Consider the following 115,343-nt stretch of genomic DNA (forward strand, 5'->3'; position numbering starts at 1 on the left):
CGGTTCCGGCGAAGACCGTCAACCGCTAAACACCAACCCCTCCGGGTGGCAGCATCCGGAGGGCAGCTCTTCCTTTACAAGACTGGAGAACTCGTCATGTCACCGCTTGCTGAAAACTCAGGCCCCGCTGTTGTCGCGGCCGTCATCGGCCTTGGCTCCATGGGGCTCGGAATGGCCCGGTCGATGAAGCGCGCAGGCCTCGACGTCGTTGGGTATGACATCACTCCTGCGGCGGTGGACCGCTTCACCGCCGAGGGTGGACGCGGCGCGGCCACGCCCGCCGGTGCGGCAAAGGATGCCGACCTTGTCGTCTCCGTCGTCGTCAACGGTGCGCAGACCGAGGCTGTGCTGTTCGGCGTCGAGGGTGTAGCGAGGACGATGAAGCCCGGAGCAGTCTTCATTTCGTCGGCTACCATGGACCCGGCTGTGGCACGCGACCTGGCACAACGGGTGGAGGCTCTCGGTCTGCATTATCTCGATGCGCCAATTTCGGGCGGTGCGGCCAAGGCGGCAAACGGCGAACTGACGATCATGGCATCCGGCTCCAAGCAGGCTTTCGACACGGCCCGCCCGGGTCTCGACGCCATGGCCGGCAAGATCTACGAGCTCGGCGACGCGGCCGGAACCGGCGCCGCCTTCAAGATGATCAACCAGCTTCTCGCCGGCGTGCACATCGCGGCCGCCTGCGAAGCGATAACGTTTGCCGCCAAGCAGGGCCTCGACCTCCACAAGGTCTATGAAGTGATCACGGCCTCGGCCGGCAATTCCTGGATGTTCGAAAACCGCGTGCCGCATGTGTTGGCCGGAGACTATACTCCGCTGAGCAGCATCGAGATTTTCGTCAAGGACCTCGGCATCGTCCAGGATATGGCTCGCTCGGAGCGCTATCCGGTACCGCTCGCAGCTGCGGCCCTGCAGATGTATTTGGGCGCGTCCGGAGCCGGCATGGGCCGCGACGACGATTCCTCGCTCGCGCGGCTCTACGCCCAGCTGTCGGGTGCCACATTGCCCGGTGCCACCAAAGAGCCTCAGAAGCCGTAAGGAACGCCACCATGCCGGTTTTTGCCGCCAACCTGACGATGATGTTCAACGAATGGCCGTTCCTCGACCGCTTCGACGCCGCGGCCGATGCCGGGTTTGCCGCCGTCGAATATCTTTTTCCCTATGAAGCCGCACCGGAGGCGATCGCCGAACGGCTCGCCCGCAACAATCTGCAGCAGGCCTTGTTCAATCTGCCGCCGGGCGATTGGGCCGCCGGCGACCGGGGTGTCGCGGCGCTTCCCGGACGGTTCGATGCGCTGAAAGCGGGCGTCGAGCGGGCGCTGGACTATGCGGTGGCGACGGGTGTCGGGCGGCTGCACCTGATGGCCGGCCTTGCTGATCCCCACGACAAAGACGCGGCCTCATCTTACCGACGCTCCGTTGCCTACGTTGCGGGGCGGCTTTCAGAGGAGGGCATCGACCTGTTGCTCGAGCCGATCAACGGGCGAAACATGCCGGGCTACTTCCTCAATGACTTCGGCGCGGCCGAAAAGCTGATCGCGGAACTCGGTATGCCGAACCTGAAACTGCAGTTCGACATCTATCACCGCCAGATCCTGCATGGCGACGTGGTCATGGCCTTGCGCCGCCTGCTACCGATCACCGGCCATATCCAGATCGCCAGCGTGCCGTCGCGCAACGAGCCGGACGGGGAGGAGTTGAACTATCCCTATCTGTTCGTGGAAATCGACCGGCTCGGTTACGGCGGCTTTGTCGGCTGCGAATACATCCCCCGTGGCCGTACGCTGGACGGCCTCGACTGGTTCAGACCTTTTGCACGGAGCTAGCTGATGACCATCCTGCTTGGATCGATCGCTGACGACTACACCGGCGCGTCAGACCTTGCCAACACACTGACGAAAAACGGCCTGCGCACCGTGCAGACGGTCGGTATTCCCGACCCGTCCCTGGCGCTGCCGGATGTCGACGCGGTCGTCGTCTCGCTGAAAATCCGCTCGGTCGCGGCCGCTGACGCCGTGGCTGCGGCGACGCAAGCCGAACGATGGCTGCGCGAGCGCGGAGCGGACCATGTGCTTTACAAGATCTGCTCGACTTTCGATTCCACCGACGCCGGCAATATCGGTCCGGTGACGGAGGCCCTGAGCGCCGCTGCCGGCGGCGGTTTGGTGCTGGTTACGCCCGCCTTTCCGGAAACGGGACGCACCGTCTATTTCGGCCACCTCTTCGTTAACGGAGAGCCGTTGAACGAAAGCCCGCTCAAGGATCATCCCCTCAACCCGATGCACGACGCCAATCTTGTGCGCGTCATGACCAGACAGTCGCGTGGCGCCGTCGGTCTCATCGATTTGCCGGCAATCGCTGCGGGACCCGATACGGTAAGAGCCCGGCTCGAGGCTCTGCAGGTCACCGGTGTCAAGACGGTGATAGCGGACGCGGTCTTCGAACGCGATCTTGAAACGCTTGGCGAGATCGCCCTCGAAACGCCGGTGTCCACCGGCGCGTCGGGGCTCGGCCTCGGCCTTGCCCGCGCACTCGTCCGCTCCGGCCGGGTATCGTCCGGGGAGGCAACGACAGCGGATGCCATTCGCCCGGTGGGCGGGCCTGCCGTGGTCGTTGCCGGCAGTTGCTCCAAGGCGACGCTGCGGCAACTCGATGTCGCCGAACGGTCGATGCCCGTCCTGCGGCTCGACCCGGAGCGGCTGCTTGCCGGCCCGGACGAGATTGCCGCTGCGATTTCCTGGGCCGGAGACCGCATTGCCGCCGGTCCGGTCGTCATCGCGGCGAGTGCATCGCCTGAAACCGTTTTGCAGCTGCAGTCGCAATACGGACGGGAGGCCTCCGGCCACGCGATCGAAACCGCGACTTCGATCATCGCCGCCGAGTTAGTAGCAAGAGGCGTGCGGCGCCTGGTCGTCGCAGGCGGAGAAACCTCGGGTGCCGCGGTCGACAGGCTGGCCATTCCAGCCTTCCTGATCGGCCCGGAGATCGCGCCCGGCGTGCCGGTGCTGCGAACGGTCGGCAATGCGCAGGGCGATATGCTATTGGCGCTGAAATCGGGAAACTTCGGAGGCGAGGATTTCTTCACAGCCGCGCTGGCGATGATGCACTGAGCAAGACTAGCTCTCGCCACGAGACGAATTCCAAGCGTCGATCGAACGTCAGACTTTGCCGAGCTTGCGCGGGTAGGGAGCCCAAATGGCTTATCAGCTGCCCCCGCAGTTCGCGGCAGATTGTCGAGCGGTCTCGGCGAAGCGTCCGCGCGATCTCCGCCTGGCTGATCTTCTTCTCATGCATCCCCGCCTTGATGCGGCGGAATAATCGGCTGCATTCATAGTCTCAAAGCGAAAGCCGATAGGCGTCCGTCACCCGCCCCGATCTGTCCTTGCAACCCGGACCAGCCGGTCAGATCGGGGCTGGTGGTGGTGCGATATGACTGCTCAAAATGACATTTCTACTTTGCGCAACGGCGGACATTTCAACCTTGCGGTCACAGGATAGTACCATTTTTGAGCGGCTGTGCGATTATCCGTGCTTGTGCGGGACGCATTACTGTTAGCCGGAGCGAACTCGTCTCGAGGAGTGGTTAAATGGCCTCCGTCGATTCCCTTGCGGCGAGATTGCTGTCGGCGACATTGATGTTCGATCGGGCGTCTTTGGCGGCACTTGAGGCTTTGGCTGCCGAATCCGACCGGCGGGTCCTGCGACGCGGTGAGGTCCTGGTTCGCGAAGGTGATCCATCGGACCGGTTCTTCATAGTACTATCTGGCCGCTTTACGGTGCACAAAGAAGATTCAGCCGGCTGGGTCGCCGAGATTGGCCAGGGCGAACTCGTCGGTGAGGTCGGTTTCTTCGCGGGGCTGCCCCGCATGGCCACCGTTCTCGCAGCGCGCGATTCGATCGTTCTTGAAATCCGCGGCAACCAGTTCGAGAAAGCGGCCGTCGCCTTGCCAAGCCTACGACAGGCGGTCACGACTTTTCTGGCGCGCCGGTTCGCCATGCAGGCTCCGAATTCATCGCTTCCCAAGAAACCTGCCAAGATCCGAACGCTTGCGGTCATTCCAGCCGGCGGAAGTCGCATTTCACCAGTTTTCATCCGGCACCTGCGGAAAGCGTTCGATGTACGCGCGCGCGTTCAGTTCCTTGCCCGGGCTGACATTGAAGCGCGGTTCGCCGGTCTTCCGATCGACGATCAGCCGGTCCTCAACTGGTTGAATGAACTCGAGGCCAAAACCGAAATCATCGTTTATGTCGCCGATGAAGAGCCCAATGAATGGACACGAGTCTGCATTCGCCAGGCGGATTGCGTCCTGTTGCTTGCCAGCGCGTCCTCTTCGCCCTGCATGAACCTGTCCGAGCAGCTGGCGCTATCGGTCCATCCACCATCGACCGCGCGGCTCGTCCTGGTTCACGACAATCGCTCGGTAGCGGTCTCCGGTACCACTGAATGGCTTAACGAGCGTCCTCATGTTGGCCATCATCATCATGTTGCGCTAGTGGACGGGTCCGACATCCAACGCCTGGCTCGATTCATTTCCGGCAACGCGAGGGGTTTCGTGGCGGCAGGGGGCGGGTCCCTCGGCAGCGCCCATCTGGGCGTCTACAAGGCCTTCCTTGAGGCGGGCGCTTGCTTCGACTATCTCGGCGGTACGAGTTCCGGAGCGGCAATGATGGCCGGCTTTGCCCGTGGGTTGGATGCGGATGAGATCGACCGTGGCACGCACAACATATTCATTAAGAGCCGGGCATTTCGCCGTCCCACATTGCCGCATTTCGCGCTCCTGGATCACAAGGTGTTCGATCGAGCCCTTCAGGCGGAGTACAGCGACGTTCTGATCGAGGATCTTTGGCTTCCGTTCTTTGCGCTTTCGACCAATCTGAGCAGTCGTCAGCCCCATGTTCATCGCTATGGAAAGCTGTGGCAGGCCGTTCGGGCGTCCGGCTCGATCCCGGGTGTCCTGCCGCCGTTCTTTACGACTGACGGCGATATGCTGGTGGATGGTGGGATTATGAACAATCTGCCGTTGGAGCAGATGAAGGAACTCAAGACCGGACCCAATGTCGTCGTGAGCTTGGAGTCGGGTGGACCACAGAAATACCAAATCGACTATGACCGCATCCCCGGAGCTTCCCAGTTGGCGCTCGCCTGGCTAAATCCTTTCGGTCGTGCCAGCTTGCCAAAGGTGCCCAGCGTGATTCACGTGATTGCTGCGAGCATGCTGGCGCACCGGCCGCAGGACATTGCCATTGGCGAAGAGGATGTTTTGGTCTGTCCGCCGGTTTCGAGCACGATCAGCTTCATGGATTGGAGCCGGCATTCCGAATTGTTCTCTGATACCTACGACTGGACGATCAGATGGATGAAGGAACGTCTGCGCCAGAACGACCCGGGCCTCCAAGCGGTGCTCGGCACCTCTGCTCAGCAAGGCCTGATCCAAGTCCGTGGCGACAGCATGGACCTGTAGCGCATCCAATCACATCGTATCATCTGAGAGCAGTCACCTCCTTTTGCGGTGTCACTGGCGATTATGTTGGCGAGGTCGGCAGAGCCAAGCGACATCTCACCTGCGGCAACCACGGTGGTGCCGTTGTTTTGCTGAGGTGAGCGCTATCGCCACGTTGCTAACAACGAGGATAACGACGTGTCTATTCCCGAACTTCTTGCGAAACTGAATGAGATCGCGCTCCCAATGACCGAACTGCTTGCGCTCGGCGACGGTGTCCGGACGGTGGAGAATGTTGAGTTCCGGGCTGAAACGGCGGCCGTAGCGCCGCCTGGCATGGCGCGGGCGACGTCTCGCACGCCGTTCCGGCAGATGCCGCCATAGCTTGATGGCCTGACCGTCTGCAGAATAGGCAAATTTGTAGATCGTCTCGTAGCTGACGGAAATCGGATGACGCTCCAGCCGCATGCGGCCGGCGATCTGCCGCGTAGCTCGGTTATCGAGATCGCCGATCGTGCGGCGTCGCGTGCGGGCCGTCGATCGGCCGCGTGGTACATTGGCACTTTCAATGGCAGACAAATAGGACTATATAGCTAGACAGTCTAGCTAATTTGGAGCGAAGTTATGGAATGGCAACTGCAGGACGCCAAGAACCAATTCTCGAAGGTGGTGCAGAAGGCGCGCCATGAAGGGCCGCAGATTGTCACGCTGCGCGGTGAGCGCACGGCCGTCGTGCTGTCCGCTCATGACTACGACGCTCTGCGCGCCGGCCGGCCAACGCTGGTCGACGATCTGCTTGGCGGTCCCGCTTGGGACGATCAGCTCGCTGATGAGGTGAATGTACGCGCCAAGACGCCAAGCCGCGATGTGGCCTTCTAATGTATCTGGTTGACACCAACATCGTCTCAGAGGCGCGACGCGGCACGCCGCAGGCAGTGTCCTGGCTGCGCTCTGTAGATCCGCTCAGCATCCACCTGAGTGCCCTCACCTTCGGCGAAATCATGCGCGGGATTGCCCTGAAACAGAGGTCGGATCCGAAGACTGCCGCGCACCTCACCGAATGGCTGCGCAAGTTGCGCCACGACCATGGCGACCGCATTCTGCCGATAACCGACCAAATCGCGGTCGAATGGGGCCGCATCGCGGCAATCCGCCCTCGCGGCGATATCGACGGGTTGATCGCCGCGACCGCGATCGTCCACGATCTCATCCTTGTCACACGCAACGTCAAGGATTTCGAAGACACAGACGCCTCCGTAATCAACCCTTGGGAGACGTCGGCGTGAGCCGCTCGGCGTCGAACACCCGCTGTATGCCGGCATTCACTGTGTCCATTCGACGGAAGTACCTTTTAGACCCCTGAAGTTGCATAATGTATCGTCGGGATTTGCGTCGACCTCTACTGCATAATTCCTTAAATCGGAATCGATTTAAGGATAAATTATGCAGCAAGTTTAAAGCGTTACAGCGTCCTTAGCGCGTCATGTTTGACGCGCGGCGCTGTAGCGAGACTTCTTCACAACGATATCCGGCGAAAGCGAAGGCGGGGCGTGATATATTGCGGCCATTGCTCGTCTGGTCTCGCCGGAAGGAAGGTGCGCGATTCATCTCCGCATCGTGCAGGTGCCGAAATGATCGTGAGCAGTGCGAGCGGAGCAATGTGTCCTCAGGATCGGGACCGATCGCCTTGCAGGCCGCAACGTGCAGTTTGGCGCAGGGCAACCCCGCCCTAGCATGGAGGTTCCCAGTGCCTCTGTTCATTGTGCACCATCAGCATTCGCCCGAAACCTGCCCCGCACGCGATCCGGCCAAGGGCGCGATGCTGCTGAATCATTTGAGCCGGCCTAGCGCCGCTCGCCATGGCGTGGTCATCAAGGGCGAGGCCGTCGTTCGTGGCTCCCATTCACTGTTCTTCATCGCCGAAGCGGCGGATGAGACCGTCCTCCAAGCGTTCTTGACGCCGTTCCGTCAAGCCGGCGAGGTCGAAGTGATGGCGGCGTCGACCTGCGCCGGGGTGGTGGCGAGCGGCGGCTGCGATGCACGCCCGGCGGAGGTTTCTGCCGCGTTTCTCGACCCCGCGGACGCTTGCCAGGACGCCGTTGAGGCGGGGCTCCTGGTTCATCGCGTCTATCCGCTGAACGGCGAGACGTCGGTGCAGGACCTAGCGGGCGGGGCAGTGGTGCCCAATGGTCGGTTCTACTTGCGTAATCACTTCGATATTCCGAACCTCGATGGCGAGAGCTATCGGCTCTCGGTCGGCGGACTGGTCGAAAGGTCTCTGAGTCTGAGCATGAGGGACCTTCACAATCTTCATGCTGAGAGCCTCGTGGTGACCCTCGAATGCGCTGGCAACGGCCGCAGCCTGTTCGGTCCGGCCGTGCCCGGCGAGGCCTGGGGCCTGGGCGCCGTCAGCACCGCCGAATGGACCGGCGTTCCCTTGATCGAGGTGATCGAACGGGCAGGCCTGCGACCCGGCGCGACGGAACTTACGTTCCGCGGTGCGGACGGCGGGCTCGTCGAGGGTCACGATGCGCCGATTCGTTTCGAGCGTGGCCTCAGCTTCGACCAGATTCGCGAAGCGGGCGCGCTTCTCGCCTACGAGATGAACGGCGAGCAGCTGTCGTCGCCTCATGGCTATCCGTTGCGGCTGATCGTGCCGGGCTGGTATGCGGTGGCGTCCGTCAAGTGGCTGACCGAGATCGTCGTCACCGACAAGCCCTGCGAGGCCCACTATCAAACGGAGAAGTACTGGTACCAGTGGGTGCGGAACGGGGGCGACGAGCGCGCGCCGGTGACGCTCATGAGTGTGCGGGCGCTGATCTCTTCACCCGATCAGGGCGAGAGCCTGCCGCGCGGCGAGACCGCGATCCGCGGCGTCGCGTGGTCTGGCGCCGGGAGCATATCCAGGGTCGATGTAAGCCTAAACGACGGCCCGTGGCGCGAGGCGCGGCTCGTCGGCGAACGGCGGCGCTCTGCCTGGCAATGGTGGGAGCTGATGACGCGACTTGAGCAGACGGGGCCGCTCGCCGTGCGGGCGCGCGCCACCGACATGGCGGGCCGAACCCAGCCTGAGCGCGCCGAGTGGAACCGTCTGGGCTACGGTAACAACTCGATCCACTGTGTGACCGCACAGGTGATCTGAAGCCGTGAGAGCGCGCGCGCGACGAGACGTCTCGTCAGCAAAACGTCGCCGCGGCGGATGCGGTCGGAAGGCCAAGTGCAAAACAAGCAGTCGATCGGAGCCTACTGCATAATTCCTTAAATCGGATCCGATTTAAGGAGAAAATTATGCAGCAAGTTTAAAGCGTTACAGCGTCCTTTGCGCGTCATATTTGACGCGCGGCGCTGTAAGGTATGCGATGCGTGATGCAGCGATCCTAGCCTCAGTTATTAAAGCGATCGTCGTTGCCGCTACTTCTGCGCCTGCCCCGCCGGCATCGGCTTGACTGGCGCGCCGGGGAAGATCTTCTGCAGATTTCCGGCGATCACCTGGTCGCCTTCCGAAACACCCGAGGCCAACCCAATGAGATCGCCGCTGGTCGGGCCGAGGGTGACGAGCCGCTGCTCGACCGTATCATCCTTGCCGACGACGTAGACATACTTGCCGAGCTGGCTCGATCCGAGCGCTGTTCCCGGCACCATCATCACGTTCGGTTCATCCCTGATCTTCAGGCGCACGCGGACATACTGGCCGGGAAGCAGGGTCAGATCGGCATTGTCGATCGTGGCGCGCGCTACCACCGTTCCGGTATTGCCCTCGACCGTGTTGTTTATGAAGCTGAGGTCGCCGCGGTAACGCGGTTCCTTGTCGCCGGGCAGAAGCACCTCTGCCTCCACTTTGCCCTTCGTCCGGGCCTTCCGGATGTCGGCGAGTTCGGTTTCGCTCGGGTTGAACGAGACATAGATCGGCGAAAGCTGCACAAGGTTGTTGAGCGGGGTTCCGGTCGTGTTGCTGACCAGTGTTCCCTCCGGCGCCAGGTTGCGCCCGAGCCGCCCGGCAAAGGGGGCGCGGATTTCGGTGTAGTCGAGGTTGATCTCAGCCGTGCGCACCGCCGCCTGCGACATGGCAAGTGCAGCCTCCGCCTGACGCACTGCGCTGTGACGCTGGTCGAAACTGTCCTTGTCCAGATAGCCTGTCGTGGCAAGCTCGTTGCCGCGCGTGAGATTGGATCGGAGATAGGCGAGTGACGCTTCGTCCCTTTCGACCTGGGCCTTTGCCTGATCCAGTTCCGCCCGATAGTCGCGTGCGTCGATCCGGTAGAGGAGGTCGCCGCCGTGAACATCCGAACCGTCCGGAACCGCCTGTGACTCGATATAGCCGGAGACCTTGGCGCGAAGCGTCACGTTGCGGATCGCCTCGGTCCGTGCCGAATAGTCGAGATAGATGGGGATCGTTTTCTTGACGACCGCCGCGACGGGAACGGGCATGGCCTGTTGCGCCGGAGCCGGGGCGGCCCCGGCATCGCCGCCTTCGATCTCAAACCCGCCATTCCTGTAGTGGTAGGCCGCAGCAAGGGCGGCGATTATGACCACTGCGGCAAGGACCAGTCTCGAACCACGCATGTTAGGCTCCAATCCCTATTCCGCCGCCTCCGGCTCTCGCCGCTGGCCGACGGGCTTCGAGGAAAGTCCCTCCCGCCATTGTTCGATAACCGCGTAGAACACCGGGACGAAAATGAGTGTGAGAACGGTCGCCACGAGCATGCCGCCGAACACGGTGGTGCCGATCGACTGGCGGCTGGCGGCACCTGCGCCTCTGGCGTACATCAATGGCAGCACGCCGAGGATGAAGGCGAAGGCAGTCATCAGGATCGGGCGCAGGCGCAGGCGCGCCGCTTCCGCTGCTGCTGCCACCACATCCAGCCCTTCCTCGCGCCGGCGGCGGGCGAACTCGACGATCAGGATGGCGTTCTTGGCGGCAAGTCCTACCAACATTACGAAACCGATCTGCGAATAGACGTCGATCTGCATTCCACGGAGCCATAGCGCCGACAGCGCGCCCAGGAGCGCCAGCGGCACCGAGAGCAGCACCATGAACGGCATCGACCAGCTTTCGTACTGGGCGGCCAGGATCAGGAAGCAGAAAACGAGCGCGAGCGCGAAGACGAGCGCGGCGATCGAACCTGCGCGGATCTCCTGATAGGTAATGCCGGTCCATTCGAATGTGTAGTCCCGCGGCAGCGTCGTGCGGGCCACCCGCTCCATCGCCGCCACCGCCTGGCTCGAACTGAATCCGGGCGCTGCCGCGCCGTTGATCAGCGCTGATGGGTAGTTGTTGTAGTGGGTGATGGTCTCGGGACCGACCGTCGGCCTGAACGAACCAAGCGTGTTGAGCGGCACCATTTCGCCCCGGGTGTTGCGCACATAGAGGCGTGAAAGATCCGTGGCGGAAGCGCGTGCGCCCTGGTCGGCCTGCAGCGTCACGCGGAAGGTGCGGCCGAACAGGTTGAAGTCGTTGACGTAGAGCGAGCCGAAATAGATCTGCAGCGTGTTGAAGATATCCGGCAGGCTGAGTCCGAGGAGTTTCGCCTTGTCGCGGTCGAGGTCATAGTCGAATTGCGGGCTCGACGTGCTGAAGGTGGTGAAGAGCTGGTAGGGATTGATCTCCGGCTGCTTGCGCGCCTCGGCAATCAGCGCCTGGGTCGCATCGTTCAGAGCTTGAGCGCTGCGCCCGGCCAGGTCCTCGACCTGGAATTCGAAGCCGCCGGTCGCCCCCAGCCCCTGGATCGACGGCGGATCGAAGGCGAGCACCAGGGCATCGGGAATCTGCAGCAGTTGCGGCGTCACTGCCTCGCGCAACGCCGATGCGCCCTGTTCCGGCGGTCGTTCGTCCCAGGGCTTCAGGACCGCGAACTGTACGGCGGAGTTCGACTGGGCGGCAAAGGACAGGAAATTGAAGCCGACGACGGAGCCGACGAAATCGACGCCGGCGGTGCCGCGAAGGATCTCCTCGGATCGCCGCGCGACGGTCTCGGTCCGTTCGAGCGAGGCGCCGTCCGGAAGCTGGATGACGACGAAGAAATAGCCCTGGTCTTCGACCGGCAGGAAGGTCGACGGCGTACGCTGCCACAGCGCGTAAGTGGAACCGATGGCGAGGAGGAAGAGGGCAAACAGCGCCCAGCGCCAGCGCACGAGCCTTGCTATGCTGCGCGCATAGCCGTGCGACAGCGCATGAAAGCCGGTGTTGAACCAGCGAAAGAGCGCAAAGCGCGGTTCGCCGCGATAACGCAGGAAAGCGGCGCTCAGCGCCGGGCTGAGGGTCAGCGAATTGAAGGCGGAAAAGGCGACAGAGATCGCGACCGTCAGGGCGAACTGGTTGTAGAGGCTGCCGGCGACGCCCGGAATGAAGGCAACCGGCACGAAGACCGCGAGAAGCACCGCCGACGTCGCGATGATCGGCCCCGTCACCTCCTGCATGGCCTTGCGCGTGGCGGCAAGTGGCGGCAGGCCGGCCTCAAGCTGACGTTCGACGTTCTCGACAACGACGATCGCGTCGTCGACCACGAGGCCGATGGCGAGCACCATGCCGAGCAGGCTCAGCATGTTCAGCGAAAAGCCGAACAGATACATGACGACCAGCGTCGCGATCAGCGACACCGGGATGGCGATCGTCGGGATGATCGTGGTGCGCAGGCTCTGGAGGAAGATGAAAACGACGGCAACGACGAGAACGAGCGCCTCGAGCAGCGTGAACACCACATCCGTCATCGCCGCCGAGACGAAACGCGTGGTGTCGTAGAACATGTGATAGGCGATGCCTGCGGGGAAGCGCTGCGACAGTTCATCCATTTTTGCCTGGACGCGGCTTTGCAGGTCGAGCGCATTGGAACCGGGCGCCTGGAATACGGCGAGTACGACACTTTCCTTGCCGTTGAAGGTGACCGACGACGAATAGAGCAGTGCCCCGAGTTCGATGCGCGCCACATCGCGCAGCCGCGTCGTCGCCCCGGTCGTCTGGTCGGCCCGAAGCACGATATCGCCGAACTGCGCCGGATCGCTCAACCGGCCGAGCGCGTTGATCTGCATCTCGAAGGGTGTCCCGGCGGGTGCCGGCGATTGCCCGATCTTGCCGCCTGCGACCTGGATGTTCTGCTCGGCAATAACGTTCTGCACGTCGACGGCGGTGATGCCGAGATTGGCCATACGGTCGGGATCGAGCCAGACGCGCATCGAATAGCGACGCTCGCCGAAGAGCTGGACGTCGCCGACCCCAGGCAGGCGCTTCAATGGATCGAGGATCTGCAGGTAGGCGTAGTTGCTGACGGAGGCGAAATCGACCGAGTTGTCGGGCGAATCCAGGCTCACCAGCACGGTGAAATTCGGGATCTGCTTGGCAATGGTCACACCGGTCTGGTTGACGAGCGCGGGAAGCGAGGATGCTGCCTGCGAAACGCGGTTCTGGACGTCGAGTGCGGCGGCGTCGATCGGATAGCCCACTTCGAAGGAAATGATGATGCGCGAAGAGCCGTCATTCGAACTCGTCGAGGTCATATAGAGCATGCCCGGCACGCCGTTGATCTGCTGTTCAAGCGGCGTCGTCACCGTATCGGCGACGACCTGGGCGCTGGCACCCGGATAGTTGGCGGCGACGACGATCTGTGGCGGCGTCACATCGGGAAACTGCGAGATAGGCAGCAGGAAATAGCAGATGCCGCCGGCGAGGGTCATGATGATCGCGATTGCCGACGCGAAGATCGGCCGGTGAATGAAGAAGTCGATCATGGCGGGATCGATCCTTGCAAGGCGCCGCCGGGAAGGGTCCACGGTGCGTCGTTTTGGTAAGGTGCCCCGCGACTGGAGCGTTCGAAGGGCAGAATGTTTGCGGCAGGGATGCTGGCGGCATGTCGGGAGATCCCGAAAACGGGTAGGCAGATGTCTGCCACGCCGACCATTCGGTCAGCGGCGCGGTTCGTCGCCTTCGGCCCATCCAGCATGCGCATTGTAAGGCTCCAGCACGAGATCACGATGGGCCGGAGCGACCCAAATCCTGAACGTGATCGAAACTTATAAGTCTGTGCGGTGTGCACTCTGGCTAAAAGACGCCCGACGACCGCGCCCACCGACATTACGCTAGAAATTTTTCTGCAGTTACCGCCGTGTCCCGGAAGCCCTCGCGACAAACGGCACTCCTCGATGCGCCGCTGGCGAAAATGTTACTGGTCGGTAACATCTGCGCATGTTATCGGTCGCCAGCGGGTCGTCAAGGGGCCAGTTTTTCCATGCCGACGACGTCGGGCCGAATGCGATGACCACGGATTCCTGCAAGCAACCACGTCTTTCGCCGCGCGATCGCATCGTCGAGGCGGCGCGCGAGCTGTTCCGCAGGCACGGCATTCGCGGGATCGGTGTCGACGCCATCGCCGATGCCGCCAGCAGCAACAAGATGACGCTCTATCGTCACTTCAATTCGAAGGACGAACTCATCGTCGAATGTCTTCAGCGCGCGGGAATGGAGATGGACGGCTTCTGGCGGGCGCTCGAGGACGCCCACCCCGGCGACGGGCTGGCGCAGCTCAGGGCCTGGGTCCGGCTGATCGCCGAACACCTCGGCGACGACGATTGCCACTGCGAAATGATGAGCGCCGCCGTCCAGCTGACGGACGAGGACCATCCCGGCAGGTCGGTGATCCGGAAGTTCAAGGATGCGCAACGCGATCGCGTCGTGGAGGTTTGCCGCAAGGCTGGTGTCGCCAATGCAGAACTGCTCTGCGACACGTTGCTGCTGTTGATCGAGGGCGCGCGTGTCGCCCAGCAAAGCAGCGGGGTGCAGGGGCCGAGTGTCCGCTTTGCGGAAATCGCCGACGCGGCGATCCTGTCCCTTTCCGGGAGCGATGCCGTCCCCAGATAGCAGCGCGTTTGCCTACCGCTCCGCCGGCCATTCGGGATGGTGGCTGTCGATCACGAAGACGTGGGCGTGTTTGTGCCCGTTGTCGATGCGCGCGGCTCCGGCGATGTGAGGGTGGTCCTCCGCGAGGTCATCATAGATGTGTTCAATCTCTTCCGGATCATGAGCGGGCCAAGGCCGTGTCGCCGCGAGCATGGCGGCTGCAGCAATGGGAAATCCGGCGGTCGCTCCGGCCCAGCCTGCAAGCGGATAGGCGATCAGCCAGCAGACATGCGGCAGGGCGACGGCCAGGCTTGATATCAAACAGCAAATGAACTAAGTTCAAGAGACTAAGTCTGAGGTCGGTCTTGCGCACTTTCAATATTCACGAGGCTAAGACGCATTTGTCGCGCCTCATCGAAAAAGCAGCCAAAGGCGAGTCCTTTATCATCGCCAAATCGGGCAAGCCCATGGTGAAGGTCGTCGCGGTCGAGGCTCCCGCAGCCGACGAAACCCGTCGTGTCGGATTCATGGCGGGGCAGTTTTCCGTACCGGAAGACTTCGATCGGATGGCTGGCGATGATATCGAGAAACTGTTTGGCGGCGAAGCATGAAACTCCTGCTGGATACACATCTCCTGCTTTGGGCTGCCGGGGAGCCTGAAAAACTGCCGACCGCCGCTCTGGCTGAAATCGAGAATGCCGACAATGATTTGCTGTTTAGCGCGGCGAGCCTTTGGGAAGTGGCCATCAAGCGCGGGCTTGGCCGCGCGGACTTTACCGTCGATCCTCGCCTGTTGCGCCGAGGCCTGATCGATAACGGCTACCACGAGCTTCCCATTACCAGCGAACACGCAGTAGCGGTGGATGGGCTGCCACCCATCCACAAGGATCCCTTCGACCGGATCTTGGTCGCTCAATCGATCGTGGAAGGAATCACGTTGCTAACGGTCGACGATCTGGTCGGGCAGTATCCAGCCCCCATTCGCCGCATTTAGCAGTAGCTCTCGATCCTTGCTCGCTCAAATACTCAGCGCGCCCTTGGGGTTGTCTGACCGGGAACAAAAGGTCACTCTCTGAAGACTACGCTGCTTTTGGGGTTCTCCGCCCAACGATCTTACTTAACGGATGCCGCCAGCCGACCACTCTCACAGACGGGGCAAGGGGAATTTCCATGCGACGCATGTGGTCACGAGGTCGACGTCTGCGCCAGCGTGTTGAGCTGGCCCTGAAAGCTGCCAGTCCGGGTGTCTGCTGGGAGATCGTCTCAAGCTTCCACAAGGCTGATGCCGATCGATCTGAGCTGACGCATCCAGATGCAGGCCGGTCGCACCCATGAAATAGGTGTCGGCGCGAATGCGAGAAATCGCCTCGGCGCTTGCCGCTCCGACCGTCACGATGGAATGCTTGAAAAGCCGTCCCCCGACGAGTTCGACCTCCACTGACGGATGGCGCGCAAGCTCGACCGCAATGTTCGGGCTGTGGGTGATGATTGTTGCCTTGAGATCGAGAGGGAGATGGCGTGCCAGCTGTACGTTGGTCGTGCCGCCATCGAGAAATACGATCTGGCCCGGTCGGACCATCTGCGCGCCCGCGCGCCCAAGCCTGATCTTGGCTGAGGGTGCCAGCTTCTCCCGTTGATCAAAGTCCGCAGCCGCAGGCGAGACAGGTAAAGCTCCACCATGCACTCTTTGAAGCAACCCTTCACCGGCAAGCTCCCGCAGGTCGCGTCGGATCGTGTCTTCGGACACCCCAAGCTCCTGACTGAAACTCTTCGCCACCAAGCGGCTGTCCTGGCGTAACACCTTCAGGATCAGCGCCTTGCGCTCTGATGTGAGCATGTTACAAACCTGTTGCACGAAATCATTCGAAGTTGCATGATTATGCACGAATCGTGACCCGCTGTAGAGGCGCAATGACCACTATCGACCTTGCAGATATGAAGGAGGCTATCATGAGCATTGCACACCGCGTTCGTGTGGAGGATGTCACCGTCCTCTCGGACGACTGGTATGTCCTGAAGAAAACGAACTTCGCTTTCCAGCGTGGCGATGGAAACTGGCAGCGGCAGTCGCGCGAGACCTACGACCGGGGCAACGGTGCGACGATCCTTCTTTACGATCCAAGGCGCCGCACCGTGATTCTCACCCGCCAGTTCCGCTATCCCGCCTTCGTCAACGGTCATGACGACCTCCTTGTCGAAGCACCGGCCGGACTCCTCGACAATGCCGAACCCGAAGCCCGCATCCGCGCAGAAACGGAAGAGGAGACGGGCTTCCGCGTGCGCGATGTACGTCAGGTATTCGACGCGTTCATGAGCCCCGGCTCTGTAACGGAGCGGCTGCACTTCTTCGTTGGCGAGTACCAGCCGGGCGACCAGACTTCGGCGGGTGGTGGCAACGAGGCCGAGGGCGAGGACATTGCCGTATTGGAAGTTGGCATTGACGAGGCGCTTGCGATGATCGGCTCAGGTGCAATCCGGGATGGCAAGACGATCATGCTGTTGCAGTACGCTGCCTTGAACATCTTCTCCAGCACAAGGCCAGTTGGTTACGAGGAATCTCCTGCGGCGTCTCCTTAGCCGGTCAGATCGGGGCTGATCGTCCTGCCGTGTAGAAGCGCAAATGACATGCGGGGCGAGTGACGAGCACCTACCGGCATTGCTGCATAATTCCTTAAATCGGAATCGATTTAAGGACAAAATTATGCTGCAACTCAAAGTGTTACAGCGACCTTTGCGCGTCTAAATGGACGCGCGGCGCTGTCGACGCCTAGCGACAATTTCAGGTTCCAACGTGGGGGCGGTCGACTGATACCCAAGTTACTGCGGCGCCCGGTAGAACGTTCGCCGCTCGAGCAGGCAAACGCCAACTCGATGCCGCTCTCGCCCCAAGAGAAGGCGATGCCTCACCAGTGCGATATGGAACTCCGGCCGCTAAGGGCGCGTCAACAGCAGCGATATGCCCTGTCCGACGCCGATGCACATTGTGGCTATCGCGTGCCTGCCGTCCCGAAGCTCAAGCTCCAGCGCAGCGGTCAAAGCCAGGCGCGCGCCGGACATGCCGAGCGGATGCCCCAGGGCGATGGCGCCGCCATTGGGATTGACGCGAGCGGCATCGTCGGCGAGGCCGAGTTGCCGCATGCAAGCGAGCGACTGCGCGGCAAACGCCTCGTTTAGTTCGAAAATGTCGATATCGCCGATGCCGAGGCGGTGCCGGTCGAGAAGTTTGCGGGTGGAAAAGACGGGGCCGATCCCCATGATGCGCGGTGCGACGCCTGCCGTTGCAACACCGCTGACCTTCGCAAGCGGCCTGAGGTCGTAGCGCTCGACGGCGTAGCCGGAAGCAAGAATGAGCGCTGCCGCCCCGTCGTTGACGCCCGAAGCATTCCCGGCCGTGACCGTACCGTTAGCGCGGAACGGCGTCGGAAGGCTTGCAAGCTTCTCGATGGTTGTCTCGCGCGGGTGCTCGTCCTGTTCGACGAGTGTCGTCTCACCCTTGCGCCCCTTAATCGGGTAAGGGGCAATCTCGCGCGCGAAACGCCCCTTCTTCTGCGCAGCTGCGGCGCGCGCCTGACTGCGGAGCGCAAAGCCATCCTGATCGTCGCGCGAGACAGAAAATTCCGTGGCGACGTTTTCGGCCGTCTCAGGCATCGAGTCTATGCCGTATCGTTTTTCCATGAGCGGGTTGACGAATCGCCAACCGATCGTCGTGTCGTATATCTCGGCGCTGCGCTGGAAGGCGCTTCCGGCCTTCGGCATAACGAAGGGCGCGCGCGACATGCTTTCGACGCCGCCGGCAATCACGATTTCCGCCTCGCCCAGGCGGATGGCGCGCGCGGCGTAACCGACAGCGTCCAGCCCGGAACCACAAAGCCGATTGATCGTCGTTCCGGGAACCGTGTCCGGCAGTCCCGCAAGCAACGAGGCCATGCGGGCCACATTGCGGTTGTCTTCGCCGGCCTGATTGGCACAACCGAGGACGACTTCATCAATCCTCTCGGCAGGCACGCTCGGAAAGCGTGCCAGCGCCTCGCGGATTGCGTGAGCAGCAAGATCGTCGGGCCGCGCCGCCGACAAGGCGCCGCCGTAGCGACCGATTGGCGTGCGGACGCCACCAATGACATAGGCCTCGCTCATGGTGTCAGATCCTTGTCTTGCTGCGCGGCGAACATTGGCCCACCCTTGTGCGCCGGAAAGCCGTAGCCGTTGATCATCACCAGGTCGATGTCGCCGGGACGCGCGGCAATGCCTTCGGCCAGCAGTGCCATCCCTTCATCGTCCATCGCCTTGAGAAGCCGGCTCATGATCTCCTCCGCAGTGAAAGGGCGCGGCGTGATGTTCTTGGCGGCCCGCGCCGCTTCGATTACCGTGGTCACTTGCGGATCGACGGAGCGCTCGCCATTGGGGTAGGTGTACCAGCCGCGGCCGCTCTTGCGACCGAGACGACCCGCCTCGCAGAGCCTGTCGGCGATTTCGACATACCGTGCGGACGGATCTCGGGTCGCGGCCAGCCGCTTCCGACGCGCCCAGGCGATCTCCAGTCCGGCCATGTCGTTGACGGCGAAGATCCCCAACGGAAAGCCGTAGGCCTCCAGCGCCGCATCGATTTCCTGCGGCAGGGCGCCATCCTCAAGCATGAACTCCGCCTCACGGCGATAGGCGGAAAAGATGCGGTTGCCGATGAAGCCTTCGGTGACGCCGCAGACGATGGGCAGCTTGCCGAGACGCTTCGCGAAGGCAAGTGCGGTCGCCAGAACGTCAGGCGCTGTCTTGGAGCAATCGACGACTTCGACAAGGCGCATGACGTTGGCGGGCGAGAAGAAGTGCAATCCCACCACCCGCGACGGATTGGCCGTCGCTGCTGCAATCGCATCGGGATCGAGATAGCTCGTGTTGGTCGCGAGAATGGCACCGGGTGCAACGATGCCATCGAGCCTCTGCAACAATTCCGTCTTGACCTGGAGGTCGTCGAACACCGCTTCGATAACGAGATCAGCGGTGGCGAGTTCTGTCGCTTCGATGGTCGTCTGGAGCCGGGCGAGGCAGTCATCGCGCCGGCTCGCCGTCAGGCGTCCCGACTGGACGGATTTGTCGAGAACTCCAGCAATGCGAGCGCGACCATTGTCGGCTGCTTCTTGCGTCTGTTCCAGGCCGATGACGCGATAGCCGGCGGTCAAGGCTGATACCGCGATGCCTGCGCCCATCAGCCCGGTGCCGACCACGGCGACGGTCTCGATCTTTCGTGGTGAAACCTTGTCGAGTCCCTCGACCTTGCCGGCGGCGCGCTCGGCGAAAAACACGTGGAGAAGAGCAGCAGATTCGGCGGAATCGCGCAGGCGCAGGAAGGTAGCGCGTTCTTGTGCCAGTCCCTCCGCCAGGTCCAGCTCAGCCGCGGCCCTGACCAGTCGAACGGCCTCGACTGGAGCCGATTGGCCGCGGGCTTTCGCGAGGATTTTCGCTTCCGCGGCGCTTACGGCAGCGGCGTCCGTGGCCGGAACGTCGGTCAAGCCAGTTCGGCGGAGCGGATTCCTGGCGCATTCGCGCACGAGTGCGAGCGCTGCGGCGAGATGATCTGCGGTGATACCGTCGGCGAGCCCGAGCGCCTCTGCTTCTTCCGCCTTGACGGTGCGCCCCATGCCGATGAGGTCGATGGCCGCAAGCACGCCGATCAGCCGTGGCAGACGTTGCGTGCCACCTGCGCCCGGGACAAAGCCGAGCTTGACTTCGGGCAGTCCGAACGAGGCCTTCTCGCTGGCGATGCGGCCGTGGCAGGCGAGCGCCACCTCGCAACCGCCACCAAGTGCCGCGCCGTTCACGGCAGAGACGACCGGCTTGTCGAAGTTCTCGATGCGGTCGATCACCTCGGGAAGTGCCGGTTCGACCGGCGGCTTGCCGAACTCCTTGATGTCAGCCCCGCCAATGAAGGTGGTGCCCGCACCGGTGATCACGAGACCGGCAATCGTCGGAAGATCGGCAGCATGGTCGAGCGCCGCCATAAGGCCGGACCTGACATGCGCAGAGAGGGCGTTGACGGGCGGGTTGTCTATGGTGACGACGAGAACGTCGCCTTCATGAAGGGCGGAGACACTCGCCGAAAATCGGATCTCGGACATGTCGGCAAGCCTCAATCAGGGATGACGGCGGTGGCCTGGATCTCGATCTTGGCCCGGTCTTCGACCAGCGCGACCACCTGCATTGCCGCCATGGCCGGAAAATGCCGGCCGATGGTTTCGCGGTAGGCCTGGCCGATGCCGCGCAGGTTACCGACATATTCCTGCTTGTCGGTGAAGTACCACGTCATCGAAGTGATGTGCTGCGGTTCGGCGCCGCCAGCGGCGAGCACCGCAACCACGTTCTTCAGCGTCTGGCGCACCTGCTCGACGAAATCGTCGGTCTCGAACTCGGAGCGTTCGTTCCAGCCGATCTGGCCACCGACGAAAACAGTGCGGCCCTTGGCGGCGACGCCATTGGCGTAGCCGATGGGCTTTGCCCAACCTTCAGGTTGCAGGATGGTGTGCATTGGTCGTCTCCAGATGTTGTGTCAGTGCGGCGCGGATGTCATCCGGCCATGCCAAAGAAGCGTGATTGTCGAGCGAGGTGGCAACGACGCGCTGGTTAGCCGTCCAGAGCACAGTGTCCCTGGCGGAAACCGAATGTTCCATGTCGAGCGACGAGCGGCCAATGCGTCGGACCACGAGGGTAAAATCGAGCGCGTCGCCCTGAAAGCCCGGACGCGCGAAGGTGAGATCGAGGCGCACGGTCGGCACGCCGATCCGTCGCTCGTCGTTCATCGCCTTCCAGGGAAAGCCGAGCGACGCGAAGAAGTCCTCGGTCACCCCGACGAGGATGTTGAGATAGGACGGGAAGTAGGCGATCCCTGAGGGATCGCAGTCTCCGAACCGCAGCGGCCTCTTGGTCCTGAACATCGATGCCGACCTCAATTGGCGAAGGCGGCGATGCCGGTGATGGCACGGCCAAGGATCAGCGCGTGGATGTCGTGCGTGCCCTCATAGGTGTTAACCACATCGAGATTGACGAGGTGGCGGGCCACCGGAAACTCGTCCGAAATGCCGTTGCCGCCGAGCATGTCGCGCGCGGTTCGGGCGACTTCCAGCGCTTTGCCGCAGGAGTTGCGCTTGAGGATCGACGTCAGTTCGACCGGCGGATTGCCTTCGTCCTTCATCCGTCCGAGGCGCAGGCACCCCTGCAGGCCAAGGGCAATTTCCGTCGCCATGTCCGCGAGCTTCTTCTGGATCAGTTGGTTGGCGGCGAGCGGCCGGCCGAACTGCTTGCGGTCAATGACGTATTGGCGTGCCGTCTCGTAACAGGATTCGGCCGCGCCGAGCGCACCCCAGGCGATGCCGAAGCGCGCGGAATTGAGGCAGGTGAAGGGACCCTTCAGTCCGGTCACATCGGGCAGCAGGTTTTCTTCCGGCACGAAGACCTCGTCCATGACGATCTGGCCGGTGATCGAGGCCCTCAAGCCCACCTTGCCATGGATTGCCGGTGCGCTCAGGCCCTTCCATCCCTTTTCGAGGATGAAGCCGCGGATAACGCCATCAGCGGTCTTTCCCCAGACGACGAAGACGTCGGCGATCGGTGCATTGGAGATCCAGGTCTTGGAACCGGAAAGCAGATAGCCGCCATCGACCCTGACGGCGCGGGTGATCATCGATCCCGGATCGGAGCCGTGGTCTGGTTCGGTGAGGCCGAAGCAGCCGATCTTCGTTCCGGCAGTCAGTCCAGGCAGGTATTTGCGCTTCTGGTCTTCGCTGCCGAACGTGTAGATTGGCACGATCACCAGGGAAGACTGGACGCTCATCATCGAGCGGTAGCCGCTGTCGATGCGTTCGATCTCGCGGGCGATCAGGCCGTAGGACACATAGTTCAGTCCCGCCCCGCCATAGTCTTCGGAGACCATGGGGCCGAGCAGGCCGAGTTCGCCCATCTCGGCAAAGATCGACGGATCGGTCTTTTCGTGGCGGAACGCCTCCTGCACACGGGGGGCAAGCCGGCCTTCGGCGTAGCCCTCAGCGGTGTGGCGCACCATGCGCTCTTCTTCTCTCAACTGTGCATCCAGGTTGAATGGATCCTGCCAGTCGAATGACGCCTTTGAGCCATGCATGCTCGACACCCTCCGTTATCCTGCTACGCCCTTCATCAGCTCGCGGCCGATGATGAGCTTTTGAACCTCGGTCGCGCCCTCGTAGATGCGCAGCGCCCGGATCTCGCGATAGAGCCGCTCCGTGATCTCGCCGACGCGCACGCCACGGCCGCCGAAGAGCTGCAGCGCCTGGTCGATCACCCATTGCGCATTCTCGGTTGCCGTCATCTTGGCCATTGCGGCTTCGCGGGTCGTCGGCCGCTTCTGCACGTCGCGTTGCCAGGCGGTGCGGCACGTCAGAAGTGCGGCGGCGTCGATTGCGGTCGCCATTTCGCCGAGCGTGCTTTGTGCCGTCGGTAGATCGGCAAGCGTCGCGCCGAACATCTTGCGGCTTTTCGCATGCGACACAGCCTCGTCGAGCGCTCTCCGGGCAAAGCCGATAGCGGCCGCGGCGACGGAAGGGCGGAAGATGTCGAGGGTGCGCATGGCAATCTTGAAGCCTTCGCCCGGACTTCCAAGAAGCTGTGACGCCGGGATACGGCAATTGTCGAAGCGAAGCCGGGCGAGCGGATGTGGCGCAATCGTCTCGATGCGCTCGGCAATCGTGAAGCCGGGGGTGTCGGCGAAGACCACGAAAGCGGAAATGCCGCGGGTGCCGGGCGCTTCGCCGGTGCGGGCAAAGACCGTGTAGGCGTCGGCGATGCCACCGTTCGAGATCCAGGTCTTTTCGCCATCGAGCACGAAGTGGTCGCCGTCGCGCCGGGCAGCACAAGCCATCGCCGCGACATCGGATCCGGCATCGGGCTCGGAAAGCGCAAAGGCTGAAATCCATTCGCCGCGGGCGACTTTGGGCAGAACCGTCTGCTTCAGCGAATCGGAGCCGGAAAGGCTGATCGCGCCGGTGCCGAGCCCCTGCATGGCGAAGGCAAAGTCGGCAAGGCCATCGGTATAGGCAAGCGTTTCGCGGATGAGGCAGAGCGCCCGGCTGTCGATCTCGTCGCTTGCGCCGTCGAACGCCTTCGGCACGCAATGGCGAAGCACGCCTGCGGCGCCGAGAGCGCTCACTAGCTGTCGGCAGGCGGCATCGACATTTGAGTGATCGATCTCGCCCAGGCCGCCGCCGGCTACGAACGCGTCCAGCTCCGCCGCAAGAGCGCGATGGCCTTCCTCAAAAAACGGCCAGTCGAGATGATCGCGGGTCGGCCGATGCGGCGCCTTCGCATGGGAACTCATGCTCAGTTTCCCCTAAACTCGGGCTTTGCCTTGGCGGCAAAGGCCTCGAAGGCGCGGCGGAAGTCGCCGGTCGCCATGCAGATCGCCTGGGCCTGGGCTTCCGATTCGATCAGCTGGTCGATGCCCATCGCCCATTCCTGGTCGAGCATCTTCTTCGTCATCGCATGGGCAAACCACGGGCCATCGGCGATGGTGCGTGCGAACTTCTGGGCCTCGGCAAGCAGCGACGGGCGCTCGTGCAACGCGTTGTAGAAGCCCCAGGCATGGCCCTCGGCCGCGGTCATCACTCGGCCGGTGAAGAGCAGCTCGCCGGCGCGGCCTTGGCCGATGATGCGGGGAAGTATGCCGCAGGCGCCCATGTCGGCCCCCGCGAGCCCGACGCGGCTGAAAAGAAACGCCGTCTTTGCTTCCGGTGTTGCGACGCGGAAATCAGAGGCCATCGCCAGGATTGCTCCCGCGCCGGCGCAAATGCCGTCGATGGCGGCGATGACGGGCTGGGGGCAGGCGCGGATCTGGCGCACCAGCTCGCCGGTCATGCGGGTGAAATCGAGCAGATCGGGCATCGACATGCGTGTGAGCGGCTCGATGATCTCGAAGACGTCGCCGCCGGAGGAAAAATTGTCATCGGCGCCGGTCAGCACCACGGCGCGCACATCGCTGGCGCGGGCAAGCGACCGGAAGAGGTCGCATAGCTCCTCGTAGCTCTCGAAGGTCAGCGGGTTCTTCTTTTCCGGACGGTTGAGCGTGATCGTCGCGACCCGGCCGTCGGCATCCGTTTCGAACAGGAAGTGCTTCGCCTTGTGATCCCTAAAGGCACGCTTCTTGGCCTGCATCGGGTTTGTCATCTCTATCCTCCGAGAACTTCGCCGCCGGCAACCGCGATGGCCTGGCCGGTCATCGCGCTCGCCTTTTCCGACACGAGCCACGAGACGGTGTGGGCCACCTCGCCAGGTGTCACCAGCCGCCCTTGCGGATTGGAGCGCGCGAGGCTGGCGCGTGCTTCTTCGCGCGAGCGGCCGGTCTTTTCGCTGATCGTATCGAGCGCGCCGTCAATGAGCGGCGTGTCGGTGAAACCCGGGCAAACGGCATTGATCGTGACGTCGGTGCGCGCAAGCTCGAGTGCCAGCGCCCGCGTCAGGCCGATGACGCCGTGCTTCGATGCGCAATAGGCCGATACGTAAGCATAACCAGTCAGGCCTGCCGTGCTCGCGACATTGACGATCCGGCCGTTGCCGGCACGGCGCACCGAGGCAAGTGCTGCCTGCGTTACGAGGAAGACCCCCGTCAGGTTGATGGTCAACACCCGCTGCCAGAGCGCGAGATCGGTTTTCTCGAACGGCGCCGAAGGCGCTTCCCCGGCGCAATTGACGAGAACAGCGATCTCTCCGGCCCGTGCGATCGCGCTTGAGACACCGCGTTCGACTGCCACCGGGTCGGTTACGTCGAATCCTTCGCAAAGGAAGGCCTGTCCGCCCGACGAGAGGATTTCGTCTCGCACGGCCTCCAGCGGTGCCGCGCGCCGTCCGGCGAGGCTGACGATATGGCCGTCTGCCGCGAGCGCCAGCGCGATCGCCTTGCCGATGCCGCTTCCCGCACCTGTAACGAGGGCATGCCTTCTGGTCATGGCTTGGCCACCGCTGTTGCCGCACGCACCAGGTTGTTCACATATTGCGCGCGGGCGGAATGGTACTGCTTCGGCCAGGGCTGGCCGTCATAGCCGATCCTCGCCGCCTCGTGCATGACGAAGGACGGGTCCGCCAGATGCGGGCGCGCGATTGCGCAGAGATCGGCACGGCCGGCGGCGATGATGGAATTGGCGTGGTCGGCTTCGGAAATCGCCCCGACCGCGATGGTCGGGACCTGGATCTCGTTGCGGATCTTGTCGGAAAACGGCGTCTGGAACAGCCGGCCGTAGACCGGGTTTTCTTCTTTCACCACCTGGCCGGAGGAGCAGTCGATCATGTCGGTGCCGGCCTCCTTGAAGAGGCGGGCGAAGATTGCTGCATCTTCCGGCGTGTTGCCGCCCTCGTGCCAGTCATGCGTCGAGAGGCGCACCGACATCGGTCTGTCCTCGGGCCATGCCTTGCGAACCGCGTGGAACACCTCGAGCGGGAAGCGGGCGCGGGCCGCATGGTCGCCGCCATATTCGTCCGTGCGCCGGTTGGTGAGCGGCGACAGGAAGCTCGACAGCAGATAGCCGTGCGCCACGTGCAGTTCGAGAATGTCGAAGCCGAGGTCGCGGGCCCGCTCAGTGGCCTGCACGAAGTCAGCGATGACGCGGTCCATATCGGCCCGGGTCATTTCGCGTGGCGTGTCCGAATGCTTGAGGTAGGGCAGGGCCGACGCGGAAATGAGCGGCCAGGCACCCTCGCTCAAGGGCTGGTCGATCCCCTCCCAGGCCACCTTGGTCGCACCCTTGCGCCCGGCGTGGCCGAGCTGGATACCGATCTTGGCAGGCGTCTGCTGGTGCACGAAGTCGACGATGCGCTTAAAGGCTTGCGCCTGGTCGTCGTTCCAGAGCCCCAGGCATCCGGGCGTGATGCGGGCGTCGGCCGAAACGCAGGTCATTTCGGGAAAGACGAGAGCAGCACCTCCCATGGCGCGTGCGCCGAGATGCACCAGATGAAAATCGTTTGGCACACCGTCGGTGGCCGAATACATCGCCATCGGCGAAACCACGATGCGATTCCTGAGCGTCAGGCCGCGGAGCTTGAACGGCGTGAACATCGGCGGCGGGACCGCGCCGTTTGCCGCCGGCTCGACACCGGCCCGTTCGGCGAACCAGCGCTCGAAACCTTCGAGCCAGTCCCTGTCGCGAAGGCGAAGATTTTCGTGGCTGATGCGCTGCGAGCGGGTCAGCATCGAATACATGAACTGCTCGGGCTCCAGCGTGTCGGCATAGCGCGTGCCGACGACTTCGAACCATTCCATGGCATTGCGCGCGGCGTTCTGGATGCGGGCGACATCGACGCGGCGCACTTCCTCGTAGGCGGCGAGCACGGCCGGGATCCTGGCCTTGTCGTGACCCAGAATATCGAACTGCCGGGTGAGCTCGATGGCATCGTCGATCGCAAGCTTGGTGCCCGAGCCGATGGCGAAATGGGCGGTATGGGCGCTGTCCCCCATCAGCACGACATGGCTCCTGCCGTTGAAGTGGCTCCACTTCTCGCAGATCAGCCGGCCGAAGTTCAGCCAGGCGGAGCCACGCAGATGGCGCGCATTGGTCATCAGCTTGTGGCCGCCGAGCGTCTCGGCAAAGAGCTTTTCGCAGAACTCGATCGACTGCTGCTGGTCCATTTGGTCGAGACCATGGGCCCGGAAGACGTCATCCGTCGTCTCGACGATGAAGGTCGAGGTGTTCTCGTCGAAGCGGTAGACATGCGCCTGGAACCAGCCATGTTCTGTGCGCTGGAAGTCGAAGGTGAAGGCGTCGAAGCGCTTGTCCGTGCCGAGCCAGACATAGCGGTTTGGCCGAACGACCATGTCGGGCCGAAAGACGTCGGCGTATCTGTTGCGGATCCTGGAGTTGACGCCATCAGAGGCAATGATGAGGTCCGCATCGGCGAACTGTTGGTCGCTTTCCACGTCCTGCTCGAAAACGAGTTCGACACCGAGCGCGAGGCAGCGATCCTGGAGGATGTTGAGCATTTTCTTGCGACCGATGCCGACGAAGCCGTGGCCCGTCGTCCTGATCTTGCGGCCCTTGAACACTAGCTCGATGTCGTCCCAGTGGTTGAAGGCGACCTCGATCGCCTCTGCGGTTTCCGGATCCCACTGGCGCATCGACTGCATCGTCGCATCCGAGAAGACCACGCCCCAGCCGAAGGTGTCGAAGGCGCGATTCCGCTCGACGACGGTAACATGATGCTCCGGATGCTGGCGCTTCATCAGCAGCGCGAAATAGAGACCGGCCGGTCCACCGCCGATACAGACGATCCGCATGTCGTTCTCCTCCCGAGCTCCGGCTGCGTGTGTCGCCGTCGAGATGTCTTTGACCGTCATCCCGAACTGCGAGGAGCAGGGTGGACTCGTTCCGGAGAAATTTCAAGCTTAAAATTGTTTTCGGCAGATGTGACCACGATACCTGCGTCGGGAGCGCGGTGCGCGAGCGGCGAACTGTTTCGGAGGATCTCGGGAGAAGGCGTAGAGAAAGGCGCTGCGCCCTCAGGTGTTCCGGGCCAACGCGGCAATGATGGACCGCTTGAGCTTGGCAAGCTCGTCCATCAGCACGCCGCCGTCCTTCGCTGCAAGGCCGGCGAACAGGTCGGAGATCCAGTCGGCATGCCTTGCTGCCATCTTCTCGAATTCGGCGCGGCCGAAGGGTGTTAGCGCGATGATCTGCACGCGTCGATCCGTAGGCAACGTCGTGCGGCTGATGTGGCCGCTCTCGGTCAGCCGCTCCACCAGAACCGTTATGTTGCCCGGCGAGACCATCATGCGCTTCGAGACTTCGCCCAGCACCATGCCATCAGGCGCGCGCTCGAGCTGGGCCATCAGGTCGAAACGCGGCAGGGTCGAGTCGAATTCCTCCCGGAGCCGCCGGCGGACCTCACTCTCGACCAAGGTCGAACAGGTCAAAAGGCGCAGCCAGAGCCTGAGCTCGGCGCGATGATCGCCCGGAGCCTCGAGCGCCTTGGTCTCGCCATCCACCCATTCCGGAGAGATGTCGAACTTGTCTTCACCCATCATACCAAACGTCCGCTTTCACAAAGCTGCAGGCGTATCCTGCCGCCTTGCCTTTATTAGAGATGTTTCCGGCTCTTGGACAGGCTGCGGCGCGCCGTCATTTGGACGCAAGCCCCGACAATGACTGGCGCCCGGAAGGCAAGGAGCGACCACCGTCCTCGGATTGAACATAGACATTGACGGTAAAGCCGATGTGCTCGGCCATCAGCGTCCTGGCGCGTTCAATGTCGCGGTCGAGTGCCGCCTCCATCAGCTCGGTGTGATGCTCGATCGCCATGGCGTCTTGCAAGGCCGCGACCGCTTCCTCGTATCCCGCGCTCATCCCGGCAGCAGCCCTCAAAGTCGGGGCCAGGCTCAGGAAACGGTGGTGGCGACGAAGCTGGTCGGAAATCGTTGACTGGAAGCGGGAAAGCCAGTTCGACCTTGACGCACCGATCAGTGCCGCGTGGAAGGCGGCGTGCTTTTCGTCCCACTCGTCGATCTCGCTTTCGGAGAAGTTTTCGACGGAAATCTTGCAGCGGGACAGCCGATAGTGCGCGGTGACGACGGCGGACTCCCATTCACTGTGGCCATTCTCGATCGACTCGAGGAGCAGCGGCATCTCGACGATCAGGCGCGCCCGGGTGAGGTCGTCCAGTTCGCCGCGTGAAACTGGAGCGACGGCGAAGCCGCGATTGCTGATCGCCGTGACGAGCCCCTCGGCCTCCAGTCGCGACAAGGCCTCCCTCAGAGGCGTCCAGCCGATTCCATAGCTTTCGCGCAGCGCGCTCAATTTCATCGGCGCGCCAGGCTTGAGCCGCGTCGCCAGGATGTCGCGTCGCAGCAGCCGGTAGGCCGATTCGGTTTTGGTCGACTGTTCGTGGTCTTGCATCAAGTTCCCTTAACGCCGGCATCGGATCGACACAAATATATATAGTTCGGTATCATTGATCAAAATATATATAATTATTTGACAAGAAGCCTGGCTCTCGCCATCATCCACGCACGCCGCCGAGGAGGGCGGTAACGCTCGTCAGATTCTGGGAGGGATGCATGAGCAAGAGGATTTGGCTTTCGGGATTGGTCGTCGCCGGCACGCTGGCATGGGGAGCGGGAACGGCGGCCGCGGATCCGATCCGTATCGGCATCGCCAATTTCGGCGAGCATCCGCAACTGAGTGCGTCGATCGCCGGCTTCAAGAAGGCGCTCTCTGAAAACGGCTTCGTCGAGGGTGCCGATGTGGTCTACTCCGAGAGCCATACAAACTTCGACGCCTCGCTCGTGCCGCAGATGATCGCCAAGCTCCAGGCCGAACAGCCGAAGCTGATCTACACGATCACCACACCCGTCTCACAGATTGCCAAAAAGGCGCTTGCCGGCTCCGGGATCCCAGTCGTCTTTTCCGCCGTCACCGATCCGGTGGCAGCGAAGCTGGTTCCGTCCTGGGAGGCGGGCGATGAGGGCATGACCGGGGCGACGGATCTCCAGGACGTGGCGGCCGTCATGGCCTTTACCCGCAAGCTGCTGCCGGAGGCCAAGCGCTTTGGTGTGCCGTACAACCCGGGCGAGGCGAACGACACGGCGCTGCTCGACAAGATCAAGGAGGCGGCACCCGCGGCCGGCTTCGAGGTCGTGGCCGTCGGCGTCGACAACGTCAACGACATCCAGCAGCGCATTGCTTCGTTCGCCGGCAAGGCCGACGTGATCTATACGCCTGCATCCAACCTGCTCCAGCCGGCTATCGGGGCGGTCTCGGCGGCTGCGCGCCAAGCGCAGATCCCGATCGTCAATTCCGATGACGGTGCCGTCCGCGATGGCGTCGTGCCGGCAAGCTTTGCCGTCAACTACGAGCAGGTCGGCGTCAATGCCGGCAGGATCGCGGCTGAAATTCTGAAGGGCAAGGATCCAAAGACGATCGCCCCGTCGCGCCCGAGCTATCAGGATCACGCGCCGCTGATCTCGAAGAAGTCGACGGCTGCCTTCGGGATCGAGGTGCCGGCATCGCTCGCCGATTGCGGCTGCCTGGTCGACTGACCTCCAAATGATCTGAACAGTGACGGCGTGGGGAGCGTCGTCACTTCATCAATTGAAGGGGGAGCCAATGCTGGAAATCAGATCGGCCCGCAAGGTATTCTACAAGGGGCAGGCAGACGAAAAGACCGCACTCGACGGTCTCGACCTGCGCCTTGGAACGGGCGAATTCGGTGTCGTCATCGGCTCGAACGGTGCCGGCAAGAGCAGTATGCTCAATGCCATCTCAGGCGCGCTCGTGCTCGACACGGGCCAGATCATCATCAATGGCGACGACGTGACGGCAACGCCCGTCCACAAACGCGCCATGCGGCTTGCGCGTGTGTTCCAGGACCCGATGCGCGGTACTGCCGCCAGCATGACGGTGGCGGAAAACATGTTGCTCGCCGAGCTGCGCAGCAACAAGCGCACCCTGCGGCGCGGACTGAACGCGACGCGGCTCGGTTCCTACAAGGAGCGCCTGTCGCTGCTGGGGCTCGGCCTTGAGAACCGTCTCGACACGCGGGTGGAGCTGTTGTCCGGGGGGCAACGGCAATCGCTGTCGTTGATCATGGCGGTCGGCGGCTCGCCCGAACTGCTGCTGCTCGACGAGCATACTGCCGCCCTTGATCCGCGCACCGCCGACATCGTCATGCAGGCGACGATCCGTGCGGTCGAAGCCTTGAAGCTGACGACGCTGATGGTGACGCACAACATGCAGCATGCCGTGGATTACGGCCACAAGGTCATCATGCTCGACGCCGGGCGCGTGCGCCTGGAAATCGACGGCAAGGACAAGGCGCAGACGACGGTGCCCGACTTGATTGGCCATTTCTCCGTCAAAACCGACCGCATGTTCCTGGCGAGCTGACGATCATGGATATTCTTCAAAACACCATCGCGAGCTTCATCTCGCTCATCCCCGTTACCCTGGCCCAGAGCCTGATCCTCGCCTTCGTCGTGCTCGGGATCATGATCCCGTTTCGCATGCTGAGCTTCCCGGATCTGACCAGCGAAGGCGCGTTCCCGCTCGGCGGCTGCGTCTGTGGCGTGCTGATGGCAGCCGGCATGTCGCCGCTCACCGCGATTGCCATTGCCCTGCTGGCCGGTTTTGTTGCCGGCTGCTGCACGGCGTTCATCCATCTGCGCTTCCGCATCCATACCCTGCTCGCCGGCATCCTGATGATGACGATGCTCTATTCGATCAATCTGCGCATCATGGGCCGGTCGAACCTCTCGGTCTTTGGCGCACCGACGGTCTTCGACTGGGCGCCGGGTCTGCAGCCGGGCTTTCCGGCAAGCAAGATCGTCGTCGCCGGCCTGATCGCTCTCGTCGTCTTCTTCCTGCTCTATCATTTCTTCAGGACCGAGAAGGGCACCGCGGTTCGCGCCGTCGGGGCCAATCCTGATATGGCCGAGGCGCAGGGCATCAACGTCTGGCTGGCGACGATCGGCGGCGTCGGGCTCGCCGGTGCCTTTTCGGCAGGAAGCGGCGCGCTGATGGTGCAGTCGCAAGGGTTCGCCGACGTCAACATGGGCCTCGGCATCCTGATCAACGGGCTGGCGGCGCTGATGATCGGCGAGGCGATCGTCGGCAAGCAGAGCGTGTTGCGCCAGCTCGCTGCGCCGTTCGTCGGTGCGATCGTCTACTATCAACTCGTTTCCTTCTGCCTGGCGGCCGGCATGCCGCCGCCGGATCTGAAACTTGCGACCGGCCTGTTCGTTCTGGCCATGCTGGCTCTGCCGAGCCTCAAGCGAAGCCGCGGGCCGGCGCCGGCCCGCGAAACCGTTCGCGAATAACCAAGGACCGTCTTCATGAGTGCTGTTCCCGATTTCGCCGCGATCGAAGCCATGGATGCCGCCGATGCGCTGCGTCCGATGCGCGAGCGCTTCACCCTGCCGTCGAACCTCATCTATCTCGACGGCAACTCCCTCGGCGTCGCGTCGGCCGCTGCCTTCGACGAACTGCGCAAGGCGGCGACGGAGGAATGGGGCCAGGATCTCATCCGCAGCTGGAACACGGCCGGGTGGTTCGACATGCCGCTTGCCCTGGGTGACCGCGTCGGACGGCTGATCGGGGCGGCCGCTGGCCAGACCGTCGTCTGCGATACCACGTCGGTCAATATCTACAAGGCTCTCCACGCCGCCATGGCGCTGAGGCCGGAGCGGTTGGTCATCGTCAGTGAAGGCAGCAGCTTCCCGACCGACATCTACATGGCCGAGGGCGTGGTTTCGACGCGACCCGGCGCCTCGCTACGTCTCGAAGGGGTCGATGCGCCCGATATCGAGGATATGATCAACGGCGATGTTGCCGTGGTGCTGGTGAACCATGTCAACTACAAGTCCGGCGAACTGCGCGACATGGCGGCGCTGACGCGCAAGGCGCACGAGCACGGCGCGCTGATCATCTGGGATCTCTGCCATACGGCCGGTGCGCTCCCGGTCGATCTCGACAGCGCGAACGTCGACTTCGCCGTCGGCTGTACCTATAAGTACCTGAACGGCGGGCCCGGGGCGCCCGCCTTCATCTATGCGGCGAGGCATCACCACGGCGATATTCGCCAGCCACTCAGCGGCTGGTGGGGCCATGCACGCCCCTTCGCCTTCGAAAAGCACTATGCCGCCGGGGAGGGCATTCGCCGCTTCCTTTGCGGAACGCAGCCGATCCTGTCGCTTCGCGCGTTGAAAGGCGCGCTCGACGTCTGGGACGAGGTCGACATAGTCCAACTGCGCGAGAAGAGCATCCGGCTCACGGACCTCTTCATCGCGCTCGTCGAGGCGAAATGCGGCGCCTACGGCCTCGAACTCGAGAGCCCGCGCGACGGCACGAAGCGCGGAAGCCAGGTCTCGTTCAGCCATCCGAACAGCTACGAGATCATGCAGGCGCTCATTGCCCGCGGCGTCATCGGCGATTTCCGTGCGCCGTCGACGATGCGGTTCGGCTTCACGCCGCTCTATGTCAGCTACGCCGACGTCTGGCAGGCGGTCGAAATCCTCGAAGAGATCCTGCGGACTGACGCGTGGCGGGATGCACGCTTTGCCGTTCGGTCCGCCGTAACCTGATCTCGCCGTATGTTTTCGCAGGCTGCGGGTGGTTCGTCGCCCGCAGTTTCTCCGCAGTTCATAGGTTCCAGTCCGCGTGTCTGAACGCGTGAAGGCCGCAAACGGGAGATCTTGGCTATGACGACTGCACTCCACCGCCCGACTTTGGACGAGATCGCCCAGGCTCGCACGCGCATCGCCCCCTATTTCGCGCGCACGCCGCTGGTCAGGCTCGACCTCGGGCTTGCCGACCGGCAAATCTATCTGAAATTGGAGACCCTTTCTCCGATCGGCGCCTTCAAGCTTCGCCCTGCGCTGAACGCCGTGTTGTCGCGCGATGTTGCTGACCTGCGTGACGGCGTGGCAGTCACCAGTTCCGGCAACATGGCCTATGGCATGGCCTGGGCCGCGCGCCTCATCGGCGTGCCCATGGTTGCCTACATGTATCGCGGAGCGCCGCAGACCAAGATCGACGGCGTGCGCGAGCTTGGTGGCGAGGTGCGCTTCGTGAGTGCAGAGGCCTGGTGGGATTACATTACCGGCGCGGACCTGCCGAATGCGCTGGAATTACTCATCAACCCGGTGACCGATCAGGCGGTGCTCGCCGGCAACGGCTCCATTGGCATGGAAATTGTCGAGGATCTGCCCGACGTCGATGTGGTGCTGACCCCCTATGGCGGCGGCAGCATGACCACAGGGGTCGCAAGCGCCGTCAAGGCCGGCTCCCGGTCGACGCGCTTCTTTGCGGTCGAAGATGAGAGCGCCGCTCCGGTCTGTGCTGCACTTGAAGCGGGGCGGATCGTGACGGTGGAAACCCGCCCGTCGTTCATCAAGAGCATCGGCGCGCCGTCCTTGGTCCCGCAGCTTTGGCCGGTCGCACGGGACCTGATCGACGGTGCGATTGCCGTCAGCCCCGCCCAGGTGACCGATGCGATGCGGCTACTGTTTCGGAAGGCCAAGATCGTCGCCGAGGGGGCAGGGGCCACCTCCCTTGCCGCCGCGATCTCGCGACCGGATCTGACGGGAAATATCGTCTGCGTGATCTCCGGCGGCAATATCGACGCCGCGGCCTATTCCGTCGTACTGGGCGGTGGCATTCCGGCCGCCTGAGCAAAAGCTCAGACGCCGAGATAGCGGTCCTGGACCGCCGACGTCAGCGCTGTCGGTGCCCCCTCGAACACCGTCGCGCCCTTCTCCAGGACGAAGCAGCGATCGGCCACGGGCAGCAATTCCGAAAGCGTCTTGTCGACGACGAGGATCGACTGGCCGGCTGCCTTGAGCGTCCGGATCGCCGACCAGATGTCCTGCCGGATCACCGGCGCCAGCCCCTCGGTTGCTTCGTCGAGAATGAGCAGGCTGGGGTTGGTCATCAGCGCCCGGCCGATGGCAAGCATCTGCTGCTCGCCGCCCGACAGCGTGTTGGCATATTGATCGCGCCGCTCGCCGAGGCGGGGAAAGAGCGCGACCACCTTCTCGAATGTCCATTCGCTGCCGCGGGCAGTGGCAACGAGGTTCTCCATGACGGTGAGATTGGGAAAGCAGCGCCGTCCCTCGGGCACGAGGCCGAGACCGAGCCTGGCGATGCGATGCGGCCGCATGCCTGAGATCGCCTTGCCCGCAAAGCTGATCGCGCCGGCGCGCGGGCGCACGAGGCCGAGGATCGAGTTGATTGTTGTCGTCTTGCCCATGCCGTTGCGGCCCATGAGGGCTACCACTTCTCCCTCTCGCACATCGAGATTGACGCCGAAGAGCGCCTGGGAAGCGCCGTAGAATGTCTCCAGGCCTTTCAGTTCGAGGAGCGTCACGCGGCTTCTCCCAGATAGGCGCGGCGAACTTCCGGGTCGCCGCGGATTTCGTCGACCGTGCCTGTGGCGATGATGCGGCCATAGACGAACACGGATATCCGGTCCGCGAGCGCAAAGACCGCGTCCATGTCGTGTTCCACCAGCAGCATCGGCGCTTCGTGGCGCAAGCCGTCGAGGAATGACGTCAGCCGCTTCGAGCCCTCCGGCCCCATGCCGGCCATCGGTTCGTCGAAGAGAAAGGCCTTCGGCGAAAGCGCCAGCGCGATGGCGATTTCGAGCTGGCGACGCTCGCCGTGGGAGAGTTCCGCCGCCGGCACATGAGCGCGTGCGGCGAGGTCGACGCGCTCCAGCATCGCCATGGCCGGTTCGGTCAGGTCCTTGTCGTCCGTCACCTGGCGTAAGAAGCGGAAGCTGCTGCCTTGCCGCGCCTGCACCGCCAGCATGACGTTGCGCAGCGCGGAAAACTCCTGTGCAAGCGAGGAAATCTGAAAGCTGCGCGCGAGACCGAGCCGGGCGCGAGCGGCCATGTCGAGCCCGCCTATGTCCTGGCCGAGAAAGCGGATCGTGCCGCTGTCGGCCCTGAGCGAACCGGCGATCTGATGGATGAGCGTGCTCTTCCCCGCACCGTTGGGTCCGATCAGCGCGTGGATCTGCCCCGGGTGAAGCTCAAGGCTGACCCCGTCGGTCGCCTTGAGCGCGCCGAATGATTTTCTGAGATCGCGGATTTCAAGAACTGGCTCAGACATGACGCGGCTTTCCCGAGAGCAGACCCAGCAACCCGCCGCGCGCAAAGAGCACGATGCCGAGCAGGATGAGGCCTAGGAAGAATTGCCAGCGCTCGGTGATGCCGCCGAGCACATACTCGAAGAGGACGAAGATCATCGCGCCGGCGACAGGGCCGAACAACCGCCCCTTGCCGCCGAGGATGATCAGGACGATCAGTTCGCCCGACATGTGCCAGGACATCATCGAGGGGCCGACGAAGCGATTGAGGTCGGCATAGAGCGCGCCGGCGAGCCCGGTGATCATGGCGGAGACGGCAAAGGCGACGAGCCGGATGTTGAAGGGTTCGATGCCGACTGCCGCTAGGCGCGTGCCGTTCTGTCTCGCCGCCTGCAGGGCGCTGCCGAAGCGCGACCCCTCGACCACGCGGAACAACAGAAGTGCGGCCATGAGCGCGGCATAGCAGATCAGGAAATAGGGCAAGGGCTTGGCGGTGTTGACGCCGGGAAAGGCGTTGCGCACCGACAGGGACAGGCCGTCCTCGCCGCCGTAGGCCGGCCAGGAAATCGCGAAATAGTAGATCATCTGCGCGAAGGCGAGCGTGATCATGATGAAATAGACGCCTGATGTGCGCAGGCTGATGGCACCGATCGGCAGGGCGACGAGGCCTGCGACGACTACCGCCGTGATCCAGATGAGCGGCATCGACGTCGTTGCCGGAATGCCGGCGATGAGCGGTTCGGCATTGAAGGCGTGGGTTGCGAGGATGCCGGCGACATAGCCGCCGAGGCCGAAGAAGGCCGCGTGTCCGAAGGAAAGCAGTCCGCCGAGCCCGAGCGCGAGGTTGAGGCCGACGGCGGCAAGCGCTAGGACGACGACGCGGGTCGCGAGCGTCACGTAGAAGGGTTCGCCCATGCCGGCGGCCAGAAGCGGTGCACCGAGGAGCAGCAGGGCAAACAGCAGATTGATTGTGGTTTCGCGGCTCATCGGGACCTCACGACTGTGCCGAAAACAGGCCGCTCGGCCTGAAGGCGAGGATGAGCGCCATGACGACATAGATCAGCATCGAGGCCAGCGCCGCGCCGATCGTGGTCGCCTGCGACGCGGGCATGGCGAGCGCGAGCATCGAGGGAAGCAGGAAGCGGCCCATCGTGTCGACCACGCCGACGATCACGGCCCCGACGAGGGCGCCCTTGATCGAGCCGATGCCGCCGATGACGATGACGACGAAAGCGAGGATGAGGACCGGTTCGCCCATTCCGACCTGCACCGACTGGAGCGCGCCGACCAGTGCGCCTGCAAGGCCTGCAAGTGCTGCGCCGAGTGCAAAGACGACCGTATAGAGGGTGCCGATGTCGACACCGAGCGCACCGATCATCTCGCGGTCGGATTCGCCAGCGCGAATGCGCATGCCGAGCCGGGTCCCGGAGATCAGCAGATAGAGGCCGACGGCCACGGCGATGCCGACGCCGATGATCGCCAGGCGATAGAGCTGATACTGGCCGCCGCCGGGCAGGGGAACCGCTCCCTGAAGCAAGGGCGGAATGTCGAGATAGAGCGGGAACGAACCGAAGAGCCAGCGCGCGCCTTCGGACAGGATCAGGATCAGTGCAAAGGTGGCGAGCACCTGATCGAGATGATCACGGTCGTAGAGCCTGCGGATGACGGCGACCTCTATGATCGCCCCGACACCGGCGGCGGCCGCGAGACTGGCAATCAGGCCGATCCAGAAGGAGCCGGTCGCGGCTGCGACCGTGGCGCAGGCGAAGGCGCCGATCATATAGAGCGAGCCATGGGCAAGGTTGATCAGGCCCATGACGCCGAAAATCAGGGTCAGGCCGGCGGCCATCAAAAACAGCATCACACCGAGTTGAAGCCCGTTGAGCAGTTGTTCGATCAGGAGTGCGGTGAACAAGGGACCGGTCCAAGCTTCATATCAGGAGGACATGGATCATCGACCGGATGCCGGCGTTGCAGCCGAACACCCGGTGACAACGTGTGCGAAACGTTACATCCCGCACTTCTCGGCGTAGGCGTCCTTGTGATCTTCGAAGGCGGTCGCGATGATCCGGTTGGTCAGGGCGCCGTCGTCTTCCTTCACCACCTCGCGGACATAGATGTTCTGGATCGGGTGGTTGTTGTTGTTGAAGGCGAACTCACCGCGGACGGACTTGAAATCCGCCGCCTTGAGAGCCGTACGGAAGGCGTCCTTGTCCTTGACGCTCGCCTTCGAAAGCGCGGCGAGGATCAGGTTTGCCGTATCCCAGCTTTGCGCCGCGTAGATCGACGGAAGACGCTTGTACTCGGCCTTGAAGGCCTCGACGAACTTCTTGTTGGCCTCGTTGTCGAGGTCCTTGGACCAGGTCGCCGAGTTCTTGACGCCGAGCGCTGCGTCGCCGATCGCCGGCAGAACGTCCTGGCTGAAGGAGAAACCGGGACCCATGACCGGGATGCCGACGCCCGATTGGGCATATTGCTTCATGAAGGCGATGCCCATGCCGCCGGGAAGGAAGAAATAGACCGAGTCGGCGCCCGAAGCGCGGATCTGGGCGATCTCGGCAGCATAGTCCGTCTGGCCGACCTGCGTGTAGATCTCGCCGGCAAGGTCGCCCTTGTAATACCGCTTGAAGCCGGTCAACGCATCCTTCCCGGCCGGATAGTTGGGCGCCAGGATGAAGGCGTTCTTGTAGTCCTTGTTGGCGTACTGCCCCATCGCCTCATGGAAATTGTCGTTCTGATAGGCGACGTTGAAATAGTTCGGGTTGCAGTTCGCACCGGCAAGCGCCGAGGGACCGGCATTGGGCGAGAGATAGATCACATCCTGCGCGACCGTGTTCGGCACGACGGCCATCGCGAGGTTCGACCAGATGATCCCGGTCATGAGGTCGACCTTGTCGCCCTGGATCATCTTCTCGGCGATCTGCACCGCAAGTTCCGGCTTCTGGGCATCGTCCTCGATCACCAGTTCCACGTCCTTGTTGCCCGATTGCTTGATCGCAAGCGTGAATGCGTCGCGCATGTCGATGCCAAGACCGGCGCCGCCGCCCGAAAGCGTGGTGATGACACCGATCTTCACCGGCTCGGCGTGGGCAAGGCTCGACGTTGCAAGCGAGAGGCCAAGAAGGCTCGCTGCCAGAATGCGGTTCATGCTGTTCTCCTCTTATGGGTTCCCTTTTAAATTGCGTTCTATCAGAGACCTGTACGCACATGCCAGAGCTCGGGGAAGAGTTCCACTTCAAGCATCTTCTTGAGATAGGACGCGCCGGATGTTCCTCCGGTTCCGCGCTTCATGCCGATGATGCGTTCGACGGTCGTGACGTGGTTGAAACGCCATCGGCGGAAGTAATCCTCGAAGTCGACCAATTTCTCGGCAAGCTCATAGAGCATCCAATAGCGCTCCGGATCACGATAGACGGTCTGCCAGGCGGTGAAGACCTTGTCGCTTTCCTTGCGCGTTTCGCGCCAATCGGCCTTGTCGGCTTCCTCACCGACATCGAACCCGTTGCGCGCAAGAAGCCGGATCGCTTCGTCGTAGAGCGATGGCGCGGCCAGGATAGCCTCCAGCTTTTCCATGATGTCGGGGCGATGCGCGTGCGGTCCGAGCATGGCGACGTTGCGATTGCCGGCGAGGAATTCGATCGCCCGGTACTGCCACGACTGGAAGCCGGAGGATTGACCAAGCGACTCGCGGAACTGCGTGTATTCGCTCGGCGTCATCGTGCGGAGAACGTCCCAGGCGCTGTTCAACTGCTCGAAAATGCGCGCGACCCGCGTCAGCATCTTGAAGGCCGGTTCGAGCCGATCCTCGCGGATCGATCGCACCGCGGCGTAGATCTCGTGCAGAGCGAGCTTCATCCAAAGCTCAGAGGTCTGATGCTGAATGATGAACAGCATCTCGTCATGGGCATTCGAGAGCGGCTCTTGTGCGTCGAGCACCTTCTCCAGCATGAGATAGTCGCTGTAGGACATGCGTCCCTTGAACGACATCTGGGCGCCTTCCTTCGAAGGATCGTATGAGCTGCTCATCTTCAGTTCTCCGACCGCAATCGGAACCGCTGGATCTTGCCTGTTGCCGTCTTCGGCAAGCAGTCCAGGAACTTTACCGAACGCGGATATTTGTAGGGCGCGATCGTCGCCTTCACGTGGTCCTGCAAGCGCTTGACCGTCGCGTCGTCTGCCGACACGCCTGATGTCAGCACGACATAGGCCTCGACAATCTGGCCGCGCTCGGCGTCGGGTGCGCCGACCACGGCGCACTCCGCGACCTCAGGGTGCGAGATCAAGGCCGCCTCGACCTCGGGGCCGGCAATATTGTAGCCGGCGGTAATGATCATGTCGTCCGATCGGGCAGCGAAGTGGAAAAAGCCGTCCTCGTCCTGGTAGAAGGCATCGCCAGTCAGGTTCCAGCCGTTGCGGACATAGTCGCGCTGGCGGGCATCGGCCATGTAGCGGCAGCCGGTCGGACCGCGCACCGCAAGCCTGCCGATCGTGCCGCGGGGAACTTCGCGCATCTCGTCGTCGACGATCCTCGCCTCGTAGCCACTGACGGGCTTTCCGGTCGAGGCGGCCTTGCGGTCCTCGAAGCGGTTGGAAATGAAGATGTGCAGCATTTCGGTCGCGCCGATCCCGTCGAGGATCGGCTTCCCGGTTTTGTGCGTCCACTCCTCGAAGACCGGACCCGGCAGCGTTTCGCCCGCCGAGATCGCCACCCGCAGGGATGAAAGGTCCGCACCGTTGTCCATCGCCTTCATCATTGCCCGATAGGCAGTCGGAGCGGTGAACGAGATCGTTGCTCTGTATGTCTCGATGATCTCCACCATGTTTGCAGGCGTCGCATGCTCGAGGAGCGTTGCCGCCGCCCCGAAGCGCAAGGGGAAGATCGCAAGGCCGCCGAGACCAAAGGTAAAGGCAAGCGGCGGCGAGCCGACGAAGATATCGTCGGGTGTGACCCCCAGGACTTCTCTGGCATAGCCGTCTGCGATCATCATCAGATCGCGATGGAAGTGCATGGTCGCCTTCGGGATCCCGGTCGTGCCCGAGGTGAAGCCGAGAAGCGCCACGTCGTCCCGTCCCGTTCGCACCGCCTCGAAGACGACCGACTTGTCGAGTGCGATCCGGTCGAGCTCGGCGTCGTGGTTCGCTGTCCCGTCGAAACTGACGACCTGTTTCAGGTAACGGCTGCCCTTTGCGCAGGCGGTCATCTCGTCCATCAGACGCGTGTCGCAGAGCGCCAGGCTGATCTCGGCCTTGTCGATGATCTTGGTCATCTCTCCGGCTCTGAGCATCGGCATGGTGTTGACGACGACGGCTCCGGCCTTGGTGGCCGCCAGCCAACAGGCGACCATGGCGGGGTTGTTGGCGGAGCGGATGAGCACGCGGTTGCCGGGCCTGACGCCGTAATTCTCGACAAGCGCATGGGCCAGCCGGTTCGTCCAGTCGGACAGTTCCTTGTAGGTTCGGCGGCGACCGTTGCCGATCAGGGCGGTATGGTCGCCAAAACCCTTGGCGACCATGGCGTCCGTCAGTTCGACGGCGGCGTTGAGATGGTCCGGATAGTCGAAGCCTTCGAGAAGGAAGTCCGGCCATTCTTCCGGTGGTGGCAGATGGTCACGGGTGAACGTATCGACGTGCGAAGTCGGTCCAAGCATGTGGCGGCTGTTCCCTTGTTCAGTTCCTGCCTGTTGCTCAGGCATTTTCAAAGCCGGCTGAAAGTCTTGCGGTCGTGCGGATCCCTGCCGGTCAAGTCGGGCACGGGTATTCCTGCCGCACCGTTACCGACAGCGTGCGTCGTCGCGAGGGCGACGCCAATGATTGTGATTGGCACAGCGAGACCTCCACTTCTCGGCTGAACATGGGGCAGCATCGCACCGGTCAAAAATTATTTCAAGCCTAAAGTTTTTTTTCGGACGACGCATTGCGTTTCCCGGTGGGGCGGGCGATTGCTATGCCTGAGGAGACATCAGAGGGAGAATTGCATCGATGCTGGAACACCGCGTTTCCGACTGGAACGACGCTTATGCCAACGGCTCGAACATCGCGCGCGGCGACCGCTGGCCGGAGGCGTGGGTCAAGCCCGCCGAAGCATTCCGCAACGCCCTCTCGGCAGCCGGGCGCGCGAAACTCGACCTTGCCTATGGCGAGCGCCCGAGAAACCGCATGGACCTCTTTCTCCCTCAAGGTTCGGCCAAGGGTCTGGTCGTCTTCGTACACGGCGGATTCTGGCTGCAGCTCGACAAGAGCTTCTGGTCCGATCTGGCTGCCGGTGCGGTCGATAGCGGCTACGCCGTCGCCATGCCTTCCTACACGCTTTGCCCCGAAATTCGCATCGCAGGCATTGTCGAAGAAGTCGCGACAGCAATCACCGAGGCGGCGAAGCTGGTCGACGGGCCGCTGATGCTGACCGGCCATTCGGCAGGCGGCCATCTCGTCAGCCGAATGATCACGGCGACCTCGCCGCTTTCGCCTGATGTGCAGGCGCGCATCCGCAACGTCGTCTCGATCTCGGGCGTGCATGACCTGCGCCCTATCATGTCGACCGCAATGAACGAGAGACTTGCGATCGATGAAGCCGAGGCGCTGTCGGAGAGCCCGGCGCTGCTGCGGCCGATGCGAAATGCCCGCATCACCTGCTGGGCTGGCGGCGGCGAGCGCGCGGAATTCCTGCGCCAGAATGCACTGCTTGCCAATATCTGGACGGGACTGGGCGCGACAACGGCTGCGGTCATCGAACCGGATAGGCACCACTTTAGCGTCATTGATGGCCTTGTTGACGCCGGACATCCGTTGACGCGGACCCTGTTGTCAGGCTCGTGAACGATCTCCTGTCTGTGCAGGTGATCCGGCAATGTCAGGCTTCGCAGCCGCGGATTTGACTTGCAAGTCTGCCTTCAGGCAACGTGCGACGCCGGAGATCAGCGGCGCGATCACGACGATTGCGGCCAGACGCCATGGCGCCATGCCAATTCACCGTGAGTTCACGGCGAATTGCGACTTTGCGTGTGACGCAACCGCATAATTCCTTAAATCGGAAACGATTTAAGGACAAAATTATGCAGCAACTCAAAATGTTACAGCGACCTTTGCGCGTCTAAATAGACGCGCGGCGCTGTAGCGCCACCGCTCGCCGGCTGTGTCCGAAATCGCTGGATATATGACATTTGAGACATTGACCTTTCGACCTACTATGGGGCTCCAGATGCAAGGGAACGGAGTTTGCAATGACCCACAATTCGAAAGGTACCGCGCTGATCACCGGCGCATCCTCAGGCATTGGCGCGATCTATGCCGATCGCCTGGCGCACAGGGGCTATGATCTCATCCTCGTGGCGCGCAATCGGGCGCGCCTCGACGAATTGGCCAAGCGCCTGACCGACGAGACCGGCCGCGCTGTCGAAGTCGTCGCGGCGGACCTCGCAGACAAGGCGGATCTCCGGCTCGTGGAGAAACTGCTGCAGACCGACGCCAGCATCACCATATTGGTCAACAATGCGGGCATCGGCGCGACTGCCCCATTGCTGGCGTCCGATGTCGATAAGATGGAAGAGATGATCACGCTGAACGTCAACGCGCTGACGCGATTGACCTATGCAGCGGTTCCCGGCTTCGTAGCGCGTCGCACCGGCACGATCATCAACATCGCCTCTATCGTCGGTCTCGCACCAGAGGTACTGAACGGCGTGTACGGCGGGACCAAGGCCTTCGTCCTGGCCTTCACCTTGTCGCTCCACAAAGAACTAGCCGACAAGAACATCCGCATCCAGGCAGTGCTCCCGGGTGCGACGGCGACCGATTTCTGGGGTATTGCCGGTACGCCCCTCGAGCATGTGCCGAGCGAGATCGTGATGCCCGCCAAGGAAATGGTCAATGCCGCGCTGGTCGGCCTCGATCTGGGCGAGTTGGTCACTATTCCCTCGCTGCCGGACGCAGGCGATTGGGCGGCCTATGAAGCAGCGCGCCAGAAACTCATGCCGAACCTTTCCCTGAGCGTGCCCGCGGCCCGATATTGCGCCGGGCCAAGCGAATAAAGCGGCGGCGGACCAGGAACAACGATGCGGCGTGTGTTCCCCGTGAGGCGCGCCGCTTCCCGAAGAGTAGGAACCGGCCCGACCTTCTCAAGCGCATCATCGCAGCCCATGGAGGGCTTCGATCTGGGTAACGTCCACGTTGCATGAGAATGCGGAATTGGCCGGATCGTCAGTGAATTTCGTTTGGGTGGTCAGGGTCCTGTTGATGGGGGTCGGCATCATCCGTCCCCTGTGTCAGCCCGTGACCGGAGTGATCGAATTCCATATGCTGTGGGTATTTGTCTTGGCGCGAATGTGCTACATACAGCAATTCGGGACGGGATGTCGCCATGCACAAGATCGGTTTCGTCATATTTCCAAAATTCCAGCTCATGGGCTTCGCGGCGGTAACAGCCTTCGAGATGGCCAACCTCGAGTTCGAGGAACCTGTCTACGGTATCGAACTGCTCTCGGAGACCGGTGGCGAGATCAAGTCATCGGCTGGTTTCGGTGTCATCACCAAAGCCTTTGACGACACCGCCTATGACACGGTGATGTTTGGCGCAGGTTCGACCATTGAGCCGATGACGCCGGGACTGCTCGAATTCGCGCGTCGGTCGCTGCAATCCTCGCGGCGCGTTGCCGCGCCCTGTACCGGCGCCTTCGTTCTGGCGGAATCGGGTTTGCTGGATGGACGTCGTGCGACGACGCATTGGGCCTTTGCGCGCCAACTCCAGGAGCATTTCCCTGGCGTAAGGGTCGAGGAGGATCGCATCTTCATCGTCGACGGCAACGTTTGGACGTCTGCCGGAATGACAGCGAGCATCGACCTGGCCCTGGCGATGATCGAGAAGGACCATGGTCAGGACGTCGCCCGCTCCGTCGCGCGCAAGTTGGTGGTCTATCATCGGCGTGCCGGCGGGCAATCGCAGTTCTCCGCATTGCTCGACCTGGAGCCCAAGTCAGACCGGATTCAGAGATCGATCGAATACGCCAAGGCCAATCTGCGCAGCCTGTTGTCAGTGGAACAGTTGGCGGATGCAGCAGGGCTGAGTGCGCGTCAGTTCAGCAGAGCCTTCCGAGGCGAGACGGGACAGTCACCGGCCAAGGCCGTGGAGCATCTTCGCGTCGAGGCGGCACGGATGATGATGGAGCAAGGTCGCCACTCCATGGATGTGATCGCAGAGGAAACCGGCTTTGCCGATCGTGATCGCATGCGTCGCGCTTTTCTTCGCACGCTCGGACAGCCACCCCAGACCATTCGGCGAAATGCCCGTGAAAGTGTGTCTCCGCCATGAATGGCCGGGCCGTCAGCGGGGGACGACATTGCTCAGCGGAGCCCGAGGTGCCGGCGTAGCGGAGAAAATTGAACGCCCCTGTCCATGGTGCACGAAGCCGCCGCCATCAACAGGACGGCGCGGTCTCGGACTTCAGGCGAAACCTTGCTCCTCGTCTTGCTCATATCGGCTCCACTTTCTCATGACTTGGAGCCTCCGCCAAACCCGCTGCGGTTCAATATCACCTACGCTGCGTCCCGCAGAATGAGATCGGCGCCCTTTTCGGCGACCATCATGGTGGGTGCGTTGATGTTGCCGGCAGTGATCTTCGGGAAGATGGACGCGTCGACGATGCGCAGGCCTTCGATGCCGTGCACCTTGAGCTGTGCGTCGACGACCGACGCCTGTTCGTCCGGTCCCATCGCGCAGGTGCCGCACAGGTGATAGATCGAACCGGAATTCTCGCGGAAATAGTCAATAAGCGCCTCGTCGCTGTCAAGCGAGGGTCCAGGCGAGACTTCCTCGGCGGTGACGGTCGAGAGGGCCGAGGCGGAGGCGATCCTGCGCACCAGCCGGCTTCCCTGCACGACTTCCTCGATATCCCTGTTCGCCGAAAGATAGTTCGGGCGGATCTCCGGCGCAGTGCGCGGATCGGCGGAGGTGATCGCGACGCTTCCCCGGCTGGCGGGTCGGCAGGAATTGAAGCAGATCAGGTAGCCGGGATAGGGTTCCGGCTTCAGTCCGGCCTTGGGATCCTTGGGAATGCGGTAGGAGAGCGGGTTGAAATAGAGCTGGATGTTCGGCTGCGCTTCGTCCCCGGTGCCGCGGAAGAAGCCGCCGGCCTGGTTGACGCTCATGGCGAAGGGGCCTTTGCCGGTCAGGAGATACTGGAGGCCGAGCTTGGCCTGGCCGAAGAGACTGCCGAATTCGCCGTTGAGGGTCGGGATCGTCGCGCGGTAATAGTAGCTCGCGCAAAGATGATCCTGCATGTTCTGCCCGACCGCGGGCAGGTGCCGTCGCACATCAAGGCCAACCGCCTTGAGCGCGGCCCCATTGCCGAGGCCGGAGAGCTGCATGATCTGCGGGCTGCCGACCGCGCCGGCCGCCAGGATCACCTCTTTCCGGGCGCTGAAGATGCGTTTTTCTCCACCTTGCCGCACCTCGATGCCGGTGACGCGCCCGTCCGCGGCGAAGGTCAGCCGCCCGACCTGGGTGTCGCGCTCGATGACAAGATTGGGGCGGCCGAGCGCCGGGCGCAGATATTCCGCACTGGAATGGGAGCGCTGGCCTCGGTTGGTGTTGACGTCGTAGACGCCGGCCCCCTCGATCGAGGCACCGTTGAAATCCTCGTTCATCGGCAGGCCGAGTGCGCGGCAGCTTTCCAGGAACGCGTCGGTAATGCGGTGGGTCATCCCGCGCATGGGGGTGACGTGGATCGGCCCCTTGCCGCCATGCCAGGGGGATGCACCGCCCGCATGGGTCTCCAGCTTGCGGAAATAGGGCAGGACGTCGTCATAGGCCCAGCCGGGATTGCCGGCGCGCGACCAGTCGTCGAAATCCTCGCGCGCGCCGCGAACGAAGATCATGGCGTTGATCGAGCCGGAACCGCCTTGCACCTTGCCGCGCGGCACATAGATGCTCCGGTCGTGGAGCTGCGCTTCGGGCTCACTGTAGTACATCCAGTTAACGCGCGGATCGTAGTAGCTGCGCGAGTAACCGACCGGGATCTTGAACCAGAAGGAGTTGTCGTTGCCGCCGGCCTCGACCAGGAGGACGTTGTGCCTGCCGCTCTGGCTGAGGCGGCTGGCGAGGATGCAGCCGGCCGAGCCCGCGCCAACGATGATATAGTCGTAGGTCATGGCCTCTCCCTCAGCCGCGCGCGGGCGCGAACGCCTTTACGTCGGCGGGCTGGCTGTCCATCTGCAGGTGCAGCCGCTCGCCGGTATAAGGCGTGTGGCGCTTAACGACCTCCAGGTTCAGCTCGATGCCGAGCCCCGGTTCGCGCGAGGGGATGATATAGCCGTCCTCGACGGTGAGCTTGGTCTTCAGCACCTCGGCGTGGAAGCCGGAGAAATCGACGATTGCCTCATGGATGAGAAAATTGGGCGTCGCCGCCGAAAGCTGGATGCTGGCCGCCGCGCCGACCGGGCCGTTATACAGATGCGGGGCGATCTGCGCGTAGTAAGCCTCGGCCATGCCGGCGATCTTCTTGGCTTCGAGCAGACCGCCGACGCGCGCGACGTTCATCTGCAGGATGGAGGCGGCCTTGCACTCGAGCACGCGCTGGAACTCGTATTTGGTCGTCAGCCGCTCGCCGGTCGAAACCGGGATGGACGTCGCGCGGGCGACCTCGGCCATGGCGGCCTCCTGCCCTGGCGGTACCGGTTCCTCGAACCACAGCGGATCGTATTTTTCGAGGCGACGGGCGAGGCGGATTGCCGAGGACGGCACCATCTGGCCGTGCGTGCCGAACAGGAGATCGGCGCTGCTGCCGACGGCCCCGCGGATCTTGCGGCAGAATTCCTCGCAGCGGTCCATCACGCCCAGCGACAGTTGATGGCCGGAATAGTTGGTGTAGGGGCCGGCGGGATCGAACTTGACCGCCGTGAAGCCCATGTCGACCATCTTCACGGCCCATTCGGCGGCAAGATCGGGGTCGCCATAGTCGTATTCGCCAGCCGCGTTGATCGGATAGAGATAGGTGTAGGCGCGAAGCTTCTCGTGCACCGTGCCGCCGATGAGATCCGAGACCGGACGGCCGGCCGCCTTGCCGATGATGTCCCAGCAGGCGATTTCGAGGCCGGAGACGATGCCCATCATGGTCGGGTCTGGCCGCTGGGTGAAGCCGCTCGAATAGGCCGAGCGCCAGAAGCGCTCGATGCGGTGCGGATCGTGCCCGAGCAGGTGGCGCTCGAACACGTCGTCGATCAGCGCTGTCATCGCGCTCGGATGGAACGAGGTCGCATAGATTTCGCCGACGCCTTCGATGCCGCAATCGGTTTGGAGGCGCACGAAGATCCAGTACATGCCGCCGATATGCGGCGGGGGCACGGCGACGACATGGGTCGTGAGGGAGACGAGCTTCATGGATTACCCCTTTTGCTTGAGACGGGTCATCAGGATCGCGGTCGCGACCGCGCCGAGCAGGCAGATGACGGCAATATAGCTGAAGTAGAACTGGTATCCGGCAAGGCCCGGATAGCGGTCGGAAAGATAGCCGTTGACCAGCGGCAGATAGGTGTCGGGCGCATAGCCGATGAGGGAAATGATGCCGATCGCAAGGCCGGTGACATGGGCCGGGACGTTGCAATCGTCGAGGATCGCCCAGTAAAGCCCGCGGATCGCATAGGTGAGCAGGCCGACGAAGAGAATGAGGCCGATCAGCACCGGTGTCGAGCCGATGCCGGGCAGCAGCACCATGCCCATGAGGCTGACGGCGGACAGGAGGAAGGCGAGAAGCAGCACCTCCAGCATCGTGGTCTGGTAGGGCTGGCGAAGATAGAGGATCGGGTAGATCGCGCCGGCGGCAATCGCGATCAGGGTCAGTTGCAGATAGCGCCCGCGCGCGCCCGCCGCCTTCGTGGCTGCGGATTCGAGGGTTGTGCTCACGGTTTTCCTCCCCCGGCCGGTTTTCAGAAGGTCCGGCCGGTCATGTGTAGTCGGATCAGTGTTTCAGGATGACGAGCCGGGTCTGGGTGAATTCCAGCATGCCGTGCTTGCCGTCGTCGCCGCCGAGGCCGGACTTTTTCCAGCCGGAATGGAAGCCCTGGTAGGGATCGGCCGGGAAGCGGTTGATATAGAGTTCGCCCGCTTCGATGGTCGCGGCGGCACGCATGGCCTTGCGGTAGTTCTCGGTGAAGAGCACCGAACTCAAGCCGAACTGGTGATCGCTCGCGAGCGCCAGCGCCTCGTCGAAATCCGAGTAGCGCAGTACCGCAAGCACGGGGCCGAACACCTCTTCGCGCACGATCTCCATATCCTGGCGGCAGCCGGACAGCAGGGTCGGTGGATAGAAATAGCCTTCGCCTTGCGGCAGGAAGCCGCCCGCCTCGACGACGGCGCCCTCGGCGCGGGCGCGCTCCACCATGGCGTGGATACGCTGCCTTGATGCCTCGTTGGCGAGCGGGCCCATCCGGGAAGCATCGTGCGACCGGTCGCCGAACGCGCGGGCCATGAAAGCCGCCTTGAGCGTGGCGAGCAGGCGGTCATGCACGCTCTCGTGCACATAAAGACGTTCGGCGCTCGTGCAGACCTGGCCGCAATGGGTGGTCTTTGCCGAAACGATCATCGCCGCCACGGCGTCGATGTCGGCATCGGGCTCGACGATGACGGGCGTCTTGCCGCCAAGTTCGAGCGAGGGCTTTGCGATGTTGGCCTTGCAGTATTCGAGCACGGTCTGGCCGGCGCCGACGCTGCCGGTCAGGGTGATCATGCCGACCGCCGGATGGGTAGCGAGCGTGCGGGCGACGCCGTGGTCCATGGTCAGGATGTTGAAGAGGCCGGCCGGCAATTGCGCATCCAGCACGGCTTCGGCGAAGACGAGCGCTGAGGCGGGCGTGTTGTTGCTCGGCCGCACGACGACGGCATTGCCGGCAATCAGCGCCGGCGCGATCTTCCGCACGAGCGTGTAGATCGGGTAGTTGAAGGGGATGAGGCAGGCGACCACGCCGATCGGCTCGCGGCGCAGAATGAGTGTTTCGTCGGCGTTGTCGCTTTCGATGACCTCACCCTCGATGCGCCGCGCCCATTCGGCATGGTAACGCATCAACTCGACGCCGTAGACGACCTCGCTGGTTGCGTCGGCGAAGCTCTTGCCGGATTCGGCGGCGAGCGCCGCGCCGATGCGGTCGGCGCGCTTGACGAGCGCGTCGGCCAGGCGCCGCAAGGCATTGCCGCGCTCGATGGCCGGTAGCATGCGCCAGGCCTGCTGCGCCGACCTGGCGGCTTCGACGGCGGCGACGGCATCGGCCTCAGTGGCCGCGGGTACGGAGGTGAAGACCTGTCCGGTCGCCGGGTTCCTGACATCGATCCGATTGGAGGAAGACGCTTCGACGAAGCGGCCGGCGTAAAAGTTGCGATAGTCGCTCATGTCCCACCTCGGCGGGCCGCCAGTCGCCAAAGAGACGGGGCGGCCGAAGGAGAGAACCTCGAGAAATCACGGCGCGACCTCTCTCCCTAGCCGCGTTCGCTGTGCCCTTTCAGATGGGCTCGCGGGTGGAAATGCACAAACGAGTAATTTTCGGGTGCAGCATTCCTCAGAGGAATGGTCGGGCCGAGCTCATCGGCTTTCCGCCTCGGCTTCGCAGAACAGCCACGCGCGGAACGCCTGGACGTTGGGTGCGAGAGCAGCCTGCGGCCGGGTGACGAACCAGTAGGATTCATGGCCCTCGACCTGAATGTCGAAAAGCTGCCGCAGCGTTCCGCTGCGAAGGTCGTTCCGCACCATGGAGCGGTCGGCGATGGTGACGCCGAGGCCACAGCGCGCCGCCTCGATGGCGAGGTCGAGAACGTCGAATTCCAGTCCGCGGCTCGTGTCCAGATCCGGGAAGCCGGCTGCATCCAGCCAGTGCCGCCAGGTGAGGTAACGCTGGTCGGGCGAGGCCAGCACATGCAGGAACGTGAACTGCGCGAGGTCGCCGGGCGTGGCGAGCACCTTGCCTTCGAGAAGAGACGGCGCGGCGACGACGATATGTTTCTCGCTCATCAGCAGGCTGGCATCGAGTGTCGGCCATTCGCCGTCGCCGAAACGGACGGCGCAGTCAAGCAGACCCCGTTCCGCCATGCTGTCGGAAAGCTCCGTACCGATGCTGATGTCGATTTCCGGCAGGCTGCTCTTGAGGCCCGCCAGCCGCGGCACCAGCCAGCGCTTGGCGAATGTCGGCGGCACATTGATCCGGAGCCGGTTCCGGTTTTGCTTTTCGGCGATGCCGCGCAGCGACATCTCGATGTCGTGAAACGCCTGCCGGATGGTTTCGAGCAGGGCCGTGCCTGCCGGGGTCAGTTCGAGGCGGTGGTGATGACGGATGATCAGCGGTTCGCGGATGTCGTCCTCGAGATTCTTGATCTGCTTGCTGACGGCGCTCTGCGTCAGGTTCAGCCGTTCGGCCGCCCGCGTGAAACTGCGGGTCTGCCCGACCACTTCGAACACCCTCATTGCCGACAAACCGGGAAGCTTTCGCATGATCCTCTCGAACGATGTTGCGCACTCGCCGGCTCGGGTGCGGCGGTGCGGGAAACGTCCGGCATCATACGCGAAGATCGCCGGCAGCATAGTCAAATGGATAGCGACAAAACGATAGCGGCGGTCTTCCTGCACAAAGCGGGATGCCACGGCGGCAACCACCTGCCGGGCGGCGTGGTCGCTTTCTCAGGTGTGGGTCTGTCATCCGGCCTCGCGCAGCGCATGAGTTTTAGGAATGACCTCTGCGCGATAGTCGTTTGTCACAGGTGGTCAAATACCCGATCTATGCGCCCCGCTGGAGAGGAGAACAGCGTGCATGACCCCAGAACATCCCCCGACCCGTCAGGAATTCGACAGCATCGGCGCACACACCGTACCGTCGTCGGCCCTGTTCGGCATCCAGACGCAACGGGCGGTCGAACTCTATCCGCTTGGTGGCGCGGCGCGGTTTTCCGATTATCCGCTGCTCCTTGAGGCCATGCTTCAGGTCAAGAAAGCGGCGGCACGCACCAATATCGAGATCGGCGCGATCGATGCCGCCATGGGCGAGGCGATCACCCGCGCGGTCGATGAGCTACTGGCGCGGCCGCGCCCTGAGGCTTTCCCGGTCCATGCCTTCCATGGCGGCGGCGGCATTTCCTTCAACATGAATGTCAACGAAGTGCTGGCCAATCTCGCCAATGCCGAAGGTTTCGGTGCCGCCTACGGCAGCTATGCGCCGATCCATCCGAACGACCATGTGAACCTCAACCATTCCACGGCCGATTGCCTTTCCACCGGTTGCCATATCGCCGCGCTGGTCGCCTTCGAGGGTCTTTCGCAGGAAATAGAAGGGCTTGCGGCGGATCTTGACCGGCTGGGCGCCGAATGGGCGCCGCTGCGCAAGCTCGCCCGCACCTGTCTTCAGGATGCGGTTGACATCGGCTTTAAGGACTATCTCGGCGGCGTCGCCGCCTGCCTGCGGCTCAATGTTGCGCGGGCCGCGCAGGACGCCGAGGGGCTGCGCCGCATCAGCATCGGCGGCAATATCATCGGCCGTTCGACCGATTGCGAACCTGCCTTCTTCGCGCGGATCATTCCCGTGCTCAACGAGCAGCTCGCACAGGCGCGCCTGCCCGACGGGCTCGTTCGCACCGACAACCTGTTCGCCGCCTCGCAGGCGCATGACCGCCTGCTGGCGCTGGCCGGATCGCTCGACCAGACCGCGCGCACGCTCATCCGCTTCGCCAAGGACCTGCGACTGATGGCATCGGGACCGCATGGCGGCCTCGGCGAAATCCGCCTGCCTGCGGTGCAGCCTGGATCGTCGGCCATACCGGGCAAGGTCAACCCGACCATTCCGGAATTCATGGTGCAGTGCGGCATGCTGGCCTGCGGCCGCGCCGCCGCGGTGGCCATGACCGGAGATCATGGCGAAATGGACTACAACCCGTGGGAAGCCGTGGTCATTACCGGCCTCCTCGACATGATCGCGATCCTGCAGGCCGGGGTTTCCACCCTGCGACACAACTGCGTGCAGGGGATGCGGCCCGATGCGGCGCGCAACACTGACAACGCCACAAGCCTGCTGCCCTCGCTGATCCGGCTGAAGCAGCTCAAGGGCTATAGCCACGCCTCGGCGGTGGCGAAGGAGGCGGCGGGAGACCTTGCCTTCGTGCGCCGCAAGGTGGCCGAGGCGGAAGCCGGCTGAAACTTTCCATAGGGATTTCCAACCTCACTCTCTCACAAACCAAGGCATGAAAGACATGTTGCAGCAAACTGATCTCGCTTGGGCCGAACGCTGGCTGGCCGCGGAGAAGAAGCAGTATATCGACGGCGAATGGGTCCGGGGCGCGGGCGCCGAATGGAAGGTGATGAACCCGGCGACCGGCAAGCTGCTCTGCTCGATCGCGCTCGCCGACGCGGACCAGGTCGAGACCGCCGCGCTCGCCGCCAACCGCTGCCACCGCAGCGAGGTCTGGAGCCGAAAGACGTCGCGCAAGGCGCGGGCCGACCTGCTGAACGCCATCGCCCGGCTTATCCGCGAGAATGTCGAAAAACTCTCGCTGCTGGAATCGCTCGCGAACGGCAAGACCTATGCCGAGGCGCTGGTCGACGACATCCCGACCTGCGCCGACATTTTCGAATATTATGCGGGCTGGACGGACAAGTATTACGGCGAGGTTTCACCGGTCGAGGACGGGTTCCTGAACTTCACCTCGAAGGATCCGGTCGGCGTCTGCGGGCTGATCGCACCGTGGAATTTCCCGCTTTACCAGGCCAGCCTGAAGATCGCTCCGGCGCTTGCCATGGGCAACACCGTGGTGATGAAACCCTCGGAATTTACCCCGCTTGCCACGCTCTACCTCTTCGAACTGATCGGCCGGGAACTTGACCTGCCGAAGGGCCTGCTGAACCTCATCCTTACCGATGGCGAGGCGGCGAACCAACTCACGTTGAGCCGCAACGTGCACAAGGTCTCCTTCACCGGCTCGACCGTGGTCGGGCGCAAGATCGTGCAGAATTCGGGCGTTTCCAACCTCAAGGCCGTAACCTTGGAGCTTGGCGGCAAGTCGCCCTGCATCTTCTTTGATGATACGCCGAACCTCGACGGGGCGATCGACCGCGCCTTCACCGTGATGTTCTCGCACAAGGGCGAGAAGTGCTCCGAGCCGACGCGCTTCCTGATCCAGAAAGGCATCTACGACTACGTTCTGGAGCGGTTGATCGCCAAGGCCGAGGCGGTGCGCTGCGGCGATCCGCTGGCGCCGGAGACCCAGCAGGGTCCACAATGCAACGAGGCGCAGTTCCGCCGCATCATGAGCTATATCGAGATCGGCAAGACCGAGGCCGAGCTTGTCGCGGGCGGGCGGGACGACCGCGCGGGCGAGAATGCGAACGGCCTTTTCATCCGCCCCACCATCTTCTCGAACGTGCCGGAAACCGCCCGCATCGCGCAGGAGGAGATCTTCGGACCGGTGCTGTCCTGCACGCCGTTCTCGACGCCGGAAGAGGCGGTCGCAATCGCGAACGGCACGGCCTACGGGCTCGCCGCCGGGGTCTACACCGGCAACGTGACGCTGGCGCACCGCATGGCCGAGCGGCTGGATGCGGGCATGGTCTTCGTCAACCGCTACGGCTGCTACGGCCTTTCCAGCCCCTTCGGCGGCTTCAAGGAAAGCGGCTGGGGCAAGGAAATGGCCATCCATTCGCTGTCTTCCTATACCCGGACCAAGGGGGTCTGGGTCTATTTCGGCGACTGATCCCGCACCGGATTTTCCCGGGGCATGCCCCGGGCGCGCGCCTCCCATCGCTCAACCCGAAAGTCTCAAACGATGCAATATATCCGTCTCGGCCAATCCGGCCTCAAGGTCTCGCGGCTCTGCCTCGGCACGATGAACATGGGCTCCAAGTCGTGGAAACCATGGATTTTCGACGAAACCGAAAGCGAGCCGATCATCGGCCATGCGCTCGACAACGGCGTGAACTTCATCGACCTTGCCGACTTCTACTCGGCGGGTGCAGGTGAGGAAGTGGTTTGCAACGTGCTGCGGCGCCTGGCGCGGCGTGACGAGCTGATCATCACCACCAAGCTGGGCTACCCGATCGGTGGCGGCGCCAACAATGGCGGCCATTCGCGCAAGCGCGTCTTCGACGCGATGGACGGCTCTCTCGCGCGCATGAAGAGCGATTATGTCGATATCTACATGTTGCATTACTTCGATGCCGAAACCCCGGTCGAAGAGACCATGGAGGCGATGAACGACCTCGTGCGCGCGGGCAAGACGCGCTACATCGGCGTCTCGACCATGTTCACCTGGCAGTTCGCCAAAATCCTGAACGTCTGCGAACGGAACGGCTGGGCCCGCCCGATCAACATGCAGCTTCAGCTCAATTGCGCCTACCGCGAGGAAGAGCGCGAGATGATCCCCTTCTGCGTGGATCGGGGCGTCGGCGTTTCTGTCTTCAGCCCGCTGGCGCGCGGCATCCTGACCAATGACATGAACTCGATCCGCAACCAGACCGATTTCTTCACCGCTGAGATGTATAATGATCGCGCCTCGCGCGACATTGCCATGTCCGTCGCCCGCGTGGCCGAGGCGCGCGGCATCACCCCGGCGCAGGTCGCTCAGGCCTGGGTTCTGAGGAAGCCGGAGATTTCGTCCATGCTGGTCGGCGCCGACACGAAGGCGCAGTTCGACAGCGCGCTGGCCGCGCTGTCGATCGATCTGGACGACGAGGAGGTCTTCGAGATCGAGCGCAACTACACGCCTTGCGACCTGATCAACGACTACACCGCCGGCAAACGCAAGCCGCGCGAGCCGCGTCCGGCGGCCGGGCGTTTCGCCACGCCCATGGCAGCGGTTGCCTGAGGGGAGGGCCGGACCGGATCGCGGTCCGGCCAGTGAGGCATTTCTAAAAAAGGGAGAAGAGGAAATGACGGACTACAAGACACTCAGCGGCGCGCCGCTTCATCCGCAGGCCGAGACGCTGAAGCAGCGCTTTGCGGCCGGGGAGATCGACCGGCGCGGCTTTCTGCGCGCTCTGGCTTGGCTCGGCGTAGCCGTGGGCGGCGCAAACGCGTTCGGCGGCAAGGCATTCGCCCAGGAAACCCCGAAGGACGGCGGCACCCTGCGCTTTGCCTGCCAGATCCAGGAAATCACCGATCCGATGATGACCAACTGGATCGAGGCATCGAACCTGTTCCGCAACAGCCTCGAATTCCTGACCTATGTCGACGAGCACAACGTCACCCACCCCTATTTGGCGAAAAGCTGGACACCCTCGGCGGACCTCACCGTCTGGGACTTCGAGCTGGACGAACGCGCCAAATGGTCGAACGGCGACGATTTCTTGCCCGAGGACGTGATCTTCAACATCGAGCGCTGGATCGCCCCGGATTCGCAAAGCTCGAACAAGACCGCCTTCGGCGTGATCTCGCGCGTGGAAAAGACCGGCGATCACAGCGTACGCATCACCCTGTCGCGCGCCATGGCGTCGCTGCCCGAACAGCTTTATTCCTACACCTGCCCCATCGTGCACCGCAGCTTCAAGGGCAACTGGCCGGCCGATCCAGTGGGAACGGGGCCGTTCGCGCTGGTCAGCCACGAGGTCGGCCGGCAGGCCATCTTCCGCAAGCGGCCTGATTACTGGGGCACGCCCGCCCGTCTGGACGAAATCCAGTACATCGACCTCGGCCCGGATGTGACGATGCACCTGGCGGCGCTCTCCAGCGGGCAGGTGGATGTCATCTATCGCGCCACCATCGCCGAATACGACCTGATGAAATCGCTGCCCAACATCCAGATCCTCTCGGTCAAGGGCGCAAACACCATCGTCATGCGCATGCAGGTGGATCAGAAGCCCTTCGACGATATCCGTGTTCGCAAGGCGGTCGTGCTGGCCGCCAACAACCAGCAGATGCTCGATGTCGCCTATCGCGGCCAGGGCGATCTGGGCGCGAACCACCATGTCTCGCCCACGCAGGCCGACTATTTCCCCTTGCCGGCGACTGCGCGCGATGTGGAAAAGGCCAAGGCGCTGCTGGCCGGGGCCGGTTATGCCGACGGGCTGGATATCGAGCTGACCCTCGGCAACACGCAGGGCAAATGGGAGCAGGACACCGCGCAGGTGTTGCAGCAGAACCTTGCGGAAGCGGGCATCCGGCTGAAGCTCAACGTGCTGCCCGCATCGCAATATTGGCCGATCTGGAACAAGGTGCCTTTCGGCCTGACATTCTGGGCGCATCGTCCGCTGGGTACGATGACCCTGGACCTCGCCTACCGTTCGGGCGGGTCCTGGAACGAAAGCCGCTTCGCCAGCCCCGAATTCGATGCAGCGCTGGACAAGGCGATGGCCGTGGTCGATCCGCAGGCGCGCAAAGCCGCCATGCAGGAGGTCGAACGCATCCTCCAGGACAATGCCGTGATGGTACAGCCGTTCTGGGCCGAGCGCCTTAGCGCGGCGGCCGAAAAGGTCCGCGGCTTCGTGCTGCATCCGTCGGATTACTTCCGCATGGATGGCGTCTGGCTCGCCTGAGAATGGGCGAGACGGCCGGGTGCCGGGCGCCCGGCCGTCAGAACATGCGGGAGCAAAGGATGCGGCCTTGGCCGCATCTCAGGGAGAAGGGGGAGAATCGGTGTTTCTGGGCATATTCCTGATGAGAAAGGTCGCGATTGCGGTCGCGACGATGCTGGTGGTCTCGTTCCTGATCTTTCTGGCGCTGGAAGTGAATGTCGAGGATGTCGCGGTCAAGGTGCTGGGACAATATTCGACCGTCGAGCAGCGCGCGGCCTGGCTGGCGCAGAACGGTTATAACGATGCTTTCGCCCTGCGCTACGTGCGCTGGCTTGGCAATTTCGTGACGGGAGACTGGGGCATGTCCACCTTCTTCCGCGCCCCGGTGGCGGAGATGGTGATGCCGCGTCTTGCGGCTTCGGGCCTTCTCGCCGGCGGAGCCCTGCTTGTGATCGTGGTCTTCGGCCTCGGCCTCGGCGTGCTTGCCGGCATGCGGCCGGGCTCGCTCCTCGACCGGGTGATCTCGGTCTTCTCGGTGGTGACCACCTCCATACCGGATTTCGCCTCGGCGGTGTTCCTGTCGGGGATCTTCGTCTTCTGGCTGGGTCTGCTGCCGGGGGCGAGCGCGATGATCTCGGGGTTTTCGCTGGCCGAACTGGTCCTGCCCGTGTCGGTGCTCGGGCTCTATTCGATGGGCTATCTTGCGCGGGTGACGCGGGCCTCGATGGCCGACGTGATGGGCACCCACTACATCCGCACCGCGCGGCTTAAGGGCGCCGGCATGGGCCGCATCGTGCTGCGTCATGCGCTGCGCAATGCGCTGATCACCCCGATCACGGTCATCATGCTGCAATTACCCTGGCTTCTGTCGGGCGTCATCGTGATCGAGGTCTTCTACGCCTACAAGGGCTTCGGCACGCTTCTTTACGACGCGGCGCTGAACCAGGATATCTACCTGATCGAAGCCTGCGCCATGGTTTCGGTTCTCGTCGTCGTGCTGAGCCAGATCCTGTCCGACCTGATCTACGGCTGGCTGAATCCACGCATCGCTCTGGGAGCCGAGGCATGAAGACGCTGTTTCCCTATCTGACAAAACCCCTCGTCCTGGTGGGCGGCGTGCTGGCCCTCGGCTGGCTGCTGGTCGCCATCCTCGCGCCGCTGATCGCTCCCTATGATCCCCTGCAGACGCTGCAGCCGCTCACCAAGCCGATGACGGTGGGCGCCAAGGGCGAATTCTTTCTGTTCGGCACCGACATGCTGGGGCGCGACATCTTCTCGCGCCTCGTCTGGGGCGCCCGCACGGTGGTGATCTACTCCACGCTTGCAACGCTGACCGCCTACGCGTTCGGGCTGATCCTCGGCCTCGTGGCAGGGTATGCCGGAGGGCGGACGGATGCGGTGCTTTCGTTCCTCGCCAACGTGGTGCTGAGTTTCCCGGTGCTGGTGCTCTACATCGTCATCATCGTGGTGATCGGCGCCTCGCCGGTGAACATCGTCATTGCCGTAACGTTCAGCAGCGCGCCCGCCATCTTCCGCATCGTGCGCGGCATCACCATCGACATCGCCAGCCGCGACTTCGTCAAGGCCGCCATCACCCAGGGCGAAAGCACCTGGCGCATCCTGCTGGTGGACATCCTGCCCAACACGACCGGCCCGCTCTCCGTCGATTTCTGCCTGCGGCTCGGCTACACGGCGATCACCATCGGCACGCTCGGCTTCCTCGGGCTCGGCCTGCCGCCGCCGACACCCGACTGGGGCGGCATGGTCAACGAAGGCCGGTCCATGGCCATCGCCTTCCCTCATCTCGTCATCTTCCCCTGTATCGCGATTTCGTCCCTGACCCTTGGCCTCAGCCTGCTGGCCGACGGCTTGCGTGAGGTGAACGACGCGAAGGAGCGCCAGGCATGACCCAACCCCTGCTGCAAATCCGCAATCTTTCCGTGGCGCTGCCGAAAGGCGCCGACCGGCCCTTCGCGGTGCATGACGTCTCGCTGGAGGTGAGGCCCGCCGAGATCCTCTGCGTCGTCGGCGAATCCGGCTCGGGCAAGTCCGTACTGACGGCCGCGCTAATGGGAGCCGCGCCGAAAGGACTGCGCGTCGCCGCCGGCGGGGCCCTCATGGGCGGGCGCGACCTGCTCACGCTGAGCGAACGCCAGTGGCGCGACATTCGCGGCAAGGATATCGGCATGATCTTCCAGGAGCCGATGGCCTCGCTGAATCCGGCGCTGACCGTCGCCCGGCAAATCGAGGAGGTTTTCGAGCTGCATTCCGACTATTCGCGGGCCGAGCGTGCCGCGCGGGCGCGCAAGCTGGTCGAGGAAATGCACCTGCCCGAGCCGGACAGGATCCTTAAAAGTTTCCCCCACCAGCTTTCAGGTGGCCAATGCCAGCGGGTGGTCATCGCCATGGCGCTGGCGATGAACCCGAAGCTGCTGATCGCCGACGAACCGACCACTGCGCTCGATGTAACGACCCAGGCCCAGGTGCTGAAGCTGATCCGGGAACTGCGCGACAACCACGGCCACGGCATCATCTTCATAACCCACGACCTCGGCGTGGTGGCCGATATTGCCGACCGGATCGCCGTGATGCGCCGTGGCGAGGTGGTGGAGGTCGGCAGCGCCAAGCAAGTGCTGACATCGCCACAGCACGACTATACCCGAGCGTTGATCGCGGCCGTGCCGAGTCTGGTGCCGCACGATCGCCCGTCGGCCGGGACCGAGGCGCCGGCGCTGGAGGTCACCGGGCTGAACCACTGCTATGGCGTCAAGCAGGTGCTGCATGACATCGCGCTTTCGGTCGCGCCGGGGCGGGTGCTGTCGATCGTCGGCGAATCCGGGTCGGGAAAGTCCACCATCGCCAAGAACCTGATCCGCTTGACCGACCCGACCTCGGGGACGATTTCCGTCGCCGGGCAGGCGATGCTCGACCTCAAGGGAGGCGCGCTGCGCCGCATGCGGCGCCGGATCCAGATGATCTTCCAGGACCCCTTCGGTTCGCTCAATCCGCGCCGTAAGGTGGGGCCGATGATCGCGCGCGCCGCGATGCTGTCGGGTGCAAGCCGCACGGAGGCGGTCACGCGGACAAAGGAACTGCTGGAACTCGTCGGCCTGCAATCCAGCGCCTATGACCGCCGTCCCGCTGCCTTTTCCGGCGGACAGCGCCAGCGGATCGGCATCGCCCGGGCACTGGCGATGCGGCCCGATGTGCTGATCGCCGACGAAAGCGTCTCGGCGCTGGATGTCTCGGTCCAGGCACAGGTGCTCGATCTATTGGCCGATCTGCAGAAGCGCCTGTCGCTCGCGGTGGTCTTCATCACCCATGATCTCAGGGTCGCAGCCCAGATCAGCGACGAGATCGTGGTGATGAGCCAGGGCCATGTGGTCGAGCGTGGCCCGGCAAGCCAGGTCTTGACCCGGCCGCAGCATCCCTATACCCGCGATCTTATCGAGGCGGCGCCGGGGCGCGGCGCTTTCTGACGCTGCCGGCAAGCGTCGAACATGCCGGGTCCAGATCTCAATGCCGATCGGGGCGGGACGGAACCGGTCGGCCGGGACCTGCTGCTCCGGGCGCAAAGCCAGGTGTCGTTACGATGTCGGTTTCTCCGTCCCTGACGTCTCTGCGGGTCTTCGCCGCCGTGGGGCAATGTCTCAGCTTTACCCAGGCGGCGCACCGGCTGGGTGTGACCCAGAGCGCGGTCAGCCGGCAGATCCGACAGCTCGAGAGCACGCTCGACGTCGCGCTCTTCCGCCGTATCGGCAACAGCGTCGCGCTGACGGAAGCAGGTGCCGTGCTGCATGAGCGACTGGTGGTGTCTTTCGATCTGATCGACGACGCGGTGCGCGAGGTGCGCGCGACGGTCCCGCGGCAGACCCTGAAGGTACTGGCGCCGCCGACGTTTGCCGCGCGCTGGTTGTCGCGGCGGCTGACCTCCTTCCGCCAGCGCTTTCCCGATCTCGACCTGTCGCTGCATATGCGGGGCGATGATAATGTTCGTTTCGACTGCGTGATCCGTTTCGGCGCCGGTCCGCGGGAGCGTCATACCAGCACGCGGCTGATGACCGAACAGCATATCGCGGTGTGTGCGCCCGAGCTTCAGGCCGACCCCGAGCGCTTCCGTCGCAGCTGCTTGCTCTATGTGCTGGATGAATCCCGCCGCCTACCCACTTGGGACAACTGGTTTGCCGCCGCGCAGCGCGACCGCCGGGATCTGCCTGAAAATGCCATGGAATTCGCCACACTCGACATGGTGATTCAGGCCGCTCTGACCGGGGCGGGGCTTGCCGTGGTGGACCGCAACATGATCGAAGCCGAATTGCAGTCCGGCAGCCTGATCCAGCTCGACCCGGTGGTGGTGACGGGGCCAATCGGCTACTGGCTCGACATTTCCGGCGAGCGCCTCGCGCGCTCGCGCGTGGTGCATTTCGCGCGCTGGTTGCAACAGATGGCCGGAACCGGCCGTGAAGGTACCCTTCCATAGCCGCGCCACTCCATGGAGCGCAGGTCGCGACGCGGCGCAGACACACGGTGGTGGCACTACCGCTAATGCCCCGCCGCAGGTTCGATCTCGATATCGACATAGGGCTTTCCGGTCACCAGCGTTTCCATGTCGGTGCGCTGAGGTTGCGGCTCGCCGAGCAATGCCTCCTCGAAGCCGACGTAGTTTGGGAGGCCTTGGATCTGCGCCGGAGACAACAGCGGCGCGTAGATTTTTGTATTGGAGACGCGTTTGGCGATCTCGACCAACAAAGTGGAGCGCGGAATGACGTCATAAGGGGTGCGGGCGGTGGAGACGACCGCCTTTGGGCCGGATTTCGGCATGTTGCCGGCGGGGAGCGGCAGGATAGCGTCGAGAATGGTGCTGGCCTCGGTGACGGTGCGATCCTCCTTATCATTCCATGGGGTGGCGTTGGTGCTGCCGTGGTGCCCAATCTTGAGGAAGTCGACCGGCTGGTCGAGCTTCGCTCTCTGCCTTTTCCACGCAACATTCCAGGCACCATTATGCTGCCCGTCGACGAATGTCCCCTCCCATTCGGCATCGCCGACAAGCAGTAGGCGTCGGCCGCGCCATCCGATTAACAACATGATGCTTGTGTTGTTGATTAAGGTGCTGTCCTTGGCAGTGTAAGCAAAGGCGTTGGACATCATGCGCGACTGCAACCGGCGGAAGTCGAGACTGCTAATATTGCCAGGCTGCACATCGGCCGGCGCTCGACCCGAGGCGAGCACGCCGGCGGCAGCCTCAGAGAAGGCCCTTAGATCGATGGCCCCTTCATCGCCCATATAGTAGTAGTCGATATTGTAATCGGGGCCGAGGATCGTGAACGCGACGTCGCCAACGAGGGTCTTGAGGTTGAGCTCCGCGGCCTTGCTGTCGCTATGGACGTAGACCGGTGCAATGCCGTTTTGCTCCGGCAGGGTTTCGGTGAGCGTTTTGACAGCCGACTCGTTGCTGATGCTGTAGAGACTGACCATCTCCTGCAGAGCCGGACTAAGGGCGACGCGGCGCTTGGCAACATTACGCATCGCCGTTTCGGCGAGATTGTGGAAGGCACGAGCGATCTTGGATTGCGGATGCTTGCGATTCATGGCCGCGCTCAGCCAAATGTTCTCGATGGCAACGTCCTCAAAAAACAGTGGGTTGAAGCCCTTCATGTGATCCTCGTGCTCGTGGCTGAGCACGACGAGATCGAGGCGCCGCTTGCCATTGGCGAGCGGCAGCTCAGGCTTCAGGAGATTGAGGGCGGCTTTGAGGACCGCCTCCCCGGCTTTGCTGCCACAATCGATCAGCATGTGAAAGTCGTCGACCTCGCCGTCCTTCTTCCGTGCCTTCGGAATGCGGACATAGATGCAGTCGCCGCAGCCCACATTGTAGGCACGGATCAGGAGCTTATCTGCCATTGGCTTTCTCCCATTTCATCGTGCTCGTCGCTGTGGATGCCCACATGGGGCGAGAGCGAGAAGCGCAAAATGCCACCGACCTTGTTGGCGGTCAGGGGCGCAACCGTCTTCTCGAGGATGCCAAGTTCGCCGCCCGCGATCTCGCCGATCCGCCCGGCCTTGATCCGAGCCGCCAGCGCATTGAGGAACGCTTCCTTGCGCAGGGCGCCGCCCTGCTCTTCGGCACTTTCGTCAGCGCCCTTGCCCATGAGCGGCTGGGTGCCGGGCTTGCGCATCCAGGAGAGCAGATTGCCGTCGATATCGAGCGCCAGCGTGCCGCCGCACAGCATGCTGGTCGTCTCGCCGGCGAACTGGCCGAAGCGTCCGCCCTCGAGAACAACGTCCTCCCGCCAGGTGTACTGGAGGAGAACCTGCCGCGGCTGGCGGCGCGCATCGGCAGTGAGTTTAACTGCGGTAGAGAGATCCTGCACCGCGATATCGGCACTGTAGGGAATGAAAAGAGCGCTGCGGTTGTCGTCGAGGAAGCGGTAGGCCGCGGCGCGGGAACTGGCGATATCGGCGGCGTGATGATAGACCTGCGTGCGCAACCGCGTGAAAACGTCGTGCGGTTCCCGCAGCTTGCGACCCGTCTCAGGGCTTAGGACCTCGCGCTCTAGAAACACGTCAATCATCATCTGCCGGTAGCCATCCGGATCGGTCGGGTTGACGATTTCCTCATTGCGCAGCACCGCGAGGGCATAGTCCTCGAACGTCACGTCGACGGGCGGCAACAAATCCAGGGGCTGGATCGCCATGCACTGCATGCGGCGGATGGTATGCCAGAAGGCCTCCCCAAGGGTTCGGCCGCGCTTCATGTAGTGGCGCGACAGCCTCTGGACGATGTCGAACATCGCGCCGGTCAGAACCTGCGACATGTAGTGCTGGCGTTGGTCATCCTTGATTGAACTGTAGCGTAGCTTGTTCAGCGCGCTGCGCAAATATGGCTGGTTCTGGACGGCTCCGCCGAATTCCTCCGCCAAATTTGACAGCGCACTGTCGACGGAGAGGTCGCCGCCGGTTTCGGCAGCGAGCCATTTGCGCAGCTTGTTGTTGCGGAAGGCGATGAGGATGGCCGACAGGTCGCCGAAGAATTCGTGAACGGCGGCCGTTTCGGCACTGACAGACTCGGCCAGCAAAGGGCGGAGGCCATCGAGCACGGCGTGGCCGAACTCGTGATTGATGATGTCGGCGGAAAGGCTGGTATAGATGCGCTTCTCGCCGCTGTCGAAATAGTAGAATTGGAGTGACTTGCTGTCGCGGTCATAGTAGGCGTTCTCGCCGTAGCCGGCGTTGGGGACGACGATCAACCTGTTGCCCTCAAAGCCGAATGGGATACGTCGGCCGAGGCCAAAACCGTTCTCATAGAAGTCGAGCGCATTTTGCAAAGTGGCCCAGACATTGACCTGACGATATTGCGGTGACGCGATGTTGGCCTTGTTGAGAGGCACGCCATTTGTGTCCGTGAAGACATTGTTCTCGGCGTCCCAGGTTGCAGGCGGTGCAAGGGTTTCCGCAGAGGAATCGTAGTCGACAACAGCGAAGCGGGCGCTTGTGGGACCGTCGCCGATGCCCGGCTCCCAAGGCACATCGAAGGTTTCGTCGAAGTCGAAGTTTCGACGCAGTGTGCGGAGCGCGGGATCTTGGAAATACACGTCGAACGGAATGCGGAGCTGCAGCTCCTCTTGGGCGTCGCGCGTTAGGACTTTGCGCGCGGCGTAGAGCGCGGCTTTAGTCGCTTTGGTTGTGTCCACTGTCTTGGGTTTGGAGGGCATGGCGAAACTCCAAAAAATTAGAATGGACAATTGAACGCCAGAGTTTAGATGGCGACGACGTAACAACTCGCACCAATAAATAGTCGATCTTGCTCCGCGGAACCAGCGGGCCTGTGAAGGAATAGTAATCCGCGGACCTTCGCCGCTTACTCCACATGGCGCGGAGAGGTTGCTCATCGGGCCGGGAAGCAGACGCCCTATCGCACCCGCACACCGTGTTCGGCTTCAAAGAGGTAGAGGTTGTCCTTCGACAATCTTACCCCCACGGCGTTGCCGACCTTCGCAGAGAAATCCTTCGCCGCCTTCACCGTGAGCATGTCCGACTCGGTCTTGACCGTCACTAAGGTGTGATCACCGATGAGTTCGATCGCGTAGATATTCCCGTTCACGTCGGCTTCCTCGGGCGCCGTCACGGCGCAGTCCTCGGGACGCACGCCAAGCACGGCCTCTGCAACCTTGCCCATCACCGGAACCATGATTTTCGTCCCGCCCGTCATGAAAAGATTGCCGTCAAGCGTACCGCGCACAACGTTCATCGATGGCGAACCGATGAACTGCGCGACGAAGAGATTGGCAGGATCGTTGTAGATATTCGCCGGTGTATCCAGCTGCTGCAGCTTGCCTCCTTCAAGCAGGGCGACGCGGTGAGCCAATGTCATCGCCTCGATCTGGTCATGGGTCACATAGATGGTCGTGATCCCGAGGTCATGCTGCATGTGACCGAGTTCTGCCCGCATGTGACCTCGCAATTTGGCGTCAAGGTTTGACAGGGGCTCATCCATCAGGAACACCTTGGGCCGCCTGACCATAGCCCGCGCCAGCGCCACGCGCTGTCTCTGCCCGCCCGAAAGCTGGCGGGGATAGCGCGCGAGGTAGGGCGTCAACTGGACCTGGTCGGCCACATCCTTGATGCGGGCTTCCATCTCGGGCTTTGGAAGTCTTCGGATCTTTAGCGGATAGCCGATATTTTCGGCGACTGTCTTGTGCGGATAAAGCGCATAGGACTGAAACACCATCGCCACGTCGCGGTTCTTGGGCAGCACATTGGTGACATCCCGCCCCCCGATGGTGATGATGCCGGAACTCACGGTCTCGAGCCCGGCGATCATCCGCAGCGCCGTGGTTTTCCCCGAGCCCGAAGCACCGAGCAACACGAGGAACTCGCCTTCCTTCACGTCGAGATCGAGCTCGTGCAGCACCCGCACCGAACCGAAGAACTTGACTACCTTCTCGAGCCTGACGGTCATGTGTTCAACCTTTGACGGCGCCAACGAGCAGTCCCTTGGCGATGAAGCGTTGCAGGACAAGGGCGAGCAGAATGACCGGCACGATCATGATGATGATGAGCACGCTCATGTACCACCATTGCGGTCCGCGCGTCGCGTTCTGTGCGGCGACCAAAAGGGGCATGGTCTGGGCGTTGGCTGTCGAGAGGAACAGAGCCAGCAGGTACTCGTTCCAGGAGAAGATAAGCACCAGAAGGCTCGTGGCGACGAGGCCCGGCTTGGATAGTGGCAGGATGATCTCGAAAAAGATGCGGATTCTCGAGGCGCCGTCGAGCTCGGCTGATTCCTCAAGATCCTTGGGGATCGAGACGAAGAAATCGTACATCAGCCAGACCACGATCGGCAGGTTCACCGCCGTGTAGGTGAGGATCAGCGCCACGTGGGTATCAAGCAGGCGGACCTGTTGGAACATCACGTAGATCGGGATCGCGGCCACGACCGGCGGAAAGATGCGTTGCGAGATCATCCAGAACAGGATGTCGGGATTACCCAGCGTGGGCGAAGGGGTCCTGCGGAACATTCCTGCCCCGATGACGGCCAGCGCCAACCCGACGGTGACCGCGATCAGCCAGTTCACGCCCAGTGCCGCGACCAGCACGATGACGAGGGCGACGGCGAGTATGAAGATGAGGATGGTCAAGAGCCGCGGCCGGAACGTGAACCGCGACAGCGCATAGGCGGCCAGCGACCCGGCGATCATTACAAGAAGCGTCGAGAAGACGGCCACGACCGCCGAGTTGAAATAGGGCCGGAACGTATCGTTGCCCAGATCGAAGAAGATGTAGCTCCAGGCGTGCAGCGACGGCAAGAAGTCGACGAAGGGCAGGTAGAAAGGTCCGCCGGATACGGCGATAGGCACCTTGAACGAGGTGATCAGCACCCAATAGAGCGGGAACAGGACAATGAAGGTCCAGATGCCAAGCACCCCGTAGACCACGATCTTGGTCCCGACGGCCATTTCACCGAGCTTCTTGGATTCGAAAATGCTCACTGGCGCGCCCTCCTCGCAGGATTGACGACGAAGTTGAAGAACGACACGCAGATGATCGTCGAGGTGAAGAGCAGGACATAGGAGATTGCAGCCGAAGCGCCCAGATCGAGGGCGCGCCACTGCATGAAGGCGTGCAGCGTGAGGGATTCGGACGCGATTCCGGGACCGCCATTGGTCAGGACGTTAGGAAGGTCGACGATCTTGAAGGCCTCGATCATGCGGATCAGCACGATGGTTGCCGCGACCGGGGCGACGGAGGGCCAGGTGATGTCAACGAAGATCTGGAAGCTGGAGGCGCCGTCTAGTTCGGCCGCCTCGAGTTCATCCTTGGGCTGGCTCTCGAAGGCAGCCAGCATGACCAGGAACATGAACGGGATCCATTGCCAAGAGTCGCCCAGAACGACCACGAGCCGCGCCGACCAGGCATTGGTCGCCCATGAGAAATCGCCCAAGCCCAGCCAGTGCCAGAGGGGCGAGATGGGCCCCACCGTCATGTCGGCCATCATGCGGAAAGTGTAGGCGATGCCCACCGGCGTGACCATGAGCGGGACGAAGAACACCACGCGAAAAAAGCTTCGCCCGCGGATTCTGAGCGAGCAGAGAAAGGCCAGCCCGGCGCCGATGACGAACTGGATGGCGACCCCCAGCAAGACGTAGAAGATCGTCGTCGACAGCGAGCCGATCTGGCCCTTGTCGCCGATCGTGGCGGCGAAGAGCCAGGCGAGCGCGGCGAAAAGACCAAAGGCTATGAGACGACCGATCGCGCCCATGACGGTCACGTGGCCGGAAGCGACGAAGCTGCGAATGCCCCAGCCGATCAGGACAATCGCGGCCGCGACAATGAGCCAGCCGAGCCACGATGTGGGCATGAATGTGCCAAGCAAATGATACTGCTCGGAGCCGAACAGCAGCTTCCTGAAATTGCTCCAGCCGACGAAGATGAGTTCGTATCCTTCGCTGCCCAGCCTGAAGCGCGACAGCGCAAGCCATGCCGAAATGATCAGCGGGAAGATCGAGAAGGCCAAAATGAGCAGGCTGGCCGGAAGCACGAAAAGCCGCCCAGAATGCCGATCGAACCAATCGACAGCGCGTGTCTGCCAAGTCTCCAAGGGCGTGTGCTCCATCTGGATTTGACGTTTCTCCCGTCCCGGAGGACGGGAGAAACCGGGTCGATGTGACGCTAAAGCGCGTCGCGATCTCTAGGATTCGCTTGCGGCGCTTAAGCACTTGTTTTTACGCATGTCGTTATCGCAAAACCGCGGCACACTTTTGCGCGACATGCTTTAGTTTGCGCCGATGGTCGACTTGTAGGCGGCGAGCTGTTTGTCGCGGCCAACTTCGTCGGTGATCTCGTTCCAGCCGTCTTCGATGGTCTTCATCGTGGTCGGAATGTCTATTTCTCCGGCGAGCATGCGGGCAATCGCCGTATCCAGCACGATCTGCTGATACTTCTGATTGTTCGGAATGCGCAGGTCGAGCACCATGTTGGGCGAATTCAGGCTCGCCTCAATGGCGCCCAGATAGTCCTTGGCCGCAGCTTCGCTCATGCCTGCCTTGCGCCAGTTATCCAGGCCCTGGAACTGCGATAGGCGGTAGGGGTTGAAGCCGGTGATGCCGATAGTGACGTCGACATTGGACTGCTCGGGTGCACTCATGTAGCTGAAGAAGGCGTAGGCCGCATCCTTCACCTTCGGGGCTGCCTTGGTGTTGATGCCGCCCGACCAGCCACCGAAGGCCGCGAAGGGCGCGTGGTTCACCCCGTCGATGGCGTAGGGGCAGATATCGGCTGTGCAGTCGACGAGCTTGCCGGTATCACGGTCGAGCACCTTGGCGGACCCCGGCAGGATGACGGCGCCTACCTTGTCGACCACCTTGGACTTCTCCGGGTCGATGGCGAGCGTGCCGATGTCGCCCCAGTCGATGGTCAGCGCACACTGACCCGAGGTGAACAGGTTGCGCGTGTCGCCCACGTCGAGGTTGATCTCGTCAGGCGGGGCATATTTGGTGGTCTCACTGTAGACAGCGAGCGCCGCCGCGAAGGCCTCGTTGTTGACCAGGGGCTTCATGTCGCGGACGTCGAAGAAGGCACCCTGCGACGTGCCCTTGGATTGCAGGAAGGCGCCGGCGACCGAGGTCACCATCCAGTAGGATTGGGCATTTCGCTTCTTGGCGATGCAGGAGCCGAAATCCGGCTTGCCGTCGCCGTTCATGTCCTTGCCGTTGGCTGCCTTGGCGAAAGCGATGTAGTCGTCCCAGGTCTGGGGCGCGCCGAGGCCAAGCTCCTTGGCCACATCGGTCCGGTAATAGACCATCTGGAAATCACCATCGAGGGTAATGGTGTAGGTCTTGCCCGCGAACTTCATCGAGAAATCGCGGAAAAACCCGCCGATGTCGTCGAGCTTGAGAGCGGCGTCCGCCTCGACACGCGGGCTAAGGTCTTCCATGAATCCCGGTGTCACATAGTCCACCATCCACTGCGGCGCGAACACGCCGGCATCGAGCGAGTTGGTACCCGTCGACCAGTCGGTGAGGATCTTCTGGTAGAGATCGGAGAAGGGAACCGTGATCACATTGATGTGGGCGCCCGTGAGCTTCTCAAAATCAGGAGCGCGGCGTTGCATCGGCTCGGCAATCTGCGGGCCGGTGAAGGTGATGACATTGACGGTCACGCCGTCAAACTCGCCAGCCCATGCGGAACCCGCAAAGCCCATAGCTGCCACGCCCGTCATCAGAGCGCCGGCAAACAATAAACGAATAGCCATTACTTCCTCCCTTTATTAGGCATCCCATTTGCGAGGCCGCCTGTTAGTTGTTGATTTTCTTGCTACATTGCCATCCTCCTGAAACTAGGTCAGGGTCATCTTGGTGGAGTCGAAGGGAGTCGAACCCTCGACCTCCGCAGTGCGATTGCGGCGCTCTCCCAACTGAGCTACGACCCCATTCCGCCCTGTAAATTCGACACTCGGCCGAGAGCGCCAGTAACCGTATGCACGCATCAAGGTAGAGCATCTCGCGAATCATGAACGGATCCCTATTCTTTGCAAGGGGTAGCTGTTGGGCCCGACCCGATGCCGTAACTGGTGGCGAAGGGGCGAACCCTTGGCCATCGCGACTGCGTCATTCAATAATCTAAGGCGACGCTACCGATATTGGGCGTGCCGTCCGCCGCCGCCGCGATGATGGACGGAATGACGCCTTCGAAGCCCTCGCCGAGGTCAGGGAGCCATATCATCGCGTCTCCGCCCGGATCACGGTTCCCGCCTGGGGCCTGGGGCCTGGACATAGAGTTTGGCCGTACGCTCAGCCACGCTGTCGGCCCGTCAGTGTGCCGCCCTGCGGTAGGTGCCAACAAGCTCGGTCTTGGCGATGATGTGGGCGCGCATTTTCACTTCGATCTGGTCCTTGCTGGCCGCCGCAGATACATTCAGCCGGTCATCAAGTGCGTAGAGCTTGAAGAAGTAGCGGTGCGTGCCGATGGGAGGACAAGGGCCGCCATAGGCATTGCGATTCCAGCCGTTCCTGGCTGTGTCGGCGCCTGACGGCAGTTGCGAGATCCCTTCCGGAAGCCCGGACAGATCGGGCGGCAGATTGAAGACAACCCAATGTACCCAGGTCATCTTCGGATGGGCCGGATCCGGGGCATCCGGATCGTCGACGATCAGCGCGATGCTTCTGGTTCCGGCCGGGATGTCCGTCCATTCAAGAGGTGGTGAGATATCCCGTCCTTCGCACGTGTAGAGGCTGGGAATGGTTCCGCCATCGTCAAAGGCGGGTGATGTGATGGTAAAAGTCATGGGGTCCTCGGCGAGTTCAGGAAGCAGTTTCCTAGCGGCACTCGTGATGAGCCACTGCCTGGCGCATTGTCCATCTAGACAGGGGTCCGGTCCAGAGAGGACATGGGACATCGCCCGATTGTCGGTTTCGATAGCCTGACAAGCGAAACGCCGGATGGTTTGCAATTGCGTTGATGCGGCTCAATGAAATGACGCGCGCGGGATCACCATTGTTGAATTGCCATTGGCCGAGAAGGAGTATGCATGAGGTTCTTTCTTTGCGGTGATGTCATGACCGGCCGCGGCGTCGACCAGATCCTGCCGCATCCTTGCGATCCGGCTCTGTTTGAACGCTACTGCTCATCGGCGCTGGACTATGTCAGGCTTGCCGAACGGTCTTCGGGGCCCATTCCGCGCCCTGTATCGCTCGACTATATCTGGGGCGACGCGCTCCTGGAGATCGACAGCCAAGCAGCGGATCTCCGCATTGCCAATCTCGAAACGAGTATCACCGCGAATGGCGTGCCAGAAGCCAAGGGCATCAACTACCGCATGCATCCGGACAATATCGGCTGCCTCGCCATTGCCAAGATCGATTGCTGCGTGCTTTCGAACAATCATGTTGCGGATTGGGGAATGCCGGCTTTGTCCGATACGGTCAGGTACCTTGCGCAAGCGGGAATCGCCAGCGCCGGTGCCGGCGACAATGCCGAAGCTGCGGGTCGCCCGGCGCTGCTGCACGCGGCAGCAGGACGACGGGTGCTGGTGTTCGGTTTCGGCTGTCCTTCTGCGGGCGTCTCGGCTCATTGGGCCGCCAGAAGGCAAAGGCCGGGCGTCAATTTCCTTGGCGATCTGGGGGACGCTGCTGTCGCGCGGGTCATACGCGGCACGGAGCAATGCCAAAGCGCCGGGGACCTCGTCGTCGTGTCGATCCATTGGGGGCCAAACTGGGGCTATGAGATACCGCAAGCGCATCGACAGTTCGCCCATCGGCTGATCGACGAAGCCGGCGTCGGCCTTGTTCACGGGCATTCGTCCCACCATCCGATCGGTATGGAAATCTACCGCGGCAGGCCAATACTTTATGGATGCGGCGATTTCATCAACGACTACGAGGGGATACGCGGTCACGAGGCCCTGAGACCGGATCTCGCGCTCGCCTATTTCGTGGACATCGACGACCGCGACCATCGCTGTCGCGGCTTCGAAATGGTAGCGTTCCGCCGGACAAGATTTCGTCTCGTACGTGCTGAGTACGACGACGCCGTATGGCTCGCCGAGGTGCTTTCCAGACGGAGCCGGGGCTGCCGAATTGCGAAGGGGGACGATGCGTTGATCAGCCTTAGTGCGGCATGACGGTCTAGCGATAGGGAAGCCGGATATGTCCGCATGCAAGACTTGAGTGGGGCAACGGCATGTCCAACTTGCTACCAAGGAGCGGAACCGAGCCGGATTGCGCGATTTCGAGGAGCGCCTCATCGAGATCGACGGTAAGGACGTGACCAAGGCTCTATCGGCCAAGCGCGGGCTCGCCATGGCGTTCCAGTCCTAAGCGCTCTATCCGCACATGACCGTGCGCAACAACATGGCCTTTCCACTCGAGATGGCCAAAAAGCAGAGCAGACATTATGCGGCGAACTTTAGATTCAGGTGACTAGATGCATTACGCAATTTGGTTGAATTTTTGGCCAGACTGCGGAGTTGATCGCACACCCCAACGAACCTAGAAATGCGGGATGGCAAAGCTGTGGATCTCATATCTGAGTGGTTTGATGAAGCTAGCGATCATTTTGTCGTTCGCTGCATTCACCTTCAGCAATTCAGAGCAGGTCGCCATTCATAGCAGCGCTGCCTTAGTTGAAGCCGCTATTGATGTCGGCCATTCGCATCACTGCGTGAGCGCGGCGGATGAGAAGAGCGATCACCATAACGGCGAGCATAGCTACCGGAAGTGCTGCCGTGCGATGTGCACTGTCTTAGCGGTTCTGACGGACGTCCCGACGTTGGCTGACCGGGCGCCAGCCACGACGCACCCACGTGCTGTTTGGTCCGAGCCGAATTCGTTCTTTCCCCCCCGCCTCTATCGCCCTCCAATCGCCTGATTTTGTGAAATCGCGCCGTATCCGCGACGCGTAATCCCGTAAGCCGCTCAGTTGGCTCACGCTGTTGGAGATATCACAAAACTTAGGTTCAGAGATGAACGGGTTTCACATCCGGTCTTGCGCAGGTCCCATCCAGCACACTTCCGAAAGCCGATGGCTGACTATGTGCGGGCGGACTGGATTCATCCCGCGCGTTCATCGACCGAACTCACTTGCTCCTCGCTTGGGCACCGACTGGCGCGAACCTTTCGCTAAAGAGAGGTCGTTGCCTTTCGGATTGCGCGGCGTCGGAGCAACTGATCAGGAGTTCCTTACATGTCCACCATCAATTTCGCCGATGCCGTTTTCCAAACGCCACGCCGTGTCTGCCACAGTATCTGGGACGGGCTGCCAGGCGCGATTACGCAGACCCGCGCTATGCGCCGTTTGGGCAGATTCATTTATCGCAGGTTCACCCGCCACACGGTTCGCAACCAAAGCCACTACACACAGTTCATGCGAAACCCGCCGCTGTTGGACGTCTTGGCAAGGCTTTTGTCCGCGTACCAGATTGGGTCGACCGTCAAACTGGCGTCAATTGGGTGCAGTACAGGCGCGGAGTTATATTCGGCCATGTATGTGCTGCGTCGGGCCCGGCCAGATTTAACGATTCTGGCGACAGGCGTGGATATTTCAAGCGAGGTTGTCAAAGCTGCCGAACGAGGCATCTATTGTCCAGACCAGCCCGCCGCAATAAACGGCTTGTATCAGGAAGGGCGACCAGAAGTCTTCCGGGAAGATATCAATGCTCTTCGCGACGTGTTTGAAGTTCAGCACGGTGGAACGCTTCGGGTGCAGGATTGGCTTCGCAAGGACACCATCTGGTTTACAGCCGATGCAACGGAAGGTGGGCTCGCTGCCACCCTCGGGCCGCACAATATCGTTCTTGCAAACAATGTGATGGGTCCGATGGACGACCCGCTTGCCGAAGTCTGCTTGCGGAACGTGATGAACTTAGTCGAGCCCGGGGGATACCTTGTTGTCGATGGTATCGACCTCGATTTGAAGACACGAGTTTTGGCAACGTCCGATTTCAAGCCGGTCCTCCTGGGACAGGAAGAACTGTGGTCGGCTGATGGGTCGAAGGACGGATGGCCGTGGGTCCGTTGGGGGCGTGAACCTTTGGATCGGACCGAACCAACCTGGGAGTTGCGATACTCGATAATCTTTCAGCGTACCCAAGGTTAAGCAGAAGGTGGATAGGCGAGGGGGATACGCTTTGCCGTATTCCTCCGTCCGGCCACCCTATCGCTGCCGAGACTTTTTTCTTTAATGAAGGACGAGTCCATTGCCAGTTGACCGGTCGGCAGACCAACCAAACCAGCCGCTACGGGAAAAAGGTGGAAGTACGGTAAGCTCGAACACCACCGGATCAGTCATGGCCGGAGGATTTTGGGTGATTGCCGCCAAGGCGACTGCTCAAGTCACACAGCTTTGTACGTTCTTTGTTGCTGCACGACTTCTCGCGCCGACCGAGTTTGGATTGTTTGCATTCATTTCGGCCATAGCCATTCTCTGCGTTGTTCTTGCGGAAGGAGGTTGGGCCGAATTCATAATGAAATCCGGTGACGACCGCGATCGTTTCGACCAGGTGGCGACAATCGCTTTGCTGAGTGGTCTGTTCTTTACAGTGTTGGGGTTGGGTGCCTCGGCAGTGCTTTATCTCTGGACGGAGAGATATTGGGAAAGCGCTCTTCTCGCACTCTTCAGTTGCTGGATGCTGCCAGCCGCCGTTTCGACCGTATATGACGGGACCCTCGTCGTTCGTGGTCAACTGCGTCAGCAGGCGGTTATTCGCATCCTGGCAGAGGTGGTCGGCGTTGGTGCGACGATCACAGGGCTTCTTCTTGGATGGCATGCGGCCGCCCTGGTCATCGGCAGAATTGCCATCCAGCTAATGGTGCTTACGGGGTCAGCCCGGATCGTTGGCTGGAGGCCGCATTTATCTATCACGCGATCGGTGGTGAAGGGCGTTTTTGAGTTCTCACGGCATATCGTCGCGAACCGGATCGTCGTCTTTCTCAGCTCCTATTCTGGAACGCTCGCAGTCGGTAGTTTCCTGGGCGTAACCGAGGCCGGGTACTATCGCGCTGCGGAACGAATAGTCTCGGCCATCTCCGAGTTTTTGGGGGAGCCAACCCGGGCACTTGGTTGGGTCGTTTTCAGGCGTGCTCGGGACCGGCAGGCCAAGCACCAGGACAATTCAGTTGCCGAAGCGAGCGGTCGTTTTCTGACCGTGCTGCTTGTTGTTGCTTCACCCATCTATCTTGGGCTGATGCAGGTGTCGGACGCCCTGGTTTACTTTGTTCTTGGCGAGCAGTGGATGCCTGCGGCGCTCATCGTGTCAGTCCTATGTCTGAAGCAACTGCTGCTCCTGCCGGGTTACATCACCGAACCGTTGCTGTCCGTGATGGGGAACGTGAACAAGAGACTGCCGGTCACGCTGTTGAACGTCTTCGTGTCGCTGTCACTCATCGTCGCGCTCGCGCCATTTGGTCTGCTGCCGTTGGCGGTGGGACAATGCGTCAGCGCCGCCTTTGCGGTGACGACGTCGGTCAGATTACAGATACGGTTCGGCGGCGTTGACTGGCGAAGCGTGATGAAGAATATCGCAATCCTGATCGCGCCAGCCGCTTCAGCAATGGTCGCCGTTGTTGTCGTTCTTCATGGCAAGTTGGAGGTGCCGTCGATCCCGTTGATGTCGACATTCCTGTTACAGGTTGGGATTGGCGCTGCGGTCTATTGCTCGATCTTCCTGCTGCTTGCTCGATGGACAGGACGCGTGAAGCTTGCCCGGCAAGGTGAGCTATCGTTGTAGAGGTCGGCGAACTGGTTCTCCGCAGCAGGTCGTGCACCTTCATCACCCGATAGACGCGTTTGACGTTTGGCCACGAGCGGCTTTCGCTGCGGGCGTTGCGGCGCAGGATGGCATGAACCCGGCGATAGCCGTAGGCCGCTATGTCGTCGTCGAAAGTCATCGATTCCGTGCTCGGCTTCGAGCCTACTTAGGATCGGCATGCACCTTGCGCCGCGAGCGCTGACGCCGCCAGAAACAGGCGACGTTGCCAATGGGCCATCTTTGAGTGAGAAGAGATGCAGATCAAACTGATCTGACGTTTTCCGCTTTCGACTTCCCGGTCTTGCGGTCTTGGCCCAGTTCGTAGCTGACCTTCTGTCCGTCTCGAAGTGGTCCGGAGTCCTGAACCGCCGACACATGGACGAATACATCTGCCCCGCCATTGTCGGGCGTGATGAAGCCAAAACCCTTGTCCTGGTTGAAAAATTTAACGGTACCGGTTGCCATCTTTATCCTCGTCAACGAAGCGGCTTACGTGCCGCCGGCAGAGCTTATTCATCGCTGCGCTCGCATGCAACCTTTCCTCCGCGCGACAGCGCGGACCAAATAGAATCCTATAAAAGGCTTGGTTGCTCGACTGGCTCTCCGGTCTTTGCGACAATGGTCGAAGCCGAGGGATATCTACGCACCAGATCTGCATGCGAGCGCTTGGGTGACCATTTTCAACGCCCTATCTGGCCGCAAACGCTGGCGTGCATCGCGATTGAACTTGCTCTCTACGACATCCGCATCAACGCGGTTGGGCTTGGCTGTCGTTGAAATCCCCGTCTCCCTTCGGTCGTCGGTTCGAATCCACTCAAGGCGACCTTTGCCGCCCCCGCGGCGGGCGGTCTCAAACGAAGCATGCTTGGAACGGCTTTACAGCTGCTCCCATCGCCGCCGCGTCGCTGCCGATCTCCGAAATAATCAGTTTCGGATGGGGACGGGAAACGCCGTAGCGGGGTTTCCCGAAAAGTTCGGTGCGGTCGATCAGCATCTGGGCAAGATCCACGGGGACCTGCCCGCCGAAGACGATCGCCTGCGGGTCGTAGACGGCCCAGATCGCGTTGACGAGACGGTTATAGGCTGGCGCCACCTCGTCGACCCATTCCTCCACACCTGGCCAAGTCCGGTCGAAGTGCTTTCGCATGTAGCTGATCGAAGGAACGTTGACGTTATGGCGATTGAGCCTTTCCAGCAGATATTGCAGTGCCGGCCGTCGTTTGTTTTCCTCATAGTCGTACATCTGCGAGAACTCTCCCGCATTGCCGTTACCGCCGAGCAGAAGCTCGCCATCGCTGATCAGGCCGCCGCCGAAACCGTAGTTGAAGCTCAGATAAGCCAGATGCTTGATGTGGCGGCCGGCTCCGAACATGATCTCGGCGATTGCTCCGGCCTTGGCGCCGTTCATGGTCCAGACCGGTTTTCCGAAGGTTTCGAAAAGTAACGGGCCGAGTTCGATCAACGACCATTCGTGCAACGGCAGGGACGCATTGTAGCGCGTCCCGTCCACGTGGAAGCCGGCGATGCCGAAACCAATTCCAAAGAAGCGCTCCGACGACAGCCCGAGACGCTGCTGATGCCCTGTCAGTTCCTCGCGAACAAGCTCCAGCGATTGCCGCATGCTGCGGTTCCACAGCAGGATGCTGCTTTCGGCCAGGATTTTTCCGGAAAGGTCGATGAGACAGATGTCAATCACATCTGAAGTGACGGACAGGCCGCAGGCATAAGCGTGGTCGCCGTTGAGACGCAGCATCGGGCTCGGCTGGCCGCTGCCAAGCCCGGGCTTCGGCTGGCCCAGAAGTACGATGCCGCGTTCAGACAGACTGTCCAGGATCCGATGGACCGACTGCTGCGTCAGGTCGGACAGTCCCGTCAGTTCCGAGCGGGAGAGACCCGGGTGGCGCCAGATCAATCGCATGAGGCTGCGCTCGTTTGCGGAAGCGACCGCATCGTCGTTGGCGCGAAGAAAGTGCTGGTCGATCAGCAGTTCCGGTGAATAAGGCATGCTCGGTCTCCTTGCGCAGGGTAGTTACCACGCGCGTGTGACAACTGCTAGGAGTTTGTCTTCCTTCCGTGCGTATCGCCCATAACGCGGGGGAGGATGCCGCGGCATCCGAGAATACCTTCAACTAATTGTCACACACCAAGTGTAACAACGCCCCGTCATTCTTCCCGAAAAGGCTCGGGTATCCAAAAGGGCGAAGCGAACATGAAGATCTCCACTCTTGCGGCCACGGTCGCGCTTCTCGGCTGTGCCAGCGCGGCCCAGGCCACCAATATCGAATTCTGGTATGGCAATACCGGCCCGGTCGAAACCGCTATCAAAGCCCAGTGCGATGCCTTCAATGCCGCCCAGAGCGAGAATCACGTCAATTGCGTCGGCCAGGGTAGCTACGAAGTCTCGATGCAGAAGGCGATTGCCGCCTACCGTGCCAAGAACCATCCGGTTCTTATCCAGTTCTTCGACGCCGGCACGCTTGACTGATGCTGTCGGACGCCGTCGAGCCGGTTCAGGACCTGATGCCGGACGTCAAGTGGGACCAGTACATCGCCGGCGCCCGCGCCTATTACGAAACCTCGGGCGGTAAGCTGTTCGCCCAGCCCTACAATTCCTCCACGCTGCTGTTCTACGCGAACAAGACCGAGCTCGAGAAAGCCGGCATCATGCAGACGCCGACCACCTGGGAAGAGGTGATCGAGGCCGCCCGCAAGCTGAAGGCCGCCGGTCATGCCTGCCCCTTCGTCACCGATGGCGACACCTGGCGCGTGCTCGAGCAGTTCTCCGCCCGCCACGGCCTGCCGATTGCGACCAAGCACAACGGCTATGACGGCCTCGACGCCGAATATGCCATCAACGCCACCTTCGCCGCCAAGCATCTGGCCAACCTGGTCGAGTGGCGCAACGAAGGCCTGGTGCGTCTCGCCGCCGACACCAAGGCCGGCAACTACACCGCCGCCTTCAATGCCGGCGAATGCGCGATGATGGAACAGTCCTCCGGCTCCTACACTGCCGCCGCCAAGGCGTTCGACGGCAAGTATGAGCTGGCCGTCAACATGGCGCCGATGTACAGGGGCTATGAGCGCCACAACACGTTTGTCGGCGGTGCCTCCATCTACGTCATGAAGGGCCACGACAAGGCCGAGATCGACGCAGCCAAGGCCTTCCTCGACTTCCTGCGCCGTCCCGAACAGCAGATGTTCTTCACGGCCAATACCGGTTACGTGCCGGTCACGACCGATGTGCTGGACGCCATCGCGAAAAGCGGCGAGGCGAACTCGCCGAAATACGCGACCGCCAAGCTCGGCGTTGAATCCATGAACCAGCCGGCGACGGCAGATACCCGCGGCATCCGCCTCGGCTTCTACGTGCAGTTCCGCGAAGTCTTCATGGAAGAAACCCAGAAGGCCTTTGCCGGCCAGCAGACCATGCAGGCGGCACTCGACAACACCAAGAAGCGCGGCGACCAACTGCTGCGTCGCTTCGAGCAGACCTACAAGGGCAAGAAGCTTCCCTGATCCTGATCTCGCATCCGCTGACATGGGGCGGAAAACCGCCCCATGTCCTCATTCTGTTTTGGGACTGTCTCCATGTCGTCGGAATCCTCCCTGTTCAGCCATCGCTGGCTGCCGCTTCTTCTTGCGGCGCCGCTGATGTTGCTGATCGTCCTGTTCTTTTATGTGCCGGTCTTCCAGGCCTTCTATTGGTCGTTTTTCCTGGAGCAGCCGTTTGGCGGCGGCTCGGAATTCGTCGGTTTCCAGAATTTTGCGCGCGTCCTGTCGGATCCGGAATTCTGGATGGCCGGGTGGCGCACCATCGTCTTCATGCTGACGGCATCCTCGCTCGCGGTCATCGTGCCGCTGATGCTCGCCATCGCCGCCGACCGCAAGATCGCCCTGTCTATCCCGGCCCGCAACATTTTGGTCTGGCCGAAGGGCATCGCCGGCGCCTCGATCGGCGTTGTCTTCGCCTTCATCTTCAACCCGTTCGTCGGCCTGATGGCGCCGCTCAATACGCTGGTTCCCGGCCTGTGGAACCCCGGCATCGATGGCACCGACGCCTTCATCACTTTGGTCGCTGCACATGTGTGGAGCGGCATTCCGTTCAATTTCGTCATCCTGCTCGCCGGCCTGCGTTCGATTCCGCACACTATGCACCAGGCTGCGGCGATGGACGGGGCAGGGCCCTGGCGACGCATATTCGACGTGCAGCTGCCGTTGATCATGCCGCAGCTGTTTCTGACCTTCGTGCTCGAATTCACCGAGAGCATCACCTCGGTCTTCGCACTGATTGATACCATTACCGGCGGCGGTCCGGGCGGTTCGACGACGCTGCTCGTCTACAAGATCTATGTCGACGGCTTCCGCGGCTTTGATCTTTCCGGCGCTTCCACCCAGACGGCCATCCTGATGGTCTTCGTCCTTCTTCTCGCAGCCTGCCAGTTCGTCTTCCTCGGCCGGCGCATCAATTACGAGCGCTGAGCCATGGTCGAGAACGCACGCTCCATCAACATCGCCGCCAGCATCCTGCTGATCATCGGCATCGTCTATATCGTCGGCCCGCTCTACCTGACGCTGTCCACCGCGTCGCAGTCCTATGAATACATGCTGCGCAACGGGCTCGCCTGGGTTCCGGGCGGTGAGCTGTTTGCCAATATGGGCAAGGTCATCAACGACACGCGCATCCCGATCCAGATGCTCAACAGCATGATCGTCGCCTTCTCGAATGCGCTTGCCACCTGCGCTTTGTCCTTCCTGTCGGCCTATGCGATCGTCTATTTCCGCATTCGCTGGGCCGGCGTGGTGTTCGCGCTGATCCTGGCAACGATCATGCTGCCGCTCGATATTCGGGTGATCACCACATACCAGGTCGCTTCCAACATCTTTTCGCCGCTCAATGCCGTGCTGGATGTCACCGGCCTCAACGATCTAATCGCCAATGCCTTCGGCGCGCCAGTCCATCTCGAACTCAGTGTGCTCAACACGCATTTCGGCCTGATCGCGCCGCTGGTCGCGCATGGCACCGGCACGTTCCTGTTTCGGCAGTTTTTCCTCACCCTGCCCAAAGACCTGTTCAAGGCGGCCCGCATGGATGGGGCAGGGCCGATCCGCTTCCTGTTCGATATCCTGCTGCCGCTTGCCCGCACAAGCGTCGCCTCGCTGTTCGTGCTCACCTTCCTGAGCGGCTGGACACAATATCTCTGGCCGTTGGTCGGCGCCTCGACGCCTGACATGCAGACCGCCGTGGTCGGGCTTGCCCGCCTCGTGCCGGATGCCGACGGCCAGGTGCCCGATTTCCCGATGATCATGGCCGGTGCCGTGCTCGTTTCCCTCGTTCCCCTGTCGATGATCGCCCTGCTGCAGCGTTTTCTCGTCCAGGGCCTCGTTCTTTCGGAGAAATGACCCAATGACCGCCATCGACACAGCCATTCGCGCCGCCGCGGCCGATATCGAGCTCATCGGCGTCACCAAGGCCTATGACGCCAAGACCGTCGTCATCCCACAACTCGACGTGGCGCTTCGCCCCGGCGAGTTCACCGTCGTGCTCGGCCCGTCGGGCTGCGGCAAGTCCACGCTTCTGCAGATGATCGCCGGTCTTGAAAGGGTCAGCGGCGGCAAGATCCTCATTGGCGGCCGCGAGGTGCAGAACCTAGAGCCAAAGCACCGCGGCTGCGCCATGGTGTTCCAGAACTATGCGCTTTATCCGCATATGACGGTCGCCGAAAACATGGCCTACAGCCTGAAGGTCGCTGGCGTCTCGAAGGCCGAACGCGCCGAACGGGTGGCCACCGTCGCGAAGATGCTCGGCCTTGCCGATTTCCTCGCCCGCAAACCGGGCCAGCTGTCCGGCGGCCAGCGTCAGCGCGTCGCGATCGGCCGCGCCATCATCCGCGAGCCGGGCGTGCTCTTGTTCGACGAGCCGCTCTCCAACCTCGATGCCCAGCTGCGGCACGACATGCGCGTCGAACTCGCCGACCTGCATCGCCGCATCGGTGCCACCAGCGTTTTTGTCACCCATGATCAGGTGGAGGCGATGACGCTCGCCGATCGCATACTCATCCTCAACAAGGGGCACATCGAACAGTTCGATACCCCGAAGGCGATCTACCACCATCCGGCTTCCATCTTCGTTGCAAAATTCATCGGCTCGCCGCCGATGAACATTTTGGCAGTGACGGGCGACGGTTCCGCGCTGCGGCTGGCCGACGGCCAGGTGGTCGCGAATTTCGCCGGCAAGGGCAGTTTCCAGCTGGGCATTCGCCCGGAAGACATCACCGTCAAGGCAGGCGGCCCGATCAAGGCGCAGATCCGCTACCGTGAGGACCTCGGCTCCCACGAAATCCTTGAAGCGGACATCGCCGGCCAGCCGCTGCGCATCGCCACGCCCTTCGGCGCCGAAATCGATCCGACATCGACGCTATCCTTGTCCTTTTCCCAGGCCCGGCTGCATCTCTTCGACAATGGGACCAGCCGCGCGATTTCCAATGCCTTCGATCAGACCAAGTCCGCGCCCGCATCAGTGAAAGAATACCAGTGAACTACAGAGAGTTTATCGCCGATCCGGCCCGCGATTGCGCCATCGTCGCGCATCGCGGCTTCTGGCGGGATGCGCCGGAAAACAGCCTTCTCGCCATCGAAAGGGTGATCGACGCCGGTTACGAGGTGGTCGAGATCGATATCCGCCGCAGCGCCGATGGCGGGCTGTTCCTGCTGCATGACGAGACGCTGGAGCGCATGGCCGGCCTCGATGCCGCGCCGGAAAACCTGTCGTCGCAACAGCTTTCCGTGCTTGCCCTGCGCAACCGCGACGGCGGTGCCGAGAATGCGTTCACCGGCGAAAAGCTGCCGAGCCTCGCCGAAGTTTTCGAACTGACGCGCGGCCGCATTTTTCTGCATCTAGACGTCAAGGATCGGGATGTCATCCCGGATGTCATCGCCTGTGCCAAGGCCATGGAGGTCCAGCGCCAAGTGGATTTCTGGGCTTCGTTGAAAACCGAAAAGGACCTTGCCTGGATCCGCGAGACGATCATTCCGCATGACGTTCTGTTCATGGCCAAGACCCGCCTCAACGTGCCGAGCGCCGCAGCCCAGATCGCGCTTCTGTCGGAACTCTCGCCTTCGGTCTGTGAAATTTATTTCGATCGGCTGGAAGAGCTGGCCGCCCTCGATGGTGCTTTGCGTGAAAACGGCATGGCGCTCTGGGTCAACACGCTCGATTCCGTCGCCTGCGCCGGCTTCACCGATACCGCAGCACTTATGGATCCCGACGCCGTCTGGGGTCGCCTGATCAATGCCGGCATCTCGGTCATCCAGACCGACGAGGCGGCGGCCCTTCAATCCTATCTGGCGGCACGCCGCGCCTGACCTACCCAAGGAAGAATGAAATGACCCATTACAAGGACTATATCGCCGATCCCAAGCGCGCGCCCGCCATCGTCGCACATCGCGGCGCCTGGCACGGTGCGCCGGAAAACAGTCTGGCCGCGATTGAAAAGGCGATCGCTGTCGGCGCCGACATCGTCGAGCTCGACGTACGCAAGAGCGCAGATGGCGAACTCTTCATCATGCATGACGACACGCTATTGCGGATGGCCGGTATCGACCGCGACGCCGAGACCTTCACCATCGCCGAACTGCAGGCGATCGCGCTGCGCGAGGACGACGGCGGCGAGCATCGCGAAATCACCGACCAGCGCATCCCGACCTTGACGCAGGCGCTCGAAATCATCCGCGGCCGGATCTTCGCCGATCTCGACCTCAAGGATCGCGGCCTGTTTTCGGAGGTTGCTGCCTGCGCTCGCGAGATGAATGCCGCACCCTATGTCGACCTGAAGACGCGCGTGATGACCCGCGAGGAACTTGACTGGGTCCGAGCCCAGAATATCGAAGGTGTACCGTTCATGGCGATGGCGAAGTTCACGGCCCAGGGCCTGCACGAGACCATGGCGCTGCTCTCCGAAATCAAGCCATTCATGTGCGAGATGCGCTTCGACCGGCTCGAGACGATCGCCGACAACCGGCAGCTGTTCCGCGATGCCGGCATGGCGCTCTGGTCGAACACACTCGACATGGCTGCCAGCGGCGAGTGCCTAGACGAAACGGCGCTCACCGATCCGGACCGTATCTGGGGCCGCCTGATGGATGCCGGCATCAGCGTCTTCCAGACCGACGAGCCGGAAGCGCTGAAAGCCTATCTCGAGGCGCGCCGCGCATGAAACCCGTCACCAATGAACTCATGCTCGCCCTGATGGGCGACATGCGCGAAGCGGCCGGGGCCGAAATCCTGCCGCGCTTCCGCGCCATCACCGCCGACACCATCCGCGCTAAGACTGCAGCCGACGACATCGTCACGGACGCGGATATCGCCGCCGAGCGCGTGCTCAGCCAGAGGCTGGCTGAGCGCCTGCCTGGCATTACCATCGTCGGCGAGGAGGTGGTGTCGGACGACGCCTCCATCCTCACGCGCCTGGCCGACGCCGACCTTGCGGCGGTTATCGATCCGGTCGACGGCACCTGGCATTTTGCCCATGGCGTGCCGATGTTCGGCAGTATCCTCGCCATCGTGTCCGGCGGCGAGACCATCGCCGGATTGATCCATTACCCGATCCTGGGCGATTTCCTTGTCGCCCGCCGCGGCGAGGGGGCCTGGCATGTGGCCGCAGATGGCACGAAAACGCGTCTTTCCGTCGCCGCGCCGACGCCGATCGACCAAATTCACGGTTTCATTCCGCTGCATATGTTCGAGCCGGACCTGCAGGCGAAGCTGGCGCCGCGTGTGCTGCGTTTTCTGCGCACGACCACATGGCGCTGCTCGGCCTGGGAATATCGTATGCTTGCGACCGGCGCGATGGGCTTCTGTCTCAACGAGAGCCTGAAGCCGTGGGACCACGCCGCCGGCGTGCTGATCCATGCGGAAGCGGGCGGGTTTGCGGCAACCATGGCCAGAGAGACCTATCGGCCGACAATGACAGAGGGCCACCTGCTGGCGGCGCCGGACGAGGCGTCGTGGAAGGCGATAAGGGACGCGCTGTCTTAAGCTTAGCATTCGTAGAGACGGGGCAGCTTGACGGGTCCCTATCGCCTTCACCAAGGCAGATGTTCTCGCGCAAGCTGCGGCACCGAAAGTCAGTGTGGTGAGACCTTGCCCGCCACCTCGGTCATGAGCGAAGGCATTGGCATTGAGGTCTATGCGGTGAAGGCAAGACAAGGCTTTCGATCGTAAATCTTATCGTTGAGGTGTAGATCCGTCGCTTGCTTGGTTGGGCAAAGCCAGCCTTCGGTTTTCGCATCTCACCGCATTTTCAATCATTCATTGCAAGACTGGGCGTCGCAAAACTGTCATAAACGCCGGCGAGCTCCTCGTCGCAATCCATCAAGGCCGTGAGAGATGGTAGAGCAATTCTCGCCGGTATGCGCAGTGACCCCTCAAAGTGCTGCCGGTTGTTCGCGAGCGCGTGTCCAACAAGCTGGTGCGATCTGCTTTCGAATCTCTGCAGACAGCTCTCCTGAGGTGCTGCTTCTCGCGAGCCGCCGAAACGGCCGCTGGGGAATACCGAAAGGGCGCATCGAAACAGGAGAAACTTCCGGTGTGGCGGCTGCGAGGGAAGCGATGGAAGAGGCTGGCGTTAGAGGCCGCGTATCAAACGACGCACTTGGTTCGTTCGTTTACATCAAGGATAGCAGCGATCTTACCTATCACCTCGACGTGCATTTGCTCGAGGTCCAGGAAACTCTGTTGGACTTCCCCGAGAGACGAAGCCGGAAACTGCGATGGGCCCCGCTTGAAAATGCGGTCCAGGAAGTCTCTCACCCAAAGCTTCGAGATCTGCTGCTGCTCTTGGCTGGTAACCTCGAGATAGGCTGCCTTCTCGGAGGCAATCTCTCCCCGTAATGCACACCCGATTTGATCGAGACCCGGCCTTTGGCAAAACGCGGAATTTCACGGACCGTATAACAACAGCCAAGGAATGGGGGCTTCCCGCAAGCGTAATTCATTGGCGCCGAATGGCAGAAACCAAGCCGTGGCTTGCGCGGATAAATGCGAGCCTTTCTTCGTGCGGTATATCTTGACAATTATAATCAAGTTATTTAGCACCCCTGGGACCGACACATTCAGGCCTGCCTGGGGCCAAGAAATGTTTTTGGTCAATAGGTTACAGGGGGCTATGGATGATACTGCGTGTGGGGTCGCTGGCGGTTTTGCTGGCGACGGTAAGTCGTGTTGCGCTGGCGGAAGATACGACCGTCCTGGATCGTATCGAGGTGACGGCGGGCCGTTCGACGGCGACAATAGGGAATGAACCGGAAGCCTATGCCGGCGGGCAGGTCGCCCGCGGCGGCCGTGTGGGTCTGCTCGGCAACCGCGATTTCATGGACACGCCGTTCAACATCACCAGCTACACTTCTCAGACGATCGAAAACCAGGGCGCACGGACAGTGGCCGACGTGCTGGCCAATGATCCTTCGGTCAGAAGCACCCATGCCTCCGGCGGTATGTTGGACTCCTTCTATATCAGGGGTTTCCCGCTCAATGAGGGGAACTTCGGTGAGGTGGCGTTCGACGGCGTCTACGGTGTCGCTCCGACTTACCGCCTGTTCACCGACTACGTCGAGCGTGTCGAGGTGCTCAAGGGTCCAACCGCGCTCATCTATGGGATCTCGCCGAACAGCAGCGTCGGCGGTACGATTAACATCGTGCCCAAGCGTGCGGCCGATGCCGACCTGACGCGGTTCACGACCGACTATGCGTCGGATCTCTATGGCGGTGGCCATCTTGATTTTAGCCGCCGCTTCGGTGAGGAGCGCCAGCTCGGCGTCCGCTTCAACGGCAGCTATCACGGCGGCGACACCGGGATCGACAATCAGTCGCGCGACGTGGCTGTCGGGGCGCTTGCGCTCGACTATGAGGGCGAAGGGTTCAGGGCGACGCTGGACGTCATTGGCCAGCGGGAAGACTTCGACGCTCCGCAACGTCCATTCTTCCCGACCGCCGGCATCGAAATTCCGGACGCGCCGGACGGACACTCCAATGTCCAGGAGCCGTGGGAATGGTCGAAGAGCGAAGATCTGTCGTGGCTGGGGCGGGTCGAATATGATCTCAGCGACAACGTGACGCTGTTCGGCGCCGTCGGCGGCGGCAATTCGCGCGTCGAGCGACTTTTCGGCACGCCCGTCATTCTCAATTCTGCCGGCGATGTCAGTATCACACCGCAAAACTTCGTTTTCGATGTTGACCGGCTGACGGCCGAGACAGGTGTTCGCGCCACCTTCGACACGGATGCGGTCGAGCACACCGTCACCTTCCAGGTCAGCGGCCTGGAGCAGAGCCTCGCCCGCGGCTCGAACTCGGGCACCGCCCAGCTTAGCAATCTCTTCAATCCGCTTCCTCGCCCCAGGCAGGACGTGCCGCAACCTTCTCACGTGCCGAGGGTCTCTGAGAACGTGTTCTACGGCGTTGCGCTTTCCGACACGATGTCCATGCTCGACGAGCGCCTGCAGTTGACCGTGGGCGGACGCTTTCAGCGCATCGACACCGAAAACTACAGCGCGGCCACCGGTGCTGTCACCACTTCGTCCGATGAGGACGCGTTCACGCCTCTGGTCGGCATCGTCGTTAAGCCATGGGACAACGTCGCGCTTTACGCGAACTACGTCGAGGGTCTCAGTGTCGGCGACAGCGCCCCCACGACCGCGATCAATGCCGGTGAAACGCTCCCGCCCTATCGGTCGAAGCAGTACGAAATCGGCACCAAGGTGGATCTCGGCCGCGTGGCGGTGACGGTCAGCGCATTCCAGATCGAAAAGCCCTTCGGCCAGCTCGAGGCAAGCAGCGGCGGTCTTGTCTTCGTCGAAGGCGGTGAACAGCGCAATCGCGGCCTCGAACTCAACATCTTCGGTGAAGTGACGCCCGAGGTCCGGGTGCTCGGCGGCGTGAGCTTCATCCACGGCGAGCTGACGAAAACCAACAGTGCCGCGACCCGTGGCAATACGCCGATCGGCGTGCCGTCGGTACAGGTCAATCTGGGTGCGGAGTGGGATACGCCGTTCATGGAAGGTCTGACGCTGACGGGCAATGTCATCCACACCGACGAGCAATACGTCAACACCGCCAATACCCAGGAAATCCCCGCGTGGACGCGGCTAGACCTCGGGGCCCGGTATCTGACGGAGATAAACGAAAAGCCGGTTACGTTCCGGGCCGAAGTCGAGAACGTCTTCGACCTCGATTACTGGTCCGGCGTCGCGAGCTTCTGCACGATCTCGCAGGGTGCGCCACTGACGGTGAAAGTCTCAATGACAACCGATTTCTGATGACAGCGTGAGTTGACGCCGTTTCCGGTGATCACAAGGGAGGCGCGGCCAGAGGCCGGCGCCTCCCTTTTTGGTTGGCGGAGAACCAAGTTCAAACGTCCAAGACCCCAATCGACGCTTCAATCGGGGCACCGGAGCGGAAATGCGAAGGCGAGGGCGTCGATCGACGAGCCTCGCCCGCTCAGAGCATACGAATGTCAGCCGCCGCGTTAGCGATTTCCCTCGGGCCGGTCGAGAAGGACCCGGAGCAACGCCTTCCAGTACCTTAGTCTGCACCGGCGAGGCTGATGGCATAGCCGGGCCGATAGGGAATAGGCAGGAAACGGCGGTGATATTCGGCGAAGGTCGCATCTGGATCGAGATCGGCAAAAAGATCCGGATGGAACCATTTCGCCAACTGCTGAACCGCGAAGAACTCATAGGGGCTGTTGTAGAACTGGTGCCAGATGCCGTGAAAGCTTCGCGTCTTCTGGGCGGCAATCCCGGTGTAGGCGTCACGGGTGGTGAACCAATCGAGTTTCTTGCGCATCTCCTGCGGATCAGCGCCCGGACCAAGCGGTATCCAGTGGCCGCCGGGCACATAGGCCTGCCAATTGGCGCTTGTGACGACCACATGCTCGGGATTGGAGGCGACGACTTGCTCTGGGTTCAGCTGCCCGAAGGTGCTCGGCAGGAAGTCGCTGCCGAGGTTATGACCACCGGCGAGCTCCACATACTTGCCGAAATTTTCTGCACCGAACGAAAGGCAGCAATCATCTGCATAGCCGCCGATGCGCTCGATAAAGACCTTGGGCCGGTTTGGTTTTGCTCGGGCTATGACATCGGTCACCCGTGCCATCGCCTCGTGGCGAAATGCGATGATCTCTTCCGCGCGCGCCTCGCGCCCCAGGATCTTTCCCAGAAGACGGATCGTCGGCTCTGTGTTCTTCAGCGGGTAGTGGCGGAAGTCGATGTATAGGACCGGGATCTTCAGCTCGGCCAGCTTCTGGATATATTCGGCGTCCTCGTTGGCTCGCATGGCTTCGAGATTGAGCAGGACCACGTCGGGCTTCTGGACGATTGTTGACTCGATGTCGATCAGTCCATTCTCCTGGCCGGGAAAGGCAGGGAGCTTTGCAAGCCCAGGAAACGCCTGAAGATATTGGTCATAGGTGGCAGGGTCGGCCTCGATCAGATCGTTGCGCCATGCGACGACGCGGGCCAACGGATCTTGCGGTTCAAGCGACGCGAGGAGATAGAGCTGCCGCCCCTCGCCGAGAAGTACGCGCTTGACCGGGACATTGACAGTCACCTCGCGGCCGGTGATGTCGGTGACGGTGGTCGGCGTTTGCGCGGCTGCCGTCGGCTCGCTCGCAAAGACCGCTAACGGGCTTAACGCCACCAAGGCAAGGGCAGCGATCACGGCGCGCAGTACCATGGGTTTTCTCCTCAAGATAGTTCTCCTTTGTCGATTATGCGGGCCGATTTGAGCCATAGGCCGAGCGCCACGAGACTTGAAAGGCCGTAAAGGCCAGCAACGATGGGGAAGGCGCGATGTAGCCGGCGCAGGCCCCCTGCAGGAAGCGCAACGCCAGGATGGTCCAGACGTTCTCGGCGAAGGCGACGAGCAATTGCGTGATCGCCAGGCCGGCGAGTGCTCGCACCATCATGAGGCGATTGCCGTAGCGATCGCCTATGCGACCCCAGAACGCGCTCGTCACCGACACGCCGAGCATAGGGCAGACATAGACGCCGATGCCGGCCAAGCCGAAGACGCTGTCGGAAGGGCTTAGTTCCCGGATCTGAATCGGCCAAAACGGGCCGCTCATTTCCATTGCGCCCATGGAAATGAATTGCAGGCCGAAAAGCAGCGCGAACACCGGGCCGAAGCCGCGCAGGGCACTGATTGCACCAGTCATTGGATACTCGGGAGCCTGAAGAGGCCGCGCCCGATTAGGCAATAGCGGTCGCGTTCCAGATGCATCGGCACGACCGGGCAGGTCGGCCACGGCCATTGGAGGAGGGCCGCGCGCACCTCAATCTCCAGGGTAAGGCGGGGCCGGTGCGGCAAGCAGCAACTACGAAACCGAATCGTGATTTCTTGCTCCACGCGCCCGGCCTCGCACTGTTTAGAGAGATGCTAATAATATGAGTGTAACTATCCAGTTATTCGCTGGTTTAGTCATAGATGATCATCCCGTCAACGGGGCTGCATAAGGAACGGCTGGAAGGCACGCGATCTTCGCGACACCGAGGTCAATTGAAGGTTCCCGCGGGATGCCGGTCTGTTCCGCCGTCAGTCGGCAGTTCGCTTTCGCTGCGTCGGCATCGCACAATGTATCGTCAGGAACACAAGAAAAAGCCTCGGCTTCGCCGTCAATGCCGAGGTCGGAAGGCGGGCCGCCGACACGATGCTCTCTCTGGGGGAGGCGGCCGATATACAGCGCCGCGCGTCTATTTAGACGCGCAAAGGTCGCTGTAACACTTTGAGTTGCTGCATAATTTTGTCCTTAAATCGATTCCGATTTAAGGAATTATGCAGTAGAGCTGAGACTGCTTCGGCTTGATTTGTTGAGGCGCACCCAGGCGCCTGGCGACACGCGTCGCCCTGCCCCGAGCTGCCTGATTGATTTTTGTTATCTGACCAGACGGATTGCACCAGGATTGTTGATGGTGTTGTTCGCGAGCTCCGCCTTGCAATCCAGTTCGAAGCTGCTGTTGCCGATCATGGTGATCTCCTGCGCGACGATGCGCACGCATTCGCCGCCGGTGGAGCCGTTGCCGGCATACTGGATCTCACGCGATGCCGGCATGTAGATGATGCCCGCAAGCGACGAGGCGCTGTTGCCGTTGATCGTCGCGGTCGCCGTATTGTTCCTGGCGGCGACGATCGAGAAACCCGCCCAGTCACCCGATAGAGATGGGCTGACCTTGAAGGTCGATCCGCCGTGAATGTCGAGCTGGGCCCCGTTCAGCAGGAAGAAGGTAACGCCTTCGCCGGCGACCACCGATTGGCTGGTGAATTTCAGACTGCCGCCGTCGATGATGTAGTACCCCGGCCGCAGAAGGACCTTGCCCTTGATCTCCAAACCGCCATAGGTCCCGGGCTTCAGTTCGACAGTATAGCCGGCAGGCGCGTTGTTCGGCGTTTTGCTCGTGCCGTTGCAATCGCCATTGCCGCCACCGCCCGCCACGAAGTTCTGTCCGCATCCGGCGAGGTTCACCCAGCTCGCCGTCGTCGGCATCTTCTTGAACCGGAATGGGTCCAGGATAGGTGGAACCCCTTCCACCGCTTTGCCGCAGGCGAGCTCGAGATGAGCCAGCGTCGCCGATACCTTGCCTGCCGCATAAAGACACTCGGCCTTCAAGGTGGCTGAACCGCTGAGATAGATCGACTGCGTATCGCTCGAATTCGAGGTGATGGTACAGCCGGACGTATCGACACTTGCACTGCCGCTCACTTCGAAGGCCCGGCTTGCGGTCGGATGGAGTGCCAGGATGCATGCTTCCCTTCCCGGCATGCGCGCGGCGACGCTTTCGCGATGGATCGTATAGGGTCGAAGGCCCCAGAAAAGCGGAGCATATTTGAGCTCATAGGTCGTCGTCGCCGTGGTCTCCGCGCCGAGTGCACCGAAAGCGACCTTGATTGCCTGGGTCGCCACCGGCGTCGAACTCCCCGACCCGATCTCGTCGACGATGTCTGGCATGCCGAAATTGGCGAAGAAGGTATTGCTCGCCAGGTCTTTCGTCTGGGCCTCATCCTCCCCTTCACCATAGGACTTGACCGCGGAAAAAGCGGCCGCATCGAGCGCGTCCTGCATCTTGGCGGACTCGAGGTTGATGCGGGCGAGATTGATGGCAATGGAAGCGGCGGTAAACAACGGTACCATCACCAGAGCTGTCATGATGGCAAAGTTGCCGTTTTCGTCCTCAAAAATGCGGACGAGCTTGTTCTTCAGATTGCTGCGCATCTTGCTTCGCTCCCCCACAACAGATCACCACCACTTCGGAGCCACGTGGCCCCAACGCAAAAAGGCATGAGTTGGAGCTAGATGCGGCCAGTTGGCCGCGCCCCTCTCTGCGCTCCAAAACAGGGTGCTAATTTAGCCGCAAATAGTAGCGAAATGACTTACGAACTCGTTAAACTTTGTCGAAGTGGGTGCTGCGAGCGCGTTCGGCCAACGATCGGGTGTTTTCCAATGTCGGAGACGAGCCAGTGCGTCTCATTCCAACCATTCTTAGCCCGTGAAAACGGCCGCCCGCATCACTTTAAAGGTCAAGGCCGCCGATGGCGGCGCGGCCGTTCTGTTCTCGTCCAGTCCGTTCAACGCGCTTGCGGTGGCACGACGTGGCGGCGGTTGATGGTCGCCGGACGGCCCTTGATGGACAGGGCCGTATCGCGTTTTTCGCGTTCAGCCACGACTTTGCCCTTCGCGACGACACAAAGCCGCTCGGCGCGCAGGCGCACCGCCTCGATGGGGTTGCCCGCATCGAGCACGACGAGGCTTGCCGATTTGCCGACGGCCAGGCCGAGATGATCGAGTCCCATGATCTCGGCATTGACCTTGGTGACCATGTCGAAGCAGGTGCGCATGTCCGCGGGCGAGGACATCTGGGCGACGTGCAATCCCATGAAGGCGACGTCGAGCATGTCGGCTGTGCCGAGGGAGTACCAGGGATCGAGCACGCAATCCTGACCCCAGCCGGTGCGGATGCCGGCATTCAGCAACTCGGGCACTCGCGTCAGGCCACGGCGCTTGGGATAGGTGTCGTGCCGCCCCTGCAGCATGATGTTGATGAGCGGATTGGGGATCGCCGAGACACCGGCTTCCGCAATCAGCGGCAGCAGCTTCGAGACGTAGTAGTTGTCCATCGAATGCATCGAGGTGAGGTGCGAGCCAGCCACCCGGCCTTGCAGGCCGAGCCTCCGGGTCTCATAGGCAAGCTGCTCGATATGGCGCGACAGCGGGTCGTCGGTCTCGTCGCAATGCAGGTCGACCATCAGGCCGCGCTTGGCCGCGATCTCGCAAAGTTCGGTAACGGAACGCGTGCCGTCGGACATGGTCCGCTCGAAATGCGGGATGCCGCCGACGATGTCGACGCCCATGTCGAGGGCGCGGATGGTGTTTTCGCGCGCATTCGGCGAGCGATAGAGCCCGTCCTGCGGGAAAGCGACGAGCTGGAGATCGATATAGGGCGCGATCTCTTTCTTGACCTCGAGCAGCGCTTCCACCGCGAGAAGGCGGTCGTCGCAGGTATCGACATGGGTGCGGATGGCGAGGAGGCCCATCGAGACCGCCCAGTCGCAATAGGCCAGCGCGCGTTCCTTGACGGCCTCGTGGGTCAGGAGCGGCTTGAGTTCGCCCCACAGCGCGATGCCTTCGAGCAGCGTGCCCGAGGCATTGATGCGCGGCAGGCCGTAGGACAGCGTTGCGTCCATATGGAAATGCGGATCGACAAAGGGCTGGCTGACGAGGTTGCCCGAGGCATCGACGACACGACCGGCCTCGGCATCGATGCTTGGCTCGATCACGGCGATCCTGTCGCCCTTGATGCCGATATCGGCGACGGTTCCATCGGGCAGCGTGCCGCCCTTTACGATCAGGTCGAAACTCATCTTTCGCCTTTCTGGTAAGGGATCATCAAAGCTTTGGGATAGGTGGCGCGGCGTGCGACCAGGATCAGCGCCAGGATCGACAGCGCATAGGGCATCATCAGGAAAACCTGATAGGGCACGATGCCGCCCGATATCTGCTGCAGGCGAACCTGATAGGCGTCGAAGGCGGCGAACAGGATGGCGCCGATCAGCGCCTTTCCTGGCCGCCAGGAGCCGAAGACGACCAGCGCGATGCAAATCCAGCCGCGCCCATTGATCATCTGGAAGAAGAACGAGTTGAAGGCCGAGGTGGTGAGAAAGGCCCCGCCGACCGCCATCAGCGCACTGCCGACGACGACGGCGCCCATGCGGATGCTGGTGACCGAAATGCCCTGCGCTTCGACCGCCGACGGGTTTTCGCCGGCAGCGCGAACGGCGAGGCCGATGGGCGTGCGATAGAGGATCCAGGCGACGGCTGCGACCGACACGAATGCGAGATAGGTCAGCGGCGTCTGGGTAAACAGCGCCTCGCCAACTACGGGAATGCTGGACAGGCCCGGGATCGGCAGGGGCTGGAACGGCTCGATCTTGGGCGGCGACGTCACCTCGGGCAGCGCAAGACGATAGGTGTAATAGGTAAGACTCGTAGCAAGCAGCGTAACGCCGATGCCGACGACATGTTGCGACAGGCCGAGCGGTACCGTGAGCGTGGCGTGCAGCAGGCCGAACATGGCACCGACAAGGGCAGCGACCAGCAAGCCGGCCCAAAGATTGCCGCCAGAATAGACGGTGAACCAGCCGGCGAAAGCGCCCGCCGTCATGATCCCCTCGATGCCGAGGTTGAGGACGCCCGCGCGCTCGCAGATCAACTCGCCCATGGTCGCGAAGATCAGCGGGGATGCTATGCGGATGGCGGCAACCCAGAAGGAGGCGGTGAAGAGGATTTCAAGCGCGTCCATGTCACCTCCACCTGATCCGGAATCGCGTCAGAAGGATCGCGACAACCATCGTCAGCAGCGAGGTGGCGACCATGACGTCGGCTATGTAACTCGGCACCTTGGCCGCGCGGCTCATGGCATCGGCGCCGACGAAGATGCCGGCGACGAAGATGGCCGATGCGATGACGCCGAGCGGATTCAGCATGGCCAGCATGGCGACGACGATGCCGGTGTAGCCGTAGCCCGGCGACAGGTCGAGCGTCAGGTTGCCCTTGAGCCCCGAGACTTCGGAAAAGCCAGCAAGTGCGGCCAATCCGCCCGAAAGCAAGGCCGTCTTCATCAGCGCGCGGTTGACCAGAATACCGACAAAACGTGCGCCCTCGGGATTGAGGCCGACGGCGCGCATTTCGTAGCCGAGAACCGTCTTTTTCATGACGACCCAGACGAGAACGGCCGAAGCAAGGGCGATGACGAAGCCGTAGTGCAGGCGCTTGCCCTGGATGAGGCGCGGCAGTTGCGCTTCGGCGACGACCTTCTGCGATTGCGGCCAGCCGAGCCCCATCGGATCCTTGAGCACACCTTCAAGCAGCATCGACACGAACAGCAGGACGATGAAGTTGAGCAGCAGCGTGGTGACCACCTCGTCGACGCCGAAGCGGGTCTTCAGCACGGCCGGGCCGAGCAGAAGCAGCGCGCCTGCGGCCATGACGGCGACCATGATCACCGGGATCAGGATGACCGAAGGTAGCGGCAATGCGCCGGTTCCCAGCACCACGGTGACGACGCCGCCGATGTAGAGTTGGGCTTCTGCGCCGATGTTCCAGAGCTTGGCCCGAAAGGCGACGGCGATCGCCAAGCCCGTGAAGATCAGCGGCGTCGCGCGGGTCAAGGTTTCCAGCAGCGCGAACTGTGAGCCGGCCGCGCCCTTGGCCACAAGATAGAAGACGGACAGTGGCGAAGCGCCAGCGGCGAGAACCAGTATCGACGTCAGCACCAGCGTGGTGGCGATGGCTGCCAGCGGAAACAGCAAGGTGACCGCCAAGGACGGGGCGGGCTTCGGCTCAAGCCGCATGATCGCTGTGCTCCCCGCTATGGCCTGCCATCAGCTCCCCCAGTTCCCGAATACTGCGTTCGCCGCGCGAAGACGGCGTCGACAGGCGTCCCTTGGACATGACGATGATGCGGTCGGACAATGCCAGCACTTCCTCGAGGTCTTCCGAAATCAGCAATATCGCCGCGCCCCTGTCTCGCGCTTCAAGCAGCATGCGGTGAACATAGGCGACGGCGCCGACATCGAGGCCGCGGGTCGGCTGGCTTGCAAGGATGACCGCCGGGTCGGGATCAAGGGCCCGGCCGAGGATGAGCTTCTGCATGTTGCCGCCCGAGAGCAGGCGGATGCGGGCCTCGGGCGAGGGGCATTTGACGTCGTAGTCGGCAATGAGTTTCTCGGCGAAGCGGCCGGCGGCCTTCCAGTTCAGGAAGCCCATGCGGCTGAACCGCGGACTTCGGTAGCGTTCGGCGATGACATTCTCCGTCACGCTCATGTCGCCGATGCTGCCGATCGCGTGGCGGTCTTCCGGAATGCGGGCCACGCCATGGGCGAGCGCGACGCGCGGCGACCAGTCGGCGATTTCCCGCCCGGCGATGGAAATGCTGCCGCCGGTTGGACGCCGGATGCCGGCGATGAGGGCAGCAAGGACAGCCTGGCCATTGCCTGCAACGCCGGCAAGGCCGGTGATTTCACCGGCTGTGAGCGTGAGCGACACCTTATCAAGGCCGGCCCCGTTATACGGCGTCGTGGAAACGCGTTCGAGCGCCAGCAGCGGTGCACCCAGTTTCACGGGGCTGACCTCCGCCGGCTTGACCTCCTGGCCAACCATGAGGGCCGCCAGTTCTTTGCGATCGGTCGCGCCTGTTTCGCGCTCGCCGACGAGCTGGCCGGAGCGCAGAACCAGCACACGATCGCTGACAGCCATCACTTCGTGCAATTTGTGGGAGATGAAGATGATCGACAGGTCTTTGGCGACGAGCAGCTTCAGCGTCCGGAACAATGCGTCGGTCTCGGCGGGGGTCAGAACGGCCGTCGGCTCGTCCAGGATCAGGATGCGGGCTTCGCGATAAAGGGCCTTCAGGATCTCGACGCGCTGGCGTTCGCCGACCGAAAGGGTGGAGACGGTGGCCGCGGGCTCGACGGCGAGGCCGAAATCTGCGGACAGTTGCTCGATGCGCCGCCGCGCCGCGGCCCGGTCGAGCCGCATGCGCCAGAGGCTCTGCGTGCCAAGCGCGATGTTTTCCTGCACCGTCATGTTGTCGGCGAGGGTGAAATGCTGGTGGACCATGCCGATGCCGGCATCAAGGGCCGCGCGCGGATCTCCCGGCGGAAGCGGCTTGCCAAAGGCCTCGACAGTTCCCTCGTCAGCGACGTAGTGGCCGAAGAGGATGTTCATCAGCGTCGTCTTGCCGGCGCCGTTCTCCCCGAGAAGCGCGATGACTTCGCCCCGCTTCAGATCGAAGGAAATGGCCTCGTTGGCCCTGAGCGGGCCGAAACGCTTGCTGATGCGGGAAAGACGAAGGACGGGATTGCTTGACACGTCGGTGACCGGAAGTGGCGTGGGGGGGAGGCTTCCTTTCCCGTCCAGGGAGAGAATGGTCGCTGCCGGCGAAGGGTAATCCCTCGTCCGGCACTGCCAACCACCTTTCCCCTGAACGGGAGGAAGCGAGGGCTAACTCGACTTCGGCTCGGCGTCGTTGATCTCGACGGTGAACGAGCCGTCCTTGATCATCTTTTCCTTCTCCGCAACCTTGGCCTTGATGTCGTCCGGAACCTTGCTGTCGAAGGTGCCGAGAGGCGCGAGCGAACAGCCGCCGTTCTTCATGAAGGAATAGACGCCGTAGTCGTCGGCCTTGAACGTGCCGGCCTTCACTTCGGCGATCGCCTTGTCGAGCGTCGATTCGAAATGCCACAGCGCGGAGGCGACAACGGTGTCCGGATAGTCCGCCTGGGTATCGATGACATTGCCGATGGCCAGGATCTTCTTCTCCTTGGCGGCGTCGGACACGCCGAAACGCTCGGCATACAGAAGGTCCGCACCGCCATCGATCTGGGCGAATGCGGTCTCCTTGGCCTTGGGCGGATCGAACCACGAGCCGATGAAGGCGACCTGGAACTTGGTGTCCGGGGCCACTTCCTTCACGCCGGCCATGAATGCGTTCATCAGCCGGTTGACCTCCGGGATCGGATAGCCTCCCACCATGCCGATGTTCTTGGACTTGGTCATGGCGCCGGCGACGAGGCCGGACAAATAGGATGCGTCCTGGATATAGTTGTCGAAAACCGAGAAGTTCGGTATGGCGGCATCGGGCTTGAAGCTGGAGCCCATCAGGAAGGCGACATCAGGATAGTCTTTGGCGACGGCGCGGGCGGCATCCTCGACGCCGAAGACCTCGCCCAGGATCAGCTTGTGGCCGGCCTCGCAATATTCGCGCATGACGCGCTCGTAATCGTTGTTCGCGGTGTTTTCCGAATAGACATATTCGATGTCGCCGCGCTCCTTGGCGGCATTGGCCGCCTTGTGGATACGGCTGACCCACTGCTGCTCGACCGGGACGGTATAGATGGCTGCCACCTTTATCGGGTCCGCAGCGAGCAGACGGCTCGGCAGACCCGCCGCGGCCACCACGGCGGAGGCGCCGGCAGCTTTGATCAGGGTTCTTCTGGAGATGGCGAAATTGAAGGAATTGCTATGCATTAAATTCCCCTCTGATTGATTGCGCGTTTCGGAACGCGTCTTTTTTACCACTTGGTCAATGTAGGTGAAGTTGGGGGTTGCAGCAATTGGGTGCGGTGGAAAGTTCACCGCGCTTTCAGGCAATGGAAGCAAAACGCGGGACCACAAAGGCCGCTACTGCATGTTTCCTTAAATCCTATCCGATTTAAGGATAAAAACATGCAGCAATTCAAAGTGCTGCAGCTACCTTTGCGCGTCTGATAAGACGCGCGGCGCTGTAGTCGTGAATGCCGGGCGTGACGGCCTTACGGCTTCCTCGCGCGGATCGCATAACGATGCTGGCATTTTCTGGCCAGGCCCTTGAAGAAATTCCAGTTCCTGGCCTGCGTGCGATGGATCTCGCGGAGATCCCTGTCGATCTCTATGTCGACGAAGCCGGCCTTGCCAAGCAGGTTGGCGACGTCATCGGCCCGCGCACCGGCGGAGAAGTGCACACGCGAGAGAATGCTGCGATGGGTCGCCATCATCTGCAATGTTCCGGTCGGCGTTTCTGCCGTGAGGAACCCCAAGCGCTGGCCCCAGGCGCTGAGTTTCGAGAACAGCCGCTCGAGCGCACTTGTATTGACGAAGTCCCCATCGACGATCAGCACCGTGCCGCCAGGCTTCAGGACGCGCAGCCACTCCGCAAAGGCTGCGGCCGGATCGATGAGCGTCCACACCAGATGCCGGTTGACCACCACGTCGTAGTGGCCATCCGGCTCCATGGTGTTTTCGGCGTCGCCGAGCCCGAAGCGGATGGCGCGACCGCGCTTGCGGGCCTTCTCGCGTGCGCGTTCGAGCATCGGTTCGGCCCAGTCGAGGCCCTGCACCCTGAAGCCGAGATCATCGAGCAGATGCGAAATGACGCCGGTGCCGCTTGCGAGGTCCAAAGCTGCACGACCGTCGCCCGGTCCCAGATGCCGCAGCAACAACCGATGCCAGGCGGTGCGCTCTTCCTCCGAGAAGATTTCGTGCCCCGGCGAAAGATCGAAGGTTGCGGCGCGCTCCGACCAGTAGGCCTTGATTTCATCCCGCAGGTTGTAGTTCTGCCGATCTAGGGTGTCGCTCATGCTGGTGCTGTTCGTCTCTGTTTGGAGGCGTTCTAAAAGATAAATGTTGACTAATAAAGTCATGAAACATTAGATCGCGTCGATTTTCCCAGCGGAGCAAAAAACAATGCGGCTTTTCAACAGGGTGGCTGCGGTCGCCACGGCACTTTGCGTGCTTTTTCCCACGACATCCTTCGCTGATGTCGTCAAGTTGAAAGACGTCACCGGCCGCGATGTCGCGGTCAATGTACCGGTCGAGCATGTGATCCTCGGTGAGGGGCGCCAGATTTATTTCCTCGGCGCCCTCGACCGCGAAGAGCCGTTCAAGCGCGTCGTCGGCTGGCGGGACGACCTGGCGAAAGCCGATCCGGAAAGCTATGCCGCCTATTTCGCCGAATATCCTGAGATCGCAACGCTGCCGACCTTCGGTGGCATGAAGGATGGTACCTTCGACGTCGAGCAGGCGGTGGCGCTGAAGCCGGACGTCGTCCTGATGAACGTCGACGCCAAGACGGCGACGGAGGAGGCGGGCTATATCGAGAAGCTCGCGAAGGTCGGCATCCCGCTCGTCTACGTCGATTTCCGCGAGAGGCCGATGGAAAACACCGAGCCGAGCATGCGGTTGATGGGCAAGCTGCTCGGCAAGGAAGAAAAGGCCGAGGAATTCATCAAGTTCCGCGCTGACAACATCGCCAGGGTCACCGGCGTCCTGGCAAAGGCGAACCCGAAGAAGCCGCTCGTTTTCGTCGAGCGGGCCGGCGGTTATTCCGACGATTGCTGCATGTCCTTCGGCAACGAGAACTTCGGCAAGATGGTCGAATTCGCAGGTGGCGTGAACATGGCCAAGGACATCATTCCCGGCACCTTCGGCACCGTCAATCCGGAGCAGATCATCGCCTCCAATCCCGACCAGATCATCATCACCGGCGGCAACTGGCAGGGCTATGTGCCGGGCGGCAACTGGGTCGGCGTCGGCTATGGCGCTGATGTGGAAGAGGCCACGCGCAAGCTCGCGAATCTGACCACGCGTCCGGCCTTCACCGGCGTCAAGGCGGTCAAGGACGGCCAGGTCCATGCGATCTGGCACCAGTTCTACAACAATCCCTATCAGTTCGTCGCCATCCAGCAGATCGCCAAATGGCTGCACCCGGATCTCTTCGCCGACCTCGACCCGGAGGCGACGTTCAAGGAGTTGCACGAGCGCTTCCTGCCGCTGCCCTACAAGAGTGGTTACTTCGTCTCGCTGAACGTCCGCCAGTAAATGCATCGGCGGCTGGAAGGATGGGAGGCCTCCGGCGTCGCGATCGAAAGGAAATGAGAATGTCGATCTTCAGGAAAATCGCCCTGGCGATGACCGCCGCAATCGTACTGGCGGCGATGCCGGCAAGCGCTGCCGAAATCGTCGACGTCACCGGCCGGCGGGTCGAAATTGCCTTGCCGGCCAAGCGCGTGCTGCTGGGTGAGGCGCGCCAGATTCATGTGGCCGCCGCGCTGAAGGGAGAGCACGTCTTCGACACGATCGTCGGCTGGCGCGACGACCTCCTCAAGAAGGATCCGGATTCCTACGCCGCCTACCTTGAGCGGTTTCCTGCGATCGAAAAGCTGCCGCGCTTCGGCTATATCCCTTCAGGTGACTTCAGCCTCGAAGCGGCCATTGCGCTGAAACCCGATGTGCTGACGCTGAACCTCGAAGCGCAGAAGGCGGTCGAAGAATCGGGCTTCATCGAAAAGGCTGCGGCCGCCGGCATTGCCGTCGTCTATCTCGATTTCCGCGTCGATCCCGCAGCCAACAGCGAGAAATCCGTCGAAATTCTCGGCCAGCTCTTCGGCGCCGAAGCGAAGGCGCGTGAATTCATCGACTATCGCAGCGCCCAGATCGCTGTGGTGACGGACCGCCTGGCCAAAGCCGGCGCGATCGCGCGGCCGAAAGTTTTCATCGAGCGCTCCCCCGGCATCACCGGCGACGTTGTCTGCTGCAGAACCTTCGGACCTGCGAATTTCGGTGAGATGGTTGAAAAGGCCGGTGGCCACAATATCGGTTCCGACGTGATCAAGGGCACCTTCGGCGACCTCAATCCCGAGCAGCTCATCGTCAGCGACCCTGACCATGTCATCATCACCGGCAGCAACTGGTCGGCGGAATCCGATCTCAATCAGTTCGTTAGCGTCGGCCGCGGCGCTGATGCGGCGGCAGCACAAGAGCGATTGCGCGGTCTGATGCAGCGTCCAGGTTTCCCCGGCTTGAAGGCGGTGAAAGAGGGCAACGTGCATGCGGTCTGGCACCAATTCTACGGTGCGCCCTACGAGTTCGTTCCGATCCAGCAATTCGCCAAATGGTTCCATCCGGAGCTATTTGCCGACATCGATCCGGAGCGGACGTTCCGCGAATTTCACGAGAGGTTCCTGCCGGTGACCTACCGCCCGGGCTACTTCGTCTCGCTGCCCAAGGATGGTGAATGATGGCTGCCATGACCGATGGGATTTCTGGAATCGACGGACGCGGGCGTTACCGCGCCCTCGTTCTGCGCCGTCTGGTGCTGATTTTCTGTCTGCTCGCCGCGCTCTTCGCGTCGGTCGCAGTGGACATGGCGCTTGGGCCAGCGAATTATCCCTTGCGAGACGTGCTGATCGCGCTGTTTCGGTCGGAAACGGTGAGTGACCAGCTTCGGGTGGTGATCTGGGATATTCGCATGCCGATCGCTCTGATGGCCGTGACGGTCGGCGCCTCGCTGTCGGTTGCCGGCGCGCAGATGCAGACGATTCTTGCCAATCCGCTGGCAAGCCCGTTCACACTCGGCATTTCCGCCGCCGCCGGCTTCGGCGCCGCCCTCGGCCTCGTCGCCGGCGTCGCGATCTTTCCAGTCGCCGTCCAATACATGGTGCCGATCAATGCCTTCCTGATGGCGATGGTGGCGGCGCTCTTCATCCACTTTGCCTCCACCATGCGCGGCGTCACGGTCGAGACCATCGTCCTTCTCGGCATCGCGCTCGTGTTCACCTTCAACGCCGCGCTGTCGCTACTCGAATATCTCGCCTCCGAGCAGGCGCTGGCCGCCGTCGTGTTCTGGACGATGGGCAGCCTCACCAAGGCCACCTGGCCGAAGGTCTGGATCACCGGCGCAGTGCTCGTTATCGCGATACCGCTCTTTGCCCGGCATGCCTGGGCGCTGACGGCGCTCCGGCTTGGCGACGACAAGGCAGCAAGTTTCGGGATCAATGTCCGTCGCCTGCGGCTCGAAGCCATGATGACGGTGAGCCTCTTGGCGTCGATTCCGGTCTCCTTCGTCGGCACGATCGGCTTCGTCGGCCTCGTCGGGCCCCACATCGCCCGCATGCTGGTCGGCGAGGATCAACGCTTCTTCCTGCCCGCTTCCGTGCTGTGCGGCGCGCTACTGCTTTCGGTCACCTCGGTCGTCAGCAAGATGCTGATCCCGGGCGCGGTGCTCCCGATCGGCGTCATCACTGCGCTCGTCGGCGTGCCCTTCTTCTTCGTGCTGATTTTCACCAACAGGAGGCGCGCATGGTAAGCTTGACGCTGGAAAAGGTCGGGGCGAACTACGGCCGGCGCACGGTGCTGTCGGACGTCAACACCGGCATGCTGCGGGGCGGTGGCCTGACGGCGGTGATCGGCCCGAATGCCGCCGGTAAGTCGACGCTGTTCAAGCGCATTGCGGGCCTGACGTCGGGTCCCGGCACCGTCCATTTGTCCGACGCCGCCAAAGGGCCTGAAGGCATCTGTTACATGCCGCAGGATACCGGTGCCAACGCCGTGCTCACCGTCTACGAATCGGTGCTCCTGTCGGCCAAGCAGGGTTCCGGCTGGAAAGTGAAGGACGGCGAGCTTGCCGAAATCGACCGGGTGCTTGGCGAACTCCGGATCGCCGACCTCGCCTTTCGAGGTCTCGGCGAGCTCTCCGGCGGCCAGCGTCAGTTGGTCTCCATTGCCCAAGCCCTGGTGCGCAAGCCCGAAGTTCTGTTGATGGACGAGCCGACCTCGGCGCTGGATCTCTTCCGCCAGATCGAGGTGCTCGGCTTCATGAAGCGGCTGTCGGCGCAGTCGGGCATGGCGGTGCTGATTGCGCTGCACGACCTCAACCATGCGCTGCGCTACTGCGACGACACAATTGTCATCAGCGGCGGCTCGGTTGTGGCGAGCGGCCCGACCCGTGAGGTCATCACCATGGACATGCTGCGCTCTGTCTACCACGTCGAGGCCCGGGTCGAGGCTTGCTCGATGGGGCGTCCGGTCGTCATCGTCGACGAGTCGTTATAGCAGCAAGAAACGCATTCGAAGTGGCGGCGTTAAAGGACGAGGCACCGACTGACAATCATCCTTGCGTCGCCGGTGGCTCTGGGCCAGGCGGCAAGCTTCGTCTTCTGGCTGATGAGGCCGAGCTGTTCACGAAGCCAGGGCGCAAGGCTGTCTGTGATTGGGCGGCTCTTTTCTTGTCGCAGGGCACGACGCTCGTCCTGCGTCCGGCCACGTATCTCATCTTCGTTTCTGTAGAGTTCGGCAATGCGTCGCAGCGCCTCGCTGGCAATAGGTGCCGGACCGGCTGGGAAGGGCTTTGATTGTCGCGAATGAGGCGCGTCTACCGCGCTGGCGTTTGGCTTCCACGGCGGAACGTCGCCGGGAGCTTTCGACATTCATCTCGAAGATCGTTGCGTGATGAACAAGTCGGTCCACCGGATGTGACCCCAGGCGGAAATTCGGCTGATAGACTCCCACAAGTGTCAGGCATACATTTGTTGCACGATATCCTTTGGATGCAGTCTGGCGCAAATGGCCGAAGAACGCGTACAGCGGCGCCTTGCCGCCATTCTTGCCGCCGACGTGGTCGGCTATAGCCGCCTTATGCAAGTGGACGAGGCCGGCACGCTGGTCAGGCTGAAAGAGCGGCGACGCGCGATACTCAGTCCGCTGGTTGGGCAGCATCAGGGCAGAATTGTCAAGGTGATGGGAGACGGGGTGCTGGTGGAGTTCGCCAGTGCCGTCAACGCCGTAGCCTGCGCCGTCGCGCTACAGCAGGCGATGGAGAGTGACAACGCGGGTTTGCCGGGAGATCGTCGAATCGTACTGCGTGTCGGCGTCAACCTCGGTGACGTCTTGGTGGAGGGGAGCGACCTCTACGGCGACGGCGTCAATATTGCCGCGCGGCTCCAGGGGTTAGCAGAACCCGGCAGCGTTTTCGTGTCAGAGACAGTGTTCAAACATGTTCGTGGCAAGGTCCAGGTCGGATTCGAGGACCTCGGCGAGCACAGCCTGAAGAACATGGCGGAGCCGGTTCGGATGTATAAAGTCTCGGGAGCTGCCGTCGACGCTGTTGTCCCCCGCACGACCGACCGGCCTTCCAAGATTTCCGTCGCCGTGCTGCCCTTCGCAAACCTCAGCGGTGATCCGGAGCAGGAATACTTCAGCGATGGCATTACCGAGGACATCATCACTGATCTTTCGAAGGCTTCTGCTGTCTCCGTCATCGCCCGGAACACCGCCTTCGCTTTCAAGGGCAAGACGGTGAACGTATCCAAGATCGCGGAACAGTTGAATGTCAGTCACGTCCTCGAGGGCAGCGTACGCAAGGCCGACGGGCGCGTACGAATCAGCGCACAGTTGATCAATGGAAAGGCAGGCGATCATGTCTGGGCGGAGCGCTACGACCGCGACCTGAAAGATATCTTCGCGCTGCAGGATGAAATCTCGCACGCAATCGTCGCGGCGCTGAAGGGTAAATTACTACCGGAGGAAAAGAAGGCGATCGAAACGCGCTCGACTCACAATCCGGAAGCCTACCAACTCTATCTCTTGGCTCGGCATTATCATAGGCAGCGGGGCGCAAGAAATCTGCAAATAGCCATCAGGTTCTGCCAACGCGCTTTGAATATCGACCCCAGTTATGCCCGCGCTTGGGCATTGGTTGCCTTATGCCAAGCCGTTCTGCATTCGGGTGGAAAGTCGGAGGAGTCTGGCCTGTCCGCGGCCGAAAAGGCACTCGCGCTAGATTCAGATTTGGCTGAGGCTTATGCGGCCAAGGGACGAGCATTAGCGGAGCTTGGCCGCTTGAACGGAGCTCTCTCCGCGCATGAGGAATCGCTCCGCCTGGAGCCCGATTCCAATGACGTGCGGCACAGTTTTGGTCGAACCTGCTTATGGCTTGGCCGTTATGAAGATGCAGTCACGCATTTCGAGCGCGCCGCGCAGCTTCTCGATACGGACTACGCTTCTCCGGGCTTTTTATCCCAAAGTTACAGGTCCCTCGGCCGACACGAAGAGGCCAAATCTTCCGCACGTTGGGAGCTGGAGCGTATCGAGAGGGAAATTTCGCTTCGACCCGACAATGCCAATGCGATGATGAGGGGCGCTATCGCGTTGGCCTATTTGGGAGAGAAGGAACGCGCGCAGGAGTGGGCGTCGCGTGCCCTGACCGTTGAACCGGACGACGACCCGATAGACCAATACAATATGGCTTGTGCTTTTGTCTATTTGAACGAGCTGGATCAGGCTGTCGACCAACTAGACTCGTGCCTCCGCAAGATGTCCCCTGAATTTGTCCTCTGGGTCAAACAGGACGGCGATCTCGTGCCGCTTCACAGCCATCCGCATTTCCAAGCGCTGATTGCGTCTGGAGAAGCAAGGCTAGCGGCGGTGCGAACCGAGCCGGCAGGCAAACAGGTCTGAGATCTACCTCAATGACTACTCTGCTCGAAACGCCGCTCTTGGAGCGTGGCATTGTCGTTTCCTATGAAACGATCCGACGTTGGAACCAAGCCGCGTTCCGGCCGCGGTCTGATCTGGGACATGTACCAGCTCTCCTATATCTCGCCGGAGCTGTACCGGACGATTATCGGCGACGTCCTGCAGCGGAACGACCGGGTCGGGGTTCCGCTCGTCGCCGTCGAGCCCGGCAACGAGATCAACTGGGGCGCCTACAATGGCGACCTCGACATCCTGCCCGAGGTGATGTCCGCACGGCCCGTTCGCTGGCGGATCCGAGCGACCCGGTTGGCCCGCGCCGCCAAATCACCCCAAAGGACTATAGCTGGCGGTGACCTGCCACGCTTGTCGGTCGCCCGGCACAGGCGCAGAATACCGCGCCGCTGGGGCAACGGTTTACCAGGGATGAGCGAATCATGATCGATATGAGCCTCACCAATCTGCATGCAGGAAAAACAACAATCGCCGCCGCGGCCATCGAGGCACTCGCGGGTCGATTGCGCGGGCGCGTCCTGAATGCGGGCGACGCATCCTATGATGAGGCGCGCACGATCTGGAACGGGATGATCGACCGGCGGCCCGGGCTGATCGTGCAATGCGCCGGGGCCGCCGATGTCGTCAATGCGGTTCGCTTCGCGGCGGAGAACCAGTTGCTCGTCGCGGTGCGCGGCGGCGGGCACAACATTGCTGGCAATGCGGTCTGCGACGGCGGCCTGATGATCGATCTCACACCGATGAAGTCGGTGCGCGTCGATGCGACGACGAAGAGGGCCTGGGTCGAGCCGGGCGCCACGCTTGCCGATGTCGACAAGGAGACGCAGGCCTTCCGTCTGGTGCTGCCGACCGGCATCAACTCGACGACGGGCATCGCCGGCCTGGCGCTCGGGGGTGGTTTCGGATGGAGCACGCGCAAGTTCGGGTTGACGCTCGACAACTTGCTCTCGGCCGATGTGGCAACGGCTGGCGGCGAGCTCGTGCGCGTAAGTCCGACGGAGCATCGCGACCTCTTCTGGGGCTTAAGAGGCGGAGGCGGGAATTTCGGCGTCGTCACTGCCTTCGAATTCGCGCTGCACGAACTCGGTCCCGAGGTTCTCGCCGGCCTTGTCGTGCATCCCTTTGCGGATGCGGAAAGCGTCCTCCGGCAATATAGACAGGCGCTCGAGGCTGCCCCGGACGAGCTCACCTGCTGGGTCGTGATGCGGCAGGCGCCGCCCTTGCCGTTCCTGCCGCAGGAGTGGCACGGCAAGGAGATCCTGGTGCTGGCCATGTGCTATTGCGGCGATCCCGTCGCGGGGGAGAAAGCGACGGCGGGCTTGCGTGCGATCGGCAAGCCGATCGCCGACGTCGTCGGTCCCAATCCCTTCGTCGGCTGGCAGCAGGCCTTCGATCCGCTGCTTGTGCCCGGAGCCCGCAATTATTGGAAGAGCCATGATTTCATGGAGCTTTCCGATGCGGCCATCGGCGTTTTGCTCGACGCCATCCGGCAATTGCCCGGGCCGGAATGCGAGATATTCATCGCCCATGTCGGTGGGGCGGCCGGCCGGGTAGCGGTGGAGGAGACCGCTTTCCCGCAGCGCAGCTCGCATTTCGTCATGAACGTCCATGCCCGCTGGCGCGAGCCGGCGATGGACCAGGCCTGCATCGGCTGGGCGCGGCGGCTTTTCGAGGCGACCAAACCCTATGCCGCTGGCACCGCCTATATCAACTTCATGCCCGCGGACGAGGTCGACCGGGTCGAAGCGGCCTATGGCGGCAACTATCGGCGGCTCGTCGAGGTCAAGCGGCGGTATGACCCTGAGAACCTGTTCCGCATGAACCAGAACGTGCGGCCGATCGAAGATCAAGGGGCGGCATGAACCGCACCGCTTGCTTCCGGTGCGAGGCGCTTCTCTAAGGGGACTGGAGAATGAGAGGATTGATGCTCACAAGCGAACTTGTTGCGTGTGTCCAGCGTTTCGAGCCCGATCCCGGCGTTCAGCCAGGCACCGTTCCACTCGCCGAAGAGGACTATGAAAGTATTCTTGGCTGCTTGCTGGCGACACGGCCACTCGGCCCATTGTGGCTCTTCGCCTATGGTTCTCTCATCTGGAAACCCGAAGTGACGCATGCGGAGGAGCGCGTTGCCACAGCACCGGGCTGGCATCGTGCATTCTGCCTCAAGCTCCTGCGCTGGCGCGGCACGCCCGAGCGTCCCGGCCTGATGATGGCCCTGGATCGCGGCGGTTCTTGCAAAGGCGTGATCTATCGGCTGCCGGAAGAGGGGCTGCGTGAGCAGTTGTCCAAGCTCCTGCGTCGCGAGATGAGTGTCAAATGGCTACCGGACGGCGGGCGGCCGGTCACTACAAATGCCGTCCGTTGGATCAGTGTGACGTGCGGCAAGGAGGCCATTTCTGCAGTCGCATTCGTCGCCAATCCCAACGGCGGAGCCTATGCCGGCAAGCTCGGCTTGGAAGATGTGGCGCGAACTCTCGCCACTGCGGCGGGACATTGGGGTTCGTGCGCGGAGTACCTCCGCAATACGGTCATCCATCTCGAGAGTCGAGGTATCCGCGACGGCAATTTGTGGCGACTACAGAAGCTGGTTGCCGCCGAAATCGCCACCTCGCGTAAAACGGGAAGATTGCGATCGAACCCCGGCCGTCACACTGAACGCTAGGGAAAATACCGGGTTCGATTTCAAAGAACAGCGGCCTTGAAAGCTATCAGACCAATGTTGCGTTGCGCTCGTTCCAGTAGATTCGCGTACTGCGGTTGCAGGTACAAACCACAGTTTGCGCCGGTTCATTTCTCGGGAACGCCGGCACGGATCAAACCAGCAATAACGTCCTGCAGATGCGGGAGACGACGAGAAACCGGCAGGGCGGCATGCCGCGCGATCGTGAAATCGGGCTGCAGTTCGAGGAACCTGCGCGCCGCCCAGCGGGCCGTCGCAAGGTCGTCGGCCAAGGCCGACCAAGACGCCAGCATGCGATAGGCCCACGTCACGTTTGGATGCCGGGTGACAACATCCTTGGCAATTTCGGCCGCTTCCTTCCAGCGCCCCTCCAGCGAAAGCGTCGCACCCACGCCCATACTCATATTGAATGCGAAGGGATCCAGCGGGCTTAGTGCCATGGCCCTTTCGAAGCGGGCGCGGGCGTCTTCCGGCTCGTTCTGATAAATACCTGCCCACCCGAAGCGATTCCAGGCCCAAGCGTTGTTCGGGTCGAGCGACAAGGCGGCCTTAATGAAGGTGAGACCCTTCTCGGTATCTCCCGCAAGACCGGCGGCGGAACCACACGCCGTCAGCGCGGTCGGATCATTGTCGATCAGGCCGGTTGCCTTTTCCACCTCATCCAGCGCTGCGGCGATCGTGCCGGCGATATCATCCGTCCAGAGATATTGTGCTGACAAGGCAAGGCACCATGCCAGCAGCGCATGCGCCCGGCCGTAGTTCGGGTCGAGGACGATCGCTTGTCGCAGGATCGCGACGGCCTCCTTCATGGAATCGGAGTTCTGGCCCCACAATTTGGGAAAGGCCCGCATCACCAGATCATAGGCGTCGAGATCCGCCGGCAGGGTACTCCTGGCCGCCTCGATTTCGGCCAGACGGACTGCAGGATGAAGCGCACCGGCAACCTGGGCGGCGATGCGGTCCTGGAATGCGAACAGTTCCGACGTATCTCCCTCGTATCGATCCGACCAGAGTTGGTTTCGTGACCGTGCATCCACGAGCTGCACGGAAATACGCAAGCGGCTGCCGCCACGCCGCACGGTGCCCTCCACGACATAGGCCACGCCGAGTTCCTCGCCGACCTCGCGCACGTCGATGAAGCGGCCCTTGTAGACGAAGGCGGACTGCCGGGCGATCACGAAGAAATCGCGCACACGCGACAGCGCGGCGGTTATCTCCTCAACGACCCCGTCGACAAAGTAGCCATCATCCTCGCCACTCAGATTGTCGAAGGGCATGACAACGATCGAGGGCTGATCACGACGCCTGCGGGGCACAGATATAGAAGCCTGTGTGGGAACAGCCGGTGCGGGCGAATACGCCGCGGCAAGGTTCTGATCCGGCGTTCCATCGATTTGCCTGGAAAGCAAGGCACGCGTGGCTTGCTCCGGCTCCACGCCCAGATCGCGGCGCAGGACTTCCTGGCACAGCAGGTATTGTCGTAGCGCTGCATTGGCCTTGCCGCGATTGAGGTAAATTCGGATCAGGGCGCGATGCGCCTCCTCGGCGGACGGATCGGTTTTCAAAAGCCGTTCCGCCAGACGCTCGCAAGCCAGCTCTTCAAGCAGGCCTCCGCGCGGCGCCGCGAGGCTGAGACGCTCGACCAGTTCAAGCGCGGCGCGGCGGTAGCCCATCCTGTAGGGGGCAAACCATTCCACCCCGTCCGATGCAGGTTCGGCGCCGAGCAGATCGCCAACGTAAAGGTCAGCAGCAAAGGCGAGAGCCGCGGTGTCGTTTGCCGAGGTCTTTTGATCGAACAGCCAGACATCGACATCGTCGTTGCTCGCGGTCAGCACGAGGTTGTCGTTGTCGCTGGTGATAAGAATCGCAGATCTATTGCCCGACGGAAACACCCGCCTGATGTCCACCAACGCCTGACGCAAACTATTGCGCGCCTGTGTCCCGCCGCGATCCGGCCAGAAGGCTTCGGCCAGTGCCTCCCGCGTTCGACCCTTCTTGCCAGCCAGCACAAGCGCCGCGAAGACCAAGGTGGCCTTGCGCGTGGAAAAACGGACCGCCTGACCTTGCGGGGATACGAGATCGAAACCGCCGAACAACCGGACACGCATGGGAAAGCCTTTGTTGCCCGCAGTCACGATAGCACTTGCGGCTGGCGTTTTAACGCAAATTTAGCGCCGTTGACGCCGGCAAGGACGATTTCTTCACGCATGGACGAATGGTGGTCAAGCGCTGGCCTGCGAATGTTGCCCCATCGAAATTCTAAAGCGGGAGACCAAGATGGCACATTTTCAGTCCAGTGCGGGATTCGGAAGCCGTAGCTTCAGCAAGACGCTCGACGAGTATCTCGCCTCGACCCTTGCAAAATTGAACGCATGGCGGCGCGATACGGCACAGCGCCGAGCGATGGCGGAATTGAGCGACGATACATTGCGCGACGTCGGCCATGCGCCTGATATCGCACCGAAGCCTGTCATCGAGGTCGAAGCGGGCCTGATGAGCAAGCTGATGTCCATGCGCTGAGGGCAAGCTGGGCGCGTTGCCACAACAATGCGGTCGATCGTGGAGACTTACAGGGATTGGCGTGTCGCTTGCGTCCAGCAAGGCACGGACAAACAATGCGCCATGTCACAGGTTCAGACACAACAGAATGGCCAGCGTGTGCTTGCGATCGAACTCAGCGCGCCTAGTGGTAACACGGTCCCGTAACGCTCGTTTTGCCCTTTGGGCCCGCACTCGACGCCGGCGTGACGTTCCAGATCGATGAGAAGCATTGGGAAGTTGTCAGGCCAACTCAAGGTGAGAGTCTTTCGCCCCCTGTTCGATCAACGGCGCGGGAGACTTCCATTGCCGGTGGGAAGCGTTAAGCCGGCGCGCCACGATATCGTGGTTGAGCCACTGGATGGGCCCGGAGGGATCTGTGGACTCGCCAAAAATTAGCTGCCCGGTCGCCTCCACCACGAGAGCACTCAGGAGGTCGCTGATCATCGCCTTACTGTCCCGATGCATCTGCGTGATCTCGTTGGATGTGCCGATGGTCAGATCGGACTGTGCCTGGCTGTTTGCCATGGGCCACGCCGAGAAGTCGTAAAACGGACGCATGACCTCGTTGGCCTGCATATCGGTAATTTTTTGGAATACATCCTTCATCGTGAAGCCGTCTGCCAGAAGCTGCCCGCAAGCCTGCCATTGGTACTCTGCCCAGTGGCCACCGTTCTCTTTCTTCAAGGCGAGTAGCAGCGGTATCAGGGGAAGCTCGATACCCGTAAATACGTCGGACGAATTGGTGCGGATTTCGGGACAGTTATAGACGGTTGCCTTGACACCTGCTGCCCAGGCTTCTTGCGCGATGCATTCGAGCCGCATCTTGGCGTAACCTTGGGTGTAATTGGTGTAGGTCTGCCAACGATAACTCCCGTCAATCAGGACTGCCGTTCCATGGTAACCGTAGGCGGTATACCGGACCTGACCACCCGATGCCTCTACGCGCTCCCGGATCGCCGCGCTGAAGTCGATAAGATGTCGAAAGGTGATTGCGGAGACTTCGTCGAAATTCTGCAGGATGAGCTTGCCCATATCGCTGTCGACCAGGGCTTGCGACGACATGTGGCGGGGACCGCGCCCCTTGTAGATTCGATTGGCAACGACCAGGAATACCTTCGCTTTTGGGATGCCTCCGGCCATTGTATGGGCGAAGAAGACATTGCGGCCGTCGGCAATCATACCGTCAAGAACGGCCATGACCTGCGAAAGTGAATTCGTGAACCGCGAGGTGGCGATGTCCCTGCACTGCTCAACGTAGTCCCAGTCGAGCGTGTCATGTTCCCAGCTCTCCAGCGTCATGGTCGCGAGGAGATCAGTCGGAGTCGGGCCTCCTGCCGGAGCGTCGAGATCGAAGCCAGCCATAAGAGGTATGTTGATGATCCTGCCGCCCAGTCGCCCCTCGGCGGCAGAGAGTTCCTCGGCGTCCAGAGGCCGCAATGCGTTGTTCTCGTCGCGCCGCCCGACGGTGATCCCCACGATCTCCATTCCAGCCCGCCGGGCTTCTTCGAGCAAGCCAGTTGCATATCCGCGACCGAATAGTTCGCCGAAGAGGACGAAAACATCACCTTTACGAAAGACGTTGTTTTCAGCGATGCGATTCAATGCGACCGGGTTTTCCATGCTTTCAGCTCTTTGGTCCGTTAGTCGTCGAGCGATGGCTTAGACAAGCCTCAATAGTCACATGACCGCACTGACCCGTAATAGGAAGTCATTTTACGTGACCGTTCATTTCAAAGCGTGAAGTCCCGTTTCCGAAACGAAGTCTTCGCCGACATGCGGCCTGGCGCTGTAGCGGCCCGCATCGGTCTCCTTGCGCTCCTAGCCGCCCGCAGGTTTGCGTCAACCTCCTCGACCCAAAGGGGCTTTTGATGCGCGCATGATCCACCCGGTTGCCAAAAAACCATAATTGCTTCACCTAGATCGTGCATCGACACTTGGCATTAAGAACTGGATCAACGCTGAATGCGCATATCATACGTCTTCCTTGGTGCATTTCTTGCAATCGTACAGTCCGCATATGCTGAAGTCGCCTCACCGCCTGTTTTGGAGCCGCTAAAGCAACAGGCACAAGCCGCTCAGCTGAGTGCAAAATTTCTCACGCGTTTCGGCTACAAGCCCGTTCCGCTCGACGACGCCTTGTCGGCCAGGATCATGGATCGGTTCATCAAATCACTTGATCCGGACCGCGTGCTCTTCCTGCAAGCGGATATCGACAGGTTCATGTCTGACCGCAGCGAGATCGACGACGCCATCGAACGGAAGAACTTGAAGATCCCGTTTGCGATCTTCAACGTGTATGGGAAGCGCGTTGTCGACCGCATGAACTACGCGCGCAGCTTGTTGAAGCAGGACTTCGATTTCGGTGCGCAGGAAAACTATTCCGTGCTGCGCGATAAAGCGCCGTGGCCGCAGTCGGAAGCCGAGAGCAATGAGCTTTGGCGCAAGCGCGTAAAAAGCGACTGGTTGCGGCTGAAACTGGGCGGCAAGACCGACGCGGCCATTCGCGAAACGCTCGACAAACGATATGCAAACGCTCTCGAGCGCGCTTACAAATATAAAAGCGATGACGTTTTCCAGTCGTTCATGAACGCCTACACAACGTCGGTCGACCCGCACACGGACTACTTCGGCGCGGCAGCTTCGGACGCTTTCAATATCGCGATGAAGCTTTCGCTGGTCGGTATCGGTGCCGTACTGCAGGAACGCGACGACTACACGACGATCCGTGAGCTCGTGCCTGGAGGGCCAGCGCAGTTGTCCGGCAAGCTCTCGGTCGGAGACCGCATTACCGGCGTTGGTCAAGGCAAGGATGGGGCGATAAAAGAAGTGGTTGGCACGCGCCTTGATGAAGTCGTGCAAATGATCCGCGGGAAGAAAGGGTCCGTCGTGCGCTTGGACATCCTGCCGGCGGATGCCGGAGCGGATGCCACCCATCGGGTTGTCAGTCTGGTGCGCGACAAAATCAGCCTCGAAAAGCAGGCGGCCCAGAAGGCCGTGCTGTCTGTGAAAGTGGGCGAAGCCACGCGTAAAATTGGGGTGATTACTCTGCCGGCATTCTATGAGGATTTTGAAGCCCGGCGCAAAGGAGACAAGGACTATAGAAGCGCCAGCCGCGATGTCGGAAAGCTCCTCGACGAACTGAAGCAAGAAAAAGTCGACAGCGTTCTCATTGACGTGCGCAACAATGGCGGCGGTTCACTGGACGAGGCGATTGATTTGACCGGCCTGTTCATCGGCAATGGCCCGGTCGTTCAGCAACGCGGTAGCGACGGTAAGGTCGCGATAAGAAGCTCTGATTTTCCAGCGCCTGTCTGGACAGGCCCTGTGGCTGTCCTGATCAATCGCGGGTCGGCGTCGGCTTCGGAGATTTTTGCCGCGGCAATCCAAGACTACGGTCGAGGTGTGATCGTTGGCGAACCCAGTTTCGGTAAGGGCACCGTTCAAACTGTCGTCAGTCTTGACCAGATGGTTCGCAACAGCAAACCCGAGTTCGGTGAGCTGAAAGTGACGATTGCGCAGTTTTTCCGGATCAACGGCGGCACGACGCAGCTGCACGGCGTGACGCCTGATATCACCTTGCCGGGACTTTCCGATCCGACAAGGTTTGGCGAGACCAGCTATGACAATGCCCTGCCGTGGGCGCAGATCAAGCCGGCGAACTATGCGCCTGCCGACACTGTAGTGACGTTGCTGCCGACACTGCAAAGCCGCCATGATGCGCGGGTTGA

Annotated in this window: 99 protein-coding genes, 1 tRNA gene and 6 pseudogenes (2 of these 106 cut by a window edge); 53 read left to right on the forward strand and 53 right to left on the reverse strand. The window is 62.0% G+C overall.

The window, feature by feature from the left end; genetic code table 11:
* The 4 genes from BC360_RS29930 to otnK all read left to right on the forward strand — a co-directional run.
* A protein-coding gene (locus tag BC360_RS29930; RefSeq protein WP_065797924.1) for an MFS transporter crosses the window boundary here: on the forward strand, positions 1–29 show its 3' portion. It extends 1,288 nt beyond the left edge of the window; 29 of the gene's 1,317 nt are visible here — the last part of the coding sequence; its start codon lies off the left edge, out of view; its stop codon occupies positions 27–29.
* Between the two features lie 67 nt (positions 30–96).
* Positions 97–1,041 (forward strand): L-threonate dehydrogenase, encoded by a 945-nt coding sequence (gene ltnD / locus BC360_RS29935; RefSeq protein ID WP_065797925.1) that lies wholly within the window; start codon positions 97–99, stop codon positions 1,039–1,041.
* Positions 1,042–1,052: 11 nt separating this feature from the next.
* Positions 1,053–1,829 carry a 2-oxo-tetronate isomerase gene (gene otnI / locus BC360_RS29940; protein WP_065797926.1) on the forward strand — a complete coding sequence of 259 codons (777 nt, stop codon included), beginning with the start codon at positions 1,053–1,055 and terminating at the stop codon, positions 1,827–1,829.
* Positions 1,830–1,832: 3 nt separating this feature from the next.
* Complete coding sequence (gene otnK, locus BC360_RS29945) at positions 1,833–3,113, forward strand: 3-oxo-tetronate kinase (RefSeq protein ID WP_065797927.1); 1,281 nt, start codon at positions 1,833–1,835, stop codon at positions 3,111–3,113.
* Here the strand turns inward: otnK and BC360_RS33210 are convergent.
* A complete protein-coding gene (locus BC360_RS33210; RefSeq protein WP_413813800.1) occupies positions 3,085–3,309 on the reverse strand; it encodes a helix-turn-helix domain-containing protein in 225 nt (74 codons plus the stop codon). The two genes, otnK and BC360_RS33210, sit on opposite strands and share 29 nt — an antisense overlap.
* Before the next feature lie 281 nt (positions 3,310–3,590).
* On the opposite strand from BC360_RS33210, the gene BC360_RS29950 reads away from it, so the two are divergent.
* The gene (locus BC360_RS29950; RefSeq protein WP_065797928.1) at positions 3,591–5,465 is read left to right on the forward strand and encodes a patatin-like phospholipase family protein; all 1,875 of its coding nucleotides are present in this window, start codon (positions 3,591–3,593) and stop codon (positions 5,463–5,465) included.
* A 138-nt stretch (positions 5,466–5,603) separates the two neighbouring features.
* Here the strand turns inward: BC360_RS29950 and BC360_RS29955 are convergent.
* Positions 5,604–5,927: pseudogene (locus tag BC360_RS29955) on the reverse strand (IS30 family transposase); the annotation flags it as partial.
* Between the two features lie 141 nt (positions 5,928–6,068).
* On the opposite strand from BC360_RS29955, the gene BC360_RS29960 reads away from it, so the two are divergent.
* The 3 genes from BC360_RS29960 (at position 6,069) to BC360_RS29970 (ending at position 8,586) form a co-directional block, all read left to right on the forward strand.
* Positions 6,069–6,323, forward strand: coding sequence for a type II toxin-antitoxin system Phd/YefM family antitoxin (locus BC360_RS29960; protein ID WP_065797929.1), 255 nt, complete (start codon positions 6,069–6,071; stop codon positions 6,321–6,323).
* Positions 6,323–6,730, forward strand: coding sequence for a type II toxin-antitoxin system VapC family toxin (locus BC360_RS29965; protein WP_065797930.1), 408 nt, complete (start codon positions 6,323–6,325; stop codon positions 6,728–6,730). Before BC360_RS29960 ends, BC360_RS29965 begins: the two co-directional genes overlap by 1 nt.
* Before the next feature lie 461 nt (positions 6,731–7,191).
* Positions 7,192–8,586, forward strand: a complete 1,395-nt coding sequence (locus tag BC360_RS29970) for a sulfite oxidase (protein ID WP_065797931.1) — start codon at positions 7,192–7,194, stop codon at positions 8,584–8,586.
* A 269-nt stretch (positions 8,587–8,855) separates the two neighbouring features.
* On the opposite strand, the gene BC360_RS29975 is transcribed toward BC360_RS29970, so the two are convergent.
* Positions 8,856–10,007 carry an efflux RND transporter periplasmic adaptor subunit gene (locus tag BC360_RS29975; protein WP_065797932.1) on the reverse strand — a complete coding sequence of 384 codons (1,152 nt, stop codon included), beginning with the start codon at positions 10,005–10,007 and terminating at the stop codon, positions 8,856–8,858.
* A gap of 15 nt (positions 10,008–10,022) precedes the next feature.
* A complete protein-coding gene (locus tag BC360_RS29980; RefSeq protein WP_065797933.1) occupies positions 10,023–13,166 on the reverse strand; it encodes an efflux RND transporter permease subunit in 3,144 nt (1,047 codons plus the stop codon).
* A 523-nt stretch (positions 13,167–13,689) separates the two neighbouring features.
* Here BC360_RS29980 and BC360_RS29985 point away from each other — a divergent pair.
* On the forward strand, positions 13,690–14,292 hold the full coding sequence (locus BC360_RS29985; RefSeq protein WP_065798005.1) for a TetR/AcrR family transcriptional regulator: 603 nt from the start codon (positions 13,690–13,692) through the stop codon (positions 14,290–14,292).
* A 12-nt stretch (positions 14,293–14,304) separates the two neighbouring features.
* On the opposite strand, the pseudogene BC360_RS29990 reads toward BC360_RS29985, so the two are convergent.
* Positions 14,305–14,571, reverse strand: a pseudogene (locus BC360_RS29990) (MFS transporter); the annotation flags it as partial.
* Positions 14,572–14,636: 65 nt separating this feature from the next.
* Between BC360_RS29990 and BC360_RS29995 the strand changes: the two are divergent.
* Together BC360_RS29995 and BC360_RS30000 are read left to right on the forward strand one after the other, a co-directional pair.
* Positions 14,637–14,882, forward strand: a complete 246-nt coding sequence (locus BC360_RS29995; protein ID WP_065784735.1) for a type II toxin-antitoxin system Phd/YefM family antitoxin — start codon at positions 14,637–14,639, stop codon at positions 14,880–14,882.
* On the forward strand, positions 14,879–15,265 hold the full coding sequence (locus BC360_RS30000) for a type II toxin-antitoxin system VapC family toxin (protein WP_065784736.1): 387 nt from the start codon (positions 14,879–14,881) through the stop codon (positions 15,263–15,265). Before BC360_RS29995 ends, BC360_RS30000 begins: the two co-directional genes overlap by 4 nt.
* 150 nt (positions 15,266–15,415) lie before the next feature.
* On the opposite strand, the gene BC360_RS30005 is transcribed toward BC360_RS30000, so the two are convergent.
* Complete coding sequence (locus BC360_RS30005; protein WP_083222791.1) at positions 15,416–16,108, reverse strand: DeoR/GlpR family DNA-binding transcription regulator; 693 nt, start codon at positions 16,106–16,108, stop codon at positions 15,416–15,418.
* A gap of 113 nt (positions 16,109–16,221) precedes the next feature.
* Here BC360_RS30005 and BC360_RS30010 point away from each other — a divergent pair, with 113 nt between their 5' ends.
* Entirely contained in the window at positions 16,222–16,848 is a 627-nt protein-coding gene (locus BC360_RS30010) for an NUDIX domain-containing protein (protein ID WP_065798006.1), read from the forward strand.
* 354 nt (positions 16,849–17,202) lie between these two features.
* Here the strand turns inward: BC360_RS30010 and pcaF are convergent, their stop codons facing one another.
* The 11 genes from pcaF to BC360_RS30065 all read right to left on the reverse strand — a co-directional run bounded on the left by pcaF (position 17,203) and on the right by BC360_RS30065 (position 29,162).
* The gene (gene pcaF, locus BC360_RS30015) at positions 17,203–18,405 is read right to left on the reverse strand and encodes a 3-oxoadipyl-CoA thiolase (RefSeq protein WP_065785647.1); all 1,203 of its coding nucleotides are present in this window, start codon (positions 18,403–18,405) and stop codon (positions 17,203–17,205) included.
* Entirely contained in the window at positions 18,402–20,381 is a 1,980-nt protein-coding gene (locus BC360_RS30020) for a 3-hydroxyacyl-CoA dehydrogenase NAD-binding domain-containing protein (protein ID WP_065797934.1), read from the reverse strand. The genes pcaF and BC360_RS30020 overlap by 4 nt, the downstream gene beginning before the upstream one ends.
* Positions 20,382–20,392: 11 nt before the next feature.
* On the reverse strand, positions 20,393–20,788 hold the full coding sequence (locus tag BC360_RS30025) for a RidA family protein (RefSeq protein ID WP_065785645.1): 396 nt from the start codon (positions 20,786–20,788) through the stop codon (positions 20,393–20,395).
* Positions 20,766–21,194, reverse strand: a complete 429-nt coding sequence (locus tag BC360_RS30030; RefSeq protein ID WP_065785644.1) for an acyl-CoA thioesterase — start codon at positions 21,192–21,194, stop codon at positions 20,766–20,768. The genes BC360_RS30025 and BC360_RS30030 overlap by 23 nt, the downstream gene beginning before the upstream one ends.
* A gap of 11 nt (positions 21,195–21,205) precedes the next feature.
* Entirely contained in the window at positions 21,206–22,393 is a 1,188-nt protein-coding gene (locus BC360_RS30035) for an acyl-CoA dehydrogenase (RefSeq protein ID WP_065797935.1), read from the reverse strand.
* 15 nt (positions 22,394–22,408) lie between these two features.
* Positions 22,409–23,605, reverse strand: coding sequence for an acyl-CoA dehydrogenase family protein (locus BC360_RS30040; RefSeq protein WP_065797936.1), 1,197 nt, complete (start codon positions 23,603–23,605; stop codon positions 22,409–22,411).
* A gap of 2 nt (positions 23,606–23,607) precedes the next feature.
* On the reverse strand, positions 23,608–24,450 hold the full coding sequence (locus BC360_RS30045; RefSeq protein ID WP_065797937.1) for an enoyl-CoA hydratase family protein: 843 nt from the start codon (positions 24,448–24,450) through the stop codon (positions 23,608–23,610).
* A gap of 2 nt (positions 24,451–24,452) precedes the next feature.
* Entirely contained in the window at positions 24,453–25,229 is a 777-nt protein-coding gene (locus BC360_RS30050; RefSeq protein WP_065785640.1) for an SDR family NAD(P)-dependent oxidoreductase, read from the reverse strand.
* Positions 25,226–27,547 carry a bifunctional salicylyl-CoA 5-hydroxylase/oxidoreductase gene (locus tag BC360_RS30055; protein ID WP_065797938.1) on the reverse strand — a complete coding sequence of 774 codons (2,322 nt, stop codon included), beginning with the start codon at positions 27,545–27,547 and terminating at the stop codon, positions 25,226–25,228. Before BC360_RS30055 ends, BC360_RS30050 begins: the two co-directional genes overlap by 4 nt.
* A 222-nt stretch (positions 27,548–27,769) precedes the next feature.
* A complete protein-coding gene (locus BC360_RS30060) occupies positions 27,770–28,294 on the reverse strand; it encodes a MarR family winged helix-turn-helix transcriptional regulator (RefSeq protein ID WP_244512995.1) in 525 nt (174 codons plus the stop codon).
* 94 nt (positions 28,295–28,388) lie between these two features.
* The gene (locus tag BC360_RS30065) at positions 28,389–29,162 is read right to left on the reverse strand and encodes a GntR family transcriptional regulator (protein ID WP_065797939.1); all 774 of its coding nucleotides are present in this window, start codon (positions 29,160–29,162) and stop codon (positions 28,389–28,391) included.
* Between the two features lie 161 nt (positions 29,163–29,323).
* Here BC360_RS30065 and BC360_RS30070 point away from each other — a divergent pair, with 161 nt between their 5' ends.
* The 5 genes from BC360_RS30070 to BC360_RS30090 all read left to right on the forward strand — a co-directional run bounded on the left by BC360_RS30070 (position 29,324) and on the right by BC360_RS30090 (position 34,432).
* Positions 29,324–30,304: an ABC transporter substrate-binding protein gene (locus BC360_RS30070; protein ID WP_065797940.1), complete on the forward strand. Its 981-nt coding sequence runs from the start codon at positions 29,324–29,326 to the stop codon at positions 30,302–30,304.
* Positions 30,305–30,371: 67 nt separating this feature from the next.
* Positions 30,372–31,151, forward strand: coding sequence for an ABC transporter ATP-binding protein (locus tag BC360_RS30075; RefSeq protein WP_065797941.1), 780 nt, complete (start codon positions 30,372–30,374; stop codon positions 31,149–31,151).
* A gap of 5 nt (positions 31,152–31,156) precedes the next feature.
* Positions 31,157–32,080 (forward strand): ABC transporter permease, encoded by a 924-nt coding sequence (locus BC360_RS30080; RefSeq protein WP_065797942.1) that lies wholly within the window; start codon positions 31,157–31,159, stop codon positions 32,078–32,080.
* A 15-nt stretch (positions 32,081–32,095) separates the two neighbouring features.
* A complete protein-coding gene (gene kynU / locus BC360_RS30085; protein WP_065797943.1) occupies positions 32,096–33,343 on the forward strand; it encodes a kynureninase in 1,248 nt (415 codons plus the stop codon).
* Positions 33,344–33,460: 117 nt separating this feature from the next.
* Positions 33,461–34,432, forward strand: coding sequence for a threonine/serine dehydratase (locus tag BC360_RS30090; RefSeq protein ID WP_065797944.1), 972 nt, complete (start codon positions 33,461–33,463; stop codon positions 34,430–34,432).
* A gap of 8 nt (positions 34,433–34,440) precedes the next feature.
* Here BC360_RS30090 and BC360_RS30095 read toward each other — a convergent pair whose 3' ends face one another.
* The 7 genes from BC360_RS30095 to BC360_RS30125 all read right to left on the reverse strand — a co-directional run bounded on the left by BC360_RS30095 (position 34,441) and on the right by BC360_RS30125 (position 41,498).
* Positions 34,441–35,127, reverse strand: coding sequence for an ABC transporter ATP-binding protein (locus BC360_RS30095; protein ID WP_065797945.1), 687 nt, complete (start codon positions 35,125–35,127; stop codon positions 34,441–34,443).
* A complete protein-coding gene (locus BC360_RS30100; RefSeq protein WP_065797946.1) occupies positions 35,124–35,873 on the reverse strand; it encodes an ABC transporter ATP-binding protein in 750 nt (249 codons plus the stop codon). The genes BC360_RS30095 and BC360_RS30100 overlap by 4 nt, the downstream gene beginning before the upstream one ends.
* Positions 35,866–36,837, reverse strand: a complete 972-nt coding sequence (locus BC360_RS30105) for a branched-chain amino acid ABC transporter permease (RefSeq protein WP_065797947.1) — start codon at positions 36,835–36,837, stop codon at positions 35,866–35,868. Before BC360_RS30105 ends, BC360_RS30100 begins: the two co-directional genes overlap by 8 nt.
* 7 nt (positions 36,838–36,844) lie before the next feature.
* Positions 36,845–37,765, reverse strand: coding sequence for a branched-chain amino acid ABC transporter permease (locus BC360_RS30110; protein ID WP_065785629.1), 921 nt, complete (start codon positions 37,763–37,765; stop codon positions 36,845–36,847).
* Positions 37,766–37,858: 93 nt separating this feature from the next.
* On the reverse strand, positions 37,859–38,998 hold the full coding sequence (locus tag BC360_RS30115; RefSeq protein ID WP_065797948.1) for an ABC transporter substrate-binding protein: 1,140 nt from the start codon (positions 38,996–38,998) through the stop codon (positions 37,859–37,861).
* A 41-nt stretch (positions 38,999–39,039) separates the two neighbouring features.
* Positions 39,040–39,876: a tryptophan 2,3-dioxygenase gene (kynA, locus tag BC360_RS30120; RefSeq protein WP_065797949.1), complete on the reverse strand. Its 837-nt coding sequence runs from the start codon at positions 39,874–39,876 to the stop codon at positions 39,040–39,042.
* Between the two features lie 2 nt (positions 39,877–39,878).
* The gene (locus tag BC360_RS30125; protein WP_065797950.1) at positions 39,879–41,498 is read right to left on the reverse strand and encodes a benzoate-CoA ligase family protein; all 1,620 of its coding nucleotides are present in this window, start codon (positions 41,496–41,498) and stop codon (positions 39,879–39,881) included.
* Between the two features lie 331 nt (positions 41,499–41,829).
* On the opposite strand from BC360_RS30125, the gene BC360_RS30130 reads away from it, so the two are divergent.
* The 3 genes from BC360_RS30130 (at position 41,830) to BC360_RS30140 (ending at position 45,151) form a co-directional block, all read left to right on the forward strand.
* The gene (locus BC360_RS30130) at positions 41,830–42,663 is read left to right on the forward strand and encodes an alpha/beta hydrolase (RefSeq protein ID WP_065785625.1); all 834 of its coding nucleotides are present in this window, start codon (positions 41,830–41,832) and stop codon (positions 42,661–42,663) included.
* Positions 42,664–43,067: 404 nt separating this feature from the next.
* Positions 43,068–43,874, forward strand: coding sequence for an SDR family NAD(P)-dependent oxidoreductase (locus tag BC360_RS30135; protein ID WP_065797951.1), 807 nt, complete (start codon positions 43,068–43,070; stop codon positions 43,872–43,874).
* 329 nt (positions 43,875–44,203) lie between these two features.
* The gene (locus BC360_RS30140) at positions 44,204–45,151 is read left to right on the forward strand and encodes a GlxA family transcriptional regulator (RefSeq protein ID WP_065797952.1); all 948 of its coding nucleotides are present in this window, start codon (positions 44,204–44,206) and stop codon (positions 45,149–45,151) included.
* Positions 45,152–45,375: 224 nt separating this feature from the next.
* Here BC360_RS30140 and BC360_RS30145 read toward each other — a convergent pair whose 3' ends face one another.
* From BC360_RS30145 to BC360_RS30165, 5 genes are all read right to left on the reverse strand, one after another.
* Complete coding sequence (locus BC360_RS30145) at positions 45,376–46,989, reverse strand: GMC family oxidoreductase (protein ID WP_065797953.1); 1,614 nt, start codon at positions 46,987–46,989, stop codon at positions 45,376–45,378.
* Positions 46,990–46,999: 10 nt separating this feature from the next.
* Positions 47,000–48,217, reverse strand: coding sequence for a mandelate racemase/muconate lactonizing enzyme family protein (locus tag BC360_RS30150; protein WP_065787072.1), 1,218 nt, complete (start codon positions 48,215–48,217; stop codon positions 47,000–47,002).
* A 3-nt stretch (positions 48,218–48,220) separates the two neighbouring features.
* Positions 48,221–48,739: a hypothetical protein gene (locus tag BC360_RS30155; RefSeq protein ID WP_065797954.1), complete on the reverse strand. Its 519-nt coding sequence runs from the start codon at positions 48,737–48,739 to the stop codon at positions 48,221–48,223.
* Positions 48,740–48,794: 55 nt separating this feature from the next.
* Complete coding sequence (gene aldA, locus BC360_RS30160; protein ID WP_065797955.1) at positions 48,795–50,219, reverse strand: aldehyde dehydrogenase; 1,425 nt, start codon at positions 50,217–50,219, stop codon at positions 48,795–48,797.
* A 189-nt stretch (positions 50,220–50,408) separates the two neighbouring features.
* Positions 50,409–51,311, reverse strand: coding sequence for a LysR substrate-binding domain-containing protein (locus BC360_RS30165; protein ID WP_139110258.1), 903 nt, complete (start codon positions 51,309–51,311; stop codon positions 50,409–50,411).
* A 316-nt stretch (positions 51,312–51,627) separates the two neighbouring features.
* Between BC360_RS30165 and BC360_RS30170 the strand changes: the two genes are divergently transcribed.
* The 8 genes from BC360_RS30170 (at position 51,628) to BC360_RS30205 (ending at position 61,788) form a co-directional block, all read left to right on the forward strand.
* Positions 51,628–53,001 carry a lyase family protein gene (locus BC360_RS30170; protein WP_065797956.1) on the forward strand — a complete coding sequence of 458 codons (1,374 nt, stop codon included), beginning with the start codon at positions 51,628–51,630 and terminating at the stop codon, positions 52,999–53,001.
* 55 nt (positions 53,002–53,056) lie between these two features.
* Positions 53,057–54,553, forward strand: a complete 1,497-nt coding sequence (locus BC360_RS30175; protein ID WP_065797957.1) for an aldehyde dehydrogenase family protein — start codon at positions 53,057–53,059, stop codon at positions 54,551–54,553.
* Positions 54,554–54,625: 72 nt separating this feature from the next.
* Positions 54,626–55,663: an aldo/keto reductase gene (locus tag BC360_RS30180; RefSeq protein WP_065797958.1), complete on the forward strand. Its 1,038-nt coding sequence runs from the start codon at positions 54,626–54,628 to the stop codon at positions 55,661–55,663.
* 64 nt (positions 55,664–55,727) lie between these two features.
* The gene (locus tag BC360_RS30185; RefSeq protein ID WP_065797959.1) at positions 55,728–57,329 is read left to right on the forward strand and encodes an ABC transporter substrate-binding protein; all 1,602 of its coding nucleotides are present in this window, start codon (positions 55,728–55,730) and stop codon (positions 57,327–57,329) included.
* 100 nt (positions 57,330–57,429) lie between these two features.
* Positions 57,430–58,377, forward strand: coding sequence for an ABC transporter permease (locus BC360_RS30190; RefSeq protein ID WP_244512996.1), 948 nt, complete (start codon positions 57,430–57,432; stop codon positions 58,375–58,377).
* Positions 58,374–59,216: an ABC transporter permease gene (locus BC360_RS30195; RefSeq protein ID WP_065797961.1), complete on the forward strand. Its 843-nt coding sequence runs from the start codon at positions 58,374–58,376 to the stop codon at positions 59,214–59,216. Before BC360_RS30190 ends, BC360_RS30195 begins: the two co-directional genes overlap by 4 nt.
* Positions 59,213–60,787, forward strand: a complete 1,575-nt coding sequence (locus BC360_RS30200) for a dipeptide ABC transporter ATP-binding protein (protein ID WP_065797962.1) — start codon at positions 59,213–59,215, stop codon at positions 60,785–60,787. Before BC360_RS30195 ends, BC360_RS30200 begins: the two co-directional genes overlap by 4 nt.
* A gap of 113 nt (positions 60,788–60,900) precedes the next feature.
* Positions 60,901–61,788, forward strand: a complete 888-nt coding sequence (locus tag BC360_RS30205) for a LysR substrate-binding domain-containing protein (RefSeq protein ID WP_065797963.1) — start codon at positions 60,901–60,903, stop codon at positions 61,786–61,788.
* 62 nt (positions 61,789–61,850) lie between these two features.
* Here the strand turns inward: BC360_RS30205 and BC360_RS30210 are convergent, their stop codons facing one another.
* The 8 genes from BC360_RS30210 to BC360_RS30245 all read right to left on the reverse strand — a co-directional run bounded on the left by BC360_RS30210 (position 61,851) and on the right by BC360_RS30245 (position 71,091).
* Entirely contained in the window at positions 61,851–63,209 is a 1,359-nt protein-coding gene (locus tag BC360_RS30210; RefSeq protein ID WP_065797964.1) for a hypothetical protein, read from the reverse strand.
* Positions 63,191–65,086 carry a serine protease gene (locus BC360_RS30215; protein WP_244512997.1) on the reverse strand — a complete coding sequence of 632 codons (1,896 nt, stop codon included), beginning with the start codon at positions 65,084–65,086 and terminating at the stop codon, positions 63,191–63,193. The genes BC360_RS30210 and BC360_RS30215 overlap by 19 nt, the downstream gene beginning before the upstream one ends.
* Positions 65,087–65,217: 131 nt before the next feature.
* Positions 65,218–66,219, reverse strand: a complete 1,002-nt coding sequence (locus BC360_RS30220) for an ABC transporter ATP-binding protein (protein ID WP_320416839.1) — start codon at positions 66,217–66,219, stop codon at positions 65,218–65,220.
* A gap of 52 nt (positions 66,220–66,271) precedes the next feature.
* On the reverse strand, positions 66,272–67,297 hold the full coding sequence (locus BC360_RS30225) for a carbohydrate ABC transporter permease (RefSeq protein WP_065785328.1): 1,026 nt from the start codon (positions 67,295–67,297) through the stop codon (positions 66,272–66,274).
* Positions 67,294–68,421, reverse strand: coding sequence for a carbohydrate ABC transporter permease (locus BC360_RS30230; RefSeq protein ID WP_065797967.1), 1,128 nt, complete (start codon positions 68,419–68,421; stop codon positions 67,294–67,296). Before BC360_RS30230 ends, BC360_RS30225 begins: the two co-directional genes overlap by 4 nt.
* A gap of 159 nt (positions 68,422–68,580) precedes the next feature.
* Positions 68,581–70,059, reverse strand: coding sequence for an ABC transporter substrate-binding protein (locus BC360_RS30235; protein WP_065797968.1), 1,479 nt, complete (start codon positions 70,057–70,059; stop codon positions 68,581–68,583).
* 101 nt (positions 70,060–70,160) lie between these two features.
* A tRNA-Ala gene (locus tag BC360_RS30240) sits at positions 70,161–70,236 on the reverse strand.
* Positions 70,237–70,617: 381 nt separating this feature from the next.
* Positions 70,618–71,091: a YbhB/YbcL family Raf kinase inhibitor-like protein gene (locus BC360_RS30245; RefSeq protein ID WP_065797969.1), complete on the reverse strand. Its 474-nt coding sequence runs from the start codon at positions 71,089–71,091 to the stop codon at positions 70,618–70,620.
* 243 nt (positions 71,092–71,334) lie between these two features.
* Here BC360_RS30245 and BC360_RS30250 point away from each other — a divergent pair, with 243 nt between their 5' ends.
* The 4 genes from BC360_RS30250 to BC360_RS30265 all read left to right on the forward strand — a co-directional run bounded on the left by BC360_RS30250 (position 71,335) and on the right by BC360_RS30265 (position 76,029).
* Positions 71,335–72,426 (forward strand): CapA family protein, encoded by a 1,092-nt coding sequence (locus BC360_RS30250; protein WP_065797970.1) that lies wholly within the window; start codon positions 71,335–71,337, stop codon positions 72,424–72,426.
* Positions 72,427–72,806: 380 nt separating this feature from the next.
* Positions 72,807–73,172, forward strand: a complete 366-nt coding sequence (locus BC360_RS30255) for a hypothetical protein (protein WP_065797971.1) — start codon at positions 72,807–72,809, stop codon at positions 73,170–73,172.
* Positions 73,173–73,487: 315 nt separating this feature from the next.
* Positions 73,488–74,399, forward strand: coding sequence for a CheR family methyltransferase (locus BC360_RS30260; RefSeq protein WP_065797972.1), 912 nt, complete (start codon positions 73,488–73,490; stop codon positions 74,397–74,399).
* A 190-nt stretch (positions 74,400–74,589) separates the two neighbouring features.
* Positions 74,590–76,029 (forward strand): oligosaccharide flippase family protein, encoded by a 1,440-nt coding sequence (locus BC360_RS30265; RefSeq protein ID WP_083222792.1) that lies wholly within the window; start codon positions 74,590–74,592, stop codon positions 76,027–76,029.
* Positions 76,030–76,051: 22 nt separating this feature from the next.
* On the opposite strand, the pseudogene BC360_RS31185 reads toward BC360_RS30265, so the two are convergent.
* A pseudogene (locus tag BC360_RS31185) lies at positions 76,052–76,174 on the reverse strand (IS3 family transposase); the annotation flags it as partial.
* Between the two features lie 137 nt (positions 76,175–76,311).
* Positions 76,312–76,515: a cold-shock protein gene (locus tag BC360_RS30270; RefSeq protein WP_065785321.1), complete on the reverse strand. Its 204-nt coding sequence runs from the start codon at positions 76,513–76,515 to the stop codon at positions 76,312–76,314.
* Between BC360_RS30270 and BC360_RS32465 the strand changes: the two genes are divergently transcribed.
* Positions 76,426–76,827, forward strand: coding sequence for a hypothetical protein (locus BC360_RS32465; RefSeq protein WP_167590865.1), 402 nt, complete (start codon positions 76,426–76,428; stop codon positions 76,825–76,827). The two genes, BC360_RS30270 and BC360_RS32465, sit on opposite strands and share 90 nt — an antisense overlap.
* A 73-nt stretch (positions 76,828–76,900) precedes the next feature.
* Here the strand turns inward: BC360_RS32465 and BC360_RS30275 are convergent, their stop codons facing one another.
* Positions 76,901–78,055: an ROK family transcriptional regulator gene (locus tag BC360_RS30275; RefSeq protein ID WP_065797974.1), complete on the reverse strand. Its 1,155-nt coding sequence runs from the start codon at positions 78,053–78,055 to the stop codon at positions 76,901–76,903.
* A gap of 204 nt (positions 78,056–78,259) precedes the next feature.
* Between BC360_RS30275 and BC360_RS30280 the strand changes: the two are divergent.
* The 9 genes and pseudogenes from BC360_RS30280 to BC360_RS30320 all read left to right on the forward strand — a co-directional run bounded on the left by BC360_RS30280 (position 78,260) and on the right by BC360_RS30320 (position 88,359).
* Positions 78,260–79,566: pseudogene (locus BC360_RS30280) on the forward strand (extracellular solute-binding protein).
* A 72-nt stretch (positions 79,567–79,638) separates the two neighbouring features.
* Positions 79,639–80,529, forward strand: a complete 891-nt coding sequence (locus BC360_RS30285; RefSeq protein ID WP_065798009.1) for a carbohydrate ABC transporter permease — start codon at positions 79,639–79,641, stop codon at positions 80,527–80,529.
* A gap of 3 nt (positions 80,530–80,532) precedes the next feature.
* Positions 80,533–81,450 (forward strand): ABC transporter permease subunit, encoded by a 918-nt coding sequence (locus BC360_RS30290; RefSeq protein WP_065797975.1) that lies wholly within the window; start codon positions 80,533–80,535, stop codon positions 81,448–81,450.
* Between the two features lie 4 nt (positions 81,451–81,454).
* Positions 81,455–82,585, forward strand: a complete 1,131-nt coding sequence (locus tag BC360_RS30295; RefSeq protein ID WP_065797976.1) for an ABC transporter ATP-binding protein — start codon at positions 81,455–81,457, stop codon at positions 82,583–82,585.
* Complete coding sequence (locus BC360_RS30300) at positions 82,582–83,412, forward strand: glycerophosphodiester phosphodiesterase family protein (protein ID WP_065797977.1); 831 nt, start codon at positions 82,582–82,584, stop codon at positions 83,410–83,412. Before BC360_RS30295 ends, BC360_RS30300 begins: the two co-directional genes overlap by 4 nt.
* Positions 83,413–83,432: 20 nt before the next feature.
* Positions 83,433–84,263 carry a glycerophosphodiester phosphodiesterase family protein gene (locus BC360_RS30305; RefSeq protein WP_065797978.1) on the forward strand — a complete coding sequence of 277 codons (831 nt, stop codon included), beginning with the start codon at positions 83,433–83,435 and terminating at the stop codon, positions 84,261–84,263.
* Positions 84,260–85,084: an inositol monophosphatase family protein gene (locus BC360_RS30310; protein WP_065797979.1), complete on the forward strand. Its 825-nt coding sequence runs from the start codon at positions 84,260–84,262 to the stop codon at positions 85,082–85,084. The genes BC360_RS30305 and BC360_RS30310 overlap by 4 nt, the downstream gene beginning before the upstream one ends.
* 351 nt (positions 85,085–85,435) lie before the next feature.
* A complete protein-coding gene (locus tag BC360_RS30315; protein ID WP_083222793.1) occupies positions 85,436–85,939 on the forward strand; it encodes an NUDIX hydrolase in 504 nt (167 codons plus the stop codon).
* Between the two features lie 278 nt (positions 85,940–86,217).
* Complete coding sequence (locus BC360_RS30320; RefSeq protein ID WP_065797980.1) at positions 86,218–88,359, forward strand: TonB-dependent receptor; 2,142 nt, start codon at positions 86,218–86,220, stop codon at positions 88,357–88,359.
* A 265-nt stretch (positions 88,360–88,624) separates the two neighbouring features.
* Here the strand turns inward: BC360_RS30320 and BC360_RS30325 are convergent, their stop codons facing one another.
* The 9 genes from BC360_RS30325 to BC360_RS30365 all read right to left on the reverse strand — a co-directional run bounded on the left by BC360_RS30325 (position 88,625) and on the right by BC360_RS30365 (position 99,709).
* Positions 88,625–89,776, reverse strand: coding sequence for an ABC transporter substrate-binding protein (locus BC360_RS30325; RefSeq protein WP_065797981.1), 1,152 nt, complete (start codon positions 89,774–89,776; stop codon positions 88,625–88,627).
* Positions 89,777–89,810: 34 nt separating this feature from the next.
* Positions 89,811–90,257, reverse strand: a complete 447-nt coding sequence (locus BC360_RS30330; protein WP_274533965.1) for an MFS transporter — start codon at positions 90,255–90,257, stop codon at positions 89,811–89,813.
* A 717-nt stretch (positions 90,258–90,974) separates the two neighbouring features.
* Complete coding sequence (locus BC360_RS30335; RefSeq protein WP_065797982.1) at positions 90,975–92,309, reverse strand: TadE/TadG family type IV pilus assembly protein; 1,335 nt, start codon at positions 92,307–92,309, stop codon at positions 90,975–90,977.
* Between the two features lie 353 nt (positions 92,310–92,662).
* Positions 92,663–93,955: an amidohydrolase family protein gene (locus tag BC360_RS30340; RefSeq protein ID WP_065797983.1), complete on the reverse strand. Its 1,293-nt coding sequence runs from the start codon at positions 93,953–93,955 to the stop codon at positions 92,663–92,665.
* On the reverse strand, positions 93,952–94,893 hold the full coding sequence (locus tag BC360_RS30345) for an ABC transporter permease (RefSeq protein WP_065797984.1): 942 nt from the start codon (positions 94,891–94,893) through the stop codon (positions 93,952–93,954). Before BC360_RS30345 ends, BC360_RS30340 begins: the two co-directional genes overlap by 4 nt.
* Position 94,894: 1 nt before the next feature.
* Complete coding sequence (locus BC360_RS30350) at positions 94,895–95,944, reverse strand: ABC transporter permease (protein WP_065797985.1); 1,050 nt, start codon at positions 95,942–95,944, stop codon at positions 94,895–94,897.
* Positions 95,934–97,463 (reverse strand): ABC transporter ATP-binding protein, encoded by a 1,530-nt coding sequence (locus tag BC360_RS30355; RefSeq protein ID WP_065797986.1) that lies wholly within the window; start codon positions 97,461–97,463, stop codon positions 95,934–95,936. The genes BC360_RS30350 and BC360_RS30355 overlap by 11 nt, the downstream gene beginning before the upstream one ends.
* Before the next feature lie 132 nt (positions 97,464–97,595).
* Positions 97,596–98,621, reverse strand: a complete 1,026-nt coding sequence (locus BC360_RS30360; protein WP_065797987.1) for a BMP family protein — start codon at positions 98,619–98,621, stop codon at positions 97,596–97,598.
* A 284-nt stretch (positions 98,622–98,905) separates the two neighbouring features.
* A complete protein-coding gene (locus BC360_RS30365; protein ID WP_065797988.1) occupies positions 98,906–99,709 on the reverse strand; it encodes a class I SAM-dependent methyltransferase in 804 nt (267 codons plus the stop codon).
* A gap of 106 nt (positions 99,710–99,815) precedes the next feature.
* On the opposite strand from BC360_RS30365, the gene BC360_RS30370 reads away from it, so the two are divergent.
* From BC360_RS30370 to BC360_RS30385, 4 genes are read left to right on the forward strand one after another with little or no spacing between them, the layout of a single operon-like run.
* Positions 99,816–100,949: an ABC transporter substrate-binding protein gene (locus BC360_RS30370; RefSeq protein WP_065797989.1), complete on the forward strand. Its 1,134-nt coding sequence runs from the start codon at positions 99,816–99,818 to the stop codon at positions 100,947–100,949.
* A 59-nt stretch (positions 100,950–101,008) separates the two neighbouring features.
* Positions 101,009–102,148: an ABC transporter substrate-binding protein gene (locus BC360_RS30375; protein ID WP_139110261.1), complete on the forward strand. Its 1,140-nt coding sequence runs from the start codon at positions 101,009–101,011 to the stop codon at positions 102,146–102,148.
* Complete coding sequence (locus BC360_RS30380) at positions 102,145–103,215, forward strand: FecCD family ABC transporter permease (RefSeq protein ID WP_065797991.1); 1,071 nt, start codon at positions 102,145–102,147, stop codon at positions 103,213–103,215. Before BC360_RS30375 ends, BC360_RS30380 begins: the two co-directional genes overlap by 4 nt.
* Entirely contained in the window at positions 103,209–103,961 is a 753-nt protein-coding gene (locus tag BC360_RS30385; protein WP_065797992.1) for an ABC transporter ATP-binding protein, read from the forward strand. Before BC360_RS30380 ends, BC360_RS30385 begins: the two co-directional genes overlap by 7 nt.
* Positions 103,962–104,050: 89 nt before the next feature.
* On the opposite strand, the pseudogene BC360_RS31195 reads toward BC360_RS30385, so the two are convergent.
* A pseudogene (locus tag BC360_RS31195) lies at positions 104,051–104,245 on the reverse strand (IS66 family transposase); the annotation flags it as partial.
* Positions 104,178–104,375 (reverse strand): annotated as a pseudogene (locus BC360_RS32920) (hypothetical protein); the annotation flags it as partial. The pseudogenes BC360_RS32920 and BC360_RS31195, both read right to left, overlap by 68 nt.
* Before the next feature lie 96 nt (positions 104,376–104,471).
* Between BC360_RS32920 and BC360_RS30395 the strand changes: the two are divergent.
* The 4 genes from BC360_RS30395 (at position 104,472) to BC360_RS30410 (ending at position 109,056) form a co-directional block, all read left to right on the forward strand.
* The gene (locus BC360_RS30395) at positions 104,472–106,364 is read left to right on the forward strand and encodes an adenylate/guanylate cyclase domain-containing protein (protein WP_065797994.1); all 1,893 of its coding nucleotides are present in this window, start codon (positions 104,472–104,474) and stop codon (positions 106,362–106,364) included.
* Positions 106,365–106,484: 120 nt separating this feature from the next.
* A complete protein-coding gene (locus BC360_RS32925) occupies positions 106,485–106,820 on the forward strand; it encodes a hypothetical protein (protein ID WP_244512998.1) in 336 nt (111 codons plus the stop codon).
* Positions 106,817–108,256, forward strand: coding sequence for an FAD-binding oxidoreductase (locus BC360_RS30405; RefSeq protein WP_065797996.1), 1,440 nt, complete (start codon positions 106,817–106,819; stop codon positions 108,254–108,256). Before BC360_RS32925 ends, BC360_RS30405 begins: the two co-directional genes overlap by 4 nt.
* A gap of 62 nt (positions 108,257–108,318) precedes the next feature.
* The gene (locus BC360_RS30410) at positions 108,319–109,056 is read left to right on the forward strand and encodes a gamma-glutamylcyclotransferase (RefSeq protein ID WP_244519964.1); all 738 of its coding nucleotides are present in this window, start codon (positions 108,319–108,321) and stop codon (positions 109,054–109,056) included.
* A 125-nt stretch (positions 109,057–109,181) separates the two neighbouring features.
* Here BC360_RS30410 and BC360_RS30415 read toward each other — a convergent pair whose 3' ends face one another.
* Entirely contained in the window at positions 109,182–111,209 is a 2,028-nt protein-coding gene (locus BC360_RS30415; protein ID WP_083222794.1) for a BTAD domain-containing putative transcriptional regulator, read from the reverse strand.
* A gap of 142 nt (positions 111,210–111,351) precedes the next feature.
* Here BC360_RS30415 and BC360_RS30420 point away from each other — a divergent pair, with 142 nt between their 5' ends.
* Both BC360_RS30420 and BC360_RS33215 read left to right on the forward strand, forming a co-directional pair.
* The gene (locus BC360_RS30420) at positions 111,352–111,594 is read left to right on the forward strand and encodes a DUF1127 domain-containing protein (protein ID WP_065797998.1); all 243 of its coding nucleotides are present in this window, start codon (positions 111,352–111,354) and stop codon (positions 111,592–111,594) included.
* 27 nt (positions 111,595–111,621) lie between these two features.
* The gene (locus BC360_RS33215) at positions 111,622–111,780 is read left to right on the forward strand and encodes an invasion associated locus B family protein (protein ID WP_083222795.1); all 159 of its coding nucleotides are present in this window, start codon (positions 111,622–111,624) and stop codon (positions 111,778–111,780) included.
* A 75-nt stretch (positions 111,781–111,855) separates the two neighbouring features.
* Here BC360_RS33215 and BC360_RS30425 read toward each other — a convergent pair whose 3' ends face one another.
* The gene (locus BC360_RS30425; protein ID WP_065797999.1) at positions 111,856–113,235 is read right to left on the reverse strand and encodes an enoyl-acyl carrier protein reductase FabMG; all 1,380 of its coding nucleotides are present in this window, start codon (positions 113,233–113,235) and stop codon (positions 111,856–111,858) included.
* A gap of 342 nt (positions 113,236–113,577) precedes the next feature.
* On the opposite strand from BC360_RS30425, the gene BC360_RS30430 reads away from it, so the two are divergent.
* Positions 113,578–115,343, forward strand: the 5' portion of a protein-coding gene (locus tag BC360_RS30430) for a carboxy terminal-processing peptidase (RefSeq protein WP_065798000.1). It continues 352 nt past the right edge of the window; only the first 1,766 of its 2,118 coding nucleotides appear in the window; its start codon is at positions 113,578–113,580; its stop codon lies off the right edge, out of view.

The sequence above is a fragment of the Ensifer sp. LC163 genome (assembly GCF_001695855.1).
In the GTDB taxonomy this organism is placed as follows: Bacteria; Pseudomonadota; Alphaproteobacteria; order Rhizobiales; family Rhizobiaceae; genus Ensifer.

Bases quoted from the DNA above. Each gene is read 5' to 3' on its own strand.
- BC360_RS30060 (WP_244512995.1), bottom strand. From the start codon at position 28,294: ATGATGGGTGAAGACAAGTTCGACATCTCTCCGGAATGGGTGGATGGC.
- BC360_RS30295 (WP_065797976.1), top strand. From the start codon at position 81,455: ATGACCGCCATCGACACAGCCATTCGCGCCGCCGCGGCCGATATCGAG.
- BC360_RS30230 (WP_065797967.1), bottom strand. From the start codon at position 68,421: ATGGAGCACACGCCCTTGGAGACTTGGCAGACACGCGCTGTCGATTGG.
- BC360_RS30040 (WP_065797936.1), bottom strand. From the start codon at position 23,605: ATGAGTTCCCATGCGAAGGCGCCGCATCGGCCGACCCGCGATCATCTC.
- BC360_RS30050 (WP_065785640.1), bottom strand. From the start codon at position 25,229: ATGACCAGAAGGCATGCCCTCGTTACAGGTGCGGGAAGCGGCATCGGC.
- ltnD (WP_065797925.1), top strand. From the start codon at position 97: ATGTCACCGCTTGCTGAAAACTCAGGCCCCGCTGTTGTCGCGGCCGTC.
- BC360_RS30345 (WP_065797984.1), bottom strand. From the start codon at position 94,893: ATGGACGCGCTTGAAATCCTCTTCACCGCCTCCTTCTGGGTTGCCGCC.
- BC360_RS30090 (WP_065797944.1), top strand. From the start codon at position 33,461: ATGACGACTGCACTCCACCGCCCGACTTTGGACGAGATCGCCCAGGCT.
- BC360_RS30320 (WP_065797980.1), top strand. From the start codon at position 86,218: ATGATACTGCGTGTGGGGTCGCTGGCGGTTTTGCTGGCGACGGTAAGT.
- BC360_RS30350 (WP_065797985.1), bottom strand. From the start codon at position 95,944: ATGCGGCTTGAGCCGAAGCCCGCCCCGTCCTTGGCGGTCACCTTGCTG.
- BC360_RS30195 (WP_065797961.1), top strand. From the start codon at position 58,374: ATGAAGACGCTGTTTCCCTATCTGACAAAACCCCTCGTCCTGGTGGGC.
- BC360_RS30255 (WP_065797971.1), top strand. From the start codon at position 72,807: ATGGCAAAGCTGTGGATCTCATATCTGAGTGGTTTGATGAAGCTAGCG.
- BC360_RS30205 (WP_065797963.1), top strand. From the start codon at position 60,901: ATGTCGGTTTCTCCGTCCCTGACGTCTCTGCGGGTCTTCGCCGCCGTG.
- BC360_RS30420 (WP_065797998.1), top strand. From the start codon at position 111,352: ATGGCACATTTTCAGTCCAGTGCGGGATTCGGAAGCCGTAGCTTCAGC.
- BC360_RS30405 (WP_065797996.1), top strand. From the start codon at position 106,817: ATGATCGATATGAGCCTCACCAATCTGCATGCAGGAAAAACAACAATC.
- BC360_RS30115 (WP_065797948.1), bottom strand. From the start codon at position 38,998: ATGAACCGCATTCTGGCAGCGAGCCTTCTTGGCCTCTCGCTTGCAACG.
- BC360_RS30245 (WP_065797969.1), bottom strand. From the start codon at position 71,091: ATGACTTTTACCATCACATCACCCGCCTTTGACGATGGCGGAACCATT.
- BC360_RS30340 (WP_065797983.1), bottom strand. From the start codon at position 93,955: ATGAGTTTCGACCTGATCGTAAAGGGCGGCACGCTGCCCGATGGAACC.
- BC360_RS30005 (WP_083222791.1), bottom strand. From the start codon at position 16,108: ATGCTCACATCAGAGCGCAAGGCGCTGATCCTGAAGGTGTTACGCCAG.
- BC360_RS30410 (WP_244519964.1), top strand. From the start codon at position 108,319: ATGCTCACAAGCGAACTTGTTGCGTGTGTCCAGCGTTTCGAGCCCGAT.
- BC360_RS30325 (WP_065797981.1), bottom strand. From the start codon at position 89,776: ATGGTACTGCGCGCCGTGATCGCTGCCCTTGCCTTGGTGGCGTTAAGC.
- BC360_RS30025 (WP_065785645.1), bottom strand. From the start codon at position 20,788: ATGCACACCATCCTGCAACCTGAAGGTTGGGCAAAGCCCATCGGCTAC.
- BC360_RS30030 (WP_065785644.1), bottom strand. From the start codon at position 21,194: ATGTTCAGGACCAAGAGGCCGCTGCGGTTCGGAGACTGCGATCCCTCA.
- BC360_RS30165 (WP_139110258.1), bottom strand. From the start codon at position 51,311: ATGCGAAAGCTTCCCGGTTTGTCGGCAATGAGGGTGTTCGAAGTGGTC.
- BC360_RS30075 (WP_065797941.1), top strand. From the start codon at position 30,372: ATGCTGGAAATCAGATCGGCCCGCAAGGTATTCTACAAGGGGCAGGCA.
- BC360_RS30145 (WP_065797953.1), bottom strand. From the start codon at position 46,989: ATGACCTACGACTATATCATCGTTGGCGCGGGCTCGGCCGGCTGCATC.
- otnI (WP_065797926.1), top strand. From the start codon at position 1,053: ATGCCGGTTTTTGCCGCCAACCTGACGATGATGTTCAACGAATGGCCG.
- BC360_RS30305 (WP_065797978.1), top strand. From the start codon at position 83,433: ATGACCCATTACAAGGACTATATCGCCGATCCCAAGCGCGCGCCCGCC.
- BC360_RS30330 (WP_274533965.1), bottom strand. From the start codon at position 90,257: ATGACTGGTGCAATCAGTGCCCTGCGCGGCTTCGGCCCGGTGTTCGCG.
- BC360_RS30080 (WP_065797942.1), top strand. From the start codon at position 31,157: ATGGATATTCTTCAAAACACCATCGCGAGCTTCATCTCGCTCATCCCC.
- BC360_RS30150 (WP_065787072.1), bottom strand. From the start codon at position 48,217: ATGAAGCTCGTCTCCCTCACGACCCATGTCGTCGCCGTGCCCCCGCCG.
- BC360_RS29985 (WP_065798005.1), top strand. From the start codon at position 13,690: ATGACCACGGATTCCTGCAAGCAACCACGTCTTTCGCCGCGCGATCGC.
- BC360_RS30200 (WP_065797962.1), top strand. From the start codon at position 59,213: ATGACCCAACCCCTGCTGCAAATCCGCAATCTTTCCGTGGCGCTGCCG.
- BC360_RS30265 (WP_083222792.1), top strand. From the start codon at position 74,590: ATGGCCGGAGGATTTTGGGTGATTGCCGCCAAGGCGACTGCTCAAGTC.
- BC360_RS30310 (WP_065797979.1), top strand. From the start codon at position 84,260: ATGAAACCCGTCACCAATGAACTCATGCTCGCCCTGATGGGCGACATG.
- BC360_RS29960 (WP_065797929.1), top strand. From the start codon at position 6,069: ATGGAATGGCAACTGCAGGACGCCAAGAACCAATTCTCGAAGGTGGTG.
- BC360_RS30315 (WP_083222793.1), top strand. From the start codon at position 85,436: ATGGTAGAGCAATTCTCGCCGGTATGCGCAGTGACCCCTCAAAGTGCT.
- BC360_RS30020 (WP_065797934.1), bottom strand. From the start codon at position 20,381: ATGTCCGAGATCCGATTTTCGGCGAGTGTCTCCGCCCTTCATGAAGGC.
- BC360_RS29980 (WP_065797933.1), bottom strand. From the start codon at position 13,166: ATGATCGACTTCTTCATTCACCGGCCGATCTTCGCGTCGGCAATCGCG.
- BC360_RS30125 (WP_065797950.1), bottom strand. From the start codon at position 41,498: ATGCTTGGACCGACTTCGCACGTCGATACGTTCACCCGTGACCATCTG.
- BC360_RS30175 (WP_065797957.1), top strand. From the start codon at position 53,057: ATGTTGCAGCAAACTGATCTCGCTTGGGCCGAACGCTGGCTGGCCGCG.
- BC360_RS30000 (WP_065784736.1), top strand. From the start codon at position 14,879: ATGAAACTCCTGCTGGATACACATCTCCTGCTTTGGGCTGCCGGGGAG.
- BC360_RS29975 (WP_065797932.1), bottom strand. From the start codon at position 10,007: ATGCGTGGTTCGAGACTGGTCCTTGCCGCAGTGGTCATAATCGCCGCC.
- BC360_RS30260 (WP_065797972.1), top strand. From the start codon at position 73,488: ATGTCCACCATCAATTTCGCCGATGCCGTTTTCCAAACGCCACGCCGT.
- BC360_RS30140 (WP_065797952.1), top strand. From the start codon at position 44,204: ATGCACAAGATCGGTTTCGTCATATTTCCAAAATTCCAGCTCATGGGC.
- BC360_RS30285 (WP_065798009.1), top strand. From the start codon at position 79,639: ATGTCGTCGGAATCCTCCCTGTTCAGCCATCGCTGGCTGCCGCTTCTT.
- BC360_RS30065 (WP_065797939.1), bottom strand. From the start codon at position 29,162: ATGCAAGACCACGAACAGTCGACCAAAACCGAATCGGCCTACCGGCTG.
- BC360_RS30180 (WP_065797958.1), top strand. From the start codon at position 54,626: ATGCAATATATCCGTCTCGGCCAATCCGGCCTCAAGGTCTCGCGGCTC.
- BC360_RS30010 (WP_065798006.1), top strand. From the start codon at position 16,222: ATGAGCATTGCACACCGCGTTCGTGTGGAGGATGTCACCGTCCTCTCG.
- BC360_RS30070 (WP_065797940.1), top strand. From the start codon at position 29,324: ATGAGCAAGAGGATTTGGCTTTCGGGATTGGTCGTCGCCGGCACGCTG.
- otnK (WP_065797927.1), top strand. From the start codon at position 1,833: ATGACCATCCTGCTTGGATCGATCGCTGACGACTACACCGGCGCGTCA.
- BC360_RS30105 (WP_065797947.1), bottom strand. From the start codon at position 36,837: ATGAGCCGCGAAACCACAATCAATCTGCTGTTTGCCCTGCTGCTCCTC.
- aldA (WP_065797955.1), bottom strand. From the start codon at position 50,219: ATGAGCGACTATCGCAACTTTTACGCCGGCCGCTTCGTCGAAGCGTCT.
- BC360_RS30035 (WP_065797935.1), bottom strand. From the start codon at position 22,393: ATGCATGGCTCAAAGGCGTCATTCGACTGGCAGGATCCATTCAACCTG.
- kynA (WP_065797949.1), bottom strand. From the start codon at position 39,876: ATGAGCAGCTCATACGATCCTTCGAAGGAAGGCGCCCAGATGTCGTTC.
- BC360_RS30055 (WP_065797938.1), bottom strand. From the start codon at position 27,547: ATGCGGATCGTCTGTATCGGCGGTGGACCGGCCGGTCTCTATTTCGCG.
- pcaF (WP_065785647.1), bottom strand. From the start codon at position 18,405: ATGAGCGAGGCCTATGTCATTGGTGGCGTCCGCACGCCAATCGGTCGC.
- BC360_RS32925 (WP_244512998.1), top strand. From the start codon at position 106,485: ATGTACCAGCTCTCCTATATCTCGCCGGAGCTGTACCGGACGATTATC.
- BC360_RS33215 (WP_083222795.1), top strand. From the start codon at position 111,622: ATGCGGTCGATCGTGGAGACTTACAGGGATTGGCGTGTCGCTTGCGTC.
- BC360_RS30185 (WP_065797959.1), top strand. From the start codon at position 55,728: ATGACGGACTACAAGACACTCAGCGGCGCGCCGCTTCATCCGCAGGCC.
- BC360_RS30385 (WP_065797992.1), top strand. From the start codon at position 103,209: ATGGTAAGCTTGACGCTGGAAAAGGTCGGGGCGAACTACGGCCGGCGC.
- BC360_RS30365 (WP_065797988.1), bottom strand. From the start codon at position 99,709: ATGAGCGACACCCTAGATCGGCAGAACTACAACCTGCGGGATGAAATC.
- BC360_RS30045 (WP_065797937.1), bottom strand. From the start codon at position 24,450: ATGACAAACCCGATGCAGGCCAAGAAGCGTGCCTTTAGGGATCACAAG.
- BC360_RS30235 (WP_065797968.1), bottom strand. From the start codon at position 70,059: ATGGCTATTCGTTTATTGTTTGCCGGCGCTCTGATGACGGGCGTGGCA.
- BC360_RS30380 (WP_065797991.1), top strand. From the start codon at position 102,145: ATGATGGCTGCCATGACCGATGGGATTTCTGGAATCGACGGACGCGGG.
- BC360_RS30375 (WP_139110261.1), top strand. From the start codon at position 101,009: ATGTCGATCTTCAGGAAAATCGCCCTGGCGATGACCGCCGCAATCGTA.
- BC360_RS30290 (WP_065797975.1), top strand. From the start codon at position 80,533: ATGGTCGAGAACGCACGCTCCATCAACATCGCCGCCAGCATCCTGCTG.
- BC360_RS30335 (WP_065797982.1), bottom strand. From the start codon at position 92,309: ATGCGCAGCAATCTGAAGAACAAGCTCGTCCGCATTTTTGAGGACGAA.
- BC360_RS30100 (WP_065797946.1), bottom strand. From the start codon at position 35,873: ATGTCTGAGCCAGTTCTTGAAATCCGCGATCTCAGAAAATCATTCGGC.
- BC360_RS30425 (WP_065797999.1), bottom strand. From the start codon at position 113,235: ATGGAAAACCCGGTCGCATTGAATCGCATCGCTGAAAACAACGTCTTT.
- BC360_RS30210 (WP_065797964.1), bottom strand. From the start codon at position 63,209: ATGGCAGATAAGCTCCTGATCCGTGCCTACAATGTGGGCTGCGGCGAC.
- BC360_RS29965 (WP_065797930.1), top strand. From the start codon at position 6,323: ATGTATCTGGTTGACACCAACATCGTCTCAGAGGCGCGACGCGGCACG.
- kynU (WP_065797943.1), top strand. From the start codon at position 32,096: ATGAGTGCTGTTCCCGATTTCGCCGCGATCGAAGCCATGGATGCCGCC.
- BC360_RS30130 (WP_065785625.1), top strand. From the start codon at position 41,830: ATGCTGGAACACCGCGTTTCCGACTGGAACGACGCTTATGCCAACGGC.
- BC360_RS30135 (WP_065797951.1), top strand. From the start codon at position 43,068: ATGACCCACAATTCGAAAGGTACCGCGCTGATCACCGGCGCATCCTCA.
- BC360_RS30395 (WP_065797994.1), top strand. From the start codon at position 104,472: ATGGCCGAAGAACGCGTACAGCGGCGCCTTGCCGCCATTCTTGCCGCC.
- BC360_RS30170 (WP_065797956.1), top strand. From the start codon at position 51,628: ATGACCCCAGAACATCCCCCGACCCGTCAGGAATTCGACAGCATCGGC.
- BC360_RS30360 (WP_065797987.1), bottom strand. From the start codon at position 98,621: ATGCATAGCAATTCCTTCAATTTCGCCATCTCCAGAAGAACCCTGATC.
- BC360_RS30275 (WP_065797974.1), bottom strand. From the start codon at position 78,055: ATGCCTTATTCACCGGAACTGCTGATCGACCAGCACTTTCTTCGCGCC.
- BC360_RS29950 (WP_065797928.1), top strand. From the start codon at position 3,591: ATGGCCTCCGTCGATTCCCTTGCGGCGAGATTGCTGTCGGCGACATTG.
- BC360_RS30370 (WP_065797989.1), top strand. From the start codon at position 99,816: ATGCGGCTTTTCAACAGGGTGGCTGCGGTCGCCACGGCACTTTGCGTG.
- BC360_RS30270 (WP_065785321.1), bottom strand. From the start codon at position 76,515: ATGGCAACCGGTACCGTTAAATTTTTCAACCAGGACAAGGGTTTTGGC.
- BC360_RS32465 (WP_167590865.1), top strand. From the start codon at position 76,426: ATGGACGAATACATCTGCCCCGCCATTGTCGGGCGTGATGAAGCCAAA.
- BC360_RS30250 (WP_065797970.1), top strand. From the start codon at position 71,335: ATGAGGTTCTTTCTTTGCGGTGATGTCATGACCGGCCGCGGCGTCGAC.